Here is a 107,191-nt window from a genome sequence, read left to right on the forward strand (position 1 = left end):
TACTACATAATCGGCGTTTACGCCGCTTGTAATAAACGTTTTCGAACCATTTAAAATATAGTAGTCTCCTTCTTTTTTTGCAGTAGTTCTAATCGCTGATACATCTGATCCACCACTCGGTTCAGTAATTGCAAGAGCAGAAATTAATTCACCTTTGATACCTGGAACAAGGTATTTCCGTTTTTGCTCGTCATTTCCAAATTTCCATATGTTTGTCATCGCAATGCCTGTATGCGAGCCTAATGCAGCACCAACGCCTCCTGCACCACATTTAGCTAATTCTTCAATAAGTACAGCTTCAGTAATTAAGTCTAACCCTCCACCACCATATTCTTCTGGAAATTTAATACCTAAGTAGCCTAACTCTCCCATTCGTTTATATAAACTTCTTGGAACCTCACCGTCTTTTTCCCATTGTTCAACGTTGGGCTTAATTTCTTTTTCAATAAATTTTTTTACAGATTTTCTAAACATTTCGTGTTCTTCTTTAAATATCCAATGAGACATGTTTACTTCCTCCCTTTAACGACCTTAAACTACAATCCAATTTGCTTAGAAATAATTTCCTTCATAATCTCATCAGCTCCGCCACCGATACGAGGGAGACGACTATCACGCCACATCCGTTCAATTGGGTACTCCGCCATATATCCGTTACCACCCATGATTTGTAGTGCGCGATCCGTTACCCAATGGGACATTTTGACAGCAGCTAGTTTTGTCATTGAAATTTCCTTAGCAGGAACTTCACCTTTTGAAAATCTGTAAGCGGTTGCATAGGTTAGTTCACGACACACTTCAATTTCTGTTTTCATTTCGGCTAATAAATGAGCAATAACTTGAAAATTACCGATTGGTTGGCCAAACGCTTTTCTTTCTTTCGCATAATTAAGTGCTAGTTCATACGCATAATCTGCTGCACCAATGGCTCCTGATGCCCCAACCATCCGTTCACCCTGAAGTTGCCACATAATTTGATAAAAGCCTTTTCCTTCTTCTCCTAGTAGATTTTGATGAGGAACTCTTACATTATCAAAGATGAGTTCAGCCGTATCAGATGATCTCATCCCTACTTTATCTAGCTTTTTACTTACAGAAAAACCTTCACGATCCGTTTCTACTAGAAAAAGACTAATACCTTTATAACCAGGTTCATCCGAGGTTCTTGTTACTAGTGTTACAAAATCCGTTCTCGTCCCATTTGTAATAAATGTTTTCGTTCCATTAATTACCCATTCATCGCCTTCACGTCTTGCCCTCGTTCGTATTCCTTGAACATCTGAACCGTGATCTGGCTCCGTAATACCAATCGCAGCAATCTTTTCTCCTTTTAAAGCTGGTTTTAAAAAACGCTCATGTTGATCTTTTGTACCAAATTTATAGATAGGTGGTGTTGCCATGTCCGTTTGGACAGCAATCGCCATGGGAACACCTCCGCATCCACATTTATTCATTTCTTCTGCTAATATAATTGAAGTAAAGTAATCACCGCCCTGACCACCAACTTCCTCAGGGTAATGTAATCCTAGAAAACCAAGATCTCCCATTTTCGTGAATAACTCTCTTGGAAATTCGCCAGCTTCTTCCCATTCTTCTATATATGGAGAAATTTCTTTTTCTACAAATTTTCTAATCGTTTTTCTTAATTGGTCATGTTCTTCTGTAAAATATGGTTCATATGGCATCATTCTTCACCTCTTCAATTTTCTTCATTTAGTAAATGATCATCTAATTCAATTTCCATACGAAGAAGGTTGGCTCCGAAGCACTTCCCAAGATTATCGACCCGTATTGAAGTTGAGCCACCGCCATTAAGTGCTTCTTTACAAACAAAATTCATTCCATAAATGTTTGGTAATTCATATCGAACAACCTCTCCATCTACTAATCCAGTAAAATGGTCTTTAACTCTCTCAGGAGTCACCTCAGATAGAAAGACTTCATAAATTGCTTGATTTGGTGCAAAAAGACCAATATTCACTGTATTTCCTTTATCACCTGACCTTGCTTGTGCAACTTCTCTTAATTTGATACGTGCCATGAACTACACCTCCTCAACTTCAACTTTTATTGCTTTTTCGATTTGATTACGATCAATTAATGTGGACCACATTCCTATTAAGGCACGTGGTGCAGAATTGCCCGTAAATCCACTCATCGTCGGTGGTCCATTTAAAGCTAAAGGTGGAAACAATCTACTGAATTTTGCAGCTTCTTGCTTTGTTTTCGCACGGACCGCCATTCTTAAATAAATTTCATTCAAATCAGAATCATTTTCATGAGCTAATGGACCATGTAACGAATTATGCCCTATGAAATCGGTTCGTACTTCATCGTAATTCAACTCCATTTTCTCGAGTTGTTTTCGAATAATTTCATCGACTTTCTTTGCCTTTAACATCGCATCTGGCCAAGAAAAACCAACCATCACTTGACCTAGATACCCATTTTCATATCCCATTACGACTTTTAATGTCTCTGGTTTCGGTTTTCCTTTCGTACCCGTTACTTTCACTTGATTAGGAGCAATATTTTCAAGTTTTACGTTCGTTAAATCAACCACTACATCTGGCGTAAAATAAGCCGATGGATCATGGATTTCATATAACATTTGTTCTTTCACCGTATCAACAGTAACTAAACCACCACGTTCTTCGACTTTGCTAACGATAAATTCTCCAGTTTCCGAGACCTCAGCAATCGGATAACCAATTTGATCAAATCCTTCAATGTCCCACCATTTTCCGCTGAAATTACCTCCCGTAGATTGGGCTGAGCATTCTAATAAATGGCCCATAAAAACACCACTAGCTAATTTATCCCACTCTTCTTCACTCCAATCAAATTCATAAATGAGTGGTGCTAAAAATTGGGCAGTATCTGTCGTTCTTCCCGTAATAACAATATCTGCTCCTGCTCTTAACGCTTCAACAATCGGTTGGGCTCCTATGTAAGCGTTCGCGAACTCAAGCCTTTCTTTGACCGTATCAATGGCTGCTCCTGTTTCTAAATGATCTAATGAAACACCATTTTCTTGAAATTCATCAATTCGATCAATCACATTATCTCCTGTTACAACCGCCACTTTTAAGCCTGTAAATCCTAGCTCTCTTGCTACTTTTAGAACCTCTTGTTGAGCACCGATCGGGTTTATCCCGCCTGCATTTGTTAATAATTTAATTCCTTTTTCCTTTACGTAAGGCAGTAATGCTTTCATTTGCGTTGAAATATCTTTTGTATATCCTGCATTTTCATTTTTACGTTTGTCTTTTACTAATATCGCCATAGTCAATTCGGCTAAAGCGTCGAAGCATATATATTGAACATTTCCTTTTTCCGCTGTTGCTACTGCAGGTTCAATCGTATCCCCATAGAACCCTTGTGCAGCTCCAATACGAACTGTTTTCATATCATCGCCTCCCCTTTCACCCTTAATCATTATTAATCTTTACAATAACATCTCCCTCTTGAACGAACTCTCCTTCCGCGGTATGAAGCGAAGCAATAACTCCATCATGGGTAGCTTCAATTGGAATTTCCATTTTCATAGACTCTAAGATCACAAGAATATCTCCAGCTTTAACTACATCATTTTCTTTTACTTCTACTTTCCATACATTCCCACTCATTGAAGCTTGAACTTCTACCATATATATCACTCCTAAATAATTTTTTATTGCCCTTTCCAATTTGGCGTTCTCTTTTCTAAGAAAGCTGAAGCTCCTTCTCGTAAATCTTCACTCATAAATGAAACAAGTCTCAGTGTTGATAAATAGTCAAACGATTTCAATAAATCCATTTGCTCAGTATTATAGAAAGCATCTAAACCTAACTGAACTGCTAACGGGCTAAATGATGCCACTGTTTTTGCCACCTTCATCGCTTCAGCTTCAAGTTCTTCAGGTGGAACGACACGATGAACTAAATTAAATTCCTTTGCTTGTTCAGCGGTAATAATCTCAGCAGTGAGCATCAACTCTAACATTTTTCGATCTCCTACCGCCCTACGTACCCATGGCATAATAACAAACGGTACAAGTCCAAGCCTGAGTTCAGTTAAACCTAACTTTGCTTCACTAGAGGCTATCGCAATATGGCACATCGCAACCAAACCAGTTCCTCCACCTAATGCAGGCCCATTAACAGCTGCAATTAAAGGCGTTTGAACTTTTGCACCAACTTTAAACAATTCTGTACTTGCTCGCCCTTCAAAGTGAAGTTCAGGAGCGGTTTTCTCAAGGTTCTTTTTAAATTCATTTAAGTTTCCACCCGCAGAAAATGCCTTTCCCGCTCCTGTAATCACGATTGCCCTGACATTAGGATCACGATCAGCATTTGTAATCGCTTGAAGTAATTCATTTGCAGATTTCTCTGTTAATGGATTTCTAATCTCTGGTAGATTTAGTGTGATTTTCGCAACATAGTCATTTACTTCATATAACACTGTTTTAAAATCCATGACCTCACCTCTAACTTTTCTAATAATTTGGCGTCACTCTTTGAATTGCAATATTTGTGCCAAAGTTTTTTTGCTTTAGAATGACCATTTTCTTTGCCTCACTCAGTTAATAAAAAGAACACAAGTGTAAAGTTGTTAACATAATTTAACAAGTGTTCATAGAAATAAACAATAGTCGCATTGTAATAGAGTGTGAATGTTGCTATAATTTTAAATATATAAAATTTTCCAAAAATATTAGTGAGGTGTTTTCTATTGAAAGTAAGAAACTTCACCACTATCGATTATGTTAATTTATCTCCTGAAAGTACAATACGCGAAACCATATCAGCATTTCTAAACTATCGAGTAGACTTTGGATGCATTACAAGGAATAACAAGTTGTTAGGTATTGTCCATAAAAATTCTATTCATCGGGCCTTGCTACAAAACTATTCACTAGATGATCCTATTAAACCGTTTATTAAAGAAAAAGTGATTACCATTCATAAAGACCAACATTTAATCGACGCAAGAGAAATAATGATGGAGGGAAATGTAAGTCAAGCTGTTGTACTGGATCATAATGAAGAAGTTTTTGGAATAATGTCTAAGTCAGATCTAGTCACTTCTAATATGGCAGCATTAGAAAATGCACTAAGCCGTATGACTGCTCTTATCGAAAACTTGCAAGATGCTGTTATTCTTGTAGATCCTAGTCTCAATATAACTACCTATAACCATACTGCAATTGAGCTTCTTCAGTTAAAAGAAAAAAGTCTAATGGGTGCTCCAATAGATCATTTTCTTCCTTCTTTTAGAAGATGGCTACTAGAAACTTTAAAAACTGGAGAAATTCAAGATATTAAAAGATTTACTTTTAAAGAATTAACTGTTTTAGCTTCTTTCATTCCCATCCGTGAACAAAACAAAGTATCTGGAGCAATGGTTGTTTTACGTGATGTTACTTCATATGAAAGTATTGCAAATGAATTAGAAACAACAAATAATTTAAAAAAGATATTAGATAGTGCACTTGAACTAGCATACGACGGTGTCATAGTAACAGACAATGACGGCCAAATCACTATGACCAACCATGGATTTATTGAACTCTTTAACTTAAAAAATCAACATGATGTGATCGGACTACCTATTACAAAAATTGCACCACAAATCCCTTCGCACCTGAGTTTAAAAATGAATAAAAAAATTGAAGGAGAACTCATCGAGGTTAATAATAAGAAATGTATTGTAGCTCAAATGCCAATCTATCAAAATGGGCAAAAACTAGGGGCAATATTTAAGATTATCTTCCACCAACTTGAAGCATGGAAAGATATTTTTCATCATATGGAACATTTAGAAAGTGAAATTTCGTATTACCGAGGAGAATTAATTCGAATTTCCAATGATACAGACCCTTTTGCTCACGTTATTTCTATTAATGACCAAATGGAAAAATTTAAGCAGGAGGCAACTATTGCTGCCAAATCCCCTTCAACTATATTAATCACAGGTGAAAGTGGTACTGGTAAGGAACTAATAGCTGCTGGCATACATACTGTATCCGAAAGAAAAGGTGCTTTTATTAAAGTAAATTGTGCTGCCATTCCTGAAGAGTTGTTAGAATCAGAGTTTTTTGGCTATGAAGAAGGTGCATTTACTGGAGCAAAAAAAGGAGGAAAACTTGGTAAATTTGAATTAGCGAATAAAGGAACACTTTTTCTGGACGAAATTGGCGACATGCCTTTAGCTTTACAAGTAAAGCTTTTAAGGGTATTGCAAGAACAAGAGTTTGAAAGAGTAGGTGCGACTAAAACTACAAAAGTTGACGTTCGAGTAATATCAGCTACTAACAAAGATTTAGCAGAACTAGTGAAAGAAGGTAAATTCAGAGAAGATTTATACTACCGCATCCATGTTATTCACTTAAATATCCCTCCACTACGAGATCGTCTAGATGATATTCCAATTCTTTGTAAACATTTCATAAAAAAGATTAATTTGAAAACAAACAAAAATATTGTAGGAGTTTCTCCATCTGTAATCCAACATTTTCAACAGTATCAATGGCCAGGTAATATTAGGCAACTAGAAAATGTCTTAGAAAGAGCTTTTCATTTTAGCAAATCTTCTTGGATTGAACTTGAACACTTACCTAAAGAAATTAACGTACTAGACGATAAAATCACGATTAGTCCTACTCCCTTTGAAACAGAAAAAAATCTTAATATCGACCGTAAACAGTCTATAAATAAAACGGAAAAACAAGTTATTCTGCAAGCACTCATGAAGACGCATGGTAATCGAACCAAAGCTGCTGAAATCTTAGGAGTGAGTCGGACAACGCTTTATCAAAAAATAAAAAAATATAATATTAAAGAAGAACTAAACTTTACTTTTACCTCAACATAATTTTTAGTTATGTTGGTTTGCTAGTCGATGTAAGAGCTTAATTATATGGATAAACTAGCAAACCAACATTTTTTGACTCGTATACAGTAATCCTCTTTTCAATAGCTTATATTTTTAAATGTTCATTTTTTTAAGATAAACTTTTGTACTTTTCCGGACAATGTCAGTGGCAATTGTTCAACAAAAACAATTTCTTTCGGCACTTTAAAATCAGCTAAATGTTTTCTACAATAATCTTTAAGTTCATCTTCCTTGACTGACACCCCCTCTTTAGGAATAATAAAATATTTGTCTACTGCTCCAAAAAACAAATCAGTACCTCCAATTCCTGCAACAGCAGATACTTTGTGATGAGAAGAAATCACCTTTTCAACTTCAACTGGATATATATTGCATTCCCCTTTCCTAAACACCTCAGCTTTTTGACCTTTGTAATAAATGTATCCTTCATGATCCATATAACCTAAATCCCCAGTGAACAGCCAGTTGCCTAAATTGAAAGTATTTTGTGTCCCTTCTTTTAATTCAAGATAACCTTTCGCTATACAATTTCCTTTTATTACTATCTCACCCACTAGTCCTACAGAAAGTTCATTTTTTTCACTGTCTACAATTTTTGCTTGAAAATCACCAATAGGAACACCGATACTTTTTTGAGCCTTTTCAACAGGATCTGATAACTTTGTAAGCAAGCACGCACCTGAGGTTTCGGTCAATCCATATAAGTTTACTAATGAAGCTTCCGTAAATAGATTAATAATTCCCTGACAAATACCAGTATCAACGTTAGATCCTCCAACAATGCAAATTTTTACAGAACTTACATCATATTTCTTAGTACCTTTGTAATTACATATCTTGGTATAATTTGCTGGCATCTCATTGAGTACAGTCGGTTTATATTTATGGATAACCTCTAGCACCGATTCTGGTAGGGGGTTTGGAATTAAAATCACTTTTCCATAGCTTAATAGAGCAGCATGTACCGTACAGGTCAATCCTCCGTAATGACTTAGAGGTATACTTCCTGTTATACTGTCGCATTCATCTAAGGATAAATGTTCAACTAACGCTTTGGCAGACGTTAAAATACTTTTGTTAGTTAGCATAGTTCCCTTTGGCCATCCCATTGTACCTGAAGTATAAATTACTGCAACCGTATCATCTTCTCGAATTAGCTCTTTGGCTTCCTCAATTCGTTTCCTATTTGGCTCTCTATAAATGAGCTCCTCAAATGATAAACTGTCATCAAACCCTTCTCCGATGAATATATACTTTTTTATATTAAACATTGTCTTATTATTATTAATAAAACTTGCAAAATCAAAATCTTGTGAAGTCGAATTACATATAAGACCTTTTACTTTTGAAGATTTCAACATATATTCTAATTCCAGTTTTTCGCATCTTACATCTAAGGCTACTAATCCAACACCTATTTTAGCAGTAGCAAAATACGTATAAAGCCACTCCACTTGATTTAAAGCCAAGATACCAAGATAATCTCCTTTATTAAATCCTTCCTCTAATAGAGCCGATGCTAAATAATCAGAAATCTCATCGAGCTTACGGAATGTAATACTTTGTTCATTATCCATAATTAAAAATGGTTTTTCAGGAAACTTTTCTACTGCCTTTGTTAGTGCTTTATGCACGATCCAACTCAAAATAAACACCTCCATCTAATAGTTTTAATTAAAAGGTCTCAAAAAATAATGAAAGATTTAATACAATTTTAGGTGCAAATTATTTAACTATATTTCTAATACTCATTAATAATAAGTAGTCAAAATAGATTGGATACTTTTCAAATCCTTACTTACTATTTTTGCAATATTTATGCCATAACAGTATTCTGTTATACAACTTTAAAAAACAAGTAGCCATTGTTATTTTTTCTATACATATGTAAAGTTGCACTTGTAAAAAAGTTTACATAATGAAATATTCGCTTTATGAATTCACGATGGCTCCAAGATTCTAGACTCTAACTTAAAAAATAAAAAAAAAAACGATTCTGACCTTATGCAGAATCGTTTTTTAAGCACTGTTAATGTTGAGCGGGGCCTAACATAATACAAGTTCTATAATTTAGTTTTCTTATACAAGCTCATTCGGCTCCTCTAAAATGGATAAACTTGCTTCTTCGTTCATAATATTCTTAATGATTAAGAACACGATTTCAATTATTATTAACCCAAAACAAATAGGTACTAAAAATATTAATGGGTAAATAGGGTATAAGTTACCTCCTGCTGGAAATGCAATTCCTTGAATTGAACTTTCTATTGCATAGAGAAGGCCGTAGTATGTGATGAGGAAAAAGAGTATGCCTTCTAGAATTAATAATAGGATAACTATCATTCTTTGCTTAAACATACGAAACTTTGTAACAACCATTGTAATTCTAGGAAAAATTCCAGTACCATATGCAAACGCTAACGCAGGGAACAGTGTTAATGGCATAAAATAATTCCTAACAAATTCGTATCCTCCTGGTATTGACCTTGACAGAAAGTTTCGACTAACAACATCTCCAACGATGAACAGCATCATTAAAAATAAGCTAATTCCACTTATCCATAATCCAATGATCTTAACTGTATTTAAAACTTTATAACATTTTAAAAATATATCAGGCATATATCCACCACCTTATTTTGTACTATTTTCCTTACATTGTACTCGGTAACCACGTAATTAAACTCGGGAAAATTATTAATAAACCACATACAACGATTGCTACAACTACTGCAAATATGGTTGAATATTTAAATATGCCTTCTAATGGTATTTTACTAACCCCTGAAACAGCGTAAACACTTAACCCAACTGGCGGTGTTATTAAACCTAATGTACAAATGACAGAAATAAAAACTCCGAACCAAAGAATGTCGACATTCATCATTTCCACAATCGGTAATACGACTGGTAAAGTCATTAAAATAACAGCTCCACCTTCAATAAACATGAAAAGGATAAAGAAGACAAATGTAAGAATGATTAAAACGATAACGGGATATTCTAGTAAAGTTCCAATACTTTCAACTAGTTTCCGCGGTAGTAATGATACTGAAACAAACCGACTGAAAATTTTTGCCCCGATTAGTATAATAATAACCATACCTGTTATTTTTAATGTTTCTGAAAATGACTTATAAATAAAGTCTTTATTAACTCTCCCTAAAATGAGTGCAGCAATAAATGCAGCAAATGCTCCTACGGCTCCTGCCTCAGTAGGCGTAACGAACCCTGCATAAATACCACCAAAAATAATAAAAGAAATAAAAAAACCGACAAGGAATACAACGATTATTCTTGAAGTTTTAATTGGTTTAAAACTAGCTACGGTTCCCTTTTCTTGTTTTGAGTCTGTACGAGCTAACAAAATAAACATACAAATAATATAAACAAACATGATTAAGATCCCTGGAATAATGGCCCCAATAAATAATGTACCAACTGGAGTTTCAGAAATGACTCCAAACAAGATTAAGATAAGACTTGGAGGAATAATACCAGACAAAGATCCTCCAGCAGCTGCAATTGCTCCTGCTAATTCACTTTTATATCCATGATTTCTTAATTCAGGTACTGCTACTTGACCTAAGGATGCCGCCGTTGCTGTACCAGACCCTGAAACCGCCCCTAAAAATCCACCAATGATGATCGTTAGTGCTCCTAGTAATCCTTTTTTTCCTCGTGAGATATTATAAACGATGGTAAACAAATCTTTTACAATTCCAGCATTAAGTATAAATTGTGCCATTAAAACAAACAACGGGATGGTCGTTAATGTATAATTGGTTGCTTGGTTAAAAGGGTCGGAACCTACTAAACCTGGTATTATGTTTCCTCTTTCAATTAATAATAATCCAATAACTCCGACAGCTAATAATATAGAGTGGATGTACAATCCTGCTAATAGTAGTAAAAAAAATAAAATTAACACAATTGCTACGAGTAAAATATCTGGCATACTATTCCCCCTTAACAGCTTATACCTCTGTTAAAAACCATTTAATTGGAAGAGCTGACTCTAGAGACTATGCCTGTATATATTCAACGACATTAATGCATTTTACATAATTTGCATCTATAACGTTTAAATGCAAGACACATTGCATTAGAGTCAGCCCTTTAATAGAACTATTCTAAATTCATAACCCCTTCTGGTACACTACCTCCTGCTTCTATGATTAAATCTCTCCATAATTTAACTACTTCTTTACCTGGCATTCCCCTATCATCAAGTAAGTCAATGTAATCGTACCAAGTTTCTTCAATACCGCTCAAAAAGTGCTCTTGAACTTCTGGATCTAATTCCTCTATTGATGTAACAAATTTTCCACCATTCTCTAAAGAATAATCAATCATTTCTTCAGACCTGTTTACCCATACGTCTGCTCCTTGAGTTAATAATTCCGAAGCAGCATTTACCATTATCTCTCTTACATCTTCTGGTAAGCTTTCCCACTTATCCTGAGTCATCGCAATGAGGGAATTGAAATGACCGAAATTAACGCCTGTAAATGTATACATGAATAAGTCTTGGAAGCCGTAACCAGACCAGTCTGCGATACTATAAAAGCTTCCTTCAAAAGCGCCTCTGCTCATCGCATCAAACATATCCATTGCAGGCATTGTAATTGTATTAGCACCAATGCGTTGAGCATACATTTCATGAATACGTGATGAAGTTCTCAAAGTTGCACCAATAATATCATCTACTGAATTGAACTCTTTACCAGTCGTAGATATAGAGTATTCCATCGTTGTTGGCATTCCCATAACAACAAGTCCCATATCTCCATATTCTAACTCTGTAAATGTTTTACCATCCAATAGAGGAACATCACTATTTAATAACATTTCATACGCTTTAGAAGCAATATACGTATCAGAATGAGTTAAAGGTAACATTGTAATTTCCGACATTGGAAATCTTTGTGGATCATAAATAGGTGGAAATAATGTTACATCAGCAATCCCCTGGTTCATTGAATCATATTCTTTTGTAATTTCAACTAATTCACCTGAGTGAAATTGTTCAAATTGAACTCTACCATTCGTTTCCTCAGTGACTTTTTCCATCCATGGTACAAAAAATCCAGAAACCCACCCATGTTGTGGACTTACACCTGTTGCTGCTACAAGGTTAATAGTTTCTTCTGAATCGTTATTTTCAGTTTCGGAATTTCCATCACCATCCTGATTACTAGTCGGTTCACTCCCTCCACCGCCACAAGCTGTTAAAAAAATAAGTAACATTGTAAAAACTGCTGCATACAACCAATTTCTTTTGAACATTCGATCTCCCCCTACTATTTTTTTATAAAATAAATTCTAATGTAAACGCTTATATTGTTAGCGCTTACATTAAACTTATTACTACCCTAAAAAAGTTAATTTTCTATCATACCAGATTACATCAATAGGTAATTAGACTTTTACTTACATAAATTAATTAATTATTAGCGAGTGTTTGTTCCAATGTCCATTCATTCAATAATTTTACGAATTGATCGAGATTAGAAAACCTCTCATCGTTTGTTTGACCGTTTTTCCAACGATAGTACAATTGTTGTGCAATTACTATATGTTTGAAATAAGCAAAAACCATATAGTAGTGCATATATGAAACATCTCGACCACTTTTTTTCGAATACGCTTCAATAAACTCATTTCTAGTCATAAACCCTTTTCTCGTTGTAATGGGACTATTATTATTATGAAACTTGAAAAATTCAGGATCCGAATCTTCATGCCACATAACTAATGCAGAGGCAAGATCAGTCAATGGGTCGCCGACTGTACTCATCTCCCAATCCAATACACCAGCTATCTGACTTAAATTGTCCTTTGTAAACATTACATTGTTTATATGAAAATCATAATGGATTATTGTAGCAGGTGGTGAAATTGGCATGTTACTAAGTATCCAGCCTTTTAATTGTTCTATTTTAGTGATTTCTTCTGTTTTCACCTTTTCGTATCTTCCAATCCAGCCATGAACTTGTCGCTCCAAAAAACCATCTGGTCGTGTCATGTTAATAAGCCCTGTTTTTTTGTAATCTATGTCATGTAGTGAAACAAGTGTGTCAACCATCGTGTCTGAAACTTCTCTAAACAGTTTCACATTACCATCCTGCACTTCTGGTAAAACTTTTTCCAAAAGGACTCCATGACGCCTTTCCATTATGTAAAAGGGAGCACCAATGATTGAGCTATCTTCAATAAAAATGTATGGTTTTGGAGCTAGGGGAAAAACAGGGTGCATTTCTTTCAAAACTTTATATTCTCGTAACATATCATGGGCTTTCGTATTCACTGGACCTAACGGCGCTCTTCTTAGTACAGCCTCCCATTCACCTATCCGAACTAAATAAGTTAAATTTGAGCTACCAGCACTAAATTGCTCTACTTCTAATGGTTCATTACTTAAAAATGTAAGTTCTTTTTTAAGACAATGCCCTAGTAATTCGTAGTTTAATTCTTCCCCTTTACGAACTGCTATCGTATCTTTTACTACTTTTTTATTAACTGACATAAACACCCTCCTTTGGGGTAGTCTAACTACTTAAGATTAGTAGTTGAATAACTCTCTACATAAAGAAAACGGTTTCAAATATAACAGTTTAATATTAAAAATAAAAATTTTGTACAAAGTTTTGGTTGAATAGAAAGAATAAAATGTCAATATTAATTTTAATTGATAAGATTGTTAAGTACGAGATTTAATAGAAATACTTATTGAATAGATATTAGAAAGGTATGAAGTAGGTTAAATTATAGAGTATAGGGCTTTAAAAGATGTTAGGAGTATTGGATATGTAAGAAAAACCTTTATTAGATTAATATCAACTGGTTTCCTGTAAAATAAATTTATGTATTCTGTGTTTTAAACTATTATTTATTTTTTAAATCACAAGTAAAATATAATTATAAAATACCACTAAAATTAATATCTTTCAACATAAATTGTTAAAATATTTCTTCTCATATAAAATATTTTCATTTATTGAAATACTAAGGAAATAAACGAGGAGCTGTACAACTCAAAAAAGATAGAATTCAATATGAAGCCTAATCTAATATAAAGAGTAGAGTAATAAGGTGGTTACCCCTAAAAGTTAGAGTTTTTATTATGCAGCTGATTGGCTGGGTTGAGTTCGGTATTCTACTGGACTTAAACCAGCCAATTTTCCTTTTGATCGTACATGGTTGTACCAGTAGATATATTCTTCAATCCGTCTTTTTAATTCTTCATAGTTTACTAATTCTTCCCCATAATACATTTCTTGCTTTAAAATACCAAAGAAATTCTCCATCGAAGCATTGTCTGCGCAGGTTGCTTTACGTGACATGCTTTGGAATACTTTATTTTCTTTTAATGTCTTCACCCATTGACTGTGCTGGTAATGCCAGCCTTGATCGGAATGGATGGTGGTGCGATAAGTTGCATGATTATTTATTATCTCTATTGTTTCTTTTAAAGGCTCCATGACAAGGTCTAACGTGGGACGTTTCTTGATTTCAAAAGCAATAATTTCCCCGTTATAAAGGTCAAGAATCGGATTTAAATATAACTTCTCTTCGTCTAGACATTTGAATTCTGTAATGTCGGTTACTAATTTTTGTAGAGGGATAGGTGTGCTAAAGCGGCGGGATAATCTGTTTTTCGCTATTCTTCCAACCTTCCCCTTATAAGAATTGTATTTACGAGATTTCCTCATAAATTTCACACACTTTAACCCCAATTCACGCATTATACGATACACTTTTTTATGGTTTATAGAATGTCCTAACTTCTTTAATTCTTTCGTGATCCGTTTATAACCATAACGTTCATGAAACTTTTTAAATAGTTCCGTAATGATTTTTTTAAATTCTGAGTCCGAATCTTCTCTGTCAAAGTTCCCGACATGATAGTGGTAGGTTGCTTCTGGAATTCCCACGACAAGGAGAATATCTTTTAATCGGAATCCATCTTCTTTGAGTTCGAATGCCACCTTTGCTTGTGCTTTTCGTGGAAGGCATTCTGATTCTCTCGAAAAGCTTTCAACTTTTTTAGGTAAGCATTTTCTAGTCGCAATAATTCATTCTCGCGTTCCAGTTCTTCTTCGCGTGTTAACTTCTTCTCTTCTTTTTTCATTGGTTTATTGGTGTTTTTAGACATAGAAGATCGCCCCTTTAATCTTGGTTTTAGGCCTTCTATCCCTTGTTCATTAAATGTTTTCATCCAACGGTGAATTAATGAAGGATTATTCAATCGAAATTGTTCAGCAGTTTCCTGAAAAGAAGCACCTGTCTCTACCATAAATTGTATCGTATCCATTTTAAATTGAACAGAGTAGGCACCTTTCATTTTTCTTCGCTTTAATCCCTCTATCCCTTTTATTTTATAGGCTCTTACCCAATCTTGTATTGGTGTTTGAGAGGGCATATTATATTTTTTCGCTAGTGACTTATATCCAAGATTTCCATTTAAATACTCGGTAACAAGCTTTATTTTAAATGCTTCACTATATTTGGCCATAAAAACACCCCCGAGAGTTAGATTTTCTACTCTAACTTTCGGGGGTCGGTACCTAATAACTCTACTCTTTATTTCAACTGCTTTCGCTTCAATATAATATAATCTTTAATTTTAATAGCTTGCGAGAAAAAACAAATTTGGTTTCTATTACACCTTAGAAGTAGGGGAGTAATTTGTGATCGCTTGGACAGCTAGGTCATACTCTTCTTTCAGCTCTCTGACAACTTCAGCAATTGGCTGGACTTTTTTAATTGCGCCAACCCCTTGTCCTGCTGACCATACGTCTTTCCATGCTTTTGCTTCGTTTTCAGTATCAACGTGAGCTACATCGATCTTGTCTGGTTTTTGCAGATTATCTAGGTCTAAGCCTGCTTTTCGAAGACTCGGTGTGAGGAAGTTTGCATTAACTCCACTAATGGCATCCGTATAAAGAATGTCGTCAACATCAGAATCAACTAACATTTCCTTATACTCTTCACTTGCCATTGCTTCTGTTGTTGCGATAAATCGAGTTCCCATATATGCAAAGTCAGCACCTAGTACTTGAGCCGCAAGGACATCTCTTCCATTTGATAAACATCCTGCTAAGATTGTAATTCCATCCCAAAATTGTTTAACTTCAGCAATAAAAGCAACTGGATTAATCGTTCCTCCATGTCCACCTGCACCGTTACATACGAGAATTAAGCCATCAACTCCACAACTCGCTGCTTTCTTTGCATGTTTCGTTGAAATGACATCCGAAAATACAAGTCCACCGTATTCATGTACAACTTCAACTACTAGAGAAGGATTCCCAAGTGATGTAATAACAACTGGCGGTTGGTATTTCTTTAACAGCTCTAAGTCAGCCTCAAAACGTTTATTGGAATGATGAATAATAATATTCACACCCCAAGGAGCAACTTTTCGGTTAGGTTCTTCGTTCCTTGCTTTTTCAAGACCTTCTGTAATTTCAGTCATCCACTCTTCTAAACTTTCAGTTGTGCGAGCGTTTAGTAATGGAAAAGTGGTAATAATACCTGATTTACATCCTTCTACAACCATATTTGCACTTGAAACTAAAAACATCGGTGCCGAAATTACAGGTAATTCGAGTTGATCAGTAATATTTGCGGGTATTTTAGTAGACATAATTATCATCCTCACATTTATTATAATTTTTAAGTATTTTTAAACGTTCCTATAAGTGCACAATAGATTTTGATTTATTGATTGTAAGAATAAAACCCTTTTCCGGTTTTCCTCCCTAAATCCCCAGCTTCAACCATCTTCTTTAGTAGTGGACAAGGGCGATATTTAGGATCGTTAAATCCTTCGTACAATGCTTCCAATGCCCATAATGTGATATCGAGTCCAGCCATATCTATTGTTTTCAACGGTCCCATCGTATGACCATAGCCGTCGATAAAACCTTGATCAATCTCTTCAGGACTTCCGACCCCTTCCATTACTGCAAAACAAGCTTCATTTACCATCGGTAACCATATTCTATTCATAAGAAAACCAGGAAAATCCTTTTCAGCAACAATCATTCGCTTCCCGAGTTTTTCACCAATTTGTTTAGCTTGTTCCAATGTTTCACTGGACGTTTTATATCCTTTAACGATTTCTAACAAAGGCATCATCGGAACAGGGCTAAAAAAGTGCATCCCGATTATTTTTTCAGGTCTTGAAGTAACACTAGCAATATCGGTTACTGACAAACAAGAAGTATTCGTTGCAATTAAACAATCATTCTTAGCTACTTCGTCTATCTTTTTAAAAATCTCTTTTTTTAGATCTAACTTTTCTGGTACAGCTTCAATAATGATATCCGCATCAGACATCCCATCCCATTTTGTTGAATAAGAAATTTTAGAGAGAACAGCGTCGCCATTTTCTATTTTATTTTTTTTCACAAAGCGATCAACTGAATCGGTAATTCGTTTTTGAGCTAATTCAAGAGAATCTGAGGTCACATCTATGATTTCTACACTTATTCCAGCTTGTGCTGCAACTTGTGCAATACCAGAGCCCATCAAACCTCCACCAATAACACATAATTCCATATTTTCAACTCCTTGTTTATGAATAATAATTTTGATATATTTTCATGTTTAGAAGTTTCATAAAGTGAAACTTCCATCAGTGAGGGGGGGTTTCCTCTTCCCCACTGATGGTTAGTTGAACCAATCGGGCACTTACTGGCAGTTTATCCCCCACTTATCTTTCTTTGATTCCTCGAAGTCTTGAAGTGGGGGTATTACTGCCAGTTGTTGCGGGATAAATTAGAATAACCCTTTTGTACTAGCGTTTTTTAGCTAATCTTTACTAGTTGTTTCCCTAAATTATCTCCTCGAAATAAGCCTAGGAAAGCATCTGGTGTATTTTCTAATCCTTCAACGATATTTTCCTTATATTTTATATTCCCTTCACTTACCCATTTTGCTAAGTCTTTAATAGCTTCTTCATACCGACCTTCATAATTTGTAACGATAAATCCTTTTAGTAAAATACTACGTTTAAGAAAAGTTGTTAAAAACCGAGGTCCCATCGACACTTGTGTATCGTTGTAGTGAGCTATTTGTCCACAAAGAGGAACTCGAGCATGAAAATTTAAAAGTGAAAATACGGCATCTGATATTTCTCCACCGACATTATCAAAGTAGATATCAATGCCATCAGGACAAGCTTCTTTTAATGCTTGGCGAAGATCGTTCGTCGTTTTATAGTTAATAGCAGCATCGAATCCAAGCTCATTGATTAAATAAGCATTTTTCTCTTCCGAACCAGCAATGCCGACGACCCGACATCCCTTCAGCTTCGCGATTTGACCGACAACCATCCCAACAGCACCCGCTGCTCCCGAAATAACAACAGTTTCCCCTTCTTTCGGTTGACCAATATCAAGTAATCCAAAATAAGCTGTTAATCCTGGCATTCCATTAACATGAAGAGCTGTAGTAATTGGCGCTTGATCTGGGTTCACTTTTCGCAGTTGATCTCCACCAATAGCAGTATAGTCCGCCCAATCCATACGGCCAGTTACGGTATCACCTTCGCTAAAATTCGGATGGTTTGATTTAATAACTGTACCTACGACCCCACCATTTAACGGTTGATCCAATTCAAATGGGGCTGCATACGATTTAGCATCACTCATTCTCCCTCGCATATAAGGGTCGACAGATAAATACTGACCTCTAACGAGTACCTCATTTGCCTTTAGTTCAGGAATATCTGATTCAACAAAGTTATACGTAGATTCATCTGGTAATCCTATCGGTCTTTTAGCTAATAAAAATTGCCTGTTTTTAGTCACCATATATTCACCTCTTTTTTAAAATAATGTTTCATTTACTTTCCACTCTTTTACTAATTCTTTAATTATTTGTAGAATCCTTGAAAACGATGTCATTTTTTTAGAATTTTACATCAAAATTCGTTTTAGTGGGGAATATTAGATACTTTTAAGAATTTCCCTTCTTTTATTCTGTTATTTTTGTATGATTAATACTAGATAGACTATTAAAGTAATATTTATCTTCCTTTCGCCATATCTCCCTTTAATCGCATACAAGTACTTACCACTTTGGCTACTAGACTTCCTTTATCGTCCGTTACTTCTGATTCTACGAGTGCAATTGTATTCCCATTTTTTATAACCTTACCAACAGCTGTTAATTTTCCAGACCATACTGGCTTGAGGTAATTGACTTTTAATTCAATCGTCGTTAAACTTTCTCCCTCTCGAAGTGTACTTGCAAATGCCGCTCCCATTGCCTCATCTGCAATGACACATAGAACACCCCCATGAAGTGTTCCCCCAGGGTTTGTATGACGACTATTCGCTTCATATTCAACGATTGCCATTCCATCTTTCTTTTCTAAGACATGAAATCCAAGGATTTCTCCTAATGGCGATTTTGGTTTCGCAATATTAATCATCTCTTTTTCTGCCATACTTTCCTCCATTGACTTTCCTACTTCACTCTCTTTTGGTCGTTCCGCTAAGGTCTTACTTTTTATAATCCTATGTTTTTGGCAATAATGATTTTCATAATTTCATTTGTTCCTGCATAAATACTTGAAATCGGTATATCACGGTACCTTCTCGCAATCTCGTATTCTTCCATATAACCATATCCACCATGAAGCTGCATACAATTGGACGCAACCTTTTTGGCCATATCTGTAACCCACCACTTTGCCATCGAAACTTCGTTTACTACGTTTTCTCCAGCCATATGTTTAACGATTAAATTGTCGACAAATGTTCGTCCAATTTCAATTTCGGTTGCCATTTCTGCTATTTTAAACTGTGTATTTTGAAATTGACTTATCGTTTTTCCAAACGCTTTCCGTTGCTTTACGTAATCGATTGTAATTTCTAACATTCTTTCCGCAGCAGTCATCGATCCAATCGCAACCATTAATCGTTCTTGTTGCAATTTTTCCATTAAATAATAGAAACCTTTTCCTTCTTCGCCGAGTAAATTCTCGACAGGAACACGGACATCTTCAAAAATGAGCTCTGCCGTATCAGCTGCATTCTGACCCACTTTATTCAGTTTTTTCCCTTTTTTAAATCCTGGAACGTCTTGATCGACTGCATCAATAACAATAAGACTAATCCCTTTATGAGCTGGGTTAGCCTTTGTATCAGTCTTACAAACAACAACGACAAAATTAGTGGTGTATCCATTTGAAATAAATGTCTTTTCACCATTGATAATATAATGATCTCCATCTCTTACCGCCGTTGTTTTGATTGCTGCTAAATCAGAACCTGTCCCTGGTTCTGTCATCGCAATAGATGAAATGATTTCGCCTGATACGCAGCGTGGTAACCATTTTTGTTTTTGTTCCTCGGATCCAAAAGAATCGATGTACGGAACAATAATATCCGCGTGTAGGGAAGGTCCACTTATTCCAGTACATACTTTTTCTAATTCTTCTGCTAGAACAACTGAATAACCAAAATCTGTGTTCATTCCTCCATATTTTTCATCCACCCATGGACAGATAAATCCTTGTTCACCAAGTTGTTTCCAAAACGAACTTGGGACTTGTTTATCCTCTTCCCATTGCTCGTAATGAGGAAGAACTTCTTTTTCAATATACTTTCTTAGGGACTTCCTATACATTTCATGATCTTCAGTTAAAAACGGACGACTCATCATTTCACTCCCCTAAATAAAAATTAACTTATTCTTGTAAACCTTTACAATTATATAAACTAATCATATCAATTTTCAATTATTTTAACAATTGTTTATTTTTTGAATGGTAAATCGATATTTTTTTCTTGTCAGGGAAATATTGAATGATGGCCTTACTGATCTAGAATAAAAAAGAGACCATCTCGTCTGTATGCCCAACACTTAACACTTGGTACACCTTTTGAGACAGCCTCTCATGATTATTAAGATTTTAATGCATTTTGCATAAAAACAAGCTCTTTTGCTAAATTTTGAATCCGATTTAATAACTCTTCATCAATTACTTCATTCTGACTATTAAAATGATCATTTTGAGCATAAACATAGCTTGGTGCAACATATGCGTGAAAATACCCTGCAATGGGTTTTAATTGATTTTCAATAACAAGATAATGTTGATCTGTTCCACCTGTTGCGACAAAACCCATCACTTTATTTTTAAAGGTTTCAACTGGTGTTAAATCAATTAAGTTTTTTAAAGCTCCTGATAAAGATGATTGAAAGATCGGTGTGCCAATCAGAAACAAGTCCGCAGAGTTCATAGTCTCAATTACTTTTTTCGTATCCCCTTCATATGTTGAAGGGTCACGTCCATCACAAAATTGAACATTATATTCTTTTAGGTCCAATAATTCAATCTCTATGGAAGGATCTAGCTTTTTAACTTGATCTAACACTTTATTCACTATAATACGAGTTTTTGAACCTACAATCGTTCCAGATATACCTACTAGTTTCAAATCAATCCCTCTTTTCAGTCTATCAGTATACTCTCACTGAATTATTATTAAAAACCATTTTCTTCATTATATATAGGGAAGATACTGTTATCTTCTATCTCTATGAAGAAGGTTTATTTTCAGAACAAATTAGTACTTTATCCCAAACGGCTTGTTGTACAAATTGATTAAATTGAACTGAAATTTCTTCTAAAGAATAACCGTTATTTGGTGAGTACCATCGTTGTAAATAATTATATACACCGAAAATCGCAAATGTCATAAGTTTTGTATCTAAATCGCTTCTAAATTCTTTCTTCTCCACTCCATCAATAATAATTTTTCGAAACAGGCGATCATATTCATCACCTAATGTTGCAATTTCTCCACCAAATTCAGATTTAAACCATTCAATTGAGATCCAAACGAACAACTCACTCTGATAGCGATCAAACGCATTTATATGATTTTGTAACGCTTTTTCTAATTTGATCGTAGGTGTATATGATGCTTCTACGATCTGTTTTAAACTCTCTGTCATTTCACTGAGGGGTCTTTCTACAACTGCATATAATAATTCTTCTTTTTTATTAATATAATAATATAAACTTCCTTTAAGCATACCTACTTCATTCGCTATATCTTCCAAAGTCGCTTCTTTATATCCTCTTTCCCGAAAAACTTTAGCTGCTGCATCAATGATTTCATTATACCTTTTGGTTGATTTATTTTTTACTGTTTTTCTTGTAGACTTTTGCTTATTCATTGTTGTGGCTCCTTCCTATCCATGTACCTCATAAAATGTTTTAAGAAAGCTGTGTCGGTTTGTCATTCTAATGTTTATTAATAAACAACCAGTTGTTTGAATTTTATTTTATCATCAACAGCTTTGTTTAACAACAGATTACAATATTATAGCGGTAATATCATTTACTACTATTGGATATTTTTTTGACGAGCCCTATTGTAAGTTAAGAGTTACCCTTATTTATTTGAATGATTTACAACAGTGATAACTACCTATCAAATGGGATCGAACGTTCGTAGTTATATTTAAAAAGAAGGAGGGAGCTAAATGATGAATTATCATTGGTCAATAGCTCACTCCCTATACTATATGTGTTATTTAATCTACTATAACTTAGGGTTAATTCTAGTTTCTGGTTGATCTGACCATGGTTCAAGTGCAGGAGTCATATAATGAATTTTTACTTTTCGCTCAGTCAGCCGCCACTTTCCTGTACGATTACTCAACTTATCCCAATACGTAGCTGCGATGACAAGAGGGACCCCTACAGCATTTGTTGCGGTTGCATCAACATCAGCAACTGCTGTAGCCGTACCATTTTTTATATCTACCTTAATTACTTCATTCATTGCGTAATGATGTGTTTCAGGTAGCCCTTCCCAAATCGCTTTTGTTTTATCCAAAATCTCCTGTTTATTAGCACAATATCCCCATGGATCACCAATATCCCATACCGCATCATCTTCCCATATATCCAGGAACAATTCTTCATCATGTTTATCTACTCCATGATTATAATTGGCAATAACTTCTTTAATTTGCTCACGAGCTTCTAATTCTAGTATTCTTTCATCAAGCGTTTTTGTCATATTGGTGTATACCTCCGTTTATTAATAACTATGAATTACCCTGTTTATTTGCAGTTAGTTATAATTATTGACCAACCTTTTGAGCTGTTGGTTTAAAGTACGGTAACACTTCATCCGCAAAACGCTTTATCGTTCTCATGACTTTACGATGTTCCATACCACCCATGCGGAACCAGCACGATAAACTATCAACTCCTGCTTGTTCCACTAGTTCCAGTTTATCGACAGCTGCCTTCCCATCTTCTAATAGGACGATTCCAGCATCATTTAACATTCCAACATCAACTGGGCCTGACATCGATTCAGCAACTTCTGCAAAACGCTCATATCCTTTTGCAGCCTTTTCTCCTCTCGCTCCTGGAACTAACGCAAGCACACGGTCGAAATACATCTCCATTTCTTTTTCTACATTTTTAATCGCTTGATCTGGATTTTCCGCAATATTCATTTGTAAGTTCATATGAATTTTTGGATTTACTCCTTTTAAGAGAAGACGGTCTCTCGTAGCTTTTACATATTGTAATAATTCTTCCATTACCATTAATGTAGGCGTCACCATGAATTCTTGGGCCTCACGTTCTACCATGTAATCGAACGTTTCTGGACTAATGCATGCATAATAGAATGGGATTCTTTCTTGGACAGGTTTTGGTGTTAATTTTACATCATCAAGTTGGAAGTGTTTTCCTTGATAACTAAAAGTATCATTGGACCACAATCCTTGAATGACATCGACAGCTTCCCAATAAACTTCTCGGGAATTTTCCATTGGAATACCTAACTTCTTAAATTCTATCGGTTGGTAACCACGTCCAGCTCCAAACTTTAAGCGCCCGTTACTTAAAATGTCCACCATCGCAAAATCTTCGGCAATACGAACTGGATTATCAAAGTTCAGTATACTAATTCCCATTCCAATATCCATTGTTTTCGTAACTTGAGAAATGGCCGCGGCAGCCACCTGTGGCGAAGGCATACTTCCATAGTCTGTAAAGTGGTGTTCCGCTAACCAAACACTTCCAAACCCTAGTTCTTCAGCATACTGGATTTGTTCTAGCATTTCTTTATAAGCTCGATCATATTGCCCATCTACACACTCTAATACATAAAAAAGTCCACATTTCATAAGAAACACTCCCTTTTAAAAAGTTTAATTTTCAATTCACTAAAAACAAGGAAACGAAAGCGGTTACATTAAATTCAACCAAACATTTGTTTTGTAAAACACAAAAAACTTATTACTTCTTCATTATGGATTGTTAAACTTAAAATATGTTTCACTATTGACCTAAATCTTCATAGCATGCAAAATATCTGACGAGCGAACAATCACCCCCTAAAAGAAGTACATGAAATGAAATGAAACAAAACAACGTCTTATTTTTATGAATTTCATATGAAGAGTCTTGGAAAATATATATAAATCTAGGAAGTACGATATTAATAGGGTTTTTCATAAAGTGAAACTTCACTCAGTGAGGGTTTTCCACTACCCCACTGAAGGGTTAGCCTAGATCCACACGATGTAGGTTTTCAAATTTTATAGGTCTAGTCTTCATTGACCTATTTGAAACATTATTTTAGTCACTAATATAAAATTTACTTTATAACTTTTTAGAAATGATATAGTCTATTTTGGGGGATAACTTACTGGGACTATTTCAGAATTGGAAGGTATAAAAATTAAAAATAATTCTAGATCATTATAGATTATAGATAGTACTGTTTTTTTAAAGTAGGTTCAAATTGATTTGGAGGATTGAGTAAATAGAATTGGTTCGATATATTAAATCTAACGTTTGTTTGATTTAACGAAATTATAGCAACCTTCTAAATTTATTTCAATACTATTTTTAAAATTTTCTGAAAAAGGTAACTTGAACTATATTCTTTATTAAAGAATAGGAAATTTGCCTTAGATTGATTAATTACATATCTCAAAGAAAAATCAAGATATAAGGAGAAAATAGTACCCAATGGCATAAAGACTGTTGTTACTATTACTATCTAGTCTATTATATTATATTTTGTTTTAATTTTCTGAAAAGTGTCTTTTTTCATAATATTATATTTTTTTATTGCAATATTTTTTACCAGAATTTATAATACACATTGAAAGGGATTACAATAATGTTTGAATGGAGGAAAATGATATGACATTACAACCTCAAGTAAAAAACCTGTTGGATCAAATTTCAGCGGCTCAAGCAGATGGGGCACCTGGTATTGAAGAAATGTCTGTTCAAGAAAATCGTGATGGATTACTAGCCTTTTATTCTGGGGTCATTGGTGAACCTCAAGAAGTAGCAAAAGTAGAAAATATTAGAATTCCTGTAGATGGATCAGAGATTGGCCTTCGTCTCTACACACCTAAAGGGGATGGTCCATTTCCAGTCTTTGTTTACTATCACGGCGGTGGTTGGGTATTAGGTGATTTAGAAGTCGTTGATCCTTTACTTCGTTCACTCACAAATTCTACCGAATGTTTGGTTGTATCAGTTGATTATCGTCTAGCTCCAGAAAATAAATACCCTATACCTGCTGAAGATTGCTATGCTGCAACGAAGTGGGTAGCAGAAAATATCGCCAAGTATAACGGTGATCCAAGCCGTATTGCCGTTGGTGGAGATAGTGCAGGTGGAAATCTTGCCGCAGTTGTACCATTAATGGCGAAAGATCGCGGTGGCCCTAGTATCGCCTATCAAGTACTCCTTTATCCTGTAACCGACTTCTCTTTCAACACACAATCATACATTGATAATGGGAAAGGTTACTACTTAGAAAAACCTGCGATGAGCTGGTTTGCTGAACAATACCTAAATAATGAGACAGAAAAGTCAGACCCTTACGTTTCCCCTCTTCTCGCGAAAGATTTAAGTGGACTTCCTCCTGCATTGGTTATTACGGCTGAATATGATGTATTACGTGACGAAGGTGAAGCTTATGCTGAGCGTTTAAAAGCTGCAGGGGTCTCAGTTGAGGCCACCCGATATAACGGACAAATTCATGGTTTCTTGTGGATGCCTGTCATTATGGATGATGCTAAAAGAGGTGTTGAACAAATCGGAAACGCAATTAAGAAACAATTCTCCTCGAAACAATCTGTTTAATACTGGAAGTAAATAAGTTGTACCTCAAAAAGAGGCTGACTTAATGTGCAATTGCACCTATTAGTCAGCCTCTCTTTTTGTTCTAACAAAATAATAGTTTGAATTAGAAGTCAGTTGAATATTAAATTTTATTTGTTAATTAATTACACCCTGCTTATCCATCTTAGCTTCTAATGGGGGGTGTTTTTTATAGGATGATGAGATTGTTGAAAGTTTACACCATAAATATCTAAATCATATTCATTTAATATGTTCATTTTTAAACTCTCATTATGAAAAGATTTCATTTGGGTTATTCCGAGTTCACGTAGAATTTGTACAGCTATAAGATGATCCTCAACATCAATTTGGACTTGAAGCAAATCATCAACCTTGTCCTTACCATTAGTTTGTTGTTGTAACTTATAAGCTTTCATTTTCTTAATCAATCCGCATTCTCTTTCTTCTTTCCTTAAATAAAGCAATACTGTGGACTTGTGATTTTCCATTTCCTTAAAAACGGATTGAAGGTTCGAATTGGATATAGAATAAAGAGATCCAAATACATCTCCTACAACATTCTGTTCATGGATTCTTACAAAAGGTTCGCTTCTAGATGTGATATTGCCTTTAACAATAGCTATATGTTCGTCATTATTTCTTTTATTAGAATATCCTATTACGTGAAAATTCCCATATTCTGATGGTAAACTTATTTCTACTTCACGTTTGATTAGTGTCTCATTAGCCATACGATATTGTATTAAGTCTTTAATCGTTATCATTTTTAATTGATGTTCGTCTGCAATTTTTCGTAAATCACTCACCCGAGCCATCGTTCCATCGTCTTTTATTATTTCACATATTACACCTGCTGGGGTTGAACCCGCCAAACGAGCAAGATCAACGGCCGCTTCTGTATGTCCTGGTCTTTCAATCACCCCTCCTTTTTTTGAGATTAATGGGGAAATATGTCCTGGTTTTTTAAAGTCATTACCTTTAGATTGTTCGTTAATCATGGCCAAAATTGTATCTGATCATTCAAAAGCAGATATACCCGTTTTTGTACTTTTAAAGTCTACACTTGCTGTAAAAGCTGTGCCATGTGAATCTGTATTATTAGTAACCATCGGAAAAAGCTTTAGTTTCTTCGCAATCTGTTCTCCAATTGGAACACATACAAGTCCTTTACCATATTTAATTAAAAAGTTAATATTTTCAGGTGTGGCATGTTCTGCCAATAAGACAAAATCTCCTTCATTTTCCCGAGTTTCATCGTCACAGACGATAATTATTTTTCCTAATTGTAAATCAGAAATAGCTTCTTCGATTTGATCGAACATTTTCCCACCTCTTTTTCATTATTAGGGTAGTAACTTCCTTTCTTCTGAACCGACTGTAAGTACATTTAAGAATCAAGTATTAGCATTTATGCAAAAAACAAAAAATAAATCTAACGTTTGTTTGGTATAATTATATCATTTCACCACGAGAGTTCAATAATATATTATGAATTTTCTGAAATTTATGTTTTAAGTAGGACAACTATAGATTTATGCTGAACATTGGCGAGACAACTGTTGCTCTTATTCTCATGAAAAAAATCCGTAGCACAAGTTAGCTACGGAGATAATTTACAAGTTTTACTATGTCATTTCACAGTTTTGATAATAAAAGAGCAAGCGTCTTCTATTGTATTCATTTTTTCTTCACTAAAAACAACAGTCGTTTGAGGATCAAACACAACTGCTTTAAAACATTGCTCTTGGTCGTTATAAAATAGTTCTACAGCATCCCCAAAGTCTTCAGGAGGGCGACTGATATTGAAGATTTCGCTCTTAACCTTACCGTTCTTAATATTTTCAACTTTGCTTTTCAATCCTTCTCTCAGTTCTTCTTTATTCATCTTTGTCTCCTTTTACTCAAAGCGTAGCATTTTAGCATTATTATTAGGATGAATTTAACATTTTATCCTAGCTATTTTTTTATCACTCTCAATCAAAAACAAGAGGGACAAATCTGTATGATTCGTACCTCTTGTTTGTTTATTGTTGCTCTGTTTGAACTTTTTCTACATTTACCTTACCAGAGAAGAACGTTGCTCCTCCACCCATATCCGCAATTCGGTCAGGTGCCAGCGAGTTAACGAAATACTTCGTTCCAGGCAAATCAGCCCATAAACCCTGACTAACAACGACACCAGGTAAAACATTATCTCCAACCGCTACAATAAGTTCACATTCTCCACGTGTATTCCATATACGAACGGTATCACCGTTTTCAATTGAACGTTTCGATGCATCAACTGTATTCATATGCAACCTAGGAAATTTTTCTAACGTAATATGCTTTTCATTATTAGAAAACGTCGAATTTAAAAAATTGTGATTTGGTGCAGGAACAAACAAAAATGGTAAATCTCCATCATCGATAATAGGAGTATACGTAGGAAGTGGAGGATATCCCGCTCGTTCCATCCGTTTTGAATATAGTTCAATTTTACCACTTGGGGTTGGAAGATTTTCCAAAAGATTAATACTACGATCTGCTTTTACATACTGTTTTTCAACTAGAGTTTCGAAGGTTATTTGTTTAACATATGGGTTATTCACATCTTCTATTGATTGACGAATTAATTGTTCATCTGTATGTCCAAACTCTTCTTCACCAAAGCCGAAAGCACTTGCTAACAAACGAAAAACGTCAGGGTTTGATTTACTTTCCCCAAACGGCTCGATCACTGGTTGTTGGATTTGCATGTAATGGTGCCAATAAGATGTATAAAAATCCATATTTTCAAACGATGACGTGGCTGGTAGCACGATATCCGCATACAGTGCTGTCTCTGTTAAAAATAAATCATGCACGACTGTAAACAAATCTTCCCTTGAAAACCCTTGACGAACTTTATTTCCTTCTGGTGCAACTATGGCTGGATTACTATTATAAACATAAATTGACCGCACTGGTTTTTCCTTCTCTAACAAAGCTTGCCCGATTAAATTCATATTAATTACTCGGGCCTTCTTATTCTTTCTTAAATTAGGCCGTTGTAGCGCTTTAATATTATGACTTAAAAAGCTACTGTTTCCTTTAATAGCACCGCCGCCTTTTACTAACCATTGTCCTGTCAATGCTGGAAGACAGGCAATCGTTCGAACTGCCATCCCACCATTATCATGATGTTGCAAACCATTTCCAATTCTAATAAAAGAAGGCGATGTTTGACCGTACATCCGTGCGAGTTGATAAATATCCTCCACTGGCACACCAGTAATCTGTGACACTGTGATTGGATCGTACTGAGCAACATGTTCTCGTAACTCAAGATGACCTACTGTGTATTTCTTTAAAAATTCATGATCATGCATATTTTCGGCATATATAATATGCATGATCCCTAGTGCAAGTGCACTATCTGTTCCTGGTAAGATTGGGATAAACCAGTCAGCTAAACGGCCCGTTTGATTTTTGTGAACATCAATGACGATAATCTTAGCTCCATTTTTTCTCGCCTTCTGAGCTAGTGCAACTTGATGCATATTCGTGCTTACAGCATTCACACCCCAAAAAAGGAATAACTTCGTATGAATCGTTTCTTCTGGATCCGTTCCGAAGCTTCCGCCCATCGTATATGAGTACCCTTTAGAACCTGCGGCAGAGCAAATCGTTTGATCTTGAATACTTGCTCCTAGGCGATTAAAAAAACGCCGATCCATACCTTCTGCACTAATTCTTCCCATATTTCCGTAAAAGCCATATGGGAGAATACTTTCAGGGCCTTCTGTTTCAATAAGTTCTGACCAACGATCTTTAATGGTTGAAATCGCTTCATCCCAACTGATACGTTCAAACTTACCTTCGCCTTTAGGACCGACTCGTTTAAGCGGATACTGTATACGGTTGTTATCATAAATTCGATCTGTCATATGTCGAACTTTGTTACAAATATTACCTTGTGTAACTGGATGATTAGGATCACCATTTACTTTAATAATTTTCCCATCTTTCTTATGCAAGAGAAGCCCGCACTGATCTGGACAGTCTAATGGACAAACTGCGTGGAATATACCATCTTTCTTTTTTGTATATGACATAGAAATAAATCCTTTCCTAAACTTAGTCTATTTTTTATTTCTTACCTTTATATTAATCTATATAGTAAAAACTAAAGTATATTAGTAGGGTACCATTTTTCATCAACTCACGCACCTATTTCAACCGTTATTGTTTAACTTGGCTTTTAATAAAAGTGATGATAGTGAGCCGTAACTCTAATAAGGTAAATACTTTAGCATTAGTATCGGCAAATTTACCTTTATCGACTTTATTGTATTAAAAAAGCACAACCCACTTGGATTGTGCTTTATGCCTAGCGACGTCCTACTCTCACAGGGGGAAGCCCCCAACTACCATCGGCGCTGAAGAGCTTAACTTCCGTGTTCGGCATGGGAACGGGTGTGACCTCTTCGCTATCGCCACTAGACTAGACGGATTTTGATAAGCTACGAATTTCTTCGTCAGTTTCCATTCTTGCGGTGTTCACGTATGTCTTGATACGCTCCACTCCTCAGAATTTCACTTCCTCGAACTTCTTGCTTCTGAAAATCCTTTTTAAAATTGTGATAAGCTTCGCATCTCTTGGATGCTTATAATGGAGAGTCGTTCTCTCAAAACTGGATAATGTACTAGAAGAATTCAAAACCAATGTTTTGGATAAGCCCTCGACCGATTAGTATCTCTCAGCTCCACGTGTCACCACGCTTCCACCCGAGACCTATCAACCTCATCATCTCTAAGGGGTCTTACTTACTTAACGTAATGGGAAATCTCATCTTGAGGGGGGCTTCACGCTTAGATGCTTTCAGCGCTTATCCCGTCCACACGTAGCTACCCAGCTATGCTCCTGGCGGAACAACTGGTACACCAGCGGTGTGTCCATCCCGGTCCTCTCGTACTAAGGACAGCTCCTCTCAAATTTCCTACGCCCACGACGGATAGGGACCGAACTGTCTCACGACGTTCTGAACCCAGCTCGCGTACCGCTTTAATGGGCGAACAGCCCAACCCTTGGGACCTACTTCAGCCCCAGGATGCGATGAGCCGACATCGAGGTGCCAAACCTCCCCGTCGATGTGGACTCTTGGGGGAGATAAGCCTGTTATCCCCAGGGTAGCTTTTATCCGTTGAGCGGTGGCCCTTCCATGCGGAACCACCGGATCACTAAGCCCGACTTTCGTCCCTGCTCGACTTGTAGGTCTCGCAGTCAAGCTCCCTTATGCCTTTGCACTCTACGAATGATTTCCAACCATTCTGAGGGAACCTTTGGGCGCCTCCGTTACTGTTTAGGAGGCGACCGCCCCAGTCAAACTGCCCACCTGACACTGTCCCTGAACCGGATCACGGTTCGAGGTTAGAACTTCAATACAGCCAGGGTAGTATCCCACCGACGCCTCCACGTAAGCTGGCGCTCACGCTTCCAAGGCTCCTACCTATCCTGTACAAGCTGTACCAAAATCCAATATCAAGCTACAGTAAAGCTCCATGGGGTCTTTCCGTCCTGTCGCGGGTAACCTGCATCTTCACAGGTAATATAATTTCACCGGGTCTCTCGTTGAGACAGTGTCCAAGTCGTTACACCATTCGTGCGGGTCGGAACTTACCCGACAAGGAATTTCGCTACCTTAGGACCGTTATAGTTACGGCCGCCGTTTACTGGGGCTTCGGTTCACAGCTTCGGCTTGCGCCTAACCACTCCCCTTAACCTTCCAGCACCGGGCAGGTGTCAGCCCCTATACTTCGCCTTGCGGCTTCGCAGAGACCTGTGTTTTTGCTAAACAGTCGCTTGGACCTATTCACTGCGGCTCTCTCGGGCATACACCCTAACAGAGCACCCCTTCTCCCGAAGTTACGGGGTCATTTTGCCGAGTTCCTTAACGAGAGTTCTCCCGAGCGTCTTAGAATTCTCTTCCCGCCTACCTGTGTCGGTTTGCGGTACGGGCACCTCTCACCTCGCTAGAGGCTTTTCTTGGCAGTGTAGGATCAGGAACTTCGGTACTTAATTTCCCTCGCTATCACAGCTCAGCCTTTATGGTAAGCGGATTTGCCTACTTACCAGCCTAACTGCTTAGACGCGCATCCATCAGCGCGCTTACCCTACCTTACTGCGTCCCCCCATTGCTCAAACGGTGAGGAGGTGGTACAGGAATTTCAACCTGTTGTCCATCGCCTACGCCTTTCGGCCTCGGCTTAGGTCCCGACTTACCCTGAGCGGACGAGCCTTCCTCAGGAAACCTTAGGCTTTCGACGGAGGGGATTCTCACCCCTCTTTTCGCTACTCATACCGGCATTCTCACTTCTAAGCGCTCCACCAGTCCTTCCGGTCTGACTTCGCTGCACTTAGAACGCTCCCCTACCCCTGTCCGTAAGGACAAGCCGTAGCTTCGGTGATACGTTTAGCCCCGGTACATTTTCGGCGCAGAGTCACTCGACCAGTGAGCTATTACGCACTCTTTAAATGGTGGCTGCTTCTAAGCCAACATCCTGGTTGTCTGGGCAACTCCACATCCTTTACCACTTAACGTATACTTGGGGACCTTAGCTGACGGTCTGGGCTGTTTCCCTCTTGACTACGGATCTTAGCACTCGCAGTCTGACTCCCGAGGATAAGTATTTGGCATTCGGAGTTTGACTGAGTTCGGTAATCCTGTGGGGACCCCTAGCCCAATCAGTGCTCTACCTCCAATACTCTTCCCTCGAGGCTAGCCCTAAAGCTATTTCGGGGAGAACCAGCTATTTCCGAGTTCGATTGGCATTTCACCCCTACCCACACCTCATCCCCGCATTTTTCAACATGCGTGGGTTCGGGCCTCCATTCAGTGTTACCTGAACTTCACCCTGGACATGGGTAGATCACACGGTTTCGGGTCTACGACCACGTACTTATTCGCCCTATTCAGACTCGCTTTCGCTGCGGCTCCGCCTTATCAGCTTAACCTTGCACGGGATCGTAACTCGCCGGTTCATTCTACAAAAGGCACGCCATCACCCGTAAATGGGCTCTGACTACTTGTAGGCACACGGTTTCAGGATCTCTTTCACTCCCCTTCCGGGGTGCTTTTCACCTTTCCCTCACGGTACTGGTTCACTATCGGTCACTAGGGAGTATTTAGCCTTGGGAGATGGTCCTCCCTGCTTCCGACGGGGTTTCACGTGTCCCGCCGTACTCAGGATCCGTCTCGGAGAGACGATCATTTTGGCTACAGGGTTGTTACCTTCTCTGACGGGTCTTTCCAGACCGCTTCGCCTATGATCGTCTTTTCTTACTCCATGTGAGACGTCCTACAACCCCAAGAGGCAAGCCTCTTGGTTTGGGCTAATTCCGTTTCGCTCGCCGCTACTCAGGAAATCGCATTTGCTTTCTCTTCCTCTGGGTACTTAGATGTTTCAGTTCCCCAGGTCTGCCTCCTCATACCCTATGTATTCAGGTATGGGTACCATCCCATTACGGATGGTGGGTTCCCCCATTCGGATATCCCCGGATCAAAGCTTACTTACAGCTCCCCGAGGCATTTCGCTGTTCGTCGCGTCCTTCTTCGGCTCCTAGTGCCAAGGCATTCACCGTGCGCCCTTTCTAACTTAACCATTCGACAAATGATAAGCGGCGGATTACTTCGTTGACTGCGCTCTCTGCGTTGCTCATGTACACTTTAAACGTACATTCTGCTACTTGAGAACTTGCCACCTCGTACTCCTTGCTTCTAATTTGTCTCTTAAATCTATAAAGGTTGTTGAATTCTTGACGACTCAAGTTACTCTTGGTTACACAATGTGCAACCCAGTGAAATCTTGATGTCATTTCTAGTCATTATCCAGTTTTCAAAGAACCACTGACGAATGATAAGCGGCGGATTACTTCGTTGGCTGCGCTCTCTGCGTTGCTCATGTACACTTTAAACGTACATTCCGCTACTCGTGAGCTTGCCGCCTCGTACTCCTTGCTTCTAATTCGTCACTTAATTTAGAAATATATCAATTGAAAGAAGTAAATTCTTTCAAAACTGAACAAGGCAACTGACTTCAATTACAACTTGAACAGTCATCTAAGTTATACTTCTTGCAGCCTTGCATCGAGGAAGCTTACTTCGAAGCGTTGCTCGTAGACACAGATGCAAAAAGTAAATCAGAGAGTTTTGAGTTCTCTCAAAACTGAACAAAAAAGACCAAAGCGTACATACTCGAAGTATGCATCGACTAGAGTAAATACTCCATAGAAAGGAGGTGATCCAGCCGCACCTTCCGATACGGCTACCTTGTTACGACTTCACCCCAATCATCTGTCCCACCTTAGGCGGCTGGCTCCAAAAGGTTACCCCACCGACTTCGGGTGTTACAAACTCTCGTGGTGTGACGGGCGGTGTGTACAAGGCCCGGGAACGTATTCACCGCGGCATGCTGATCCGCGATTACTAGCGATTCCGGCTTCATGTAGGCGAGTTGCAGCCTACAATCCGAACTGAGAATGGTTTTATGGGATTGGCTCGACCTCGCGGTTTCGCTGCCCTTTGTACCATCCATTGTAGCACGTGTGTAGCCCAGGTCATAAGGGGCATGATGATTTGACGTCATCCCCACCTTCCTCCGGTTTGTCACCGGCAGTCACCTTAGAGTGCCCAACTAAATGCTGGCAACTAAGATCAAGGGTTGCGCTCGTTGCGGGACTTAACCCAACATCTCACGACACGAGCTGACGACAACCATGCACCACCTGTCACCTTGTCCCCCGAAGGGGAACGCTCTGTCTCCAGAGGTGTCAAGGGATGTCAAGACCTGGTAAGGTTCTTCGCGTTGCTTCGAATTAAACCACATGCTCCACCGCTTGTGCGGGCCCCCGTCAATTCCTTTGAGTTTCAGCCTTGCGGCCGTACTCCCCAGGCGGAGTGCTTAATGTGTTAACTTCGGCACTAAGGGCATCGAAACCCCTAACACCTAGCACTCATCGTTTACGGCGTGGACTACCAGGGTATCTAATCCTGTTTGCTCCCCACGCTTTCGCGCCTCAGCGTCAGTTACAGACCAGAGAGTCGCCTTCGCCACTGGTGTTCCTCCACATCTCTACGCATTTCACCGCTACACGTGGAATTCCACTCTCCTCTTCTGTACTCAAGTCTTCCAGTTTCCAATGACCCTCCACGGTTGAGCCGTGGGCTTTCACATCAGACTTAAAAGACCGCCTGCGCGCGCTTTACGCCCAATAATTCCGGACAACGCTTGCCACCTACGTATTACCGCGGCTGCTGGCACGTAGTTAGCCGTGGCTTTCTGGTTAGGTACCGTCAAGGTACCGCCCTATTCGAACGGTACTTGTTCTTCCCTAACAACAGAGCTTTACGACCCGAAGGCCTTCATCACTCACGCGGCGTTGCTCCGTCAGACTTTCGTCCATTGCGGAAGATTCCCTACTGCTGCCTCCCGTAGGAGTCTGGGCCGTGTCTCAGTCCCAGTGTGGCCGATCACCCTCTCAGGTCGGCTACGCATCGTCGCCTTGGTGAGCCATTACCTCACCAACTAGCTAATGCGCCGCGGGCCCATCCCGTAGTGTTAGAATTCCCAACTTTTACAATCACACCATGTGGTGTTATTGATTATCCGGTATTAGCTCCGGTTTCCCGAAGTTATCCCAGTCTACAGGGCAGGTTGCCCACGTGTTACTCACCCGTCCGCCGCTAACTTTTCAAGAGCAAGCTCTTGAAAGGTCCGCTCGACTTGCATGTATTAGGCACGCCGCCAGCGTTCGTCCTGAGCCAGGATCAAACTCTCCAATAAAGTGTTTGATTAAGCTCATTGTCACAAACGTGACGTTTTTAAAACATTGACGAGATATCATGTATCTCTTTATTTCGCTTGGCTTTTTGTTCAGTTTTCAAAGAACTTTATTTGTCGTTTTTATCGACAAGAATTATATTTTACCATGTTATCAATTTAATTTCAACAACTTTTTATAGAATATATTTTATTTTTCAATAGAATATAATATAAAAAGTTTATTTCAACTTCTTTTAGAAGCGACAAGATTTATAATAACATTTTTTTTTGCTATACACAACCCTTTTTAAAAAATTGAGTTGGTAAGTAATATTTAATGTCGTCACCTAATCTCGTGCATTTATTTGGATATAAAGATATACCCTATCGCAGAAGCGCAAAGAATAATATAACAAACTAAAATTACTAATGCAATGCTTAAGAATTAATTGATACTACAGAAAAGAGAAGTACTTTGCATAGTTATTGCTTTTATAACATTGAGAAAAGCCTAAAATACACGTATGCTAGTATTAAGTAGTAGCTTGACATGTAAAGATCGAGAGGAAGGAATACATCTTGAAGAAAAATATTGATCAGTTTGTGCGTGAAACCATTTCACACACGAAACATTTTGACGTAAATAATATAAATCATATAAAAGAAGTGGTTAGATACGCATTGTCCTATTATGAACTCAACTCATATGAAGAAATTGAAAATACCGAATTAGGAACTATTGAATATTTGTACTTACACTCTATGGCAGAAGAAAACCTTTTATCAAAAGTAGTGCAACAGTCTCTAAATTCAAACAAGCCCTATACAATAGAAGATATTTATCAAGGTTATGTTATTAGAAGACATTAACCCTCTTTTCAGCTCAGTTATTTTTCGAACTAAAATTTATCAATTAAAAAAGGTCAACCTGTCTTGTTGACCCTTTTCTGCATTGTAGTAATATTCTGATCTTATATAGGTTAATTCTATCAACTCGAAAAGTCTATGCTGCCTTAGAAACGGTTGTATTCTTTTTAATACTGATAACAAACAATGTTGCTACGATACACAGCAATCCTGCAGATATGAAGGAAACCGTATACCCATGAAAAATTTCATAAAAATAGCCACCAAGAAACGCAGCCGCACCTGCCCCTACTTGATGTGCAGCGAAAACCCACCCATAAATCGTAACACCTTTCTCCTTCCCGAAATAATCAGAAGCTAACCGAATCGTTGGAGGAACTGTGGCTATCCAATCTAATCCGTAGAAAATAGCGAAACCAATGAGCAATAAGTAAGAATGCATTTCAAGCGCGTACGGTAGAACAAGCAATGACAAACCACGCAAACCATAGTACCAAAATAAGAGCCAGCGACTATCAAACCTGTCTGAAAGCCATCCTGACAACATTGTACCAATAATATTAAAAATTCCCATGAACGCTAATAAACTAGCAGCATGCACTTCTGGTATGCCATGGTGTGTAGAAGCTGGAATAAAATGCGTGCTAATTAATCCAACTGTCGAAAAGCCACAGATAAAAAAACTAATCGATAATAACCAAAATGGAACAGAACGTACACCATCACCTAGCACCTGAAAAGCAACTTTAATCGGATTTGTTTTTGGTTCGTTTTTAGTATCTACGATATTTTCTTGTGTTGCCCCAAAAGGAAGTAAACCTATCTCCTTTGGATGATCCTTCATCCAAAGCGCCAACAACGGTAGGATCACAATACCTAAGATGAGAAACAACGAAATCCCTATACGCCAAGAATAAGCTTCCGATAAATATGATAGCAGTGGTAAAAAAATCACTTGTCCTGCAGCAGTACTTGCCATGAGTAAACCAAGGACAAAGCCTCTACGCTGATCAAACCAGTTGTTAGCGACTCTTGCAGCTAAAACTGTAAGATAAACACCACAGCCAATCCCTATTAAAATTCCCCAAACTAGATACAGTTGCCAAATATGGGACATTATTAAACTAACGATCAGCCCTATGTTTAAAAAAACCATCCCGTATACCATCATTTTGGTAATCCCTATTCGTTCCATGCCAGCTGCAATGAAAGGACCCGAAAATCCATAAAGAGTTAGATTAATAGCAAATGCAAGTGAAATTGAAGAGCGAGTCCATTCAAATTCTTGTTCTAGCGGCAAGATAATGACACTTGTAATTGAACGAATGCCAGCGGCGACAAGAATTGCAAAAAATGTCAACCACACAACTATCCAACCGTAATATATTTTTTGGGGACGTAAAGTGTTATGACCATCCATAATATAATTCTCCTTAACCAAAAGAAAACTACAATGTAACAAGCTTATGTACAATTTCTAGTTTATACACTTGTAAGATTTCAAGATTTTTTTATTTGTAAATGACTAAATATGACCAACTTCTTTCATTCTATTGCTTCACCACACCTTTTTAGCTTCACTTTCAAGGATGGAACGGATTATATGTTTGGAATCCCATTGATTAGTTGATAGATAAGTAAGAGGAGGAACTCTCGGAAACAACTCTTTATCTATTTCTTCAATGGTTTTTCCTTCTCCGTATAGCTCCCTAATGTTGCCACTTAGCTCTTCTAGATAATCAAGCTTCATCTTCAATTTATTTCTTCCATCATTGTGATAGCCAGAGTGACTACAATACATTTCTGTAAAATCATAATTTAATAGTTTGCGAATAGAATCCATTGTTTCGGGGATCGATTCACTTTCCATAATAATCCTCGTTTTTGGCGCAACAAATAAGTCCCCTGAAAACAAAATTCCTTTCTCTTGATTTAATAGGCTAATGTGATTTTCCTCATGGCCTGGGGTATGAATTAATTCCCAGCTGTAATTTTTAGATTGTATTATCGCACCTTCATACGGATGGGCCTCAAACGGTTCTCTTATTCCCCACATCTTTTTCCGATAATCAGGGTAACTGGCTTCCTTTAAGCAATTTTCAACCGAATGAGCATGAATGTAAATTGGAACTTGTTTATTTTGCTGAAGCCATGCTGCTGTTCCATTATGATCTTCATGATCATGCGTTAAACAAACTAAATCTATCGTATTTTCGGTATAAATAGGAATTAGCTCATTTAAAAGTCGGTATGCACCTGTGTCTATTAACATTCCGTCTACTAGGAATTGATAAACGTTTATTTTAAACCCTTCGTATGAAACTACTCCAGAAATAGACAGTACTCCATTATTGCTTTCTACTTTCAATTTTTACTCCTCCTTTATAAAATGAAACATTTCATTCGAATGTCATTTAATCATAGATCAATGTAATTTGTTCAATCAACTGCTTCCTACAATCCAATAAGATTTCAGAGCGAAAATCATGCTTGGTAACCGATCTTGCTAGTAAGACCGAACCGACCATAGTGGAAACTATTCCATTTGCAAGATAATTTTTATCTTCTGGTAATAGTGTACGTACTAATTTGACAAAATCACTTAGCGCATCTGTATAGGCTTCTCGTATGATTTCTGTTTCCGCTTTCACCTCGCTCCCTAGTGCAGGGAGGATACAACCCTTTTCTGGTAGCTTGATGTGCTCTTCACTTATATACGTCTCAACAATATTAATTAGGCTGTCTTTTTTAGGGAGGTTTCCAATGAGTTTTTCAAATTTTTTTACAGAATGCTCCATGCTGACACGGCATGTTTCAGCTACCAATTCATCCTTACTTTTAAAGTGAGCATAGAACCCACCATGTGTAAGTCCGACTTCTTTCATAATTTTTGGTACACTGACAGAATGAATTCTCGATACCTTAAAAGCCTTCGATGCCTCTTGAAGTATTGCCTGACGAGTTTGCTGTTTATGATTTTTAGGATACGGCATATAACCCCTCCTTTTTAATGATACACATCATATTATATGATGTGTATCATATATAAACAAGTGAGTAGTTACAATTTTCTTAAAGTTATCTAGGGAATGGTAGCTAGACTTTACGTATAAAAAGTGTTTACTATTTTTAATAAAGATGTCCTCGTAACATTTAATATGTACACCCATTATCAAGATTATAAAAAGGCCATTGGATTTGTTTCCAATGACCTTACTACCTTTAATTTTGTTTGTTCAATAGGATTTTTCTTTTGAAATTAGCCCCCGTAATGCAAAACTCACATTTTGCGGACGTTCTGCCAGCCTTCTCATGAAATAGCCATACCAATCTTGTCCAAATGGCACATATACTCTTATTGTATACCCACCACCCACTAATTCAAGCTGTAAGTTCGTGCGGAAACCATATAACATTTGAAACTCAAATTGAGTTTTGAGAATTTGGTTTGCCTCAGCAAACTTTTTTACTTCAGCGATCATTTCATGATCATGTGTGGCAATTGCCGTGTAACTACCACTGAGTAAATGTTTTTTTATAATATTTAAATAGTTATCGTCTACTTGTTGTTTCTCTTGAAAAGCTACCTTTGGAGATTCCTTGTATGCTCCTTTTACGAGTCTAAGTGAAACACCTTTTAAATTTTCAATGTCTTGATCTGCTCGAAACAAATAGGCTTGAATAACTGTCCCAACATTATCGAACTCTTGCCTTAAAATTGCTAAAATATCTAAGGTTAGTTGACAGTGAAAGAAATCTTCCATATCAATTCGCACAAAATTATCGTAGTCTTTTGCCGTTTGAACAATACGGCGCATATTTTCTAAGCAAAATTCATCACTAATATCTAAGCCGAGTTGAGTCATTTTAACTGATAAGTTACATTTCACTCCACTTTCAGCGATGGCATCCAACGTTTTAATGCAGTACTGTGTCGCTTCTAGTGCTTCTTCCTTGCTATCTACGAATTCCCCAAGGTGATCTAAAGTACAAACGAGGCCTTTTTCATTTAATCTTTTCACTACTTTTATAGCGCTTTCAATATTTTTGCCTGCAACAACTTGTGATGCACCAAATTTTAGACCCCACCTTTTTGCCGCTTTATTCATTGATTTACTTTTTGAAAGATACATGAAGAACTGTTTCATTGGTTGTTCTAATCCCATCATTAACCCCTCCAAACTGCTCCTATTCATTTAATGTTCACTGAAAATTCAGCTAATCATTTTCAAAAAAACATCCCGCTACCAATAAAACATTTCTTACCAATCGTAGTTTAAGATAACGCAGTGAAATGGGAAGTGTACTATTCCACTGCGTTCGTTTATTGATGATTAGTACATTTCTGATACTGTTTTGGCTTGCATGTGAAGCGCTAAATAATCAGGACCTCCTGCTTTCGAATCGGTACCTGACATTTTAAAGCCACCAAATGGATGATAGCCGACAATAGCTCCTGTACAATTACGATTAAAATATAGGTTTCCAACATGGAAATCACGTTTTGCTTTTTCGATATGCTCACGATTTTTCGTAATAACTGCACCTGTTAAACCATACTCTGTGTTATTCGCAATCTCGATCGCATGGTCGAAGTTATTAGCTTCGGTTAACGCAACCACAGGTCCAAAGATTTCTTCTTGCATAATACGTGCTTGAGGATCTAAATCAGCAAATACTGTCGGTTGAATGAAGTATCCTTTAGAAGCATCGCCTGTTCCACCAGCAACAAGACGTCCTTCTTCTTTACCAATTTCAATATAACCCATAATTTTATTGAAAGATCCTTCATCAATGACTGGCCCCATGTAATGATCATTTGTTGTTGGATCACCGACAGTTAAATCATTCGTTAACTTCACAACTTTTGCTAAAACTTGATCATATACATCCTCGTGGATAACTGCACGTGAGCCTGCTGAACACTTTTGCCCTGAGAAACCAAATGCCGATACGACGATCGATTCTGCTGCTAAATCAAGGTCCGCCTCTTTGTCTACAACGATTGTATCTTTCCCACCCATTTCTACAATGACGCGTTTTAAATGGTTTTGACCTGGATGTACAACTGCTGCACGTTCATAAAGTCTTGTTCCAACTTCACGTGAGCCAGTAAATGTTATCAATGCTGTCTTTGGGTGATCCACTAAATAGTCACCGACTTCAGCTCCACTTCCAGGGATGAAGTTTACCACACCTTTTGGAAGTCCTGCTTCTTCTAGTACTTCAACAAACTTTGCTGCGACAACTGGTGTCGTACTTGCAGGCTTTAATAACACAGTGTTTCCAGTAACGATTGGTGCTACTGTCGTACCTGCCATGATCGCAAATGCAAAGTTCCAAGGTGAAATAACGACTGTCACGCCCATCGGTGTATAGAAATAGCGGTTGTGCTCTCCATCACGACTGTTTACTGGCTTCCCATCTTTAATCGCAATCATTTGACGAGCATAGTACTCCAAGAAGTCAATTGCTTCTGCAGTATCTGCATCTGCTTCTTTCCACGGCTTACCTGCTTCTTTTACCAGGTAAGCAGAAAACTCATGTTTACGGCGACGAACGATTGCAGCGGCACGTATTAAAATATTGGCACGCTCTTCTGGCAATGTCTTTCTCCATGTTTCGAACGTTTCATGTGCTACACCCATTGCTTTTTCCGCAATGGTTTTGTTCGCTTTTGACACAATTCCAATAACCTCTTCTTTATTTGCTGGATTGTATGATGTAATTTTTTCTTCTGTTGAAATTCGCTCTCCACCTACAACGAGATCATATGACTTTCCTAATTGGCCTTCAACATACTCAAGTGCCGCTTCAAACGCTTTTTTATTTTCTTCAACTTTAAAATCAGTGAATGGTTCATGTTTATATGATGGTAACAATATAATCACTCCTTAATTGAATTTGTATAAAAATATGTTCACTTCATTCGTATTAAAACAATTTACGAATAAAAGCACGTTTTATTCGTAAATTTCTTATTGCAATTACCGTACCAACTTTCAAATACACATGGGATATCAATCTGAAATATAAACGGTATAACACTAAGGTTGGTGAAATATTGTCATTCTCGTATCTTTTTTATTTTAAAAAGTTAATTCTTCCTAAATATACAAAAAAGGAATGCTAGAAATTTAGTGGGAACAAATATACAATTATGTATAATGTGTCTAATAACTTTACAATTTTGTATAATCTGTTGTAAACATGTATTAAGGTTAAAACGAACGACTTAGGAGGTGTTGAATATGAGTTTTGACATTTCATTATTATCTTTAGTACGGCCTTTAGAAGAACGGAAAAGCAATTCTAGTATGGAGCATTACTCTACTAGTACGATGTTATCTGAGGTAACAAACATACAAGAAAAAGATATCGCACTCGAAGAAGATGGCAAAATCGTCGGTTGGGTTTCTTATCATGATTTAGTCAAGGCAGTCGTGGACCGTTGGAAACGAACTTTATCTTACTACAATACGTTACTCGGTTCCGTTGATGATGCGATTACAGTTATAGACGAAAACGGCGTCATACAGTCTTGGAACCAAAAATCAGAAGAAATGTATGGATTTACTGCCGCTAATGTAAAAGGAAAAAAGATTACAAGTTTTTTTGAAACCGAATCGGTTGTTCTCATGTCAACGATAAACGATAGAAAAGGCGTCATTAAACAATATAATCAACCGAAGCCAGATGTACATGTTTTAATAAACACATCACCGATCATTGTGGACGATGAGGTAATTGGTGGAATTTCAGTTGAGCGAAACATTACGGAGATCGTCAAGCTAAATGACGAGTTATCTTCTACCGCAGCGTCACTTCATGAATTAGAACGGAATGTACAAAATGAGCAGTCTTTATCTCCTTTTAGTAAAATTAAAGGAAGAAGCCCTGTTTTACAAGATGCTCTTCATCTCGTGAAGAAAGTGTCTAAAACAGATGCCACTGTACTGATCACGGGAGAAAGTGGAGTAGGAAAGGAATTATTCGCTGAAGCGATTCATAAAGCAAGCAATCGGTCAGATGCTCCTTTTGTTGCGATCAATTGTGGAGCCATTCCGACTGCTTTAATTGAAAGTGATTTATTCGGATATGATCAAGGAGCATTTACGGGGGCAGTGAAAGGAGGAAAAAAAGGAAAATTCGATGCAGCCAAAGGCGGAACTATTTTTTTAGATGAAATTGGGGAAATGCCTTTAGAAGTCCAAGTCAAGTTACTTCGAGTATTACAAGAAAAGCAATATTATCGTGTCGGCGGCACCAATCCGCTTCCAACAGACGTACGAATTATCGCTGCAACGCATCGCGATTTAGAAAGAATGATTGAAGAAGGAAGTTTTCGTGAAGATTTGTTTTACCGTCTTAACGTCATCTCGATTTTTGTCCCCCCACTGAAAGAAAGGAAGGAAGACATTCCTGAGCTAATTCAATTATTCTTACAAGAGTTTTCTATTAAATATAAAACACCTATTCCAGAGATTGATCCAGAAGTGATGTATATGTTTTTACAACACCCTTGGCAAGGAAACGTTCGTCAACTTCGAAATATAATCGAAAGACTGATTATTTCAGCTGACGAAAACGTACGAATTGAACCTAAGCATTTACCGCAAAATTTTGTAAAACAACTTTTACCAACGATTGAACTGAATGAAACCTCTATACCTCCCACTTTAGAAAACGATAACGAAATTGTACATGCACTTAAGTTAACGTACGGGAACAAAACTGCAGCAGCAAAATTATTAGGAATTTCTCGAGCAACCTTATACAACAGAATGAAAAATTTCAAATGACAGGAAACCACTTTTACATTTCCTTCACAAAGTGAAACTTCGTTAAGTAAGAGAATGAATTCATCCCCACTCGATGTTAGTTTAGGCCCACAGAATGTGGGGGGACACAGGCGATTCCAAAGAACGTGGCATACTTAGGATGTGTTCGTTTTATTGTATTGGCGATTATCTCCCACTTCGGCTTTCTTATTTTCTTAAAGCTCTAAAGTGGGAGTCTTAGCGGCAGTTTAACGGGATAAAAGGTGGTCTCTATCTACATAGCTACTTCTTTGACAATTTCATACGAGCGTATCCGTTCGCGATGATCGTATATATGACTAGTTATTATCATTTCATCAGCATCAGTTTCATTTAAAAAGGCTTGTAGCTTTTCCCTCACATTTTCTGGGCTTCCAACAACGGATGCTCCTAATTGTTTTTCAATCGCCACTTTTTCCATGCTAGTCCATAGATGCTCCATGGACTCGACAGGAGGTTGGAGTTGGCTTGGACGATTGCGAATAATGTTTAGAAAGGATTGTTGATAAGACGTTGAGAGCCAGTTTGCTTTTTCATTAGTTTCAGCGGCTACAACGTTAACTCCAACCATGACATAAGGTTCTCGTAATTCGTTGGATGGTTGGAAATTTTGCCGATATAAGTTTAGTGCAGGGAGCGTATATTCAGGGGAAAAGTGGCTCGCAAATGCAAAAGGTAAACCAAGTTTCCCAGCTAATTGAGCGCTAAATCCACTGGACCCTAAAAGCCAAATCGGGATTTGTAGCCCTTCTCCTGGAATAGCTCGAACTTGCATCCGTTTTTCACCTATACTCGGTTCAAAATAAGACCTTAACTCCGCAAGTTGCTCTGGAAAATCATGACCACTTCGTAAATCTCTTCTTAAGGCATGAGCTGTATGCTGATCACTTCCTGGTGCCCTTCCAAGACCTAAATCAATCCGGCCTTGATACATCGATTCAAGTGTACCAAATTGCTCAGCAATAACAAGCGGCGCGTGATTAGGTAACATAATTCCTCCCGCACCAACACGAATACTTTCTGTTCCCGCCGCTATATAGCCAATAACTACAGACGTTGCTGAACTAGCAATCCCTGGCATATTATGATGTTCAGCAACCCAATAACGGTGATATCCCCACTTCTCTGCATGTTGAGCAAGATCTAAACTGTACCGAAAGGCATCGCTTGCCGTTCCACCACTTCGGATCGGCGCAAGATCTAATACAGAAAGCTTAATATCTTTTAATTGTTTATTACTCATTAATTTCACCTCTATTCGATTTCGTGCATGGTTGTCTTAGTGATGTAATATGTTAAAAAGGTATTAAAGCTAAATTCAACTATTGTAGTCATTTTACAACTTGGAAACTGGGATTTCTACTGTTTCGACTTGAAGATATAGAGAAAAAAGAGGCTGACTAGCAGCCTCTTTCACGTTAACAAACTTTAATTTGATTTTCTTCGATAGAAACATTCATTAGTTTCACTTGTTCTTTTTCAATCATTAATGAGGTAATTTGGTTTTCGATATGATCCTGGATGGCGCGACGTAGAGGTCTAGCTCCAAATTCTGGATGATACCCTAGTTCAGCGATTTTCGCTTTAGCCTCACGGGTGATATTGATTGTAATTTCTTGTTCTTTAAGTGTTGCATGAAGTTCATCTAGCATGATATCAACAATTCGGATAAGATCTTCTTTTGTAAGGTGTGAAAACTCGATTATAGAATCGATGCGGTTTAAAAATTCAGGTTTAAAGTAGTTTTTCAATGTTTCTATTTGAATCTTCATTTCTTCTACAGAGGTTGAGGATGATGACGATCCAAATCCAATTGCTGTCTTTTTATGATCGGTTACCCCTGCGTTTGATGTCATAATAATCACGGTCTCATTGAAATTAACAACCCTACCTTGACTATCTGTTAACCTACCATCTTCCATGATTTGTAAAAAGACATTCATAACATCTGGATGTGCTTTTTCAATTTCATCTAGTAGGACAATAGAATAAGGATTTCTACGCACTTGTTCCGTTAATTGTCCTGCTTCATCATGGCCGACATATCCTGGAGGAGAACCAATTAACTTTGAAACGGAATGTTTCTCCATATATTCACTCATGTCTAAACGGATCATCGAATCTTTACTTCCGAATAACTCTAGTGCGAGTGTTTTCGTAAGTTCTGTTTTACCTGTCCCCGTTGGGCCAACAAATAAAAATGAAGCGGTTGGACGATGTTTTGGCTTTAGTCCGACACGAGCTCTCATGACGGCATTGGCTACTTGTTCAATCGCTTTGTCTTGGCCAATGACTTTTTCTGCCAATCTTTTCGGTAAGTCTTTCATTTTCGATTGCTCGTCTTTTTGCAGTTTTTTCACAGGAATTCCTGTACTTGTTTCAATGATGTCTTGAATGTTTTCTACCGTTACTTCGATGATAGCTTCATTAAGTTGCTCATTTGCTAGCTTCGCTTTAATTTCTAATTCCTCTTTGCGAAGGTTGGCTGCTTTTTCATATTCCTCTTGTTGTGTTGCTCTTTGTTTTTCTCGCTCAATTTCTTTTAAGCGTTGTTCTAAGTTTTCTTTTCCAGTTTCAATTTGTGATAGATTTAACTTTGATCCTGCTTCGTCTAGTAAATCAATCGCTTTGTCTGGTAAAAATCGATCTTGAATATAACGCTTTGAAAGAGTGACGCAAGCTTTCAAGACTTCATCTGAATACTTTACATTGTGGTAGACCTCATATGCTGGTCGAATTCCTTTTAAAATTTCAAAAGCTTCATTTTCTGTCGGTTCTTTTACAACGACAGGTTGGAAGCGACGCTCTAACGCTTGATCTTTTTCGATCACACGGTATTCTTTGAGCGTTGTTGCCCCGATAATTTGCAAATCTCCTCGAGCAAGAGCAGGTTTTAAAATGTTCCCCACATCCATCGACCCTTCTGCAGAACTTCCTGCTCCAACCATCATGTGCAATTCATCAATAAACAAAATGACGTCTTCTCGTTGTTGTAATACGGAAATTAGTTCTTTCATTTTTTCTTCAAACTGCCCACGGTAACTTGTACCCGCAACAAGTGAATTAATATCTAAAGTGTAAACTTCTTTATTTTTCAGTTTAACAGGAACTTGTCCTTCCACTATGTTTAGTGCTAGACCTTCTATAATTGCTGTTTTGCCAACACCTGCTTCACCGATTAAAACTGGATTATTTTTATTACGGCGATTTAAAATTTCAATAGTTCGCTCGATTTCTTTTTCACGGCCAATTACAACATCAATACGACCATCTCTTGCTTCTTGTGTTAAGTTGCGACCATGTTGATCAAGAAAACCATTTCCTGTCGCTTGATTAGGAGGCATTTGTTTCACGTTTTGCTTGTGATCTCCATTTGACACGTGCTGTGAAGAACTGAACAGATCATCAAAGTAATGATTGAAGTTAAAGTGGCCTGACCCCAAAGACTGGTAGGCATCACTGTAACAACTAGAACATAAATGAATTTGCTTATGGTGCTCATTTAACATAACATCCATCTTAACATTTGCTTGTTTTGCATTACATTTTTGACATAGCATAACTCAACCTACCCCCTCTTTGACTTTGACTATTTTTGACCATTCATTTATATAAAAATCCCATACGTAATGGGATTTCTATATATGATAAAGTAATAATATTATACCTAACTTTTTATTACTTTGCAATAAAGAACCCCCATGACTATCCGTTGACAATAACACCGCCGTTCAGATGGAGGATTTGACCTGACATATAGGAGGAGTCCTCACTCGCTAAATAAATATAGGCAGGCGCAAGTTCCACTGGTTGACCCGCCCGTTGCATTGGTGTAGTGCTTCCAAATTCGGACACTTCTTTTGGGGTAAAAGTTGAAGGAATAAGCGGTGTCCATATCGGACCTGGTGCTACACCGTTTACTCGGATTCCCTTTTTAATTAAGGAAAGAGAGAGAGAGCGTGTAAAAGTAACAATTGCCCCCTTAGTTGCCGAATAATCAATCAACTTTTCATGCCCTTTATATGCTGTTACTGATGTGGTATTAATGATACTGCTTCCTGATTTCAAATGAGGAAGTGCTGCTCTTGTTAAGTAAAAGAACGAAAAGATATTTGTGCGAAACGTCTTTTCTAACTGCTCACTTGTAATACTTTCAAAATCAGTTTGAGGATGCTGTTCAGCTGCATTATTGACTAAAATGTCGACTTTATTAAATTCGTTTATCACTTGTTGAATAACTTTCTGACAGAAAGCTTCATCACCTAAATCACCAGCAATGTTTAAACAACGACGCCCTTCTTCTTCAACTTGTTTTTTCGTTTCCTCAGCATCCGAATGTTCATTCAAATATACGTTGACTACATCTGCCCCTTCTTTCGCATAACCAATCGCTACAGCACGTCCAATCCCACTATCAGCTCCTGTGATGATAGCAATTTTATTTGTTAATTTCCCAGATCCTTTATAGCTAAAATTTTCATCGGTTGGATGAGGATTCATTTCCGACTCTATACCTGGCTGTTGATTTTGATGTTGTTCAGGAAAAGTTTTATGTGGTAGATTTGATGAAGACATGTGAAACACACCCTTTATTTAAAGTTAACTGTAAAATTTACTTTAATAGGATGTCGGGATTTCTGTTCCATTATTCAACCAAACCAACGATTCACCTTATCCCAAAACCATTTTGTTTTAAAAAATAGTGATTTCACTCGATAAAAAAAAGAGCTCGTTCAGGCTAATTGACCTTCACGATACTCTTTTACACAAACTATTTAGCTTTACCTCACTACTTCTGATAAGGAATATTTAATAAATTTGGAACTGTTGTAAACTCAAAGCCAAGTGCCTGAAGTTCAGGTATGATTTGATGGAGTGATTCAACTGTTGGCGTTCGATCACCATCCCATTCCGCACCATCATGTAACAGAACGATAGCCCCTGGGTGAAGATTACTTAACACACTAAAAGCAATGTCTTCTGGTGGGGGTTCACGCCAATCTAGTGTATCAATGGACCAACCGATCACGTTATAATTCAACTCTGCTAATTTTTCAACAGACTGCCCATCTAAAAATCCATAAGGAGCACGGAATAAGCTCGTTCGGTACCCAATAATATTATTAAGTAGTTCTTCGGTTTGAGTAACTTCTCGTTCAAGCGTAGCTAGGTCCCCTTCCACAAGATTCGGATGCCAATAACTATGATTACCAACAATATGGCCTTCGTTAATCATTCGTCTAACGATGTCAGGATAGGCCTCGGCTCTAGACCCCATGACAAAAAAAGTAGCGGGAACATTGTATTGAGCCAGTACATCTAACACTTGTTCAGTATAACGAGGGTCAGGCCCATCATCGAAGGTTAGAGCCACTCGATTCGCCGTATCTGGACCACGCAAAATGACCGTATCTGGATATTGCTGTTGTAAGACAATATTGGAAACTGGTCCTCTGACTGCCTCCTCATCGCCACCTTCCAAGTCGGGTAACCCCTCTACTTTTCTAGGATTATCTTTATCTTTTTTAAACCACCATTCTTGTTTGACGTCATCACGAGGTTGTTCATTCGCCATGACACTCACACTAGCTTGTACAAACATACTGATTAAAAAAGCAGTCACCAACAATACCTTCAAAAATTTCTTTTTCACATAGTCATCTCCTTATTCAATTTGATACCTTGTTATTTTTTATTCAAACAGGCATTTTATTCATGAAATAGGAGAATTGTGAGTATTTTAAAATAATGAACTTAAATCTCAATATTCTTTCTTAGCTATTTGTTCGTTTTTCCTTACCATTTGAAGCTGAACTAAAACTTAACGGAGTGGTAATATTATATATAAAACAAGGATAATAATCAGTAAAACATATACCAACAACCCATTTGGAACATTTCGTCTCACTTTCATACAAAACCCTCACTTTTTTTGTTCACTCATTCAATGGGGCAATTTTTTAGGTAGTACTTCAACTTAATAACGTCATCTTTTATACTATATTCATACTTACATTTTGAGGATTTTATGTTTCCTACTGACAAACTAATAATAAAAAAGAGAGTTCAGTATATGAACTCCTCTTAATCGACTTTTATGGTTTATGTTTGTACTCATACTCTTTTTCTTTCGTTCTCACTTTTATTTCAATTTCAACTGTGTTTATGTCCATGCCGTAAGACGCGAGGATATTTTTCACAACAAACTGGAAGTCTTCTGCGGAATTAATTTGTACGGATGAAAACATTTGCGTCACAAATTCTTCTGCTTGTTTCCCTTTCATTTTCACTTTCTCGTTTTCTAACTCTATCTCAACTTCCGTTTTTACTTCCTTCTTTTTTCGTTCTTGTTTAATTTCTATTTCAATTTGATCGTTTTCAATTTCAATTTCAAACTTCTCTATTTTTTTCAAAAAATCAGTAGGTTGTTCCGCTTTTTTTGATTCCTTCCTCTCACTGGAAAGGTCTTTGTTTTCTTTTTCTGTTGTCTTAATTTCTACAACTTCTTGTTCGCTTAATAAATTTGTTGTTAATTTCTCTTCAACATCTTGAACTATTTCACTATCCTCGTCCTTTGTAAGTATGACAACAGGATTTTCTTCAACTATTTCGAACATCTCTTCTGCATCTAGATTAGTTCCCATTTTTTTAGTGTGTTCAGTTTTCATTAGCTTTTCTGTATCATTAGGAGCTATTGAAGGCTCGGTAGAATTAAAACCGTCAGCTAGAACGATATAACCAAAAGAAAGGACGAGTGTAAAAAGTGCTCCAACCAACATGTATCCAAATTTGTTCATAACTTCCCCCTAGACCATTTCCTTATCCTTTTATTATAGAGGAAGAACATTTTCAATCCATCAGCAATAATAACCTATTAAAGGATGCGGCTATAGTACTAATTATCAAACATTTTTTGAAAAATTGCATTAATCAATATGAAAGAAAAAAGTGAACCAATCAAGGTTCACTCCTTTATATACAATTTAGCTTAACTTATCTACTTATAAACATTTGTGTCCAATAATTTCCGTTACCGTTATGCCCCACACCAATATGAGTAAAGTTACCGTTTAAAATATTGGCACGATGTCCTTCACTGTTCATCCACGCCTGGACAACTTGTTCGGCTGTTTGTTGACCTTGAGCAATGTTTTCAGCAGCAGCATTATAATCTACTCCAAAGTCGCGAATCATATCGAACGGAGATCCATATTTCGGACTCGTATGTGAAAAATAATTATTTTGTTGCATATCATTTGATTTTGCTCTTGCGACATTACTTAAAGATGTATCAGCCTGTAGGTCGGAAAGTCCATTTCTTCTTCTTTCTGCATTCGTTAAATTGATGACTTGTTGCTCAATCTCACTAATTCCTTCTGTTTGTTCAGGTTGAGCAGGTGTTGCTGGCTCCTCCTGTGGTTGCTCAGTTGGTTCTTGAGGTTGTTGCTGTGCCTCTTCTGGCTGTTGCTGCCCTGGTTGTTGTGGTGCCCCACCACGATGAGTTCCTTCTTGCAAACGACGTTGAATTTCTTCTGGCGTTATTTGTGCTCCTTCGGGTAACAACCGAGCAATATCTTCTTGCGTTAGTTGTTCACCTTCTGGCAAAAGCCGGGCAATCTCATTTGGTAACATACGTTCAATATCTTCCCTTGATAAACGTGCGGTACCTCGACCCTGGTGTTGTTCATTCCCATCTGTAATAATAAATTCATATTTAGCATGTTGCACTTGAACAGCTTTCGTATGAGGGTACTCTTCGCTCGGTATCGTTGTATCTTGACTCGATACTTGACCATACCTTGCCTGATCGCCTTGTATATTTGCTCCTTGTTCTGCTTCAAAAACATTACCACCATACTGTCCACAACCTGTTAGAAGGATAAACATTAAACCGATAATCATGATCCATATCTGTTTTCTTTTCATCATAGTTAGCTCCTCTTTTTACTATTTCTTACTTTAGCTTTTCTTTATTATCGCAAAATATAAATGGTAATTATCGATAAGAAAGGAGATTTATACATGAAAAAATCCCCCACAATGAGGGATGAAATCTGATTATTGCACTTTCCCATTTTGATAATCAGCAAACGCCTGACGGATTTCTTCTTCTGAATTCACTACAAATGGCCCTTGTGCAACAACACGTTCTTTAATTGGTTTTCCAGCTAGTAAAATTCCATGTAGTTTTTCATCAGCACTTTTAATTAAAACCGTACTTCCTTAATTTCTGGCATGTTGTTCTGATTCAAGTTTTGAAATCGTGGAGCAGCTGATTTATTTGCGTTGGATAAGTTTACCCATTTTTACAATAATGATATACTAACCCATACACTAAATCATTTTTAAGGAGCTTCAAAAAGATGAAAATTGTAGTGTTATCTGACACCCATATGCCTAAAAAAGCTAAAACATATCCTTCTCAATTAGTGACCGATTTACAATCTGCACAATTAATTATTCATGCAGGTGACTGGCAAACTGCGCAAGTATATGAACAGCTTTCACAATATAGCCAAGTTGTAGGAGTAACTGGAAACGTTGATAACGAGGAAATTCAACAACTTTTTGGAGAAAAGCTAGTTTTACCCATAGGCCCTTTTAAAATAGGAGTTGTGCATGGACATGGACAAAAATTAACAACAGAAAAAAGAGCCTTAGCTGCGTTTAAAAATGACGATGTGGACTGCATTATTTATGGCCATTCCCATATTCCTGTTTTAAAAAAAGTAAACGATATTCTCTTATTTAACCCAGGTTCAGTAACAGATAAACGTCGACAACCCAACTTTTCCTATGGTGTTCTCACAATAGGAAAAACTATAGAAGCCGAACATGTTTTTATTACAGATAAAAATAGCTAGATACCTTTCACAGGAGACAAGTAGACTAGCTTCGTTATTTTCCACAATACTCCATCGACTTTCCCTTCGCAGCACTTTACTTCTTCGAGTCAAAAGATCTTCACCGCCTGCAGCATTCAAGTTTTTACGCATTAAAAAAGCACAACCCTATTGGATTGTGCTTTATGCCTAGCGACGTCCTACTCTCACAGGGGGAAGCCCCCAACTACCATCGGCGCTGAAGAGCTTAACTTCCGTGTTCGGCATGGGAACGGGTGTGACCTCTTCGCTATCGCCACTAGACTTATAAAATTGTGATAAGCTTCGCATTTCTTCGTTGGCTGCGCTCCCTGCGTTGCTCATGTACCCTTCAAACGTACATTCCGCTACTCGTGAACTTGCCGCCTCGAACTACTCGCTTCTAACAATTTTCTATTAGGATTTTTGATAAGCTGCGAATTTCTTCGTCAGTTTCAATTCTTGCGGTGCTCCGACGTACAGGATGTACTAGTGCCGACGTTGTCACAGGACGTGACGAACTTAGTCGGTTACCTTTCCGATACGCTCCACTCCTCAGAATTTCACTTCCTCGAACTTCTTGCTTCTGAAAATCCTTTTTTAAGTTGTGATAAGCTTCGAAGTTCTTCGATGCTTATGATTGAGAGTCATTCTCTCAAAACTGGATAATGTACTAGAAGAATATCAACGCTTTATGTTTTGGATAAGCCCTCGACCGATTAGTATCTCTCAGCTCCACGTGTCACCACGCTTCCACCCGAGACCTATCAACCTCATCATCTCTAAGGGGTCTTACTTACTTAACGTAATGGGAAATCTCATCTTGAGGGGGGCTTCACGCTTAGATGCTTTCAGCGCTTATCCCGTCCACACGTAGCTACCCAGCTATGCTCCTGGCGGAACAACTGGTACACCAGCGGTGTGTCCATCCCGGTCCTCTCGTACTAAGGACAGCTCCTCTCAAATTTCCTACGCCCACGACGGATAGGGACCGAACTGTCTCACGACGTTCTGAACCCAGCTCGCGTACCGCTTTAATGGGCGAACAGCCCAACCCTTGGGACCTACTTCAGCCCCAGGATGCGATGAGCCGACATCGAGGTGCCAAACCTCCCCGTCGATGTGGACTCTTGGGGGAGATAAGCCTGTTATCCCCAGGGTAGCTTTTATCCGTTGAGCGATGGCCCTTCCATGCGGAACCACCGGATCACTAAGCCCGACTTTCGTCCCTGCTCGACTTGTAGGTCTCGCAGTCAAGCTCCCTTATGCCTTTGCACTCTACGAATGATTTCCAACCATTCTGAGGGAACCTTTGGGCGCCTCCGTTACTGTTTAGGAGGCGACCGCCCCAGTCAAACTGCCCACCTGACACTGTCCCTGAACCGGATCACGGTTCGAGGTTAGAACTTCAATACAGCCAGGGTAGTATCCCACCGACGCCTCCACGTAAGCTGGCGCTCACGCTTCCAAGGCTCCTACCTATCCTGTACAAGCTGTACCAAAATCCAATATCAAGCTACAGTAAAGCTCCATGGGGTCTTTCCGTCCTGTCGCGGGTAACCTGCATCTTCACAGGTAATATAATTTCACCGGGTCTCTCGTTGAGACAGTGTCCAAGTCGTTACACCATTCGTGCGGGTCGGAACTTACCCGACAAGGAATTTCGCTACCTTAGGACCGTTATAGTTACGGCCGCCGTTTACTGGGGCTTCGGTTCACAGCTTCGGCTTGCGCCTAACCACTCCCCTTAACCTTCCAGCACCGGGCAGGTGTCAGCCCCTATACTTCGCCTTGCGGCTTCGCAGAGACCTGTGTTTTTGCTAAACAGTCGCTTGGACCTATTCACTGCGGCTCTCTCGGGCATACACCCTAACAGAGCACCCCTTCTCCCGAAGTTACGGGGTCATTTTGCCGAGTTCCTTAACGAGAGTTCTCCCGAGCGTCTTAGAATTCTCTTCCCGCCTACCTGTGTCGGTTTGCGGTACGGGCACCTCTCACCTCGCTAGAGGCTTTTCTTGGCAGTGTAGGATCAGGAACTTCGGTACTTAATTTCCCTCGCTATCACAGCTCAGCCTTTATGGTAAGCGGATTTGCCTACTTACCAGCCTAACTGCTTAGACGCGCATCCATCAGCGCGCTTACCCTACCTTACTGCGTCCCCCCATTGCTCAAACGGTGAGGAGGTGGTACAGGAATTTCAACCTGTTGTCCATCGCCTACGCCTTTCGGCCTCGGCTTAGGTCCCGACTTACCCTGAGCGGACGAGCCTTCCTCAGGAAACCTTAGGCTTTCGACGGAGGGGATTCTCACCCCTCTTTTCGCTACTCATACCGGCATTCTCACTTCTAAGCGCTCCACCAGTCCTTCCGGTCTGACTTCGCTGCACTTAGAACGCTCCCCTACCCCTGTCCGTAAGGACAAGCCGTAGCTTCGGTGATACGTTTAGCCCCGGTACATTTTCGGCGCAGAGTCACTCGACCAGTGAGCTATTACGCACTCTTTAAATGGTGGCTGCTTCTAAGCCAACATCCTGGTTGTCTGGGCAACTCCACATCCTTTACCACTTAACGTATACTTGGGGACCTTAGCTGACGGTCTGGGCTGTTTCCCTCTTGACTACGGATCTTAGCACTCGCAGTCTGACTCCCGAGGATAAGTATTTGGCATTCGGAGTTTGACTGAGTTCGGTAATCCTGTGGGGACCCCTAGCCCAATCAGTGCTCTACCTCCAATACTCTTCCCTCGAGGCTAGCCCTAAAGCTATTTCGGGGAGAACCAGCTATTTCCGAGTTCGATTGGCATTTCACCCCTACCCACACCTCATCCCCGCATTTTTCAACATGCGTGGGTTCGGGCCTCCATTCAGTGTTACCTGAACTTCACCCTGGACATGGGTAGATCACACGGTTTCGGGTCTACGACCACGTACTTATTCGCCCTATTCAGACTCGCTTTCGCTGCGGCTCCGCCTTATCAGCTTAACCTTGCACGGGATCGTAACTCGCCGGTTCATTCTACAAAAGGCACGCCATCACCCGTAAATGGGCTCTGACTACTTGTAGGCACACGGTTTCAGGATCTCTTTCACTCCCCTTCCGGGGTGCTTTTCACCTTTCCCTCACGGTACTGGTTCACTATCGGTCACTAGGGAGTATTTAGCCTTGGGAGATGGTCCTCCCTGCTTCCGACGGGGTTTCACGTGTCCCGCCGTACTCAGGATCCGTCTCGGAGAGACGATCATTTTGGCTACAGGGTTGTTACCTTCTCTGACGGGTCTTTCCAGACCGCTTCGCCTATGATCGTCTTTTCTTACTCCATGTGAGACGTCCTACAACCCCAAGAGGCAAGCCTCTTGGTTTGGGCTAATTCCGTTTCGCTCGCCGCTACTCAGGAAATCGCATTTGCTTTCTCTTCCTCTGGGTACTTAGATGTTTCAGTTCCCCAGGTCTGCCTCCTCATACCCTATGTATTCAGGTATGGGTACCATCCCATTACGGATGGTGGGTTCCCCCATTCGGATATCCCCGGATCAAAGCTTACTTACAGCTCCCCGAGGCATTTCGCTGTTCGTCGCGTCCTTCTTCGGCTCCTAGTGCCAAGGCATTCACCGTGCGCCCTTTCTAACTTAACCATTCGACAAATGATAAGCGGCGGATTACTTCGTTGACTGCGCTCTCTGCGTTGCTCATGTACACTTTAAACGTACATTCTGCTACTTGAGAACTTGCCACCTCGTACTCCTTGCTTCTAATTTGTCTCTTAAATCTATAAAGGTTGTTGAATTCTTGACGACTCAAGTTACTCTTGGTTACACAATGTGCAACCCAGTGAAATCTTGATGTCATTTCTAGTCATTATCCAGTTTTCAAAGAACCACTGACGAATGATAAGCGGCGGATTACTTCGTTGGCTGCGCTCTCTGCGTTGCTCATGTACACTTTAAACGTACATTCCGCTACTCGTGAGCTTGCCGCCTCGTACTCCTTGCTTCTAATTCGTCACTTAATTTAGAAATATATCAATTGAAAGAAGTAAATTCTTTCAAAACTGAACAAGGCAACTGACTTCAATTACAACTTGAACAGTCATCTAAGTTATACTTCTTGCAGCCTTGCATCGAGGAAGCTTACTTCGAAGCGTTGCTCGTAGACACAGATGCAAAAAGTAAATCAGAGAGTTTTGAGTTCTCTCAAAACTGAACAAAAAAGACCAAAGCGTACATACTCGAAGTATGCATCGACTAGAGTAAATACTCCATAGAAAGGAGGTGATCCAGCCGCACCTTCCGATACGGCTACCTTGTTACGACTTCACCCCAATCATCTGTCCCACCTTAGGCGGCTGGCTCCAAAAGGTTACCCCACCGACTTCGGGTGTTACAAACTCTCGTGGTGTGACGGGCGGTGTGTACAAGGCCCGGGAACGTATTCACCGCGGCATGCTGATCCGCGATTACTAGCGATTCCGGCTTCATGTAGGCGAGTTGCAGCCTACAATCCGAACTGAGAATGGTTTTATGGGATTGGCTCGACCTCGCGGTTTCGCTGCCCTTTGTACCATCCATTGTAGCACGTGTGTAGCCCAGGTCATAAGGGGCATGATGATTTGACGTCATCCCCACCTTCCTCCGGTTTGTCACCGGCAGTCACCTTAGAGTGCCCAACTAAATGCTGGCAACTAAGATCAAGGGTTGCGCTCGTTGCGGGACTTAACCCAACATCTCACGACACGAGCTGACGACAACCATGCACCACCTGTCACCTTGTCCCCCGAAGGGGAACGCTCTGTCTCCAGAGGTGTCAAGGGATGTCAAGACCTGGTAAGGTTCTTCGCGTTGCTTCGAATTAAACCACATGCTCCACCGCTTGTGCGGGCCCCCGTCAATTCCTTTGAGTTTCAGCCTTGCGGCCGTACTCCCCAGGCGGAGTGCTTAATGTGTTAACTTCGGCACTAAGGGCATCGAAACCCCTAACACCTAGCACTCATCGTTTACGGCGTGGACTACCAGGGTATCTAATCCTGTTTGCTCCCCACGCTTTCGCGCCTCAGCGTCAGTTACAGACCAGAGAGTCGCCTTCGCCACTGGTGTTCCTCCACATCTCTACGCATTTCACCGCTACACGTGGAATTCCACTCTCCTCTTCTGTACTCAAGTCTTCCAGTTTCCAATGACCCTCCACGGTTGAGCCGTGGGCTTTCACATCAGACTTAAAAGACCGCCTGCGCGCGCTTTACGCCCAATAATTCCGGACAACGCTTGCCACCTACGTATTACCGCGGCTGCTGGCACGTAGTTAGCCGTGGCTTTCTGGTTAGGTACCGTCAAGGTACCGCCCTATTCGAACGGTACTTGTTCTTCCCTAACAACAGAGCTTTACGACCCGAAGGCCTTCATCACTCACGCGGCGTTGCTCCGTCAGACTTTCGTCCATTGCGGAAGATTCCCTACTGCTGCCTCCCGTAGGAGTCTGGGCCGTGTCTCAGTCCCAGTGTGGCCGATCACCCTCTCAGGTCGGCTACGCATCGTCGCCTTGGTGAGCCATTACCTCACCAACTAGCTAATGCGCCGCGGGCCCATCCCGTAGTGTTAGGTAAACCCAACTTTTACAATAACACCATGTGGTGTCATTGATTATCCGGTATTAGCTCCGGTTTCCCGAAGTTATCCCAGTCTACAGGGCAGGTTGCCCACGTGTTACTCACCCGTCCGCCGCTAACCTTTCAAGAGCAAGCTCTTGAAAGGTCCGCTCGACTTGCATGTATTAGGCACGCCGCCAGCGTTCGTCCTGAGCCAGGATCAAACTCTCCAATAAAGTGTTTGATTAAGCTCATTGTCACAAACGTGACGTTTTTAAAACATTGACGAGATATCATGTATCTCTTTATTTCGCTTGGCTTTTTGTTCAGTTTTCAAAGAACTTTATTAATCGTTGTTAGCGACAAGAATTAGATTATATCACAATAACAACTTCATTTCAACATCTTTTTTCTATTAGTTCATCATTACTTCTAAAACTTTTTATCTTGTTTCAGAAGCGATAAAATTTATTATACTAATATATTTGCGTTTTCGCAACCCTTTTTTTAAAAGAAAAATAATGCTAGGGTGAAATAATTGAATGCATCAATCAAAAAACGACAATTGTTATATTATCAAATATAAATAACACTTGCAATAGAGATAAAAGTTTTTTCAATATGCTCTAATGAAGTTTAATTCATTAAGTACGACCGCCACATCAAAAATTATGCGCAATGCTAAATTGCCTTATCTTTTATTTGATTTAATATCTAAACTCTCTTTTCTTCAATATAACTATAAAAACAGTTTTCAACATTTATACTGATCGTTCTTTACTTCATAGCTAATGCACTGCTTTATTGATGAAGTAGCATTTCATACCCAAAAAAAGATTTATTGATTTCATTGTAATAAAAGAAAGAAATACAGCAAAATATATACTATAAATAGTATAGTGTGATCGTAAGCTATAAAGATACGTTTTACATAAACACAATAGTTCGGTATTATTCTTATGTTGTCATGAAATAGGTGAACAAGAAAGGATGTAAACAGGAATGTCAAAACAACAAATTGGAGTTTTAGGTGTTGGCGTCATGGGAAAAAGTTTAGCTCTAAATTTCGAAAGTAAAGGCTATACAGTCTCCATCTATGACGTTTCATCTGAAACAGTAAAAAATATTACTCGAGAACACTCCGATAAACAAATTGCCGGCACCCATAGTATTGAAGAATTTGTACAATCTCTTGAAGTACCTCGTAAGATCTTATTAATGGTCCAAGCTGGTGAAGTAACTGACAAAGCCATTGAATCATTAATCCCTTATTTGAACGAAAAAGACATCTTAATTGATGGTGGAAATACATATTATGTAGATACGATAAGACGCAATCAATACCTGGCTGAAAAAGGCGTTCATTTTATTGGAGCGGGTGTATCAGGAGGAGAAGAAGGTGCATTAAAAGGTCCTGCAATTATGCCTGGCGGTCAAAAAGAAGCATATGATTTAGTTCAATCCATGTTAGAGGATATATCTGCTAAAGCTAATGGAGAGCCTTGTTGTACATATATTGGTCCAGACGGTGCAGGACATTACGTAAAAATGGTTCATAATGGTATAGAATACGGTGATATGCAATTAATCTGTGAAGCTTATTTTCTAATGAAGCAAGGTTTAAATTTAAATAATGACGAACTACATGAAATTTTTTCTGAGTGGAACAAAGGTGAATTAGATAGCTATTTAATTGAAATTACCGCTGACATTTTTACGAAGAAAGACTCTGAAACAGGTGAAGCAATCGTAGATTTAATTTTAGATACAGCGGGACAGAAAGGAACTGGGAAGTGGACAAGCCAAAGTTCTTTAGATCTCGGTGTACCGTTACCTATTATCACAGAGTCGGTTTTTGCTCGTTTTCTTTCTGCTATGAAGCAAGAGCGTGTGAAAGCAAGTTCCATCCTTTCAGGGCCAAACCAACCTCAATTTAAGGGAAATAAAGTAGAAATTATTGAATCAATCCGGCAAGCATTGTATTTTAGTAAAATTATTTCTTACGCACAAGGCTTTGCACAGTTAAAAGCAGCTTCCGAAGAATATGATTGGAATCTTCAATTCGGAAAAATTGCCATGATTTTTAGAGAGGGCTGTATTATTCGAGCTGGCTTCTTACAAAATATTATGGAAGCCTATGATCAAAATCCAAACTTAGAAAACCTCTTATTAGATCCATACTTCAAAGGTATTTCGGATCAATATCAAGGTGCGTTACGTGATGTGATATCGCTTGCAGTACAAAGCGGGATTCCTGTACCTACTTTGTCAGGTGCACTTTCTTATTTTGATAGCTACCGCAGCGAACGCTTACCAGCAAACCTTTTACAAGCACAACGAGATTATTTTGGAGCTCATACGTACCAACGAATTGATAAAGAAGGAACATTCCATACTCAATGGCTCGAAAAATAAGATAGGTTTCCACTAACAAAATTTTTCTCATTTCAGAAACGTACGATTCTATAAATGCAAAAGAAGCATGAGGTTCAGTACAAATCCTCATGCTTCTTCTTTTTACTTCATTAATATAATCGGTTCCTTGTGAACTGCGGATGACCCTAAACCTCTCCCTTTAGATTATAAAGATACTCCATCTATTAATAATACTCGAGCTAGTGAAGCATCTGTACCGATTAATTTTAACTGTGCAGCGACCAGCAAATAATCTTTTGCTTCTACGTCTTTTAATTGCAAGCCTTCAATCATAATAATCTGTTAAATCCAACACCTTACATGGAACGACAAGTTGTTCCAATTGCTTGTTTTTCAGGTTTATTTTTCTATACGGACATTCCTTCATAAATAGGAACACTTATATCAATTACTTTCATTTATATATCAATCCCTATTTCTATTTATTGATCTCGTTAATGGACCACCAATGATTGTTATCTTGAGATAATAATTCGTCAGCTGCTTTAGGTCCCATTGAACCTGTTTCATATGTGTGAATTTCAATTTCTCGACTTTCCCAAGTTTTTGAAATTGTATCAATAAATGTCCACGATAGATCAACTTCATCCCAGTGAGCAAAGTTCGTGGCATCCCCTAGCATGCAGTCATAAATTAGACGTTCATACGCTTCTGGCGTATTGCCAGAATCAACACAATCATTACAATAATCAAGCTGAACTGGCTCACTTCCACCTGATGCTCCAACTTTTTTGCCATTTAAGATTAATGAGATTCCTTCATCTGGTTGAATATGAATAATTAATAAATTAGGATGCACTTTCTTTTCTTGATTTAAGTATAGATTCATCGGCAAATCTTTAAATTGGACGACCACTTCTGTTGATTTTGCACGCATTCTTTTACCAGTCCTAATATAAAAAGGAACGCCAGCCCATCTATGACTGTCAATTATAAGTTTTCCCGCAACAAACGTTTCTGTATAAGATTGAGGATCCACATTCTTTTCGCTACGGTACCCTGGAACCTCTTTCCCATTGACCTTTCCTGGTCCATATTGAGCTCGAACAAAATAATCGCTCACTTTCTCATGAGGAACAGGTCTTAGTGCACGTAAAACTTTAATTTTTTCACTGCGGATTTCTTCAGGAGTTAACCGCAACGGCGGATCCATTGCTAATAAAGAAACCATTTGTAACATATGATTTTGAACCATATCACGGAGAGCGCCCGACTTTTCATAATAACCACCACGGTCCTCTACCCCTAATGTTTCACTAGAAGTGATTTGAATGTTTTCGATGTAACGATTACTCCATAAATGTTCAAAAATGGCGTTACCAAAGCGGATTACTTCGATGTTTTGAACCATTTCCTTGCCTAAATAATGATCGATACGATAAATTTCATCTTCCGAAAAAGCTTCACGAATTTCCCTATTTAACTGCTGAGCCGAGGGTAAATCATGTCCGAATGGCTTTTCAATAATAAGCCTTGTCCACCCATTAGTTTCAGTTAATCCTTCCGATTTTAAATTGGAAGCGATCATACCAAAAAATTCAGGAGCCATCGCCATATAAAAAATACGATTTCCAGGTATTTGAAACTTAGTATCTAACTCACCTAATAATGAATTTAGTTCGTGATATGACTTTTTCTCTTGCACATCAAAAGGTAAGTAATAAAAATGCTCACAAAACTGAGCGACTAATTCTTCATTTTCTGTTTGTATTAAAGATTGACTAACGGTTTCGCGCAGTGATTCATTTGTCCAGGGACGTCTTCCTAACCCAACAACTGCAAATTCTGCAGACAACTTATTCGCCTTGAACAAATTAAAAATTGAAGGATAAAGTTTTCGTTTTGCCAAGTCACCAGTAGCACCAAATATTATTAAAGTCGTTTTCGGTTTCATATTCATTTATAAAAGCCTCTCTTATCTTCAGAACTATATTTCTTTTTTTGGGACCTCTTGTAGGAAATTAAAACTTACAGTGAGACCAGGGATAGATTCAAGAAAAAGATTGAATTAGCAACCCTTCTAATAATTTCTCCTGATAACCTTTAATTTATCAGCACAACTATCTGTAAAAAATCATTCCGTAAAATTCACAACATTTTCAATTCTAGTCGAGCATTTTATTAAAATCAATCTATTTGTTCCATTTTTACAGTGTGAACGATAAGAGAGCTTATTTTAACTGACTTTTCTTTTATAGAACGCAGTTGACAATTCTTCCATACATAAATAAGCTATATTTATTAGAATATTCATAAAAGTTTAATAATATGGATATAATTGAAAAAAGAACCACCTATTCATTTGATCGTTTTCTACAAGCACGTGACCAACTTGATCACTTAAACAATCCTTTTTACATCGTGTTCTTGACTCCTACACGCAAGAATATAAAATTTACGAAACAGAAAAATGAAAGCGTTCTCAAATGAAACTTCCACTCGTTGGCGTAAGTTCACTGAAGAAAATGCGCGTGTTGAAAATCACCCTAGAATCAGGCACTTTGATGCGCACAATCACCGTATTGATCAAATTATTCGTCCTTTCCAAATAAACGTAACATCACAACTGCAAGAAAATGGACCCAATATCTCGAAGGTTTATATCTCATGTTTCAAGAAGATTTATTAACCAACATTCAAGATAATGATATCATACCTAATGAGCTTCTCACCTCTGTGTATTAACCAAATTAAGCTATCATTATGACAACAAGACGAAAATTTTTTTTTTATACTTGATATTAAGTTAATCCCCACTAAAGATGACAACCATCTTTAGCGGGGATTACTTATGTGAGAAACACGACTAATAGAACTATAAAAGCAACACTGTTTCCCATTTCAATCAAACCTAATGTCATTGGTTTGATTTTTTTATTCCTTGGCATGATCCATGTTTTTAATGAGCTTACAGCTAAGGCTAAAGCAATAAAAGGTAGACCAAATAAGAGTGGTATTATAATTAAGCTACTATGATAAATGTTCGAAAGTTTATGAAAGTGTTGGTTTCCTCGTTCCCGAATGAAAGTCTTAATGTGAAACACACTACCAATGAAAAAACATAAATTTACGAGCATGAGCATATACGCTTGGATCGGAATTTCACGATTACCGATATAAAATGCAATTAGGACTAAAAATGAAAAGCCGAAGATAGCTATAACATCATTAATAAATAAACGTTCTTTTTTTTGCTTTGCAAACCATAAATTCACAGCGAAGAACGGACTAATGAAAAGGAACAACACCATTAAAAAAGGAAGTTGAATAATGATTGGAATGAAGAATAGACTCCCAATAATGGTATATAATCCGATGGCAGGAAGAACGCTCTTTCCTAATCTAGGTTGTCTAATATACGCAAGAATTGGACCTGTCGCAAAGTAAAAGCTTAATATCCCGATAAAGAAAAAGAGATGGGTCCAGTTCGTCGTGCTAAACAGAATACCCAATAAATACGGAACAATTAACATTGCCCACGCCCCATGTTCACGAGGAATAAACCAGTTCATTTTCACCCCGCCTTTCTTTTTTTTCCTTAATCACAAAAGTGTGCAGTTTAATTGGGTATACTGGCGCTAATCTCAAGTAAAGCTGTTCAGCAAAGCTTCAGATAGGGAGAATGGCGCCAGTTACTGGGGGAGAAAAAGATCTGCTCTTTATTCAGCAGTATCTTATACACATACTTTAACAAATAGTTTGATGTGGTGAAGTGAAATTCATCACACTTCAATTTATTTTTTTGTGTGATTTTTTGCACTGTCACAATAGAGAAGGTTTGCTAAAGTAAAAGAAGCACATAAGGTAGAAAGGATGTTAATTATGTTATACGTAACAATTTCATATAAACAAATGAATCCTATGGAGATTTCGTTCGAAGGATCAGTTGTTAATCATACAACGGAACAACTAAAAATCAAACTTGATCGCAACAATGACTTAAATATAGTACATCATTCAAACGAGAAATATTGGTTTCTTTCATTTCCTCCTGAGTTGGATTTAGTCGAATTTGATACTATTCATCGATTAATTGTTGAGCTTTCCAATCATTGTGATGACGCAATGGTCGACGATACTCGAGCTTTTATGGGATATTTGATAGACGGAGGACAAGCGTTTATTTACAATCAATATACCGAGTGGCGTGAATTTATTTTAAAAGCGAAATACCGTTCAATGGAAGGACAAAAAGTAGAAATCTTTTCTGGAAGCGAAAAATTAGCGGACGGAATTTTAGTCGATTACGAACTACGTGATCATCAATCTTTTCAAATCAAAAGTATTACGTTATTGACTCAATTTGGTGAAAGAGTTTTTGCACATGAGCTCTCGATAGCTGCGACAGGAGAATTTTTCTAAAGTTTTCAGGCAGCATATGATTAACCATTTTTTATTAAGGCGATTGATATTGCTTTGGGATATAGCCAAGCAAGCAGGTGCTTGGCTATTTGGGTATCTGCAAACACTCATCACTTTGTGAAAATCACTCTTCCCATTCACATCAAACAAAACAAAAGAGGCTGACTCCAATGACTCGCAAACCTCAAAATAGAGGAGTGGGAAACACCTATAGTCAACCTTTCTTCTTAAATTGTACATATCTCAACAGGACAGTCACCGCAATGTAGGTAATCTTTTAGGAATTGCATGTCTTTAATAACAATATGCCCTTCCTCAAGTTCAATGATATCTTCTTTCTTTAGATCATTGAGCATACGATTTACACTTTCTCTTGACGTACCAATAAAATTAGCTAAGTCCTGATTCGTTAAGTTTACATTAATTTTCACACCACTATCATGTTCTAAACCGTAAGAGTTAGAAAAGCGAATTAATGTTGAATAAATTGCACCTGTTTTTCCACATAATAAAAGGTCACGGAATTTAGCTTGTGTAGATTGTGTGTGCCTCGTAAACCACTTCATAAATGCCATCGCAATTTCACCATTTTGGCAAAATAACGCTTCTAGATGTGTACGTTCGAACCGTATAAGTTCTGCTTTTTCAACCACCTTCGCTGTTACGCTAATCGCCATTTCATTGAATAAGCCAACTTCACCGACCAGTTCATCTTTTTGTTTTAAATGTACCGAGAATTCTTTTCCATCAATCGTCATTTTACTTAAACTAACTTGACCCGATCGAACTAAATAAACAAATTCAGGGTAATCTCCTTCAACAAAAAGAACTGTACCCACATCTGCGATCACAGGTGTCCCTGCATCCAGTAGGATCTGCTGGTTTTCAGGAGACAATTCACTGAAAAACCTTTTCATTTCTACCGCTCGCTTCTCCACTATAGCTTCACTCCAATTTTACTTTCTTTTTATACATCATTAATTTTCATCTTGTTTTTACAGTTATAATAAAAATGGTATTTTATTGTCAGTCATCCAGTTCATTTCCATAATTTATGGATAACCTCCATATTTAATCATCAACCTTAATATTTTTATAACCTTTTCACTGTAAATACTGTAATTACATAAAAAGTTCTTATTGATGATGATACGCTAGCTTTTAGCTATTATCAATCGGTGAAATCCCTGAAAAATTCGGGGTTATTTTTCCTAATTATGACGCTTGTTGTCTAAAGGGAATGTTTGAATACAGTCCCTTATAACCTTATGAGCTTTAACATTATCGTTGAAATCTTATTCGTGTCCAAAACTCTTTCATACTTCATTTAATATATTTTCCCCACAAATGAGATCTTTTTATTAAAAAAAAGAACGGCAATTGATTTATATTATTTGGGTATGAAAGAAATCTTTCTATTACATCTTATCTTTCCAGGACAGGTTAAACTTTTTGGTAATAAATTAGTTTTTTCATTATTTTTTATCATGCACTATATGTATTCGATTTGTGAGTAAATGAAAAGCCAACAAGATTGTTGGCTTTTCATTTACTCACTGGTATATTCTAATTTACGCCATTTCAAAAATGTGATAAATGCGATTATCGCTGAAACAACACCAACTATAGTATATCCATAAATTTTTTCATATTCTAATCCTAAATAAGCCTCAATCGTCCATTGCAGCATGACGACATTTATCGCGATAGTTATAAATATAATACCCCAACATATTTTTTTACCCATGGCGAACTTTCCTTCCAATTGCATAAACGACTCCGTTTGAAATATCGATTTCAATTAATGGGAGTTCACGCTGAGGTGGTCCTGCCATCGGCTGCCCACTATGTAGATCAAAATAGCCTTTGTGACACGGACATACTAATTCTTCTTTCTCAGGCTCATAGAAAACAGGACACATTAAGTGTGGGCACGCACTATTATACGCTAACCAATCACCATTTTTCGTATGAATTAATAAAGCTGGATCGTTGTCAGTTGGATATTTAAATGTTACCGAGCTTCCTTTTGGTACATCGGCTGTCTTAGCAATCTCCGTTCGCTCAAACTCTTCTTCAGCCATTCCGAGCATCGCCCTTACTGAAAATGGAACTGTTGCAAGTCCTAGTGCAATTGATGTCCCTACTGCAGTTTTTAAAAAGGCACGGCGATTAAATTTCATATCATCATCGCGATTTAAATTATCGACGAGATTAATCATGTCATCGTTACTATCTTTTTTATTTAGACCGAGTTTCTTTTTATCTGTCATCTCTATCCCTCCTCTGGTCTTGAAATCTTATTAATCTGAATATACTCCGAAAAACTCAGGTACATATTGCCATTTATCTTGCTCAGTAGGTTTTTTTCCTTCAATTAAATTCATTTGTGTACGACGTCTTCGTAACGCTTGCATTTCATCAAAGTCGATAAAGCGAATGGCATCACTTGGACAAACTGATGCACACATCGGGGAAATCCCGTATTGCGTTCTGTCGTAACACATATCACATTTGTACATTTTATTTTCTTCAAAATCGAATTTAGGTATTCCGAATGGACATCCAAATGTACAGTTTCGACAACCGATACACTTTTCTTCCATTGCCGAGAGTACAACACCTTCTTCTGTAATTTGGATCGCATTTGCTGGACATACACGTGCACAAGCTGGATCTTTACATTGCATACAGAGCATTGGGAACGTATGTCTGCTCTCCATGAAGTCAACATATTCTACATAGTTCCGCTCTTTCGCATCATGCCCACCACATTCGCGGCACGCCGCTTGACACGAGCGGCAGCCGATACACCTTTCAAACTCTAAATACATGACTTTTTTCATTTTGCAAACACTCCTCTATTTCGTTTCGTTTAAGGCCTTTTTCATTTTTACCGAACATACTTTAAATTCAGGCATTCTTGAAACTGGATCCAATGCTGGGTTAGTTAACTGGTTAATCGCAAGTTCTTTTCCCCAATGGTAAGGAACAAATACAGTATCTTCTCGGATTGCTTTTGTTAAGCGTACATCCAACTCCATTTCTGAACGCCTTGTTGTTAATGTCACTTTGTCTCCATTCGCAAGTCCATATTGACTAGCAAGGGCTGGGTGCATTTCCGCATATGGTGTTGGGCATTGCTCCATTAAAAATTTCGTTCGTCTCGTTTGACTTCCTGATAAAAAGTGGAAGACTACGCGTCCAGTTGTTAAATACAATGGGAACTCTTCATCGGGTACTTCACCTGAGTCGCGGTAGTCAACGATTGGAAGAATAGCTTTACCATCTGGTGTTCCAAATTTTTCTTTAAACATCGTCGGTGTTCCAGGATGATCCTCAGAAGGACAAGGCCAAAATACTCCGTCTTCGTTATCAATTCGTTCATACGTAATTCCGTAATAATCCGCTTTACCACCTTTAGATGCTAAACGGAACTCATCAAAGATTTCACGTGGATTGTTATAGTTAAATAAATGACCTTTATCCATACGCTCTGCGATCACCTTCATAATTTGCCAATCTGTTTTTGACTCACCAATTGGATCTTTTACTTTACGAATACGAATCACACGACCTTCGAGGTTTGTTGTCGTTCCTTCATCTTCTGCCCAAGAAGTAACTGGAAGAATAACATCAGCAAATTCCGCTGTCTCTGACATAAAGAAGTCACTCACGACTAAGAAATCTAATTTTCTAAATCCATTCCAAATATGTTCAAGGTTAGGTGCAGATACGGCTGGGTTACTACACATCACGTGCATCCCGCGAATGCGCCCTTCTTCAATTTCATCAAACATCTCATAAGCAGATACTCCTGCTTTTGGCATATCTGCAGGGTCAATACCCCATACGCTAGACACGTATTTTACCGCTTCAGGATCTGATATTTTACGATAACCTGGTAATGCATCTGCTTTTTGACCATGCTCACGTCCTCCTTGACCGTTCGCTTGACCTGTAAAAGTAGCTACACCTGAGGCAAATTTGCCAATTTGTCCTCTTAATAGTGCCATTGATGTGTAAAGACGTACATTGTCGACACCTTTTGATTGCTGTTCAATTCCACGAGCAAACATGACAACGGAACGAGGAGATCGTCCAAAGATATGTGCTGCTTTCACAAGTTTTTCAATCGTAATTCCTGTGATTTCAGATGTAAATTCAGGAGTAAAATGCTCGACAGCTTGTTTCAATTCTTCATAATTGTTACAACGCTCATTCACATATGCTTCATCTACATACCCTTCTTTGATAAGAAGGTGAAGCATTCCACTAGCTAATGTGTCATCTGTTCCAGGTCTTAAATCGAGATGAACATCGGCAATTCGAGCGGTTGGTGTTTCACGCGGATCAGCTACAATCATCTTTGCTCCTTTATCTCTTGCTTTCCATAACCATTGAATACTCGTTGGGTGACATTCTGCTGTGTTTGACCCTGCCATAAAGAAACAATCGGTATGCTCTAACTCTGGCCAAGGTAAAGTTGAACCTCGATCGGTTCCAAGGGTTGCCATAAACCCACCTGCAGCCGAACTCATACAGAAACGGCCATTGTAATCCACGTAACGAGTACCTAATACCGCTCGTGCATATTTACCAACGAGGTAACATTTTTCGTTTGTCATCGATACACCACCGAATACACTTAGCGCATCTTTTCCATGTTCTTTTTGAAGCTTTTTAAAGTTCTTCTCAATAAGGTCAAGCGCTTCATCCCAAGTCGCTTCTACAAATTGTCCGTTCTTTTTGATCAGAGGTTTTGTAATTCGCTCCTCATGATCAATCGTTTGGTATGCTGTCACACCTTTAGGACACATTTTTCCTAATGTTACTGGCCAATCATAACGAGGTTCAACACCAACAACTTTATTTGTTTTTTCATCTAAACGAATATGCATTCCACACTGCATTCCACAATAACAACAATGAGTTGTTATTAGCTTTTCACCTTCATGAATTAAGTTTTTAACTCCGTCTTTTACAAGATAATCTGTCATTTACTTCTCCCCCTCATTTGTTCGATCATAAAAGTCTTCTGTACGTTTGCGACCAAACCCAGGTATATGAATACCGTTATTCGTTTGGATCGGCCCAAATGGATTTCCAGCTGCATTTTCTAGATTTAATTGACTCATGACTCGCATTCTTCTACGGCAAGATGGACAATAATCAGCTAAATACGATCCATCTTTCAGTTGTAAATCAAATGCTTGTGCTCCTAAAATGTCTTTTACATCATCAATTTGATCGTCACTACTATAAGACGTGCCACATTTTTTACATGGTCGAGTATCAACTTGAAGCTGTTCTTGGTAATTCATTGGTACAGCTGCCGCTAATGGACGAATTGGTAAATGAAACAGCTTTCCGAATGGGAAGTAGACGAGAAAGATGACGACTGTTACTTGATGAATAAGTGTTAAATATTGGTGCATATAGCCACCCATAAATTTATAAGAAAGCGTTAAAACCAATCCAGATACTGTTACAGCTAACAGCATATATAATGGAAACAAATCAAATTCAAATCGTTGTCCTACTTGTACGTTTTTGTCTTTTGCTCGACGGATCATCATCATTACGACCCCAGCTAGTACCATTAATGCAGTAATATTTAAGCCGTTGTAAACAAGTTCCGCAAATAGTCCATTTGCTGCCATTTGTAGCGTTGGTATCCCAAAGACAACGATTTGATACGTTTCAGGATCAACGAGACTAAAGTGCACCCATCCGAACGTTAGTCCGAAGGTGATCCCAAAGGAACCGATACAGCCCCAAGCTACAAGCCAGTGTTGAATTCCACGATAAATTCCGCGCTTAAAGATAAACTTTTGAAAAATAATATTATCCACTAATGTTTTTGCTATTGCTTTTACGTTACGTTTCTGTCTTTTTCTTGTTTTTAAATTTTTGATCGTGCGTTTAATGACTTGGTGTGTTGCTGGACGGATCACCCATGAGCAAATTCTTACAGTCAATCCAATTGCAAATACGAACGACGAAATGAGATATCCGAAAAGCATCATATCTACGTGCGTAAACTGTTTCGTCCCTATCCACATCGTAAAAATTAATACTAAGACAACAATAAAAGCATACATGCTTGTTTTTGAATAAAAGGATCTTTCCAATTGGTTCATCCTAGTCACTCCCCCTGTGCTAAATCACAATTTGTTTTGTTAAATTTATTGTAGAGGCTACGCGATTTTGACACTGTGAATTTTTTCACACGAGGATAGAAAATATCGTGACAAAATAATGGCAGAAAGATTTCAGCTCGCCTTTTTTTAGTAAAAGGCTTGTATTTACTAGGGGCAAAGCATGATAGGAAGAAGATGTGAACTTTGTGACACATTTGATGAAATGATTAATGAAAATCCTAACTATTACTGCCAGTTGTTACGGGATAAAAAAGAGCCTCAATCAAAGATTGAAACTCTTGGAGCATGCCACACAGGCCTATTGAACCAATGCTGCAGGAATATAATCACAACTTGGATCACTTTCCAAGTAATCGCCATGCACCGCTAAGGCACGTGCCCTAGAGCCTCCACATATCTCTTTGTATTCACAAAGTCCGCATTTTCCTTTTAATAAAGATTTATCACGTAACTCTTTCATAACAGATGAATTCTGGTAAATATCTAGCAATGACTGCTCGCGGACATTGCCACATTTTACTGGTAAAAAACCGCTCGGGTATACATCCCCAATATGACTAATGAAGACAAAACCATCTCCATCATTTACGCCTTTTGGGGCTCGTCCAAGAACATCGACATGTTTGACTGGTTTTTTAATGCCGTTAGGGTCACTTCCTGAATGTTGTATATTGCCTTGGGGGCCAGCCCCTTTTTGATTTTGAAAAAATACCCTACGATAATGAGGGGCTTCTGTCGCTTTAACGTGATATGGCATTTTTTCTTGAACAGTTACTAACCACTTCATCACTTCTTCATGTTGCTTTGGTGTCAGCATGTCTTTTTGCTGTGCTCGTCCTGTCGGAATTAAGAAAAATAAGCTCCAAAGGACTGCGCCCATTTCTTTTACTTTTTCACTAATTCGTTCTAAATCATCAATATTATAATTCGAGACCGTTGTATTAATTTGAATAGGAATGTTCAATTCTTTTAAATAAGAAATTCCTTTCATCGTACGGTCAAAAGAACCGTTGATGCCTCTAAAGTAATCATGGATTTCAGCATTCGATCCATCTAAACTAAATGCCCACCTCGATAACCCGACGTTTTTTGCTTGCTCAACAGCCGCTTGTGTTACTTTAGGTGTTGCACTCGGCGTCATTGACACCGCTAATTTTTTTTCATTAATCGCATATTGAGCTAATTTAAATAAATCAGGTCGCATAAGAGGGTCTCCGCCTGTAAATACAAACAGTGGGTTATTCATCTCAGCGATTTGATCGATTACTTTTTTTCCCTCATCAAAAGATAGCTGTCTAGGGTCCGCTTGATATTGTGCTTCTGCGCGACAGTGAAGACATCTTAATGCACATGCTCTTGTGACTTCCCATATAACGATGAAAGGAAATTGATCGTAAGTCAGTTTCTTCTCTAGTGTATTCATAGCGAATCTACTCCTTCTCCAGCAAAATAATGCTTCTACTTACACTATAAGAGAATTAATGACATTTGACTGTGAACTCCATCACAATGTTTCAACAGTTTATTAATTACCTGATCACTTATTCTTTTAGTTTAAAATGGTTAATTTTTTCTTGTAGTCTATCTGCCATCGACGTTAGTTGACTAGATGCTGCTCTTACTTCTTGCATGGCTGCTGTTTGTTGTTCGGTCGAGTCAGCAACAAAATTTGTATGGTCAGCGTGACGCTCAGATATGGCGACGATCATTTTTGTTAATTCTACAATTTTGCGAATTTCACCATTCATTTCTTTCAGCCTTTGACTAATTGAATACACATCACTCGTAATTTCATTAATCGTATCTGCAATGTCATGGAATGATGATCCTGCTTGGTTCATTACATAAATCCCATCAGTAACTGCCTTGTCTCCTTCTGAAGAGGTTTTAACAGCTGCTGTTGTTTCTTGTTGAATTTGGGAAATCAAATGACTAATTTCTTTCGTTGCAGATGATGATTGTTCTGCTAGTTTCCGTACTTCATCCGCAACAACGGCAAATCCTTTTCCATGATCACCTGCTCTTGCGGCCTCAATCGCTGCATTTAAAGCGAGTAAGTTCGTTTGATCGGCAATAGCGGTAATCATGGAGATGATTTCGTTAATTTGTTCTGATTTTTGATCCAGGCCGTTCATTGTTTTTTTCATAGAAACTGAGTTTTGTTTTATCATTTCCATTTGCTCAATGGCACGTTTAATAACTTCATCACCTGTACCTGCTTTTTGATTTGCAAGCGTGGAAACTTCTGTGGTGCTATTCATTCGTTCGAGTACTTTTTGCATATCATTTGATATATCAGTAACTACTTCATTAATATGATTTGATTTACGAACTTGTTGTTGAGAATCCTCTTGAATGCTTTTTATTCGTTCTGTGTTTTGTTCGGTAGCCATCGTTACGTGCTCGGCTTGATCAAATAACTGTTCGGACGTTCCTGCCACCTGCTGTGAACTTTTAGAAACATCCCCTACAATTTCTTTTAACTGATCGACCATATTATTAAAGTCATTCGCCAATTCACCAATTTCATCATTTCGCTTTGTCGTTAATCTCGGTGCTGTTAAATCTCCTTGGGCAATTTTTCTTGCGTATATAATAAAGTTGGAAATAGGTTTCATCGTTCTACCAACAAACCAAATCGTGACTGCTGTCGAAATGAGTACGGGAATAATTCCAAAAAGAATCCCGCCTTTTACCATATCCCACGTTCTTTCATGAACGATGCTCGCATCAAAATCAATGGCACTGATCGCAATCATTTCCTTACTCGGGTCATGATCTTTAAATATTGGTGCATAACCTGTTAAACGTTTCATTCCGCCATATTCATAAATATCAGAATAATGCGGATGCCCCATCGATTTCATCATATTTAAAGCTTCTTCATCTAAAAAAAACATATCTCCTGCTTGAAAACCTTGCGCCTGCATATTGACATCAGCGACTAAGATTTGCCCTTCAAGCGATAAAATATATTGCGTTTCAAAAATATCTTTATGATCGACAGTCCAACTAATCAATTGTCCTATTTCATCAGACTTTGAAAAGTCTCCTTGAGCGATTTCTTCAATTTCACTTGGATTTAAAAGACCTGTCGTGATGTTTGCACATCCATACAATTCAATCGCTGCTGCTTCTTTTACCTTTTCATAAATAATACGATAGTTAGAAATAGAAATAATTGTCATTGAAATAAATATTGTAGTAAAAATAATTAACCCTAGTTTTACTGTTACGCCATTTTTTCTCTTCATCTTATCACCCTCTAATTCTAGTTACTTTTAATAGGATTGTAATCGTTATTCGGACTTTTGGTTGTGAGAAAAGTCACATCCTAATTAGCCAAATGGTAATAAAATAAAATCGTACCTCATGTACATCAAAAATTAGGAGTGAAAAAAGATGATTACTGGAAATGTAATTGCTGTTACTAGTGGTAAAGGTGGAGTGGGAAAATCAACGGTTTCGGTTAATCTAGCTCTTGCTTTAACGCGCTTAAATAAAAGAGTGGCTATCATAGATTTAGATATTTATGGATTTAGTGTGCCGAAAATGTTAAACATTACAGATCGACCGAAAACAATTAATAACAAAATTATTCCTGTTGGTTCTCATGGATTAAGTGTCATGTCGACAGGTTTTATGGTTCGAGGAAACAACCCGATAGTTTGGAGGGGACCAATGCTCGGACGAATGGTTGAACACTTTTTCAAAGATGTAATTTGGGGACAACTAGACTATGTTATTTTAGATATGCCACCAGGAACGGGAGACGTTGCTCTAGATCTCAACCACTTACTCCCTAACTGTAAGGAAATTATCGTTACGACACCACATCCGACCGCTACACATGTAGCCGAACGCGCTGGAACAATGGCTCAAAATACAAACCATGAAATTTTAGGCGTTATTGAAAATATGTCCTATTTCTCGCCTCCAATTGAAAATGCTGAAAAATACTATCTTTTTGGCAAAGGTGGCGGCAACACGTTAGCAAAAACATTGGATACAACCGTACTAGCATCACTTCCAATGTCCATTCCAAACGAAAATGGCGAAGTCCCTACGATTTATGATGAAACATCTAATTTATTTATTCACTACAATGACTTAGCTTGTAAAGTTGAAGAATTAACGGTAACTAAAGCTAGTGTGAATTAGCCATATGAAAACAAGAAACTTTATAAGAAAAAAGCCGCTCTTAAGGAAAAAAAGTAGCGGCTTCTTTCTATGTTTTATTACCATATATGTTGTATTTCTGGGGGAAGTGTCCCTAGTATTTTTTTCCAAGTTGTGACTTTCTTTTTTTAATATTAAAGCAATGTATGCTTTAAGACCTCTTATACTATTAATTACAAAAAATGAGGCTGTCCCAATAAAAGAGTCAGCCTCCTAACTTAATCTAACAATACTATGAGGAATTAACGTAAAGTTCCCATAGTGAATAAGGAGGCCACTGAAAAAGTACCTGAAATAATAAAAGATATAGCACCTCAATTATTTGAGAGTGCTATATCTTTTTTGCTGTATAATTAAAATATCAAATTTGAGTGGGTGGATACGATGATTCAACATCAACAAGTAAACTTAAGTCCTTATATGGCGATTTATGACATAGTAGTACCGAAGGATAATGTTTTAAGAAAAATCAATGACTTAGTCGATTTTTCTTTTGTATATGAAGAATTAGTAGATAAATATTGCCTAGATAATGGACGTAATGCGATCCATCCTATTCGCATGTTCAAATACTTATTATTAAAATGTATCCACAACGTATCAGATATTGATATTGTCGAACGCTCAAAATATGATATGTCATTCAAATATTTTTTAGATATGGCGCCAGAAGATCCAGTGATTGATCCAAGTTCCTTAACGAAGTTTCGAAAACTGCGATTAAAGGATGTAAATTTATTAGACATGCTAATCAATAAAACTGTTGAGATCGCAATCGAAAAAGAAATTATAAAAAGTAAATCTATCATTGTAGATGCTACCCATACTAAGTCTCGTTACAACCAAAAATCAGCTAAAGAAGTGCTGATTGATCGCTCTAAAAATCTAAGAAAGACCATTTATCAAATAGATGAAACAATGAAAAGTAAATTCCCAACCAAAACAACATCAGATGTATTAGAAGATCAAATTGAGTATTGTGAAAAGCTAATTAAAGTCATTGAAAAAGAAGAGACTATCTGTGAATTCCCCAAGGTGAAAGAAACATTAAACCTACTTAAAGAAACGATAGCTGATGATATTGAACATCTACAATTATCCAAAGATGAAGATGCTAAAACAGGACATAAAACATCGGACTCAGCATTTTTTGGTTATAAAACACACATTTCCTTAAGTGAAGAAAGAATTATTACTGCAGCAGTTATCACAACAGGAGAAAAGAATGACGGAAAGCAACTAGAAACCTTAATTGAAAAAAGTATGGAAGCAGGTATGGAAGTTGATACTGTGATTGGTGATGCAGCTTATTCGGAAAAAGGAAATATTGAATATACAAAAACAAACGAAATGAAGTTAGTAGCTAAACTCAACCCTGTTGTCACTCAAGGTAATCGAAAAAAAGAAGATGAATTTGAGTTTAATAAAGATGCTGGTATGTATGTTTGTAAGGCTGGACACATGGCTATCAGGAAAGCACGAACTGGAAAAAAAGGTGTAGCGAAAAACCAAAAACACACATATTACTTTGATATAGAAAAATGTAAGGTGTGTCCATTAAAAGATGGCTGTTATAAGGAAGGAGCAAAAGCCAAAACATATTCTGTTACAATTAAATCGGATGTACACACAGAACAAATAGCTTTTCAAGAAAGTGATTACTTTAAAGAAAAATCCTCAGAGCGTTATAAAATAGAAGCAAAAAATAGTGAATTAAAACACCGGCACGGGTATGATGTAGCGTCATCTTCGGGTCTCGTTGGCATGGAGATTCAGGGAGCCATGGCTATGTTTACGGTGAATTTGAAAAGAATTCTGAAGTTAATTGGATAACTATAGTATGGGATTGACTTAAATTATAAGCAAAAAGAGACACCCTTATCCATTTAATGGATATAGGAACGTCTCTTTTTTGTGTGTTTATTCTTTCATCTTGAAAAACGGAAGTTTTTCAGTGGCCTCTGAATAAGTTAGGGGACTTTACTGATTGTCAGTGTAATAAAATGAAGTGAATTCATTAAGAGTCTTATTGTCGGCTAAACAAGGACAGACATTTATCCACCAATAGCCGACATTACTCTTGTCGTTGGGGTTCCTTGTTGATACAGCGATTGCCCCATTTCATGGTTTTTCGGTTTTAAGAACAAAGCTCGCTTGTAGGCTTCAATTAACTCATCTTTGTCATAAGCAATCTGTTTGACTGGTACTTCTGACTCCCAAAATAAGCACGACTTCAAATGACCATCTGCGGTTAACCGTAGTCGATTGCACGAAGTACAAAATTCATTTGAAATCGGATGGATCAAGCCGAAACTTCCTTTAGCATTTTGAAAAGAATAAACGCGAGCGGGCCCTGCCATTTGTTGGCGCTTATGTTCAACATAGTCACCGATCGTTCGAGCCACATCTTCTACGATCGATAAAGATTGATATTGATTAGACCATTCGGATTGTTGGTCACCAATAGGCATATATTCAATAAATCGAATTTGTACGTTTTCTTTCATTGTCCATCGTAAAAACGTTTCGATTTCATCAACATTATAATCTTTTAATAACACAACGTTTAACTTAATCGGCTGAAAGTTATACTCGATTGCTGCTTGAATACCTTCTAATACGTTCTGTAGTTTTCCATTTCTAGTAATCCTCGTGTATTTTTCTTCATTTAGAGTATCTAAACTGATATTCATTCGATTTAAGCCTGCTTTTTTTAACTCATGAGCGTATTTTGCTAAAAACACTCCATTTGTCGTTAACGCAATATCTTCTATTCCATCAATTTGCTTGAGTTTCCCTATTAATTGTGGAAGTCCTTTACGAACGAGTGGTTCTCCCCCAGTGATACAAATTTTTTTTATTCCTAAATCGGCACCCACCTGAACTATATTGATAATTTCATCATCTGTTAACAAACGATGAAAGCTCGTACAATCATGGCTACCATTTGGAACACAATAATGACAAAGGAGATTGCATCGATCTGTTACCGAAATCCGCAAATAATCATGTTTTCGTTCAAAACGATCGACTAAATTCATTACCACCACATCCTTTAGACTTACTATATCAAATAAATATTTTTCGTTCTGTGATGAATCTCACTTAAAAATGCTTTGACATAGATTTGACACAAATTTTGATGCTACGACAATAAAAAACATATAAAACTATTAAAGTACAAAAAAACTAGTGCAAATTATCTGATAGTAGTATATAATATTAAACACATCAATACTTCAACGCTTTTGGGTGTTAAAGTAAGAATTACATCAATTAAACTACTATACATACAATTTATACAGAATTTAGGGGGCAGTTAAGATGAAAAAGAAAACGTTACTAACAACGATCATGTCTTCCGTTGTTTGCCTTATTGGGCTAACAGCTTGTGGCGGGTCAGACAGTGCATCACAAGAAGCACCTGAAACAAACGAGACTAGTGAGGTAGATATTAGTGCTGAAACTGAAACTGGTGAAGTCATTTCATTGAAAGTCGGACATATTGCACCACCTGGTGAAGCTTATGCATTAGGTTTTGAAGCTTATGCAGAAGCTGTTGAGGAAGCTACAGACGGTCAAGTTCAGTTTGAAATTTTTGGTAATGGGGCCTTAGGGGGCGAAAGAGAATTATTAGAAGGCGTTCAATTAGGAACACTTGATATGAGTGTTATCACTACAGGAGTCGTAAGTAACTTTGTTCCTGATGTAACTGCCATTGAATTCCCGTTTTTATTTAGAGACCTAGACCATGTATATAAAACGTTAGATGGAGATATCGGTCAAGAAATTTTAGAAAAGATGTCAGAAGCAGGGTTAAAAGGAATTGCATTTTGGGAAAATGGCCAACGTCATTTAGCTAATAATGTAAAACCAATAAAATCTCCTGAAGATTTAAAAGGATTAAAGATGCGTACAATTGAAAGTGAACTTCTACTCGATACGTATAGCACGTTAGGAACGAATGCGACACCGATGGCATTCCCAGAAGTTTATGGTGGCTTGCAACAAGGCGTAATTGATGGTTCAGATTTTTCATATGGTGTAATCTGGAGTACAAATGTTTACGAGCAAACGAAATATTTTTCTGAAGCAGGACTGTATTACGCATCTGCCACACTCTTAATGAATGAAGAACTATACCAGACATTACCTGAGGACATTCGTGAAGTGATTATTAATTTAGGTAAAGAGTTTGCTCAAATTCAACGTGACATTTCTCAAGGCTTAGAGGCAGAACAAAAGCAAAATTTATTGGATAACGGTGTGGAAATTATCGATAGCGAAGATCTTAATTTAGACGCTTTCCGTGAACTTGTCCAACCTGTTTATGAAAAACACGCTGAAAAATATGGAGCTTATATTGAAAGAATTCAAGCGGTCGAGTAATCATACAAGGTACTTCTAAATCCTTTCAAACTTATCTACTACATACAACAGGGACCTCGTCTACATTCGAGGTCCCTGTTGTATATTATCAATTGTAGACATTATTTTTCAATTCCGAGTATTTGCTTTGCTCGTTCCACCGTTTCTTCATCTGGTGGGTCGACGTGTGAGAGAGGATATTCTAATCCTAGCTGCTCCCACTTATATACCCCCATTTGATGGTAGGGTAATATTTCTATTTTTTCAACATTCGATAACGACTTAATAAAGGAAGCTAGATTCCTTAAATCGTCTTCGTTGTCTGTCTTACCAGGAACAAGTACATGTCTTATCCAAACAGGTTGTCGTTTTTCAGCTAATAATTCAGCAAAATGTAAAATATGAGTGTTTGGTACTGATGTTAATTGTTTGTGTTTTTCATTATCAATCTGTTTCAGATCTAGTAAAAATAAATCAGTATACTTTAATAATTCATCTAAAGTCTGCAAAAATGCTTGGCTTTTTGAAAAACATCCTGCAGATGTATCAATGGTCGTATGAAGTCCTAACTGTTTACAACGTTTAAATAATGCAATCAAAAAATCCATTTGTAAAAGTGGTTCTCCTCCACTAACCGTAACACCGCCGTTTGAACGTTTTAAATACGGAATATATGTTTCAATGTCACGGATGAGGTCTTCTACGTAAACTGGCTCACCTTTTTTCTGTTCCCACGTATCAGGATTATGACAAAATTGACAGCGTAATAAGCATCCTTGCATGAATATAACATATCGAATACCAGGGCCGTCTACCATACCTGATGTCTCAACTGAATGTACGTAACCCTTCATATAATACAAAGCCCCTTTTTGAATAGTGCCAGGCACCTTTAGCGGACTAAAGAAGCCTGGCACTTTAATTAATTTAATACTGGTTGTTTCGCTCCGATTGAGTCATGGAACGTACGATTTATAACATCTAACTGTTGTTCTTTCGTTAATTTAATAAAGTTTACCGCATAGCCAGATACACGAATCGTTAACTGTGGATATAATTCTTGATGCTCCATCGCATCAAGTAACGTCTCACGGTCAAACACGTTTATATTTAAATGATGCCCATTTTTTTCGGAATAACCATCTAAGATTGCCGCTAAATTCGTGACCTGATCTTCTCGCTCTTTTCCTAATGCTTTCGGGACGATCGAGAATGTGTTTGAAATTCCATCTAACGAATGATGATACGGGAGTTTCGCTACTGAATTAAGTGAAGCAAGTGCACCTTTTTTATCTCTTCCATGAAGTGGGTTAGCTCCAGGTGCAAATGGCTCACCGTCCTTCCTTCCATCAGGTGTATTCCCAGTTTTCTTACCGTAGACGACATTTGATGTAATTGTTAAGATTGACATCGTCGTCTTTGCATCACGATAGGTATCATATTTTTTCAATTTTTTCATAAAACGTCTTACTATATCCTGAGCAATTTCATCAACTCGATCATCATTATTTCCGTATTGAGGATAATCGCCTTCTACTTCATAATCCACTACAATCCCGTTTTCATCACGAATCGTTTTAACTTTCGCATATTTGACCGCGCTTAGAGAGTCAGCGACAACGGACAAACCAGCAATCCCAGTAGCCATCGTTCGAAGAATTTCATTGTCATGTAGTGCCATTTCGATTCGCTCGTAGTTATACTTATCGTGCATGAAATGGATAATATTTAAAGTGTTAATATAAAGTTCAGCTAACCAGTCCATAACATAATCAAATTTCTCCATAACTTCTTCAAAATCAAGGTACTCTTTTTGAACTTTTCCAAACATCGGTGTTACTTGGATTTTCGCTTTTTCATCGATACCGCCGTTTATTGCATATAATAGTGCTTTAGCTAAGTTGGCACGAGCTCCGAAAAATTGCATCTGCTTACCAATACGCATGGCCGATACACAGCAAGCAATTCCATAATCATCACCGAATTCCACTCGCATCAAGTCATCATTTTCATACTGAATCGAACTCGTTTGAATCGACATTTTCGCACAATAGCGCTTAAAATTCTCTGGTAAATTAGTGGACCAAATGACAGTTAAGTTTGGCTCAGGAGCAGGTCCTAAGTTCGTTAATGTATGGATAAAGCGGAATGACGTTTTCGTTACTAACGGTCTACCGTCCAAACCAACTCCTCCAATTGACTCGGTTACCCAAGTTGGGTCCCCACTAAAAAGATCGTTGTAATCTGGAGTTCTCGCAAACTTTACAAGACGAAGTTTCATGACAAAGTGATCAACTAACTCTTGGGCCTCTTCTTCTGTTAAACGTCCTTCTTCAATGTCATTTTCAATGTAAATATCTAAGAACGTCGATACCCGTCCTAAACTCATCGCTGCTCCATTTTGCTCTTTAATTGCCGCTAAATAACCGAAATACAACCATTGAAATGCTTCTTTTGACGAAGTTGCAGGCTCAGAGATATCAAATCCGTAAGAAGCAGCAAGTTTTTTCAATTCTTGCAGCGATTTGATCTGCTCTGCTATCTCTTCTCTTAAACGAATAACTTCTTCTGACATTCTACTTCCCATTTCTTGAAGTGATTGTTTCTTATCACTAATTAAAAAATCTACACCATATAAAGCTACCCGTCGATAATCACCGATGATTCTACCGCGCCCATAAGCATCAGGTAAACCCGTGATAATTCCCACTTTTCTAGCAAGCTTCATTTCATCTGTATATGCATCAAATACGCCTTGATTGTGTGTTTTACGATGCTCTGAAAAAAAACGGTCTACGTCTTTGTTCATTTCATAGCCATACGCTTCACAAGCAGTAGCTGCCATGCGAATACCACCATATGGTTGTAACGATCGCTTGAACGGTTCATCCGTTTGAAAACCGACTATCGCTTCTTTTTCTTTATCTAAATAAGAGGGTCCATGTGATGTAATCGTAGAAACCAATTCAGTATCTAGATTGTAAACCCCACCGTTTTCACGCTCTTTTTTCGTTAGTTCCATGACCTGTTCCCATAACTGTTTTGTACTTTCTGTTGCAGGGACAAGAAAAGTATCATCACCATTGTATAATGTATAATTTTTTTGTATAAAATCTCTCACATCAATTTCTTGATTCCAATTCCCTTTTTTGAAACCTTGTGGATGACTCATATTGTTCAACTCCTTGGAAATTTTCAATAAAATGAGGACGTCATTAGAATGTAGTAAGAACTCTTACTTAATATTTTTTTCTAATAACGTCTTCCACTACTACCTTCTATTTATCTATAAATTTAGTATAACAATGCCGTAATTCGTTACACTGTGATTAAAATCACAATAGTAGTCACACTTAAGCTATGTTCACTAAATGTACGATTTTTTAACCTGACCCTTACTTAGGTAAACATGAACATCCCCATTCACTAACCGAAAAACTACAATCTCTTGGTCTACAATAAAAATTTGCCCAACCATTTCCTGAAGTTCATCTAATTTACATAACTCTGCTCTTTTTTCAGGATTAGCTAACACTTCTTGTTCTGTTTTAACTTTACATAACAAGTCACCTTTACGATGGTCAGTACCACCATTTCTGCTGACATAAAGCTCCTAGCCATCATCAACACCAACGACACCGACATCTTTTATTCCTGATTCCGCACAGTTTCTAGGACAACCAGATACACCCATTTTGACTTTATGAGGTGTGTCAAGACGTTCAAAGCATTTTTCCAATTCCATTCCGAGTCTCATCGAATCTTGTGTACCAAACCGACAAAACTGTGATAGTGGACAACATTTCGTTTAATATTTTGCTATGTCCCTATAATAAAAGAAAACAAATATTTAGTTGTGACAAAAATCACTTTCAACTCTTTCGTTTGATTGTATGATCGATTTTGTAAGAAACATCGATGTTAAAAAAATCAAACACTATTATTTTTGGGGGAATAGATCATGGCGAAAATAACGAAATGGGAGCCAGAAAACGAGACGTTTTGGGAAGATGAAGGGAAAAAGATTGCTAGAAAGAACTTAATTTTATCAGTATTTTCTTTAATTTTAGCTTTCATTGTATGGCAATTATGGTCCGTTACAGCTGTCCGTTTAAATGATGTAGGCTTTAACTTTACAAGTAGTGAATTATTTACGTTAGCTGCACTTCCCGGATTAACAGGTGCAACTTTACGTTTATTCTATACATTTATGCCTGGTTTAATTGGCGGGAAAAAAACAACATTATTAACTACAGCCTTATTATTAATACCAGCAATCGGGATTGGATTTGCCGTTCAAAACCCAGAAACAAGTTTTACTACAATGGTAATTCTTGCGGCTTTATGTGGACTTGGTGGAGGAAACTTAGCATCGTCTACTGCTACATTAAATCCGTTTTATCCGAAAAAAGCAAAAGGTACGGCCAATGGAATTAACGTTGGTATCGGTAACTTAGGTGTAAGTGTTGTTCAGTTTGCAACTCCAATTGTTATTGGGTTAGGGTTTATTGGTGCACTCACTGGTGGTGGCCAAACATTAGCAGATGGTAGTGTCGTTTACATTCAAAATGCAGCATTTATCTGGGTCATTCCTATTATTGCTTCACTGATCGCTACGCTTTTCTTTATGGATGAACTTCCTGTTCCTAAACCGAACATTAAGAGTCAATTATCTGTATTAAAAATGAAACATATGTGGGTTATGACATGGCTTTACGTAATGTGCTTTGGATCGTTCATCGGATTTGCGGCAGCTTTCCCTTTATTGATCCGTGCTGAGTTCCCAGAGATTAACGTTATGAGTTATGCCTTTTTAGGGGCATTAGTTGGAGCTTCTATTCGTCCATTTGGTGGATGGATTTCTGATAAAGTGAATAGCGGTGCAAAAGTAACATTTTGGACCATAATTGTAATGATCGCAGCAACATTTAGCGTTATTTTCTTCTTAAACAATGGTAATTTTACTGGCTTCTTACTTTCATTCTTAGTGTTATTTGCTGGAACAGGAATTGCCAACGGTTCAACTTTCCGAATGGTTCCGTTTATTTTTGAAGAGAAATTTGCAGCACCCGTTCTAGGGTTAATCGCAGCATTTGCCGCTTACGGTGCCTACTTTATTCCAAAAATTTTCGGATGGTCTATTGATACTACTGGTGATGCCAACTTAGCTTTATATATCTTTATCGGATACTACGTCATCAGCTTAATCGTAAACTGGTTCTTCTTTTCAAGAAAAAATGCTGAAGTAAAATGTTAAACTTTAGACCGCATAAAAGAACAGGCCTCTCCATTCTTTAGTTATGGAGGAGCCTGCTTTTCTATAATGATTTAATTTAGCTTTGCTTGGTAATTTATTATTCAATCTTTTTTACTTATATATTGGAAATCCATTCAATAGAAAAAACAACATATTTATGAAATAATCTAATTAGTTATTGGTTTGAGGAAAGGAGGGTTGGAATGAATTCTTATCAAATAGTAGGTATTGTATTAGCTGGTGGAGCATCGCGCCGGTTCGGGGAACCAAAAGCCCTTTATCATATAGACGGAAGACCTTTTTTTCAATACAGTATTGAGGCTTTAAAAAATACAGTCGAAAACATTACAATTGTTAGTCAACCTGAACTACTTGAATCGATTAAACAACAAACAACGTATGAAGTTATTTTCGATGTAGAGAAATTTCGTGGTTTTGGACCACTTGCTGGTATTTATACTTGTATGAAAAAAGTACAATCCGAATGGTACGTCACTCTCCCGTGCGATACGCCATTCATTACAGAAGAAATAATTATACGTTTACTCTCATACACCAAAAAATATCCCGAACAAGATGCTTTCATTCCAAAAATCGCGGGGAAAAATCAACCTCTAATTGCTGTGTACCATAGACGTTGCTTACCAACGGTTGAAAAACATTTGAAAGAACATCAATTAAAAATGGGGGCCCTTTTTAAAGTCATTAATACAAAATTTCTCGATGAAAATGAATTCAACAATTTTGAAGCATTTCGAAATATTAATACGAAAAAAGATATTGCACCTGACTAGTCAGGTTCAGTTTACTTAGAAAACTCACATATGACCCGACTATTTTATGACCACACCGAAACAGGTTTGGTCTTATTTCTAATTTTTAATTCAAAATATTAATAATGAGGTAGTTTCCTTTAATTTTGATTTTTATCTCCTTACAATATGGTAATCAAATGAAAGATAAAGATAAATTGATGAGTAATAAAAAGAAATAATTTAATTAATACCCTCGAATTCTTTTGTTAATACTATAACTATTAAATTTAACCAATATAAAGATTGGTATATAAAACCAAACTCACTCCTCTACCTCTTTTTTATTCCTGTTTATCTCTAACCAATTATTCATTAACCATTCAAAAAATTCATCAAATTCATCTATTACAAAAATAGGAACACCGAAATTCCCCTGAAGTTTTATATTGTTCCAAACGATAATGACTTGAATGTTTTTAAGTTGCTGGAGCAATTGAACATCTTCTTCTCTTCTAACTATGACAACCTTCGGAAACGGTTCCTGTTTAAAACCTTCGATGATGACTACGTCAATGTTTAAAAACTGTTGAAATCGAAGAGCATCTGACACCGACCAACTTTTTTCCTGATCAAAATGCATTTGTATGGTGTTCCCCGCAACTACCGTCGTGCCTGTTGCACCTGCATCACGAAATTTCGCCGAATCCTTTCCTGCATCTAATGCAACTAAACGATTTTCATGGCCATGATGTTTAATGACGGAAACGCTCTTGTTTAGTTCCTTTAAACTTTTTACGATGTTTTCAATTAATGTTGTTTTCCCCGAATTGCTAAAACCTGCGACTTGAATAATTTCCAGAATTACTCCCATAGTGAATCACTTCCTTCTCTATTCAACAGTAACTCCTCGATGTTCATTCCACGTTTAAATCCTCATCTCCACTATTGGACGACCCTTAACTCCTACATGCATTATTATACACGAAACCTTCGTCCCTTCATAAGACCGCATACACTAGAAAACAAAAAAGCTCAGCAACGTCTTTTAATTTACAGAGCATTGTTAAGATTTTTCTGAACATTGAATTGGTTCGCAATATTATTTCTTATTGTTTCTTCATCTACTGTTCCTACTGTTGCACAAAAATAGCCCCTTGCCCATAAGTGTTGGCCCCTTGTAACACTTTATATCTATACTTTGTTACCCAGATTACATGAAACTTGATGTCAATGACTGCATGACTATTCTTCTTATATCCGTCCATACTTTCACCTCACACCTTAAGTATGGACATCGATGTATAAGACTAAAAGCGTATACCGTCTAAAGACAGTGGAGTTAGAACACGCGTTTGGAAATTAAAATAAACTTCGTTTTATTATATGTATCAAAAACAACGATAAGCTAATCAATCGGTTCAATTTCTGATAACTTTACTAAGACAACATGAAAATAGTCTTCTTCTTTGATTTCACAATACCCACTATCATAAAGCCAAAAGACAGAATAAATTTTATCTTTATATTTTACCTTCGTACCTATTTTCATAAAATCAGCTCCCCCATAAGCCTGATGTCGTTCTTTGTTGAAATATGCTTATACAAATATATGACTATATTTGTCAAATATTCTTATGAGTTTCCTTATTTTAAAAATCAAAGATTCGGAAACTTGTCGTTAAACGACAAATGACACTTTCATTGTAGAAAGCGTCATTGATCGTTCATATTTATTAAATTTGTAATACTTTCAAAGTCAATTCATCTTCGCCAAGTTTTTTTAACTCTAATAAAGGAAAATGGACAAACATTTTTTGATTCGCATATTTAAAATGTACTAAAGATTCTAAAAAGTCTTCACGACGTTTTGAGATAAGCCCTCGGTAAAAGTAATGAAACCCTTTAACAAAATGTTTTAGATCATCTCTGTCGATTTTATTTAAGATCTCTAGCGCTTTATCGTGCTGTTTTTTTTGAATGAAGTAAAAAGCAACTTCGTGAAGAGAATAGATGTCTTGTGATTTAAAATCTAGATATTCAGGTTCTTTATGCCAATAGTTTTGTAGAAAATTAATCGTTTGTTTAGTCGAAATAATATTATTAGAATTCACTTCGCTGTATATTTCCAATGCTTTTGTTAAATATGAATAAGCAACCTCATAACTTTCACTAATGTATAGAATTCCGATCGCTTGATAAGCCGTCGCCTTCGTTAGAATACTGACTGCATTCTCTATAACATGTTCACCATAACGGATCCCATCTTCACGAATCCCGAAATACATATTGATAAGCCCAATTCGGCAACGTAATGATTTCTTTAAAAAAGGATATTTACTTAATTCATCAATACTATCTTCTAATAAAAATCCAACTTGTTGACATCGATCCATCATTTTCAAGTCAAAAAAGTTATAGATCATAAAAACCTTAGATAAAACTTTCATTTCTTGTGATTTAAGTTTTAAATCTTCTAAAAGAATATTAGCATCACTAGGTGAAATTTGTCCATCCATGACTTGTTGGTCTATTTCATATGTTTTCGCCCATTCTCTACTTTCTGCATTTTTACTAGCATCTAGTTTTTCCAACATGTATTTTTTTAAACTATTTAAACGATTGATGGTTGCATACTCAAGACTGATTCTAGCTGTCTTCCCATTAGGATTAACTTCTCGTAAATACGAACCCATAATTTCGAATTCCCGATTAGAAAATAGAAAGCGAACCATTTCCAATAAACCTTCAAAATTATCCATTTCACGATCTGTTTCATTAAGAAATTTATATAACGAAGATTTACTCTTTAGGCTTGAGATATTTACTAGTTTACTAGCTAAACCCTTTTCTTTTTCTATTTCATTTTTTATCATTTGCTTTAACATTGATAAGGAACCCTTTCATCGAGTTGCAAATACGGTTAAATAATCGGATGTTGTATAAATAAATAACTAATGTGATTATATCATAAAAAAAGGGGAAATAGTGATTTTTATAGTTAATACGGACTACATTAACACTATTAAAACAGTGTTAATGTAGTCCGCGTGTAGTTCAGTTTATAAGTTCATCTATATAATACATTGGCGAATGCTCAAACATGAACCTGTTCTATTCGTGTGTTTTGTTTCGTTACTAAACTAACGATGACGAACGTAAGAAATGAAAGAACAATTGGAAAAACAACCGAATGAACTCCAAATATATTAGGTGAGTACGTATGAATAAGTATATACGTACTCACACCAACAAACATCGAGGACAATGCTCCGTATTTGTTTCCTCTTTGCCAATAAAGCCCCATAATCACTGGCCAGATGAATGCAGCCTCCAACCCTCCGAATGCAAATAAATTTAACCAAATTAATAAATCTGGTGGGCTTAATGCTAAACCAAACACAAATAGCCCTAATATAGTTGTAACACCGATACTCATCCTCTTCACTTGGCGTTCTGATGCACTTGGTTTGATATAGTTTAAATACACATCTTTTACTACGGCTGAACTAACAAGCAATAATAGCGAATCAACCGTGGACATGATCGCTGCCATCGGTGCTGCTAACACAATTCCTGCTAGCCACGGTGGCAATACTTCTAATGCAATCAAAGGCATTACCGAGTCTCCCACCTCAATACCAGGTAAAATAGGTCTAGCAAACACCCCGATCAAATGCATTCCAAGCATAATAAAGCCAACCACAATCGTCCCTGTGATCAGTGCACGATGCATTGCTTTGGAATTTTTATAAGCCATCGCTCGAACTGTTACTTGAGGTAAAGCGACCACCCCGACACCTACTAAAATCCAAAAAGAAGATACATACGCTGGCGTTAAACTACCATCATGACCATATGGGGTAACAAGATTAGGGTTTTCGGCAACAAGCTCTGAAACGATATTCGAAATCCCACCACCAGCAATAATCGTTCCTACTAATATAATTAATGTTCCAAAAAACATTACAACACCTTGAATCGTATCCGTAAGAGCAACAGCCCTAAAACCACCGATAATAACATAAACGAGTACAGCTACTGCAAAAATGAATAAGGCCGACGTATAGCTGAGCCCCGTTAACGACTCAATTAACCTGGCACCACCTACCCATTGAGCTGCCATCGCTGAGAACAGAAAAATAATAATACTAAATGCTGAAAATAAAACGACCCACTTACTTTCATAACGCTGTCTTAAAAAATCGATTAACGTAATCGCTTTATACTTCCTCGCATAAATTGCAAATTTTTTCCCTAGTACCATTAAAACAAAGTATCCTGTAGCCACTTGAGCCATTGCTAAAAGGACCCATCCTAAGCCTTGGGTATAAGCAACACCAGGCCCCCCTATGAAACTACTTGCACTTCCATAAGTCGCAATCATCGTCATCGCGAGAATAAACCCCCCGAGTTCTCGACTCCCTAAAAAGTATTCCTGTAAAAAATTATTCGTTGTTTTTAAATACCTTGAAGACCAAAGACCTACAGCAAATATTGTCAATAAAAAAATAATGAGAGGGATGATGACAGGCCAATTCATTTTGACTCCTCCTCATCCTCAAAAGACACATCTTTAAACCATACCTTTACAACAAAAATAACTAAGACGACCATTACTAGAAAACCGAGTACACAGCTATAAAAAAACCAAGCAGGCAAACCCAAAACATATGTATACTCCTCAACTGGAGCCGAACCTAACCCATACGCAAACCCATACCACCAAATAAAATTAAAAATTACAAGCCCTACACCTATCAACGCTTCGCGATGAGCGATCTTAAATCGAGGATCTCTCTGATCAATTTCTTTACTCATACAACCGTTCCTTTCGTAAACTAAGATGAACTACAATAATCTATATTAAGACGGTAAATATAATAATTAGACATAAATCGAGAACTTCCTCTATTCTTTTATAGCAAGTCATTTATAGTGAACTAAAGGTTAGAAGGGGGTTCCTAAGATTAGGATAGATAAGGAAAATATACTGTTTTTAAATATTAATTTTCTATTTTCCGAGTAATTGGTTGTGGTTTTATAAGAAAAACCTTATGAAAGAACAAAAAAAGAACTGAAAAGCACAGTTCTTTAATGTTGCTAACTTTATCTCAAATCTTTTCGAATTTCTCGTACAACGTGACCGAGTTCTGGAATAATAATGCGTGACATCGCAAGTTTTACTGCACCAGATGATCCAGGCATGGAAAATACTGCCTTCGAACCATAAACTCCAGCAACTGCACGACTTAAAATAGCTGCTGTTCCTATGTCTTCGGCATAACTTAAGTAACGAAAAATCTCTCCGAATCCTGGCATCTCTTTATGTAACAAGTCTTTTACTGCTTCATAGGTTGTATCACGCAGGGCAATTCCTGTTCCCCCATTTAAAAGGACCACATCAACATCGGCTCTCTTTTCTGCTCGTTTAAGCAAGCTTTGTATTTCAGCATACTCATCTTTCACAATTTGATACTCAGTTACAATATGTCCATTTTTTTCAAGTAACTCTTTAATTAGCCCACCACTTTTATCCGTCTCCAGCGTTCGAGTATCCGAAACGGTAATAATCATACAGTTTACCGATTTTGGCGCTTCCATCTTATGTTCAAATGTAGACATTAGTGCACCCTCCCTATTTATCTTCTTTTAAAATTATACCAAATCTTTCTTTTAATACATCATAAACACATTATACACATTCCTTTTCGCATTTTATAAATCATTCATGGTAAAATTAAACCAATTAATAAAGGAGGATTTTTAATGAGTGATCTAACCCATTTTAACGAACAAGGCCGAGCAAAGATGGTCGACATTTCTGAAAAAGAAGTGACAACTCGAATTGCTATTGCTCAATCTAGTATAAAAGTAAACCAAGAAATCTATACAAAAATTATTGAAGGAACCTTCAAGAAAGGCGATGTCCTAGCAGTTGCCCAAGTGGCAGGTGTAATGGCTGCAAAAAATACATCCAGCTGGATCCCAATGTGTCATCCTTTGCAATTAACTGGAGTCGACATTGCGTTTCGTTGGGAAACGAATGAGCCTGATCATTATGAATTACATATAGAAGTCACTGTTAAAACAACAGGTAAAACAGGAGTCGAGATGGAAGCTTTAACAGCAGCATCTGCGACTGCATTAACCATTTACGATATGTGTAAAGCAGTCGATAAAGGCATGATTATCGGACAAACATTCCTCCAGAAAAAATCAGGTGGTAAAAGCGGCGACTATGTTAGGTAAAACAAAAATTTCAATCCACCCCAGACATTGTTTACATTACAATTATAAATAAAATAGGCTGAGAATGAATTTTCTCATTTGTATATATCAATTCAATAACCGCAAATCATTTTCAACTAAAAGTATGTCGGCAAAGCTCTACTAAACATATAGAAAAAAGAGATTCGGCACTCCGCCAAATCTCTTTTTTACTTTAATTGCTTTATCCAACTGTCGTTTCTAAATCTTCAACTGGCTTTTCTAAATATTTTCGATCTTTACGAGCATTGAAGCGGTCCGCTTTTTCAACCGAAACAGCGATGTTGTAATCTGGAATACCCGCAAATTTTTCATATCTTCCTCTTGGAAGTAAGAAATTACCTTCAGGGAAGTGAACTTCAACGTTACCTCGAGCAATGTCAACAAACTTCGCTCTTCCTTGAAATACACCGAATCCGTTATAAACTACAACGCCTTCACCTTCAGCGATACTTAATGTTTTTGCATCTTCTGCATTCATCAAGACATCATATCGGCTCGCTGCATTAAATGGATCTTTCTTACTATACACCATTGAGTTAAATTGTTTACCACGACGAGTCGTTAGAAGGTATTGGCCTTTGCTCTTTCCAAGATCAGGGATTTCAACTGGGACCAGGTTTCCTCTTCCATCTGGAGTTGGACAAATTCCATCCTCACATAACCAAGCACCACCCCATTGGAACACATCTCCTTGTTTCTTCAGATGTTGAACCCCCTCATAACTCGGATTGGCTTTCGCAATCTCTTCTCTTACATCATTAGCATCTTTGAAGTCTACTAAATGGGCCATTTTAGAATTAACTCGTTTTGCTAGATCGATATAGATCTTCCATTCCGTACGAGCCTCTTCAATTCTATTTTTATTTCCTTCAATTTCAGGTGAGAAATATACCATACGCTCCGTTGACGTTGATGTTCCGCCACCTTCTTGCTCATAGCGGGTTTTTGCAGGTAACACAATGACCGCTTCTTTTGCATCTACTAGTGTCGATGTATTTAAAATGATATCTTGATGGACACGAATTTCGAGTTCCGATAATGCCTTTTCAACAAAGTGAGGGTCTGGCATTGTTTCTAAAAAGTTACCACCTGACATGTAATATAGCTTTACTTTTCTTTCATGACCTTCTGGAAGCACAATGTTCTCGAGTGTAATACCAACTGTATCTCCTTGCCATTTCGGAAGTGTAAAGCCCCATAGCTTTTCAATTCGTTCAATATTTTCACCATAAAAATCCCCACCAGGAAGAACGAATGGGTCGGCCCCCATTTCACCACTTCCTTGTACGCTAGAGTGACCACGGAACGGCATTAGTCCCGCATGTTTGCGCCCTAAATATCCACGTAAAAGAGCAAGGTTTGCCACTTGTGAAATATTATCAGTTGCAAACGAGTGCATCGTTAATCCTAATGCCCAAGCAAACACAGCATTCTTACTTCTAGCTAGCAATTCCGCTAGTTCAATAATTCTCTCTTTCGAAATACCTGAAGATTTAATTATGTCTTCCCATTTTTGCGCTTCTACTGTTGCTTTTAACTCTTCATAACCATTCACATGCTGTTCCACAAATTCATGATTAACCGCAGAACCGTACGAATTTTCTTCCATATCAAACCAATGCTTCATAATTCCGTGCATAAACGCAATATCCCCACCAATATTTACTTGGTAAAAATCATCAGCAAGTTTCGTTCCAAAAAGGGCAGATTCTGCATTGGATGGGATCCAGTACTTTTCCATTGCTGGTTCTTTATATGGATTGATCATAATAATTTTTGTTCCTTTTTTCTTCGCTTCTAACATGTACTTCGAAGACACTGGTGAACTATTAGATGCTACACTTCCCCAGAATAAAAGGACATCTGTGCCAATCCAATCTTGATAGTTTACCGTCGATGCTCCTACACCAATCGAACGCTTTAGTGCTGTTTTACTAGGTGAATGACAAATACGAGATGCATTATCAATATTGTTTGCGCCAAGGAAACGAGCCACTTTTGCTGCCACATAATACGATTCATTTGTGATCCCTCTTGAGGTTAAATAAAATGCATATTGTTTCGGATTTAGTTTTTTCATTTTACCTGCGATCATGTCAATTGCATCATCCCAAGTCAAGCGTGAAAACTTTCTTTCACCTTTTCTTCGGATCAACGGATACGGAATTCTTCCTAATTGACGTAATTCGGTACTATCATATTTTCGTAACTCATCAATATCAGCATGTAAAATGTCTTCCTTAATCGCTGGCATTGTATTCAAACGAAGAACGTTTAAACGCGTTGTGCATAGGTGTGGCCCTGTAAGTGTTTGGTCGTAAAGACCAGATACTCCTAGAGCACAACCATCACAAACCCCTTTTGTAATAATTCTTGATGCATACCCTAAGTTATCTTTATTATCCCAAGCAATTTTAAACGAATCACGAATGTGCTTTGGTTTTAATTTTCCTAATCCGAATGGAACGGGACTTACCCACAGTTTTGGATCTGGCATTTTTGCTTTTTTCATTGGACCTGGATGTTTTGTTTTTCCCATTGTTAACACTCCTTCATTCTTACTAAACCTTTATATTTACTTATTTCTTTCAACTGTCTTTTAGAAACAAAAAACCACCGAAATCTCTTTTCTAGGAGGAAAAGGCAAGTCGGTGGTTAAGTCTTTGACAGGATCGCTGTTAAGTGCCAAACCTAGCTATTTGATTTACAAAATTTCTCTTCAATGTCTTCATCAAATACAAAGATGGACATCCCGAGATCTTTTTCGATATTGATATCAACGAAAAGCTCGACAAATTTACACTCAAGAAATTCTTCCATTTCTGCGGGTGGATTTTTCCGGTACATGTCCTTGACCATCTCTGTTCTAGCCGCACGTAACATTTGCTTTCCTTCATCTGCTGTTGCAATAAACTTTTCTATCGGGGAAAGATTGCCCTCCATTTCACAAATCGCCCAGTTTTTACAAAACTTCGTATTAATCTTACTCGGGCCTTTCCCCATATGTTTTTTTCGAAACGAGCGAACTAAATTACTAAATTCAGCTTCATATTTGTTCATTGTGCGCCAACCCTTTTATATTATCTACCTAAAAGAGTAGTCATTTGAACATTACTTGTCAACTTGCAAGCTTTTCGGCTGGGTCTTGCGCTTCTTTAAGCTTTTTAATATCTAGGCGTATGACTAATGAAACAATAAGTGCTATTACGAACATTCCTGCGAAAATGTAGAGTGTTCCTGCATAACTATTTGTTGTTTCGCGGATCCACGCAGCTAAAATTGGACCAACGATACCAGCTGCGGCCCATGCTGTTAAAATGTAACCGTGGATCGCTCCTAATTGTTTTGTTCCAAACATATCACCAATGTAGGCTGGAATAGCTGCAAAACCTCCACCGTAACACGTTAAAATTAAGAAAAGGACTGCTTGGAAAAGGATTGCATGTGTAAGACTCGGTAATAATAAAAATGTCACAATTTGAATCGCAAAAAATGCTGTATACACATTCGGTCGTCCGATATAGTCTGAAACCGATGCCCAGCCGAGTCGTCCTAGACCATTAAATACACCCATGATACCGACCATTGTTGCTGCAGCTGCGGCCGAAAGCCCCGCAATTTCTTGCGCCATTGGTGACGCAACCGAAAGAATTGCGATCCCACATGTAACATTAATAAATAACATCACCCATAAATAATAGAAGCGTTTCGTCTTAATTGCTTCATTTGCCGTTAATTGTGCTAAATCAGCTGCAGGTTTTTTAGCGCCTGTAGCAACTTGTTGTTTAAATCCTTCAGGCATCCAGCCCTCAGGTGGACGTTCAAGATATAGAGCAGATAACGTCATAATCATGAAATACACCGCACCTAAAATGAAAAATGTATTCGCTATTCCTACGGAAGAAATTAAATTTGCCATAATCGGACTTGCAATCATCGCAGCAAAACCAAATCCCATAATCGCAAGACCTGTTGCTAGACCGCGACGATCAGGGAACCATTTTACAAGCGTAGATACAGGTGTAATATATCCTACACCTAGTCCAATTCCACCAAGAGCTCCGTATGTGATATAAAATAAGATTAAACTTTCCATATTAATGGCTAGTCCCGAACCGATTAACCCAATTCCAAAGAATGTTGCAGCCACAAGTCCAGACTTTCTAGGTCCATGTTTTTCTACAAAATGTCCCATGAATGCCGCAGATAATCCTAGAAAGGCTATCGCAATACTAAATGTTAACGAAATGGCACTCAAGCTCCATCCGAATTGTTCTTGAAGCGGGTTCGTAAATACACTCCAAGCATAAACCGATCCTATAGAAATATGTATTCCTACCGCGGCTAAAGCAATTAACCACCGATTTTTTATTTTCCCCACGTTCATCTTCCTTTCGTTCTTTTTCTCTACTTTTGGACAAAATTAAAACCGTCGCTATGTTCTTACCTATTTATTGAAAACGTTTTCGTATAGAAACATTCAATAAAAGTAAGATTTGGCGACGGTTAGTATCAAGCAGGTTCACTACTTTATGACCAACAATTTCCGCTGTAATCTAGTAAACATTTAAACCGATGACAGGGTCGCTATCTCAGATCTTAAATGTTACAGATTTTTGAACAGTAATAATATACCTTGTTTTCACTCTAATATCAACACTTTTACAACAATTTTTTAAAACATTTTTACAATAGATATGTTATTAATATAAAATATTAGTAACAGATTTAACTTGTTTAATAGAAAAGAATATGTTTATATAGTTTAGTAATTATGAATATGACTCGGGGTGAAATAAATTTTGGATGAACAAATGAGCAGAAAATGGCCTATCGTAAAATACAACAACGGCAAATTCCTCTCCATAGAAGATGAGGTCGTTAGTGAATTCCCATTAACGGTGTACGTCAATGGTGATGAATTTGCAACAATTGTCTGTAGCCCCACACATTTTGATGAGATGGTGATCGGATTTTTAGCGTCTGAAGGTGTCATTCGCACTAAAGATGACGTGAAAAGTTTAAAAATAGATGAAAGTAAAGGATTTGCTTATGTAGACTTGCATGCAAATCAAATAACAAGTCAACAATACTATTCAAAACGATTTATTGGCTCTTGCTGTGGAAAAAGTCGACAATTTTATTTTCACAATGATGTTAGAACAGCTAAAACGTCTACTTCTACTACAACTTTAACAGGAAAGCAATGTCTTGATCTTATGAAAAAGATGCAACAAAGTAGTCTCGTTTTTCAATCTACGGGTGGTGTTCATAATGCTGCGATCTGTGACCCTAACGACATCATAGTTGATCGTTCAGATATTGGCCGTCATAATGCGTTAGATAAACTTTTTGGACATTGTATTATAAACCGCATTCCAGTTCGTGATAAAGTTCTAGTTTTTAGTGGAAGAATCTCTTCAGAAGTTTTAACAAAAGCGGCTAAAATTGGCGTCGGCATCGTTCTTTCGAAATCTGCTCCAACGGATTTAGCGATTAAACTCGCTCAAGATTTAAATATTACAGCGGTTGGATTTATTCGAGGTTCATCATTTAACGTTTACTCCCACCCGCACCGAATCGTGGAGTAGCATAACGCATTTTTAGCATTTATTAAATATAAGGAAAAAATTCTATTATTTCGCCAAGGTTGACACCCTATTTCTTATCTTTCAAAAGGAGGGTTGCTATCGTGAGTAAAAGCCAAAGTGTCTATGATCAAATTAATCGACCGCTTCGAGATTTACGAATATCAGTAACGGACAAATGTAACTTTCGCTGTACGTATTGCATGCCTGCTGAATTGTTCGGACCTGATTATCCTTTTTTAGAACGGCATGAAATTTTATCATTTGAAGAAATTGAACGGTTAACTCGGCTATTCGTAAACTCTCTCGGTGTCAAAAAAATTAGAATTACAGGTGGAGAACCGTTAATGCGCAAAGATTTACCTCAACTTATTGAGAAAATCAATGCAATTGATGGCGTAAAAGATATTGCGATGACAACTAATGGTGTACTTTTACCAAAGCATGCGAAAGCTTTAAAAAAGGCTGGCTTGATGCGTGTGTCAATAAGCTTAGACTCTCTTGACGATGAGCTATTTGGTCAAATCAATGGCAGAGGGGTATCTGTTCAGGAAGTGCTTAATGGTATTGATGCTGCAAAAGAAGCTGGCTTACAAGTGAAGATTAATATGGTCGTTAAGCGTGGTATGAATGAAAAAGAAATCGTCCCTATGGCGAAGTTTTTCCGTGAAAAAGGCCACATCCTCCGGTATATTGAATTTATGGACGTCGGAAATACGAATGAATGGCGTCTGGATGATGTTTATTCTAAAAATCAAATCATCGAAGATATTCATAAGGATATGCCACTTGAACCGATTGATCCGAATTATGTCGGGGAAGTGGCTACACGTTACCGATACGTTGGTTCGAATGACGAGATTGGCATCATTTCCTCGGTCACAGATGCATTTTGTAAAAGTTGTAATCGAGCTCGTATTTCAGCCGAAGGCAAGCTTTACACATGCCTCTTCTCATCTGAGGGGCATGACTTGCGAGACGTTTTACGATCTTCAGTATCTGATGAAGAAGTTGCAAAACACATCCAAGCCATCTGGCAAGGACGGAAAGATCAATATTCCGTTGACCGCAGTCATCTAAAAAACAAACGCAATAAAGTCGAGATGTCACGAATTGGCGGTTAGAATCGGTACCAGGAACCTTTAACGTTTCATTGTATCAAAGGTTCCTTGTTCCTGGTACCATATTTCAAAGGAGGTGTGTAACTATGAGTTCATGTAAATTAGATCATCCAGTGGAAGATGTTCAAAAGAAACTTGCTGATCAACAGGCTTTTTTACCAACGGAGTTATACAAAGCAACGAAAGATCTCTTAGACAAACCTCTTCGTCAATCACAACTTAATGAGTTATTTCATTTACTTAAGAAGTACGACTTAGCATCTAAAGAAGATCAAAACGAGCGCAACGAGAAGCTGAAAGGTCTTCTTTCTGAGCTTAACTCATAAGTATTGCCCCCCGCTTTTAATTGTTTTAAAAGCGAGGGGCATTTTTTATTAGTTTCTATAAATTACAAATTTCTTTTGTTCACTATAGCGATACGTTGTTAACCATTTGTCATGGCTATAGTGTTCAATTAAGATCTCGGACCGTCAGGGTTAATTGATAGAAAACCTATTTCAAAGACACAATTATTTCTATGAAGAATAATTTTCTTCATTTTGATCTTCTAATACTCTCATACTAGGTTCCTTTTCATAAAGGTTCTTTATGAGTATAAAGATCACTTCAATTATTAGTAATCCAGCTCCTATTGGTACGAGAAATATAAATGGGTAAAGTGGATAAAGTTTCCCTCCAGCTGGAAAGGCAAGCCCTTCTCTTACACCTTCTAAAGCATATTGCAATCCATACCAAGCAAGTAAAGTAAACAATATTCCTTCTGCAGCTAACATAACTATCACATTAAACCTTTGATAGTTTTTACTGAATCGTGAAACGACCATTGTAATTCGAGGAAAAATTCCCGTACTATATGCGTAAGCTAATGCTGGAAAAATAGATACTGGCATAAAATAGTTCCGTACTATTTCATAACCTCCAGGTATGGATTTATTAAAAAAGTTCCGACTTAATACATCCCCTACAATAAATACCATCATTAGAAATATGCCCATCCCACTTATTATCAAACCAATAAATTTTATTCTATTAAAAACTTTATAACTTTTAAAATATGACTCTGGCATAGCCTCACCACCTTACCTTTATTTTTATTACATTGTACTCGGTAACCATGTAGCAAGTCCTGGGAAAAGAATTAGTAATCCACACACTACAATTGCAACAACAACAGCAAATACTGTAGTGTACCTAAAAATACTCTCTAAGCCAATTTTACTTACACCGGAAACCGCGTAAACGCTTAATCCAACAGGTGGCGTTATTAAACCTAAAGTACAAATAACTGAAATAAACACCCCAAACCATAAAACATCAACATCCATCATTTGAATAATAGGTAGTAGAACAGGTAATGTCATTAAAATAACAGCAGCACCTTCAATAAACATAAATAGGAGGAAAAAAACTATTGTTAGAAGGCCTAGAACAAGGACAGGGTATTCTAACAAACCTCCAATCATATCAACTAGCTTCCTAGGTAGTAATGATAACGATACAAATCGACTAAAAATCTTTGCCCCAATTAATATTAGAATCACCATAACGGTAACCTTAACAGTATCTGTTAGAGATTCTATTAAAAAGTTTTTATTTACCTGTCCTAAGATAAGTGCTGCAAGAAAAGCAGCAAAAGCGCCTACTGCACCAGCTTCTGTAGGTGTAACAAACCCTGTGTAGATACCACCAAAAATAACAAATGAAATGAAAGCACCAACTAGGAGAACGGTAATTACTCTTGTTGTACTTATCGGTTTATTTTTTGGTGCCGTTTTTGTCTCCACAGGATTTGCCTTATCAGCTCTAGCTAACGCATAGAACATACACATAATAAAGACAAACATAATCATAAACCCTGGTATTACTGCTCCAATGAAAAGAGCACCGATCGGTGTCTCTGTAATAACCCCATATAAAATAAGGATGATACTCGGTGGTATGATACCAGAAAGCGATCCTCCAACTGCTGCAATAGCTCCCGCTAAATCACTTCGATATCCATGTTTTTGTAGTTCTGGTACAGCTACCTGTCCTAGTGAAGCAGCTGTTGCTGTGCCTGAGCCTGATACAGCACCTAAAAATCCACCGACTATTATTGTTAATGCCCCTAACAACCCTTTTTTTCCTCTCGAAATATTATATACAATTGTAAAAAAATCCTTAACAATACCAGCCTTTAAAATGAATTGAGCCATTAGAAGAAAAAGTGGGATCGTGGTAAGTGTATAACTCGCAGCTGATAAAAATGGATCATTTCCTAAAAATCCTGGTATAATTTGTCCTCTTCCGATGAGTAATAATCCAATAAGGCCGACACCCAACAAAACAGAATGAATGTACAACCCCGATAATAATAAAAAGAAGAATATAAGTCCAACAAGTGCTACTAATAAAATATCAGGCATAGTTCCCCCCCTAAAGTAAAGCGTTTCCAAAATTTAGATATGTAAATCTCCCAACTGCATACATTTTATCCAGTTGAGAGATTATATTATTTTTACTCTAATTCCATAATCGCGTCAGGCACGACTGCACCCTCTTCAACTATTAAGTCCCTCCATAATTTAACAAGAGGTTTACCTTCTATTCCTCTTTCTTCTAATAGATCAATGTAGTCATACCAAGTTTGTTCAATACCTGCTAGAAAATGGTCTTTCACTTCTGGGTCTATATCATTAATGTCTACAAATTTCCCTCCATTTTCAATATTCTCTGCCATAATTATATCTGAACGATTTTCATACTCAGCTGCTCCACTATCCACTAAATCTGCAGCAGCCGCAAGCATAATTTCTCTTACATCTTCAGGTAAACTATCCCACTTTTCTTGTGTAAATGCTAATACAGCATTAAAGTGACCAAAATTAACTCCTGTTAATGAATATTTAAACAAATCTTGAAAACCATAACCTGTCCAGTCAGCTATACTAAAAAAGCTTCCTTCAAAAGCCCCTCTACTAAGTGCGTCAAACATTTCTACAGCTGCCATTGTAACTGTACCTAACTCAGCATTAGTTGCAAACAGTTCAGTGATTCTTGAAGGCGTTCTTAAAGTGGTGCCTGATATGTCACTTAATGAATTGAATGCATGACCTGTTGTTGAAATTACATACTCTTGTGTAGTTCCAATTGGAAGAGCAAATACATCTTTATCCGCAAATTCCAATTCATAGAATGTTTTACCATCGTGAACTGGGACATCACTATCTAACAACTTTTTAAAAGCCCTAGATGCAATATATGTATCAGATTCCAATAAAGGTAACATAGTTACTTCAGACATTGGAAAACGTTGTGGATCGTATGGAGTTAACATCGGAGCTGCAATATCCGCAATTCCTTGTCTTAGACCCTCTAATTTTTGTGTAATCTCTACTAGCTCTCCAGATGGGAAAAATTCAAATTGTACTCGTCCATTTGTTTCTTCCGTTACTCTTTCCATCCATGGCCCGTAAAACCCTTCATACATTGCATGTGTAGTACTAAGTCCAGAAGCTACAATAAGAGTTATTGTTTCTTCATTAGAATTGCTATCGCTTTCTTCATTATTACCTTGATTAGAAGTTTCGCTGGAACCACCGCAAGCTGTTAGAAATAAAACTAGCATTGTAAATAAACAAGATAACCAAAATTTTTCTTTTTTTAGCATTTCATTTCCCCCTACCTATTTTATTGTGACAATACCGAGATCGAATTGAAAACAAATTGATACAACCGTTTTCAAAATCCGTCATTTTTCTCGCTTTTTTATCTTTTCTACCTCCTTTCGTGTTTTTTTAATGGTAACAATTTTCATTTTTTTAAACAATGGTTAAAATTTAAATATTTTATTTCAAAATAAGACATAAATTTCACCTTTTTATATTTATTTAGTTCCGAAAAGTTTTTTTGATATAATAAAAAAACGATTCTTACTTTAGATTAATCCCGTCAATCGTGATCCTAAGTACCACTTTCATATTCTAAATAACTACTAATCCAACAGATATGAAGACAATCTATCGATTAAAAAGGTCGAAAAATAATAAGCAAGTACTCTCTAAGATATTATTTTAAACTAATATTATATAACATTGACAAAAAATGTTTTTTTGTAAAAAAAGGGGAGTTACAGGAGAATAATGTCGGGAAAAAGTTGGACTAAATATTCTTTCAATCACATATAAAGGGGAATTTCACTGAATGGTTGATGTGAATAAGAAGAAAATTGGTGAAAATGATCGATTTAAAAATCAAATATTTGTTCATTAAACTAACCTGATGAAAAATAGTTATGGTTTACTCAATAGATAACAGGCCAGAAAAAAAGACAAATTATATCAAATGGATATAAGTCGTCTTTCTGCATATGAATTAGAAATTGATACATCAAAAGAAACTGACCTTAAGAACCCTTAGAATCAACCTCTATTTTTACAAATACCCTATAGTAGTTAAATCGAAACTCTTTTTTATAAATTAATGGTACCAGGCACAATATTATAAGCGTTTCATTAATGTCTTTCTCCAGCTATCTGATAGCTCATCTACTGCAAGTATAGTTTTGATACCATCTATATTACCTTTTTCTTTAAACATAATGGTGTTAGCAAAGGCGACACTTACTTCGTTTGGATGGCGTTCGATCAATTCAATCGCATCATTCTTATCGACAAACCCTTCTTCTAACACTCGAAAATAGTATCCTGAATACCCTGTGTCTTGAACTCGAACAACCAAATCATCCACTTCATTTCGTTTGGCCAACTTATAACAAGGTTGCCGTGGTTGGCTAACTTGTACAACTACGTCCCCAACACGATACGTATCTCCAATACAAACGTCCGTTTCCAACATACCTTTGACCGTTAAATTTTCACCAAACGCCCCGTTACTCATCTCACGATTTAATACATTCTGCCAATAATCGTAATGCTCGTATGGGTAAACACATACCGCTTTGTCTCTACCGCCGTGGTTTTCTTTATCTGCTTGTCCATCGCCTTCGACGTTCAACTTACCGATAAAAACAGGTCCTTCAACTTGTGTTTTATAAATTCCTGTATTTAATTCCTTCCCATTATGTTCAATTGTTTTTGGCTTTCCTATCTGAATCGAGACGCAAGTCATTTTCGACATCCGAACCGCTCCATTCCTGTTAATATTTGCATTATTTTACCATAATAAAATGAAGGGATCCAGCCTCTCTAATGAACTCGTTCCAAATTTAAAATATGGTCTTTACAAATAATAATTTCTACGCTATTATCTTTTTTAATTACATGTTTAAGTTTTCTAGGGTTCCGCATCTTTTTCGTTATCTGGTCTGGTCCGAGAGAAGACGCACAGTTCTGCTGTGTTCACGGAGGGATAAAAGCCCGGGAGGATATAAGTTATTATATCTTCCCGGGCTTTTTCATTAGGGTAAAAAAATTTGTTTGTTTTTTGAAACGCATTTTGAACAGTATTAAATGGGGTAAAACACCCTACTGGAAATGTGTGACTTACATCAAAAAGATTATTTAAGTAAGAGGTGTATATAGTGCAAAAGGTTTGGATCAGTATTTTTGTCGCAGCTTTTTTTGAAGTGCTTTGGGTCATCGGTTTAAAACATTCTAATACCGTATGGATGTGGCTTGGAACAGGAATAGCAATCTTTATCAGCTTTTACATAATGATCATGGCTGGAAGAAAACTGCCTGTTGGTACTGTTTATGCTGTTTTTGTTGGATTAGGAACAGCAGGTACCGTAATAGCTGATATCCTTATTTTTAAAGAACCGTTTCAAATGACGAAGATCCTTCTCATTTTATTTTTATTAGTAGGTGTTGTAGGCCTAAAAATTGTGACCCCAGAAATTATAGCTGAAAAAGAGGTGGATCGATAATGGCATGGATTTTGCTCTTATTAGCGGGAATCTTTGAAATGGTCGGTGTCGTCATGATTAACAAATTACATCAGGACCGTAATTGGCAAGCTTTATTATATTTAGTCATTTCCTTTGCCTCAAGTTTTCTATTTCTAGCTCTTTCTTTACAAACACTACCAATGTCAACCGCATACGCCATTTGGACTGGAATTGGCGCCGCTGGTGGGGCTATCTTAGCTATGGTGTATTATGGTGAACCTAAAAACATGCTCCGTCTCGTTTTTATTGCCATCATTATTGCTTCAACTATAGGGTTAAAGTTAGTTTCACCTGTATAAAAACAAATTTTGTTAGCAACTATTTTTGCATTAAGAGTAGCTATTTATCTAATAGCAGAAACAATAATCTTATAGAAAAGTACCTTTTGAAATAAATTCAAAGTGTAAGCACCATTGGACTTCAACATGAAAAATTTAATTAGTAGGTTATTAGTACAAACCCTTGAAAGATTATTAGCATAACATATTAATAAATATTTCAGGAGGTTACTTATTGTGAATGACTTTACATTAATCAAGATTTCTAACCCTACTGGGAAAATAGTTGAAGTTGTCAATAACCCGACCCCTTATGAACATATTGGAAGTGGGGATGAAGGGGCTGTTTTTAAACTAACGGATAAAAAATGTGTAAAAATATATCCTAATGTAGAACATTGTAGAGCTGAAAAAGAGGTACTAATCGAAGCTCAACACTCCCCGCTTTTTCCTAATTTATATGATTGGGGAGATAACTATATAGTAATCGAATATATTAACGGGATAACATTAGATAAATTTTTAAAGAATAAAAATACTATACCATTTTCTTTGACTAAACAGTTTATAGATTTATATAAGGAAATGGAACGTTTAAAATTCACTGATGTTAACTTGCATATGAAACATTTAATTGTTACAAAAGACACTAGTGTTGCATAAAACTGCATTCTATAAGTTAGAATATTCTGTATTTTGCACTTCGTGGCAAATGAGCTAAAAAGACAACACCAAGCGAAAGGTGGTACTGTCCATTTGGTAAAATTATACATTTAGTTCTTAAGTGACGGTCAGCTAGTAAAGTTCTTACGGAATCCCTTTGGGACTAATATAACTGAACCATACATGGACTGGCCGCCATAAAGTTCTCTTCAACCATCGAGTGATCTGTAAAAGTGTTTGCTTACTTTTGATTTCTAGTTGGATAAGTACACTAAGGCAGTACGTAATCAGTCCTAAAAACAGTTGATTGTGAACTGCTTCTTCACTATAACCAAAAAAAGTTTTAATTTTTACGTGCTGTTTTAACTATTTGAAAAAGAGCTCAATTGCCCACCTTGAACGGTATAGATCTCCAATTTCTTCAGCTGTTAAATCGAAGCGATTGGTAATCAAGCGTAGTAATTGTCCTTTTGAATCAACGGTTTCAATAATACGAAACACATTTTCACATCGCTTTTGTGTTGTGCCGATATAGGCCATTTTGTCTGATGTTACTGGGCTACCTTCTGGAATGTTAAACGTTTCAATCTCTCGAATAACTGCGTTTTTCTTTAGTCTGGATAGGAAAAAGATACCATCATCTGTATAACGATCAAATCGTTCATAATCAACATACCCGCGGTCAAACACGTACATGGCGTCTTTATCATCAACGAGTATTTCAAGTTGGTTTCGGTCGTGTTCCGAAGCATCTGTGATAATGGCTTTTTCTGGGTATGCCAATTCCTGATCCACGTAAACTAACCTAAGGTGAAGTTTTACGCCAGCTTTAGTCTTTCGAAATTTGGCCCACTGACAACGAGTAAGATTGAGTGGCATCGTACTAGAGTCAATGATTTTAATCGGTCGG

Annotated in this window: 82 protein-coding genes, 6 rRNA genes, 6 pseudogenes and 1 riboswitch (1 of these 95 only partly in view); of the genes and pseudogenes, 19 read left to right on the forward strand and 75 right to left on the reverse strand. The window is 37.5% G+C overall.

Going from position 1 to position 107,191, the window contains the following annotated elements:
- The 6 genes in view from BK574_RS08390 to BK574_RS08415 are tightly spaced (at most 29 nt apart) and all read right to left on the reverse strand, a layout consistent with a single transcriptional unit that may run on beyond the window.
- Positions 1-507 carry the start of an acyl-CoA dehydrogenase family protein gene (locus BK574_RS08390; protein WP_078428293.1) on the reverse strand. The gene continues 645 nt to the left of window position 1, outside the view, so 507 of the gene's 1,152 nt are visible here — the first part of the coding sequence; the start codon lies at positions 505-507; its stop codon lies off the left edge, out of view.
- 29 nt (positions 508-536) lie between these two features.
- Complete coding sequence (locus BK574_RS08395; RefSeq protein ID WP_078430807.1) at positions 537-1,685, reverse strand: acyl-CoA dehydrogenase family protein; 1,149 nt, start codon at positions 1,683-1,685, stop codon at positions 537-539.
- Positions 1,686-1,699: 14 nt separating this feature from the next.
- Positions 1,700-2,041 (reverse strand): AtuA-related protein, encoded by a 342-nt coding sequence (locus BK574_RS08400; protein ID WP_078428294.1) that lies wholly within the window; start codon positions 2,039-2,041, stop codon positions 1,700-1,702.
- A 3-nt stretch (positions 2,042-2,044) separates the two neighbouring features.
- On the reverse strand, positions 2,045-3,409 hold the full coding sequence (locus tag BK574_RS08405) for an acyclic terpene utilization AtuA family protein (protein WP_078430808.1): 1,365 nt from the start codon (positions 3,407-3,409) through the stop codon (positions 2,045-2,047).
- A gap of 22 nt (positions 3,410-3,431) precedes the next feature.
- On the reverse strand, positions 3,432-3,650 hold the full coding sequence (locus tag BK574_RS08410) for a biotin/lipoyl-binding carrier protein (RefSeq protein ID WP_075387145.1): 219 nt from the start codon (positions 3,648-3,650) through the stop codon (positions 3,432-3,434).
- Between the two features lie 23 nt (positions 3,651-3,673).
- Positions 3,674-4,459 carry an enoyl-CoA hydratase/isomerase family protein gene (locus BK574_RS08415; protein WP_078428295.1) on the reverse strand — a complete coding sequence of 262 codons (786 nt, stop codon included), beginning with the start codon at positions 4,457-4,459 and terminating at the stop codon, positions 3,674-3,676.
- A gap of 255 nt (positions 4,460-4,714) precedes the next feature.
- On the opposite strand from BK574_RS08415, the gene BK574_RS08420 reads away from it, so the two are divergent.
- Positions 4,715-6,856: a sigma 54-interacting transcriptional regulator gene (locus BK574_RS08420; protein WP_142247926.1), complete on the forward strand. Its 2,142-nt coding sequence runs from the start codon at positions 4,715-4,717 to the stop codon at positions 6,854-6,856.
- Positions 6,857-6,978: 122 nt separating this feature from the next.
- Here the strand turns inward: BK574_RS08420 and BK574_RS08425 are convergent, their stop codons facing one another.
- The 16 genes from BK574_RS08425 to BK574_RS08500 form a co-directional block, all read right to left on the reverse strand.
- Positions 6,979-8,523 (reverse strand): class I adenylate-forming enzyme family protein, encoded by a 1,545-nt coding sequence (locus BK574_RS08425; RefSeq protein ID WP_158211601.1) that lies wholly within the window; start codon positions 8,521-8,523, stop codon positions 6,979-6,981.
- A gap of 433 nt (positions 8,524-8,956) precedes the next feature.
- The gene (locus BK574_RS08430) at positions 8,957-9,499 is read right to left on the reverse strand and encodes a TRAP transporter small permease (RefSeq protein WP_078428298.1); all 543 of its coding nucleotides are present in this window, start codon (positions 9,497-9,499) and stop codon (positions 8,957-8,959) included.
- A gap of 31 nt (positions 9,500-9,530) precedes the next feature.
- Positions 9,531-10,835: a TRAP transporter large permease gene (locus BK574_RS08435; protein ID WP_075387140.1), complete on the reverse strand. Its 1,305-nt coding sequence runs from the start codon at positions 10,833-10,835 to the stop codon at positions 9,531-9,533.
- 170 nt (positions 10,836-11,005) lie between these two features.
- Positions 11,006-12,166 carry a type 2 periplasmic-binding domain-containing protein gene (locus BK574_RS08440; protein WP_078428299.1) on the reverse strand — a complete coding sequence of 387 codons (1,161 nt, stop codon included), beginning with the start codon at positions 12,164-12,166 and terminating at the stop codon, positions 11,006-11,008.
- Between the two features lie 157 nt (positions 12,167-12,323).
- Positions 12,324-13,406 (reverse strand): phosphotransferase family protein, encoded by a 1,083-nt coding sequence (locus BK574_RS08445; protein WP_078428300.1) that lies wholly within the window; start codon positions 13,404-13,406, stop codon positions 12,324-12,326.
- A gap of 595 nt (positions 13,407-14,001) precedes the next feature.
- Positions 14,002-14,868, reverse strand: coding sequence for an IS3 family transposase (locus BK574_RS08450; RefSeq protein WP_078427887.1), 867 nt, complete (start codon positions 14,866-14,868; stop codon positions 14,002-14,004).
- Complete coding sequence (locus BK574_RS08455) at positions 14,832-15,395, reverse strand: helix-turn-helix domain-containing protein (RefSeq protein ID WP_075387519.1); 564 nt, start codon at positions 15,393-15,395, stop codon at positions 14,832-14,834. Before BK574_RS08455 ends, BK574_RS08450 begins: the two co-directional genes overlap by 37 nt.
- A 147-nt stretch (positions 15,396-15,542) precedes the next feature.
- The gene (locus BK574_RS08460; protein ID WP_078428301.1) at positions 15,543-16,529 is read right to left on the reverse strand and encodes an NAD(P)H-dependent flavin oxidoreductase; all 987 of its coding nucleotides are present in this window, start codon (positions 16,527-16,529) and stop codon (positions 15,543-15,545) included.
- Positions 16,530-16,603: 74 nt separating this feature from the next.
- Positions 16,604-17,482, reverse strand: coding sequence for a 3-hydroxyacyl-CoA dehydrogenase family protein (locus BK574_RS08465; protein ID WP_338020626.1), 879 nt, complete (start codon positions 17,480-17,482; stop codon positions 16,604-16,606).
- Between the two features lie 212 nt (positions 17,483-17,694).
- Positions 17,695-18,702, reverse strand: coding sequence for an NADP-dependent oxidoreductase (locus BK574_RS08470; RefSeq protein ID WP_075387135.1), 1,008 nt, complete (start codon positions 18,700-18,702; stop codon positions 17,695-17,697).
- Between the two features lie 215 nt (positions 18,703-18,917).
- A complete protein-coding gene (locus BK574_RS08475) occupies positions 18,918-19,340 on the reverse strand; it encodes a PaaI family thioesterase (RefSeq protein ID WP_238457544.1) in 423 nt (140 codons plus the stop codon).
- A 62-nt stretch (positions 19,341-19,402) separates the two neighbouring features.
- On the reverse strand, positions 19,403-20,557 hold the full coding sequence (locus BK574_RS08480; protein ID WP_078428303.1) for an acyl-CoA dehydrogenase family protein: 1,155 nt from the start codon (positions 20,555-20,557) through the stop codon (positions 19,403-19,405).
- 245 nt (positions 20,558-20,802) lie between these two features.
- Entirely contained in the window at positions 20,803-21,339 is a 537-nt protein-coding gene (locus BK574_RS08485) for an NADPH-dependent FMN reductase (protein WP_078428304.1), read from the reverse strand.
- A gap of 100 nt (positions 21,340-21,439) precedes the next feature.
- The gene (locus BK574_RS08490; protein WP_075387129.1) at positions 21,440-22,084 is read right to left on the reverse strand and encodes a TetR/AcrR family transcriptional regulator; all 645 of its coding nucleotides are present in this window, start codon (positions 22,082-22,084) and stop codon (positions 21,440-21,442) included.
- Positions 22,085-22,452: 368 nt separating this feature from the next.
- Positions 22,453-22,935: a nuclear transport factor 2 family protein gene (locus BK574_RS08495; protein WP_075387128.1), complete on the reverse strand. Its 483-nt coding sequence runs from the start codon at positions 22,933-22,935 to the stop codon at positions 22,453-22,455.
- Positions 22,936-22,999: 64 nt separating this feature from the next.
- A complete protein-coding gene (locus BK574_RS08500) occupies positions 23,000-24,061 on the reverse strand; it encodes an LLM class flavin-dependent oxidoreductase (RefSeq protein WP_075387127.1) in 1,062 nt (353 codons plus the stop codon).
- A gap of 1,027 nt (positions 24,062-25,088) precedes the next feature.
- Between BK574_RS08500 and BK574_RS08505 the strand changes: the two genes are divergently transcribed.
- Positions 25,089-26,045 (forward strand): alpha/beta hydrolase, encoded by a 957-nt coding sequence (locus BK574_RS08505; protein ID WP_078428305.1) that lies wholly within the window; start codon positions 25,089-25,091, stop codon positions 26,043-26,045.
- A gap of 170 nt (positions 26,046-26,215) precedes the next feature.
- Here BK574_RS08505 and BK574_RS08510 read toward each other — a convergent pair whose 3' ends face one another.
- The 7 genes and pseudogenes from BK574_RS08510 to BK574_RS08535 all read right to left on the reverse strand — a co-directional run bounded on the left by BK574_RS08510 (position 26,216) and on the right by BK574_RS08535 (position 35,849).
- Positions 26,216-26,809 carry a hypothetical protein gene (locus BK574_RS08510; protein WP_338020627.1) on the reverse strand — a complete coding sequence of 198 codons (594 nt, stop codon included), beginning with the start codon at positions 26,807-26,809 and terminating at the stop codon, positions 26,216-26,218.
- A pseudogene (ribB, locus tag BK574_RS28370) lies at positions 26,792-27,367 on the reverse strand (3,4-dihydroxy-2-butanone-4-phosphate synthase); the annotation flags it as partial. The pseudogene ribB and the gene BK574_RS08510, both read right to left, overlap by 18 nt.
- A gap of 308 nt (positions 27,368-27,675) precedes the next feature.
- Complete coding sequence (locus BK574_RS08515; RefSeq protein WP_078428306.1) at positions 27,676-27,930, reverse strand: hypothetical protein; 255 nt, start codon at positions 27,928-27,930, stop codon at positions 27,676-27,678.
- A gap of 139 nt (positions 27,931-28,069) precedes the next feature.
- Positions 28,070-30,121, reverse strand: a complete 2,052-nt coding sequence (locus BK574_RS08520; RefSeq protein WP_078428307.1) for a molybdopterin-containing oxidoreductase family protein — start codon at positions 30,119-30,121, stop codon at positions 28,070-28,072.
- A gap of 273 nt (positions 30,122-30,394) precedes the next feature.
- Positions 30,395-30,510 (reverse strand): 5S ribosomal RNA (rrf, locus tag BK574_RS08525).
- Between the two features lie 226 nt (positions 30,511-30,736).
- Positions 30,737-33,668, reverse strand: a 23S ribosomal RNA gene (locus BK574_RS08530).
- Between the two features lie 629 nt (positions 33,669-34,297).
- Positions 34,298-35,849: ribosomal RNA gene (locus BK574_RS08535) — 16S ribosomal RNA — on the reverse strand.
- Together the 16S, 23S and 5S rRNA genes form the textbook arrangement of a ribosomal RNA operon.
- Positions 35,850-36,407: 558 nt before the next feature.
- Here BK574_RS08535 and BK574_RS08540 point away from each other — a divergent pair.
- The gene (locus BK574_RS08540) at positions 36,408-36,698 is read left to right on the forward strand and encodes a DUF6407 family protein (protein ID WP_078428308.1); all 291 of its coding nucleotides are present in this window, start codon (positions 36,408-36,410) and stop codon (positions 36,696-36,698) included.
- A gap of 133 nt (positions 36,699-36,831) precedes the next feature.
- Here the strand turns inward: BK574_RS08540 and BK574_RS08545 are convergent, their stop codons facing one another.
- The 5 genes from BK574_RS08545 to pruA form a co-directional block, all read right to left on the reverse strand.
- Positions 36,832-38,115 carry an MFS transporter gene (locus tag BK574_RS08545; protein WP_078428309.1) on the reverse strand — a complete coding sequence of 428 codons (1,284 nt, stop codon included), beginning with the start codon at positions 38,113-38,115 and terminating at the stop codon, positions 36,832-36,834.
- 138 nt (positions 38,116-38,253) lie between these two features.
- Entirely contained in the window at positions 38,254-39,063 is an 810-nt protein-coding gene (locus BK574_RS08550) for an MBL fold metallo-hydrolase (RefSeq protein WP_078428310.1), read from the reverse strand.
- A gap of 46 nt (positions 39,064-39,109) precedes the next feature.
- Positions 39,110-39,688, reverse strand: a complete 579-nt coding sequence (locus BK574_RS08555) for a TetR/AcrR family transcriptional regulator (RefSeq protein WP_078428311.1) — start codon at positions 39,686-39,688, stop codon at positions 39,110-39,112.
- Between the two features lie 243 nt (positions 39,689-39,931).
- Entirely contained in the window at positions 39,932-40,864 is a 933-nt protein-coding gene (locus BK574_RS08560; RefSeq protein ID WP_078428312.1) for a proline dehydrogenase family protein, read from the reverse strand.
- Between the two features lie 165 nt (positions 40,865-41,029).
- Positions 41,030-42,577 carry an L-glutamate gamma-semialdehyde dehydrogenase gene (gene pruA / locus BK574_RS08565; RefSeq protein ID WP_078428313.1) on the reverse strand — a complete coding sequence of 516 codons (1,548 nt, stop codon included), beginning with the start codon at positions 42,575-42,577 and terminating at the stop codon, positions 41,030-41,032.
- A 369-nt stretch (positions 42,578-42,946) separates the two neighbouring features.
- On the opposite strand from pruA, the gene BK574_RS08570 reads away from it, so the two are divergent.
- Positions 42,947-44,497 (forward strand): sigma-54 interaction domain-containing protein, encoded by a 1,551-nt coding sequence (locus BK574_RS08570; RefSeq protein WP_078428314.1) that lies wholly within the window; start codon positions 42,947-42,949, stop codon positions 44,495-44,497.
- 253 nt (positions 44,498-44,750) lie between these two features.
- Here the strand turns inward: BK574_RS08570 and BK574_RS08575 are convergent, their stop codons facing one another.
- The 7 genes from BK574_RS08575 to BK574_RS08605 all read right to left on the reverse strand — a co-directional run bounded on the left by BK574_RS08575 (position 44,751) and on the right by BK574_RS08605 (position 52,723).
- Positions 44,751-45,758, reverse strand: coding sequence for an LLM class flavin-dependent oxidoreductase (locus tag BK574_RS08575; RefSeq protein WP_078428315.1), 1,008 nt, complete (start codon positions 45,756-45,758; stop codon positions 44,751-44,753).
- A gap of 175 nt (positions 45,759-45,933) precedes the next feature.
- Positions 45,934-48,075 (reverse strand): ATP-dependent Clp protease ATP-binding subunit, encoded by a 2,142-nt coding sequence (locus BK574_RS08580; protein ID WP_078428316.1) that lies wholly within the window; start codon positions 48,073-48,075, stop codon positions 45,934-45,936.
- A 145-nt stretch (positions 48,076-48,220) separates the two neighbouring features.
- Complete coding sequence (locus tag BK574_RS08585) at positions 48,221-49,090, reverse strand: SDR family oxidoreductase (RefSeq protein ID WP_078428317.1); 870 nt, start codon at positions 49,088-49,090, stop codon at positions 48,221-48,223.
- Positions 49,091-49,304: 214 nt separating this feature from the next.
- Positions 49,305-50,168, reverse strand: coding sequence for a polysaccharide deacetylase family protein (locus BK574_RS08590; RefSeq protein ID WP_078428318.1), 864 nt, complete (start codon positions 50,166-50,168; stop codon positions 49,305-49,307).
- A gap of 442 nt (positions 50,169-50,610) precedes the next feature.
- Positions 50,611-51,312, reverse strand: coding sequence for a hypothetical protein (locus BK574_RS08595; RefSeq protein WP_078428319.1), 702 nt, complete (start codon positions 51,310-51,312; stop codon positions 50,611-50,613).
- Positions 51,313-51,508: 196 nt separating this feature from the next.
- Positions 51,509-52,441 (reverse strand): CAP domain-containing protein, encoded by a 933-nt coding sequence (locus BK574_RS08600; RefSeq protein WP_238457988.1) that lies wholly within the window; start codon positions 52,439-52,441, stop codon positions 51,509-51,511.
- Positions 52,442-52,573: 132 nt separating this feature from the next.
- A complete protein-coding gene (locus BK574_RS08605; RefSeq protein ID WP_078430810.1) occupies positions 52,574-52,723 on the reverse strand; it encodes a pirin-like C-terminal cupin domain-containing protein in 150 nt (49 codons plus the stop codon).
- Positions 52,724-52,878: 155 nt separating this feature from the next.
- Here BK574_RS08605 and BK574_RS08610 point away from each other — a divergent pair, with 155 nt between their 5' ends.
- Positions 52,879-53,379, forward strand: a complete 501-nt coding sequence (locus BK574_RS08610; RefSeq protein ID WP_078428320.1) for a metallophosphoesterase family protein — start codon at positions 52,879-52,881, stop codon at positions 53,377-53,379.
- Positions 53,380-53,545: 166 nt separating this feature from the next.
- Here BK574_RS08610 and rrf (BK574_RS08615) read toward each other — a convergent pair.
- The 3 genes from rrf (BK574_RS08615) to BK574_RS08625 all read right to left on the reverse strand — a co-directional run bounded on the left by rrf (BK574_RS08615) (position 53,546) and on the right by BK574_RS08625 (position 59,189).
- Positions 53,546-53,661, reverse strand: a 5S ribosomal RNA gene (gene rrf, locus BK574_RS08615).
- 414 nt (positions 53,662-54,075) lie between these two features.
- A 23S ribosomal RNA gene (locus tag BK574_RS08620) occupies positions 54,076-57,007 on the reverse strand.
- Between the two features lie 629 nt (positions 57,008-57,636).
- Positions 57,637-59,189: ribosomal RNA gene (locus BK574_RS08625) — 16S ribosomal RNA — on the reverse strand.
- 766 nt (positions 59,190-59,955) lie between these two features.
- On the opposite strand from BK574_RS08625, the gene gndA reads away from it, so the two are divergent.
- Positions 59,956-61,368: an NADP-dependent phosphogluconate dehydrogenase gene (gndA, locus tag BK574_RS08630; protein ID WP_078428321.1), complete on the forward strand. Its 1,413-nt coding sequence runs from the start codon at positions 59,956-59,958 to the stop codon at positions 61,366-61,368.
- A 165-nt stretch (positions 61,369-61,533) separates the two neighbouring features.
- Here gndA and BK574_RS28375 read toward each other — a convergent pair.
- The 3 genes and pseudogenes from BK574_RS28375 to BK574_RS08645 all read right to left on the reverse strand — a co-directional run.
- Positions 61,534-61,668 (reverse strand): annotated as a pseudogene (locus tag BK574_RS28375) (cyclase family protein); the annotation flags it as partial.
- A 139-nt stretch (positions 61,669-61,807) separates the two neighbouring features.
- Entirely contained in the window at positions 61,808-63,289 is a 1,482-nt protein-coding gene (zwf, locus tag BK574_RS08640) for a glucose-6-phosphate dehydrogenase (protein WP_078428322.1), read from the reverse strand.
- A gap of 889 nt (positions 63,290-64,178) precedes the next feature.
- Positions 64,179-64,901 (reverse strand): YwiC-like family protein, encoded by a 723-nt coding sequence (locus tag BK574_RS08645; RefSeq protein WP_078428323.1) that lies wholly within the window; start codon positions 64,899-64,901, stop codon positions 64,179-64,181.
- A gap of 310 nt (positions 64,902-65,211) precedes the next feature.
- Here BK574_RS08645 and BK574_RS08650 point away from each other — a divergent pair, with 310 nt between their 5' ends.
- Positions 65,212-65,751 (forward strand): hypothetical protein, encoded by a 540-nt coding sequence (locus BK574_RS08650; RefSeq protein WP_078428324.1) that lies wholly within the window; start codon positions 65,212-65,214, stop codon positions 65,749-65,751.
- A gap of 227 nt (positions 65,752-65,978) precedes the next feature.
- Here the strand turns inward: BK574_RS08650 and BK574_RS08655 are convergent, their stop codons facing one another.
- The 8 genes from BK574_RS08655 to BK574_RS08690 all read right to left on the reverse strand — a co-directional run bounded on the left by BK574_RS08655 (position 65,979) and on the right by BK574_RS08690 (position 75,169).
- Positions 65,979-66,689 (reverse strand): Crp/Fnr family transcriptional regulator, encoded by a 711-nt coding sequence (locus tag BK574_RS08655; RefSeq protein ID WP_078428325.1) that lies wholly within the window; start codon positions 66,687-66,689, stop codon positions 65,979-65,981.
- A 611-nt stretch (positions 66,690-67,300) separates the two neighbouring features.
- Entirely contained in the window at positions 67,301-67,498 is a 198-nt protein-coding gene (locus BK574_RS08660; RefSeq protein WP_078428326.1) for a hypothetical protein, read from the reverse strand.
- Positions 67,491-68,024: a QcrA and Rieske domain-containing protein gene (locus BK574_RS08665; protein WP_078428327.1), complete on the reverse strand. Its 534-nt coding sequence runs from the start codon at positions 68,022-68,024 to the stop codon at positions 67,491-67,493. Before BK574_RS08665 ends, BK574_RS08660 begins: the two co-directional genes overlap by 8 nt.
- A 30-nt stretch (positions 68,025-68,054) precedes the next feature.
- Positions 68,055-68,597, reverse strand: coding sequence for a 4Fe-4S dicluster domain-containing protein (locus BK574_RS08670; RefSeq protein ID WP_078428328.1), 543 nt, complete (start codon positions 68,595-68,597; stop codon positions 68,055-68,057).
- Positions 68,598-68,612: 15 nt separating this feature from the next.
- On the reverse strand, positions 68,613-70,751 hold the full coding sequence (locus BK574_RS08675; RefSeq protein ID WP_078428329.1) for a molybdopterin oxidoreductase family protein: 2,139 nt from the start codon (positions 70,749-70,751) through the stop codon (positions 68,613-68,615).
- On the reverse strand, positions 70,752-71,894 hold the full coding sequence (locus BK574_RS08680; protein WP_078428330.1) for an MFS transporter: 1,143 nt from the start codon (positions 71,892-71,894) through the stop codon (positions 70,752-70,754).
- 319 nt (positions 71,895-72,213) lie between these two features.
- Positions 72,214-73,338 carry a TIGR04053 family radical SAM/SPASM domain-containing protein gene (locus BK574_RS08685; protein WP_078428331.1) on the reverse strand — a complete coding sequence of 375 codons (1,125 nt, stop codon included), beginning with the start codon at positions 73,336-73,338 and terminating at the stop codon, positions 72,214-72,216.
- A gap of 118 nt (positions 73,339-73,456) precedes the next feature.
- Positions 73,457-75,169: a methyl-accepting chemotaxis protein gene (locus tag BK574_RS08690; protein ID WP_078428332.1), complete on the reverse strand. Its 1,713-nt coding sequence runs from the start codon at positions 75,167-75,169 to the stop codon at positions 73,457-73,459.
- Between the two features lie 148 nt (positions 75,170-75,317).
- On the opposite strand from BK574_RS08690, the gene BK574_RS08695 reads away from it, so the two are divergent.
- Together BK574_RS08695 and BK574_RS08700 are read left to right on the forward strand one after the other, a co-directional pair.
- Entirely contained in the window at positions 75,318-76,076 is a 759-nt protein-coding gene (locus tag BK574_RS08695; RefSeq protein WP_078428333.1) for a P-loop NTPase, read from the forward strand.
- A gap of 402 nt (positions 76,077-76,478) precedes the next feature.
- Complete coding sequence (locus BK574_RS08700) at positions 76,479-77,927, forward strand: IS1182 family transposase (RefSeq protein ID WP_078427101.1); 1,449 nt, start codon at positions 76,479-76,481, stop codon at positions 77,925-77,927.
- Between the two features lie 221 nt (positions 77,928-78,148).
- Here BK574_RS08700 and moaA (BK574_RS08705) read toward each other — a convergent pair whose 3' ends face one another.
- A complete protein-coding gene (gene moaA / locus BK574_RS08705) occupies positions 78,149-79,135 on the reverse strand; it encodes a GTP 3',8-cyclase MoaA (RefSeq protein ID WP_078428334.1) in 987 nt (328 codons plus the stop codon).
- A 283-nt stretch (positions 79,136-79,418) separates the two neighbouring features.
- Between moaA (BK574_RS08705) and dctP the strand changes: the two genes are divergently transcribed.
- On the forward strand, positions 79,419-80,483 hold the full coding sequence (dctP, locus tag BK574_RS08710; RefSeq protein ID WP_078428335.1) for a TRAP transporter substrate-binding protein DctP: 1,065 nt from the start codon (positions 79,419-79,421) through the stop codon (positions 80,481-80,483).
- A 101-nt stretch (positions 80,484-80,584) separates the two neighbouring features.
- Here dctP and pflA read toward each other — a convergent pair whose 3' ends face one another.
- From pflA to BK574_RS28380, 3 genes and pseudogenes are all read right to left on the reverse strand, one after another.
- Positions 80,585-81,316: a pyruvate formate-lyase-activating protein gene (gene pflA / locus BK574_RS08715; protein WP_078428336.1), complete on the reverse strand. Its 732-nt coding sequence runs from the start codon at positions 81,314-81,316 to the stop codon at positions 80,585-80,587.
- Between the two features lie 68 nt (positions 81,317-81,384).
- Positions 81,385-83,634, reverse strand: a complete 2,250-nt coding sequence (gene pflB, locus BK574_RS08720; protein WP_078428337.1) for a formate C-acetyltransferase — start codon at positions 83,632-83,634, stop codon at positions 81,385-81,387.
- A gap of 357 nt (positions 83,635-83,991) precedes the next feature.
- A pseudogene (locus tag BK574_RS28380) lies at positions 83,992-84,267 on the reverse strand (nitrite reductase large subunit); the annotation flags it as partial.
- 156 nt (positions 84,268-84,423) lie between these two features.
- Between BK574_RS28380 and BK574_RS08730 the strand changes: the two are divergent.
- Together BK574_RS08730 and BK574_RS08735 are read left to right on the forward strand one after the other, a co-directional pair.
- A complete protein-coding gene (locus BK574_RS08730; protein WP_078428338.1) occupies positions 84,424-85,719 on the forward strand; it encodes an MFS transporter in 1,296 nt (431 codons plus the stop codon).
- Between the two features lie 203 nt (positions 85,720-85,922).
- Complete coding sequence (locus BK574_RS08735) at positions 85,923-86,513, forward strand: molybdenum cofactor guanylyltransferase (RefSeq protein WP_078428339.1); 591 nt, start codon at positions 85,923-85,925, stop codon at positions 86,511-86,513.
- 283 nt (positions 86,514-86,796) lie between these two features.
- On the opposite strand, the gene mobB is transcribed toward BK574_RS08735, so the two are convergent.
- The 8 genes and pseudogenes from mobB to BK574_RS08765 all read right to left on the reverse strand — a co-directional run bounded on the left by mobB (position 86,797) and on the right by BK574_RS08765 (position 92,096).
- A complete protein-coding gene (gene mobB / locus BK574_RS08740) occupies positions 86,797-87,345 on the reverse strand; it encodes a molybdopterin-guanine dinucleotide biosynthesis protein B (RefSeq protein WP_075388761.1) in 549 nt (182 codons plus the stop codon).
- Positions 87,346-87,524: 179 nt separating this feature from the next.
- A pseudogene (locus BK574_RS29215) lies at positions 87,525-87,608 on the reverse strand (hypothetical protein); the annotation flags it as partial.
- 38 nt (positions 87,609-87,646) lie between these two features.
- A pseudogene (locus tag BK574_RS29220) lies at positions 87,647-87,739 on the reverse strand (IS200/IS605-like element ISW1 family transposase); the annotation flags it as partial.
- A gap of 140 nt (positions 87,740-87,879) precedes the next feature.
- Complete coding sequence (locus tag BK574_RS27845) at positions 87,880-88,023, reverse strand: hypothetical protein (protein WP_169917339.1); 144 nt, start codon at positions 88,021-88,023, stop codon at positions 87,880-87,882.
- 184 nt (positions 88,024-88,207) lie between these two features.
- Positions 88,208-89,359: an AimR family lysis-lysogeny pheromone receptor gene (locus BK574_RS08750; RefSeq protein ID WP_078428340.1), complete on the reverse strand. Its 1,152-nt coding sequence runs from the start codon at positions 89,357-89,359 to the stop codon at positions 88,208-88,210.
- A 209-nt stretch (positions 89,360-89,568) separates the two neighbouring features.
- Positions 89,569-91,014: a sodium/pantothenate symporter gene (gene panF, locus BK574_RS08755; protein ID WP_078428341.1), complete on the reverse strand. Its 1,446-nt coding sequence runs from the start codon at positions 91,012-91,014 to the stop codon at positions 89,569-89,571.
- A complete protein-coding gene (locus BK574_RS08760; protein WP_075388764.1) occupies positions 91,011-91,292 on the reverse strand; it encodes a YhdT family protein in 282 nt (93 codons plus the stop codon). The genes panF and BK574_RS08760 overlap by 4 nt, the downstream gene beginning before the upstream one ends.
- A 288-nt stretch (positions 91,293-91,580) precedes the next feature.
- Positions 91,581-92,096: a MogA/MoaB family molybdenum cofactor biosynthesis protein gene (locus tag BK574_RS08765; RefSeq protein ID WP_078428342.1), complete on the reverse strand. Its 516-nt coding sequence runs from the start codon at positions 92,094-92,096 to the stop codon at positions 91,581-91,583.
- A gap of 144 nt (positions 92,097-92,240) precedes the next feature.
- On the opposite strand from BK574_RS08765, the gene moaC reads away from it, so the two are divergent.
- On the forward strand, positions 92,241-92,723 hold the full coding sequence (gene moaC / locus BK574_RS08770) for a cyclic pyranopterin monophosphate synthase MoaC (protein ID WP_078428343.1): 483 nt from the start codon (positions 92,241-92,243) through the stop codon (positions 92,721-92,723).
- Between the two features lie 202 nt (positions 92,724-92,925).
- On the opposite strand, the gene BK574_RS08775 is transcribed toward moaC, so the two are convergent.
- The 3 genes from BK574_RS08775 to BK574_RS08785 all read right to left on the reverse strand — a co-directional run bounded on the left by BK574_RS08775 (position 92,926) and on the right by BK574_RS08785 (position 97,131).
- The gene (locus BK574_RS08775) at positions 92,926-95,283 is read right to left on the reverse strand and encodes an FdhF/YdeP family oxidoreductase (protein ID WP_078428344.1); all 2,358 of its coding nucleotides are present in this window, start codon (positions 95,281-95,283) and stop codon (positions 92,926-92,928) included.
- Positions 95,284-95,435: 152 nt separating this feature from the next.
- Positions 95,436-95,804, reverse strand: coding sequence for a Na-translocating system protein MpsC family protein (locus BK574_RS08780; RefSeq protein ID WP_075388768.1), 369 nt, complete (start codon positions 95,802-95,804; stop codon positions 95,436-95,438).
- 58 nt (positions 95,805-95,862) lie between these two features.
- On the reverse strand, positions 95,863-97,131 hold the full coding sequence (locus tag BK574_RS08785) for an L-lactate MFS transporter (protein ID WP_078428345.1): 1,269 nt from the start codon (positions 97,129-97,131) through the stop codon (positions 95,863-95,865).
- A gap of 415 nt (positions 97,132-97,546) precedes the next feature.
- On the opposite strand from BK574_RS08785, the gene fdhD reads away from it, so the two are divergent.
- The 3 genes from fdhD (at position 97,547) to BK574_RS08800 (ending at position 99,779) form a co-directional block, all read left to right on the forward strand.
- A complete protein-coding gene (gene fdhD, locus BK574_RS08790; protein WP_078428346.1) occupies positions 97,547-98,335 on the forward strand; it encodes a formate dehydrogenase accessory sulfurtransferase FdhD in 789 nt (262 codons plus the stop codon).
- 98 nt (positions 98,336-98,433) lie between these two features.
- Positions 98,434-99,456, forward strand: a complete 1,023-nt coding sequence (gene moaA / locus BK574_RS08795) for a GTP 3',8-cyclase MoaA (RefSeq protein WP_078430811.1) — start codon at positions 98,434-98,436, stop codon at positions 99,454-99,456.
- Between the two features lie 83 nt (positions 99,457-99,539).
- On the forward strand, positions 99,540-99,779 hold the full coding sequence (locus BK574_RS08800) for a group-specific protein (protein WP_078428347.1): 240 nt from the start codon (positions 99,540-99,542) through the stop codon (positions 99,777-99,779).
- Positions 99,780-99,968: 189 nt separating this feature from the next.
- Here BK574_RS08800 and BK574_RS08805 read toward each other — a convergent pair whose 3' ends face one another.
- The 4 genes from BK574_RS08805 to BK574_RS08820 all read right to left on the reverse strand — a co-directional run bounded on the left by BK574_RS08805 (position 99,969) and on the right by BK574_RS08820 (position 104,571).
- Positions 99,969-100,520, reverse strand: coding sequence for a TRAP transporter small permease (locus BK574_RS08805; RefSeq protein ID WP_078428348.1), 552 nt, complete (start codon positions 100,518-100,520; stop codon positions 99,969-99,971).
- A gap of 27 nt (positions 100,521-100,547) precedes the next feature.
- Positions 100,548-101,858 (reverse strand): TRAP transporter large permease, encoded by a 1,311-nt coding sequence (locus BK574_RS08810; RefSeq protein ID WP_078428349.1) that lies wholly within the window; start codon positions 101,856-101,858, stop codon positions 100,548-100,550.
- Positions 101,859-101,950: 92 nt separating this feature from the next.
- Positions 101,951-103,102, reverse strand: coding sequence for a type 2 periplasmic-binding domain-containing protein (locus tag BK574_RS08815; RefSeq protein WP_078428350.1), 1,152 nt, complete (start codon positions 103,100-103,102; stop codon positions 101,951-101,953).
- Positions 103,103-103,932: 830 nt separating this feature from the next.
- Positions 103,933-104,571 (reverse strand): MOSC domain-containing protein, encoded by a 639-nt coding sequence (locus tag BK574_RS08820; protein ID WP_078428351.1) that lies wholly within the window; start codon positions 104,569-104,571, stop codon positions 103,933-103,935.
- A gap of 145 nt (positions 104,572-104,716) precedes the next feature.
- A riboswitch (guanidine-I (ykkC/yxkD leader) is annotated at positions 104,717-104,819 on the forward strand.
- Positions 104,820-104,974: 155 nt separating this feature from the next.
- Here BK574_RS08820 and BK574_RS08825 point away from each other — a divergent pair.
- From BK574_RS08825 to BK574_RS08835, 3 genes are all read left to right on the forward strand, one after another.
- The gene (locus BK574_RS08825; protein ID WP_078428352.1) at positions 104,975-105,319 is read left to right on the forward strand and encodes a DMT family transporter; all 345 of its coding nucleotides are present in this window, start codon (positions 104,975-104,977) and stop codon (positions 105,317-105,319) included.
- A complete protein-coding gene (locus BK574_RS08830) occupies positions 105,319-105,639 on the forward strand; it encodes a DMT family transporter (protein ID WP_078428353.1) in 321 nt (106 codons plus the stop codon). Before BK574_RS08825 ends, BK574_RS08830 begins: the two co-directional genes overlap by 1 nt.
- A 216-nt stretch (positions 105,640-105,855) precedes the next feature.
- The gene (locus tag BK574_RS08835; protein ID WP_078428354.1) at positions 105,856-106,281 is read left to right on the forward strand and encodes a hypothetical protein; all 426 of its coding nucleotides are present in this window, start codon (positions 105,856-105,858) and stop codon (positions 106,279-106,281) included.
- A gap of 144 nt (positions 106,282-106,425) precedes the next feature.
- On the opposite strand, the pseudogene BK574_RS08840 reads toward BK574_RS08835, so the two are convergent.
- Positions 106,426-107,191 (reverse strand): annotated as a pseudogene (locus BK574_RS08840) (IS4 family transposase); the annotation flags it as partial.

The sequence above is a fragment of the Alkalihalobacterium alkalinitrilicum genome (assembly GCF_002019605.1).
GTDB lineage: Bacteria > Bacillota > Bacilli > Bacillales > Bacillaceae_F > Alkalihalobacterium > Alkalihalobacterium alkalinitrilicum.

Excerpts from the sequence above, each read along its gene's own strand:
- BK574_RS08695 (WP_078428333.1), top strand. The coding sequence starts at position 75,318 with ATGATTACTGGAAATGTAATTGCTGTTACTAGTGGTAAAGGTGGAGTG.
- BK574_RS08480 (WP_078428303.1), bottom strand. The coding sequence starts at position 20,557 with ATGAGTCGTCCGTTTTTAACTGAAGATCATGAAATGTATAGGAAGTCC.
- pflB (WP_078428337.1), bottom strand. The coding sequence starts at position 83,634 with ATGAGTCATCCACAAGGTTTCAAAAAAGGGAATTGGAATCAAGAAATT.
- zwf (WP_078428322.1), bottom strand. The coding sequence starts at position 63,289 with ATGAATATGAAACCGAAAACGACTTTAATAATATTTGGTGCTACTGGT.
- moaC (WP_078428343.1), top strand. The coding sequence starts at position 92,241 with ATGAGTGATCTAACCCATTTTAACGAACAAGGCCGAGCAAAGATGGTC.
- BK574_RS08820 (WP_078428351.1), bottom strand. The coding sequence starts at position 104,571 with ATGTCGAAAATGACTTGCGTCTCGATTCAGATAGGAAAGCCAAAAACA.
- BK574_RS08430 (WP_078428298.1), bottom strand. The coding sequence starts at position 9,499 with ATGCCTGATATATTTTTAAAATGTTATAAAGTTTTAAATACAGTTAAG.
- BK574_RS08400 (WP_078428294.1), bottom strand. The coding sequence starts at position 2,041 with ATGGCACGTATCAAATTAAGAGAAGTTGCACAAGCAAGGTCAGGTGAT.
- BK574_RS08760 (WP_075388764.1), bottom strand. The coding sequence starts at position 91,292 with ATGAGTAAAGAAATTGATCAGAGAGATCCTCGATTTAAGATCGCTCAT.
- BK574_RS08555 (WP_078428311.1), bottom strand. The coding sequence starts at position 39,688 with ATGCCGTATCCTAAAAATCATAAACAGCAAACTCGTCAGGCAATACTT.
- BK574_RS08585 (WP_078428317.1), bottom strand. The coding sequence starts at position 49,090 with ATGTCTTCATCAAATCTACCACATAAAACTTTTCCTGAACAACATCAA.
- BK574_RS08670 (WP_078428328.1), bottom strand. The coding sequence starts at position 68,597 with ATGAAAAAAGTCATGTATTTAGAGTTTGAAAGGTGTATCGGCTGCCGC.
- BK574_RS08575 (WP_078428315.1), bottom strand. The coding sequence starts at position 45,758 with ATGAGTAATAAACAATTAAAAGATATTAAGCTTTCTGTATTAGATCTT.
- BK574_RS08560 (WP_078428312.1), bottom strand. The coding sequence starts at position 40,864 with ATGATGGGATTAGAACAACCAATGAAACAGTTCTTCATGTATCTTTCA.
- BK574_RS08495 (WP_075387128.1), bottom strand. The coding sequence starts at position 22,935 with ATGACAAAAACGCTTGATGAAAGAATACTAGAATTAGAAGCTCGTGAG.
- BK574_RS08440 (WP_078428299.1), bottom strand. The coding sequence starts at position 12,166 with ATGTTCAAAAGAAATTGGTTGTATGCAGCAGTTTTTACAATGTTACTT.
- BK574_RS27845 (WP_169917339.1), bottom strand. The coding sequence starts at position 88,023 with ATGAAAATAGGTACGAAGGTAAAATATAAAGATAAAATTTATTCTGTC.
- moaA (WP_078428334.1), bottom strand. The coding sequence starts at position 79,135 with ATGAATTTAGTCGATCGTTTTGAACGAAAACATGATTATTTGCGGATT.
- BK574_RS08595 (WP_078428319.1), bottom strand. The coding sequence starts at position 51,312 with ATGAACAAATTTGGATACATGTTGGTTGGAGCACTTTTTACACTCGTC.
- BK574_RS08750 (WP_078428340.1), bottom strand. The coding sequence starts at position 89,359 with ATGTTAAAGCAAATGATAAAAAATGAAATAGAAAAAGAAAAGGGTTTA.
- BK574_RS08470 (WP_075387135.1), bottom strand. The coding sequence starts at position 18,702 with ATGGTGACTAAAAACAGGCAATTTTTATTAGCTAAAAGACCGATAGGA.
- BK574_RS08730 (WP_078428338.1), top strand. The coding sequence starts at position 84,424 with ATGGCGAAAATAACGAAATGGGAGCCAGAAAACGAGACGTTTTGGGAA.
- mobB (WP_075388761.1), bottom strand. The coding sequence starts at position 87,345 with ATGGGAGTAATTCTGGAAATTATTCAAGTCGCAGGTTTTAGCAATTCG.
- BK574_RS08810 (WP_078428349.1), bottom strand. The coding sequence starts at position 101,858 with ATGCCTGATATTTTATTAGTAGCACTTGTTGGACTTATATTCTTCTTT.
- gndA (WP_078428321.1), top strand. The coding sequence starts at position 59,956 with ATGTCAAAACAACAAATTGGAGTTTTAGGTGTTGGCGTCATGGGAAAA.
- BK574_RS08505 (WP_078428305.1), top strand. The coding sequence starts at position 25,089 with ATGACATTACAACCTCAAGTAAAAAACCTGTTGGATCAAATTTCAGCG.
- BK574_RS08580 (WP_078428316.1), bottom strand. The coding sequence starts at position 48,075 with ATGCTATGTCAAAAATGTAATGCAAAACAAGCAAATGTTAAGATGGAT.
- BK574_RS08815 (WP_078428350.1), bottom strand. The coding sequence starts at position 103,102 with ATGCTAAAAAAAGAAAAATTTTGGTTATCTTGTTTATTTACAATGCTA.
- dctP (WP_078428335.1), top strand. The coding sequence starts at position 79,419 with ATGAAAAAGAAAACGTTACTAACAACGATCATGTCTTCCGTTGTTTGC.
- BK574_RS08475 (WP_238457544.1), bottom strand. The coding sequence starts at position 19,340 with ATGGCAGAAAAAGAGATGATTAATATTGCGAAACCAAAATCGCCATTA.
- BK574_RS08780 (WP_075388768.1), bottom strand. The coding sequence starts at position 95,804 with ATGAACAAATATGAAGCTGAATTTAGTAATTTAGTTCGCTCGTTTCGA.
- BK574_RS08410 (WP_075387145.1), bottom strand. The coding sequence starts at position 3,650 with ATGGTAGAAGTTCAAGCTTCAATGAGTGGGAATGTATGGAAAGTAGAA.
- BK574_RS08520 (WP_078428307.1), bottom strand. The coding sequence starts at position 30,121 with ATGTCATATACAAAAAAGAAAGATGGTATATTCCACGCAGTTTGTCCA.
- BK574_RS08500 (WP_075387127.1), bottom strand. The coding sequence starts at position 24,061 with ATGAAATGTGGACTTTTTTATGTATTAGAGTGTGTAGATGGGCAATAT.
- BK574_RS08415 (WP_078428295.1), bottom strand. The coding sequence starts at position 4,459 with ATGGATTTTAAAACAGTGTTATATGAAGTAAATGACTATGTTGCGAAA.
- BK574_RS08690 (WP_078428332.1), bottom strand. The coding sequence starts at position 75,169 with ATGAAGAGAAAAAATGGCGTAACAGTAAAACTAGGGTTAATTATTTTT.
- BK574_RS08660 (WP_078428326.1), bottom strand. The coding sequence starts at position 67,498 with ATGGGTAAAAAAATATGTTGGGGTATTATATTTATAACTATCGCGATA.
- BK574_RS08395 (WP_078430807.1), bottom strand. The coding sequence starts at position 1,685 with ATGCCATATGAACCATATTTTACAGAAGAACATGACCAATTAAGAAAA.
- BK574_RS08765 (WP_078428342.1), bottom strand. The coding sequence starts at position 92,096 with ATGTCTACATTTGAACATAAGATGGAAGCGCCAAAATCGGTAAACTGT.
- BK574_RS08700 (WP_078427101.1), top strand. The coding sequence starts at position 76,479 with ATGATTCAACATCAACAAGTAAACTTAAGTCCTTATATGGCGATTTAT.
- BK574_RS08735 (WP_078428339.1), top strand. The coding sequence starts at position 85,923 with ATGAATTCTTATCAAATAGTAGGTATTGTATTAGCTGGTGGAGCATCG.
- BK574_RS08685 (WP_078428331.1), bottom strand. The coding sequence starts at position 73,338 with ATGAATACACTAGAGAAGAAACTGACTTACGATCAATTTCCTTTCATC.
- BK574_RS08610 (WP_078428320.1), top strand. The coding sequence starts at position 52,879 with ATGAAAATTGTAGTGTTATCTGACACCCATATGCCTAAAAAAGCTAAA.
- BK574_RS08665 (WP_078428327.1), bottom strand. The coding sequence starts at position 68,024 with ATGACAGATAAAAAGAAACTCGGTCTAAATAAAAAAGATAGTAACGAT.
- BK574_RS08680 (WP_078428330.1), bottom strand. The coding sequence starts at position 71,894 with ATGAACCAATTGGAAAGATCCTTTTATTCAAAAACAAGCATGTATGCT.
- BK574_RS08775 (WP_078428344.1), bottom strand. The coding sequence starts at position 95,283 with ATGGGAAAAACAAAACATCCAGGTCCAATGAAAAAAGCAAAAATGCCA.
- BK574_RS08490 (WP_075387129.1), bottom strand. The coding sequence starts at position 22,084 with ATGAATAAGCAAAAGTCTACAAGAAAAACAGTAAAAAATAAATCAACC.
- BK574_RS08650 (WP_078428324.1), top strand. The coding sequence starts at position 65,212 with ATGTTATACGTAACAATTTCATATAAACAAATGAATCCTATGGAGATT.
- panF (WP_078428341.1), bottom strand. The coding sequence starts at position 91,014 with ATGAATTGGCCTGTCATCATCCCTCTCATTATTTTTTTATTGACAATA.
- BK574_RS08545 (WP_078428309.1), bottom strand. The coding sequence starts at position 38,115 with ATGGATGGTCATAACACTTTACGTCCCCAAAAAATATATTACGGTTGG.
- BK574_RS08675 (WP_078428329.1), bottom strand. The coding sequence starts at position 70,751 with ATGACAGATTATCTTGTAAAAGACGGAGTTAAAAACTTAATTCATGAA.
- BK574_RS08405 (WP_078430808.1), bottom strand. The coding sequence starts at position 3,409 with ATGAAAACAGTTCGTATTGGAGCTGCACAAGGGTTCTATGGGGATACG.
- BK574_RS08570 (WP_078428314.1), top strand. The coding sequence starts at position 42,947 with ATGAGTTTTGACATTTCATTATTATCTTTAGTACGGCCTTTAGAAGAA.
- BK574_RS08510 (WP_338020627.1), bottom strand. The coding sequence starts at position 26,809 with ATGATAACGATTAAAGACTTAATACAATATCGTATGGCTAATGAGACA.
- BK574_RS08805 (WP_078428348.1), bottom strand. The coding sequence starts at position 100,520 with ATGCCAGAGTCATATTTTAAAAGTTATAAAGTTTTTAATAGAATAAAA.
- BK574_RS08455 (WP_075387519.1), bottom strand. The coding sequence starts at position 15,395 with ATGGCCAAATATAGTGAAGCATTTAAAATAAAGCTTGTTACCGAGTAT.
- BK574_RS08445 (WP_078428300.1), bottom strand. The coding sequence starts at position 13,406 with ATGTCAGTTAATAAAAAAGTAGTAAAAGATACGATAGCAGTTCGTAAA.
- BK574_RS08600 (WP_238457988.1), bottom strand. The coding sequence starts at position 52,441 with ATGAAAAGAAAACAGATATGGATCATGATTATCGGTTTAATGTTTATC.
- BK574_RS08460 (WP_078428301.1), bottom strand. The coding sequence starts at position 16,529 with ATGTCTACTAAAATACCCGCAAATATTACTGATCAACTCGAATTACCT.
- BK574_RS08645 (WP_078428323.1), bottom strand. The coding sequence starts at position 64,901 with ATGAACTGGTTTATTCCTCGTGAACATGGGGCGTGGGCAATGTTAATT.
- BK574_RS08830 (WP_078428353.1), top strand. The coding sequence starts at position 105,319 with ATGGCATGGATTTTGCTCTTATTAGCGGGAATCTTTGAAATGGTCGGT.
- pflA (WP_078428336.1), bottom strand. The coding sequence starts at position 81,316 with ATGAAGGGTTACGTACATTCAGTTGAGACATCAGGTATGGTAGACGGC.
- BK574_RS08800 (WP_078428347.1), top strand. The coding sequence starts at position 99,540 with ATGAGTTCATGTAAATTAGATCATCCAGTGGAAGATGTTCAAAAGAAA.
- BK574_RS08435 (WP_075387140.1), bottom strand. The coding sequence starts at position 10,835 with ATGCCAGATATTTTACTCGTAGCAATTGTGTTAATTTTATTTTTTTTA.
- BK574_RS08785 (WP_078428345.1), bottom strand. The coding sequence starts at position 97,131 with ATGAACGTGGGGAAAATAAAAAATCGGTGGTTAATTGCTTTAGCCGCG.
- BK574_RS08515 (WP_078428306.1), bottom strand. The coding sequence starts at position 27,930 with ATGAATAAAGAAGAACTGAGAGAAGGATTGAAAAGCAAAGTTGAAAAT.